Source organism: Bacillus sp. LB7 (genome assembly GCF_030449715.1).
GTDB classification, from domain to species: domain Bacteria; phylum Bacillota; class Bacilli; order Bacillales; family Bacillaceae; genus Bacillus; species Bacillus paralicheniformis.
Map to the genome: position 1 here is coordinate 56,237 of NZ_JASGCA010000006.1, position 115,343 is coordinate 171,579.

Genomic DNA, 115,343 nt, shown 5'->3' on the forward strand with positions numbered 1-115,343 from the left:
ATCTTTGACCCTTTAGGCATGAAAAACTCCGGTTTCTTCACTTCTCCGGAAGATATTTCGCCCACAGTCGGATATTTATGCCTGAATCGCGAAATGATCAAAGCGCCTATCGTATACGGCTACGGGGAAAGCGGGCTGTATTCAACCGTTGAAGACTTGTACTTATGGGACAGGGCGCTTTACACTGAAAAGCTTGTCACAAAAAGCGCTTTGAAAGAAGCGCTTTACAGCTGTGTCAAAAAACCGGCTTTTGCAGCCGAAGGCCCTTCTCCGGCACTCATTCAAAACAATTCGATCGGATACGGATGGTTTATTAATCATCAAAACAAGTATAAAATATGGCATGATGGAGAAATCCACGGTTTTATCAGCTCGATTAACCGATACATGGATGAGAAAAAAGTGCTGATTATGCTCAGCAATTGCAACCTGTCAAAAACAGACGAAATTTCAGAAAACTTGGAACAAGCTTTATTGCAAATGTAGAAGCTAAAAACAAAGAAAGGCAGCGGGAGCGGTATGATCAGAAAACTATTCACTATCATCATCATGGCAAGTATCATCGCGATCGGATTCGTCTTTAAAGATTCCTGGCTCGGCGTAATCAGGGACGGAGGCGTTTATTCGGTGCTATTCAGCATGCTGCTTGTGGCAGCCTGTGTATTTTTCCCAATCGTCCCGTTTGCGCTCATTGCCGGATTAAACGGCGCTTTGTTCGGAATCGCAAACGGCGTGCTGATCACGCTGACAGGGTCGATGCTCGGCACCATGCTCCTGTTCTTCCTCTCACGTTACGGATTCAGAGATTTGGCTCGCAAACGCTTAACGAAATACCCGAAAATGAGCGAATATGAAGCCTATTTTAACCAAAATGCTTTTACAGCCGTACTATTGGGCAGACTGATCCCCGTTATCCCCGCCGTTGTCATGAATATTGTCTGCGGTTTAAGCAAGGTGAAATGGGCTGTCTTTTTCGCGGCTTCGACACTTGGAAAAATCCCTAACGTTCTCGTCGTCTCTATCGCAGGTGCCAATTTCAGTGAAAACAAGCTGATCTCTATCGGTGTCTACGGCTTATACATGGCGATCATCGCGCTTGTCATCTACAGAAAGTATCCCCATCTGACTCAAAAACATAAAGAGACGAAACAGACAGGGAAACCTTCTTGACCCGCTGAGGCGGCAATGATAGCCGCCTTCGTTTTTCAGTTGAACGTCAGCCGATTACAACAGCCGTACCATATCCGATGAGTTCGGAGGTACCCTGGCCTGCAGATAGTTCGAACCTTAGACCGACGATCGCGTTTGCTCCGAGTTCTTCAGCTTGATTCACGAGCCGTTCCCTCACAGCTTTTTTCGAATCCTCAAGCATTTGGGTGTAATTTTTTAATTCTCCGCAAATGACCGACTTCAATCCTGACAGAATATCTTTTCCGATATTCCGCGACTGAACGATGCTGCTGGTGACAAGCCCTTTGACTTCGACGATATTTTGATTCGCGATTGTATCTGTTGTGACGATGATCATTAATATCCTCCCTTTTCCTAAACTTACTAGCTACCATACCATATCCGCCGGAAGCGTGCAGTTATTTATCCATCATATCGGCTGGATTTTTAAAATGTTAAGTTTTTCATGCAAAGTCTCACCATGCTGCATAGCCGGACCGTTTTAATCGCCGGCTTTAAGAAAAGGCTGCCGCTTGCCGTGAGTCAAACTGAACCAAGCCAAAAAAGAGAATCGTATATAGAATTGAGGTAAACGATGTATAAAGAACGGATGGAAGAATGACAAAGAGCACTCTTGGATACTAATATTTGCGATTACACAATTGATGAATTTGATAGAAATACACTTGCTTTAAAATAACTTTTCGGGAAGTTGATTATATCAATTGTCCAGTTTATTTTGATACAGATAGAATTAGACTTGTATCGCCTGAGGGTACAGGGTACAGGGTACAGTGCCCGCTTGAAAAAGAAGATTTAATGATTGTCTTTGACCAAGATGTTTTAAACACTTTTTATTTTGTTATCTGTCAAGATTTCGAATTTGAAATGGGTCTACATGTAGCTCAATAGAAGAAAAACCTGCTTTTTGCTTTTTATCAACATGCTTCGCAAATTGGAAAATGAAAAAATTTATTAAGTTATTCTCTTGAAACATGGCATCAAATGAAATTGAAGTTTCCTAACTCATTTATGTTCCGCTTCAACACTCTTTCATCCCAGTTGATTCTTCTTCCACTTTCTTATTTTAGTCCTGAAGCTTTTAAATGGACCCACAGAGTTGATGTGAATGAACCTTATAGCAGGCCACTTCGGGTTTTCACCTGTCCAATTCAAAGTACCTTGGGTGAATAATTCTTCATCCGTGAGCGTATCAATCCAAGACTGAAGTTGCGCCTCTGCTTTCTTGAATTCTTGGCGAAGCTCAGTTAACGAAAAGTGAGCATACAGATCGTAAAAAGATTGATAAAGAGCCCCCAATTGGTTCCATTTATAATGAGGAGAGGGAGTTATAACGGTTTTCCCCAAGCGCTCATCCTTGTCCCAGCTCATCAACAGGTTTAACCATCCGAGCTGATAAGCAAGGATTTCCCCTGGCGTTCGATCTACATCTCGATCCCGAACATCTCTAAACTGATCGGGGATATCGTCAAACTCCCCATCTAGTAACAAATAGCGCTTATGAATTTCTTCTTTTAAATGTTTCTTGGACTCGTACACCGTAACCCCTTCTTGATATCAACTATAGTGTACACGAATTGTCCGCCTTATTTTAAAAACAAATCATGAACTTTTAATAAAGAACAGTTTGCGAGACTTCCCTTACATTGCATGTATATTGAATTTATTCAACGATTTCCGCATCAATATGAGGTAATGTGAATCGACCTGCTCGCGAATATGCAATAGTCAGTCCGTCAATTTCAAAGGTGCCGATGCTTCTTTTCATCACGTTTCAGAAAATCCATACAACATAAAAAACGGCTGGGCTGTTCCGCCCAACCATTCGAATATGTTAAGATTTTTTGCGTTTGCAGGTCCATAAATAAAGCAATCCGCCAGCCAATATAAAGACTGTGAATATGGCAAACGAGCGGCTGAATACAGCGCTTGCGGCATTGTCCATTGATGGAAGCGCAAAATAGCCGAACCCGCGCACTGCCATCAAGCCTCCTGCAAATGCGACGCCTATTCCTTCAGATAAAAAACAGGCAAAATTCAGCATCCCCATTCCAGCGCCTGCAGCCTCTTCTTCCAAGCTTTCAGCGGTACTGTTGGAAATCGCCGTTTTTACAAATGAAAGACCGCCGAATATAAACACGAGCATTATCGTCATCAACCATGGTGTCCGGTCACCGAACTGTGACGCGGCCGCCATGGCTGCCAAGATCACTAACCATCCAACAGTAAAAACAAACCGGCTGCCGAAGCGATCTGTCAGGGCTCCGCCCGCGACGCCGAAAAAGATAACGCCCACACTACCCGGAAGTATAATGCCACTCCCGGTCATATCGGCATTTAAGTTGAACAAGACTCTCATCATATAAGGAACGACAGAGACGATTCCCGCAACGCTTCCCAATACAGTACACCCTGCCAAAACGACGCCTATATATCGGCGATTCTTCATTAAAGACCGGTCAATAAACGGATGTTCCGCATATCGGGTATGAACCGCAGCCCCAATCAAGCAAAAAATGCCCGCCGCTAAATAAAAGACATGATATAGCGATATATATACAGCGAACATCACAATGCTGATTGTCAGCAGTCCGATCCCCATGATATCCAGATTTGCTTTTGCAGCGGCTTCAGCAGGCATATTTCTGAGGAAGAAAGGTATCGACATCAGCGCCGCCATCGGAAGAAGGAACAGAAACGACCAATGAATATGATGTACAATCATTCCGCCGATAGCCGGACCTATTCCCTCACCCATTGCCACCAATGATCCAACAAGGCCGAACGCTTTGCCCCGGCCCTCCGGACGGACATAGCGCGTAATGATGACCAGGATAAGCGCGGGTACAGCGGAAGCCCCGGCTCCTTGAACATAGCGCGCAAAGATCACGGCCGGGAAATAAGGTTGAGCCAAAAGACCTATTAACGAACCTCCGCCATAGATGATTAGTCCGGCCACAAACAGCTTTCTGACACCGTACATATCAGAAAGCCTGCTGTAAACGACCGAACCGGCAGCAAAGGAAATGATAAAACTCGTATTCACCCAATTTGCCGCGGCAGGCGACACGCCAAATTGATTTCTTATATCCGGCAATGCAACATTAAATACGGTTTCGTTCATCACACTGAAGAAAGCGACAAAGCTAAGCCACCAAAACGCCTTCTTTTGATGCTTGAAGGACTGCGTTTTACTGTTTTTCAATTGAATGATACCCCCAAAATTATAGGGGAATCACGCAGTTTATAGGGTTAATGATGCGCTTTCCCCTCAAATGTTAACCCATTTATTTTTTTGCACTTCATCATTCATGCGCCTCCTCATTTGATTTTTAAATTATACAATTGATCAACAAAGGGATCAATGTAAGGAACATAAGCTGAACTTTCACATTGCAAAAAAAGGCCAATGAAGAATACCGGTGCAGTACCCTTCATTGACCTTTATTCGTGACATACTGAGCAAGCCAGCCTTGTACTGTGCTTTTCCGACAGCTTAATCAAATTCCCTGTTTAAATATTTTTTCAGTTCCTTTTTTTGTTTTTTAGATACGAGGATATATAAAATATCGCCTGATTTAATTTTCGTTTCTCCGTGCGGCGTGACCAAATCTCCGTTTCGGATGATCGCATTGATCAGGGCGTCTTTCGGAAAGCTGATGTCTTTCAGTGCCTGCCCGGTGATGGCTGTTTGGTCATCGACTTCAAATTCGATAATTTCGGCGTTCGCCTTGCCGATAGAAACAAGCTCCAGCGAATGCGGTGCTTCGACTTTCTGCGGTCCGTTCAATTTCAATTTTTCTGCGAAGACCGATATGGTTGACCCCTGGATCAAAGCCGATGTTAAAACGACGAAGAATACGACATTGAAGACCAATTGGCTGTTTTCAAGCCCCATTGTCATGGGAAATGTTGCGAGAACGATCGGAACGGCCCCTTTTAATCCGGCCCACGACAAGAAGATTTTTTCGTTAAAATGAAAGCCCATTTTGATGGTCGACAGAAAAACGGCAACCGGCCTGGCGATAAAAATTAAAATCAGCGAAAGCAGGAAGCCTTTGAAAATGATGTCGAAAGATAAAAATTGGGCAGGAAAAACCAATAATCCCAGAATAATAAACATCAAAATCTGCATCATCCAGGCAAAGCCTTCATTAAACCTGAAAATAGAATGTCGGTAAGTCAAATCTTGATTTCCGATGACAAGCGCGGCAATGTAGACGGCAAGCAATCCGCTCGCCCCGATGACATCTGTAAGACTGTAGGTAAGAAGCGCAAAAGCAAGCGCAAAGATCGGATAAAGTCCGCTTGAATCCAAGTTGATTTTATTGATGGCAAAGCTGGCGAACCGCCCGAGTAAGTATCCGAGCAAAAGCCCCATTCCCATCTGCCAGAAAAATGAAATCACAAGCATGAAATAAGATGAATGATCAGCCGTCAGCAGCTGGATGAGCGATAACGTCAAAAACATCGCCATCGGATCATTCGTCCCCGACTCTGCTTCCAGTGTGGAGCTCAATCTGTCTCTAATATTCTGGCCTTTCAAAACGGCGAAAATCGCGGCCGCATCTGTAGAACCGACAATCGCTCCGAATAAAAAGCCTTCCATCCAGGAAACATTAAAAATCAGCTTGGCCGCAACCGCAACCACACAGGTGGTCAGCAACACGCCAATCGTTGCGAGCGACAATGAAGGAACGGCGACCGCTTTGATTGAAGACCACTTTGTTTGCAGGCCGCCTTCAAAAAGGATGACGACGAGTGCGATAATTCCGATCAGCTGGGCTAGCTCGGGATTATTAAAATAAATAATTCCGAGACCGTCGCTTCCCATGATCATCCCGACAACTAAGAACAATACGAGGGCAGGAACTCCGAGCCTGGTCGAAAATTTTGTTGTCAGTACACCGATAATCAGCAATAAGGCCGCTAATAAAATAAACTGCTCCATATTAATGTGTTCCAACCATTTATCCTCCTCCCAATCTTAACCGATACTGGGGCTGTCCACCGTTCTTTTACCCGAACCGGCACCTTCATAAAACGTATGTAACAGACGATGTTCGTGTATGCTCGTTATGGGACCGTCCTTCAGCCTTCACTCTGTCCGTGAAACTTTGTGCCTGCAATCGCAATAATCCCAATAATGATTGCGATTGGAATCCAAATCACGGCAAACGGATGCGCAGGCTCAGCAAGTGCGGCGATGACGGCCCCCAGGCAATAGAGCACAATCGTCAAAGCGCGAAGCCATGCGTCCTTATGGATGACCTTTTGGTCGTTTTTGCTGAGGAACCGTTTTGTCACATCTTCGAAAAAGTTTGCGAGCGTCCCCGTTAGGACAGTAGTGGAAATCCCTGCAATGCCGAGCTTTCTGGCTGCTGTGGTCTGAAGCCCCATCGCCATGCTTAACAGCAAGATCAAAAAGTGTGGCGAACTTTCATAGAAAGTCAGACAAGCAAATAGAAGCAATACGGCTGCTTCAACAGCAAGTGCAATCGTGACGCCTGACGGCCAGAACGATTTTTCCTGTTTTCCGACAATGGCTGCTGAAATAATCACGCCGATGATAAATCCGAACAATGCGATCAGCGAGTACACGGCGGTCGCATGAAGAGAATTGCCGATTGATAATCCTAACAGTACGATATTCCCGGTCATATTAGCAGTAAATACGTGACCGATACTTAAGTACCCAATCACATCTACAATACCTGCTGTCAAACAGAGAAGCAAAAGCATGATGTTTCGATCATGAGCAGCATTCAATGTGATTCAATCCTTTCGAAGCTATTCTGCCCGGCGGAATGTTAAGCCATTCCATCCGGTATGTCATGAGCCTTTCCTAAGGGAAAACTCGTTTCGGGGGCTTTTTTTATTGTTAGAGAAAGAGGGGGTCTTAACGAAAAAATGCGGGCGATCCGATCATGCACCTCAGCAAAACACTTATCGCTCATCGTGTTACATCTGCCATTCAATTGTATCATAAGCATTAAAATTTTTTATAAATGAAGTTCTTAAAAACTTGTTTTTAATAAATGGGAACACACTTCTTACTGTTAAGGAAGCAGGCGCCCGGCGTTTATTGCATGATCCGTCTGTTTGCCTAAATAAAAACGAACGAGCCGCCTTTTAAAAGCGACTCTTCCCCCATTCCTTCAATACTTGCAAAGTTCATGTTACACGCGGAAGGACTGATTCACTTCATATGCCACCCGTATTCCCGATTCAATCGCTCCCTGCATCCACCCGTGAGTGAGGGAAGCGTGCTCCCCGGCGAAATACACCCTTCCCTCGGGCGTAGGAATATAAGGATACAGCTCCAATTCCTGACCAGGTTCGAAAGCTGTAAATGCTCCCGCTGAAAAAGGATTTTGCGTCCAACTGAAAGAAGCGCCTGATACAAACTCAGAATACACGATATCTCCATATATTTTCGCTAAATTTTTCAGCGTATAGCGGATCCGCTCTTCTTCCGGCTGACTGTGTCCCATATCAGCGCTTCATCAGCCCACGTATAGCTCGCTAAAATAACAGCATGCCCGTGTGCCCCTATGCCGCTGCTTGGGTAATATGAAAAGCGAATCGGCAAATCGGTAATGGATCTGCCGCCTCGCTGCCCGACTCTTTCCCAAAACCTGCTCTTAAATTCGATTCCTATTTTTGTCGCGGCAATATAGTTAAGCTCCCGAATCGCTCTCCGCTTATGGTAGGAAATCGAATCAAACGGCTCAAATGTCACAAATCGCAAAGCTGAAAAAGGAATGGTTACGATTGCGAAATCACTTGTCAGCGCTGAATGTTCTGCCGACTGTTGGTGGATACAATGGGCTGTCACATCGTGTTCAGTTTGAGACATTTTCATCAATTTTTGACGGAACAAAATATCGGCCTTTAATTGCGGAAGAAAAGCTTGTATCAGCAGGTCCATGCCGCCTGTAATCTCATAGAAACGAGACGGCGATGTAAAAAAGATCGATTCCCTCAATACTTCCACAAGTGACAATCCCATGTACGCTTCCATATCCAAAAGTACACCAATCATATCAATGGCGCCGTTTGAAAAATGAGTGTTGAGAAAAGAACCCAACGATTCCTTCTTGTATTGTTTTTCAACAATATTCCAATTTCTCGCCGGATCTTGGCTGATAAAATTGAGGATAGGCTGCAGAGCAGAAAGCATCAGCTGTTCAGCCGTTTTTCCCTGCTCATGGGGAGCAACGGGGAACCTTAAAACGCCCGGATGTCTTTCAAACTCATGAAGACGGGTTTTCACGCCGTTGACGTAAAGAATATCCATGGGGGTTCTGTTGATAAACTCATTGACAGGCAGATTAAATTTCTTAATGTATTCCATCGTTAAAGTATGGATATCGGGGATGCGCATCGGACCGGCATTGAAATACAACCCTTCGCTAAAGGGCGCACGGGAAGTAAAAACACGCCCTCCCGCTCTGTCATTTCCTTCTACAATCGTCACTCTGTGCCCGGCACTCTTTAATAAAGACGCTGCGACAAGCCCGGACAGCCCGGCACCAACGATCATCATATGCTTAGGATACTGTGTTGTTTGAAGGCCGTTCCTAATGAGATGAAGCATGTCTCCCTCAGTTAATTGAAAATTCAATTTACTCAGCGCCCTTTTCGGTGGATTTATTGCACTATATTCTGTTTAAAGGGCGCCAATCACCATTTTCATCCTCTCTGCACGAAGACTCCGCATGAGGGCGCAGTTGCAAATGGGTCAACTATTTTAAAAAATGTAAATCAATATCCTATACCGAATTTATAAAGTGACATAGGATAAACTATGTATCTTTAGGGAGGTGAAACATATGAGCGGAGGTTACGGATACGGAAGCGGTTTTGCTTTAATTGTTGTCCTGTTCATTCTCTTAATCATCATTGGTGCCAGCTGGTTCGGCGGTGGTTATGGAGGCTATTAAGTTCGTTCCGTTTTAAAAGCGATAACCTATGACCTTCTCCTTATTTTACATGTTCTCCCCTCTCGCTTATCGCTATTGACTCCATTATGAAAGGCTCTTTATAAAAAGAGCCTTTTTTTAATCAATACAGGAAAACGCGCCTCTATTGAGCTTCGCTTTGCTCTAAAGAAACACTATTTCCCCCTATGCTTTTGTTTCGCTTTTTGCTTTCTGAGTAAATACTTTTGTTCTTTTTCCTTTTCCCGCTGCTCTTTTGTCAGCCGCTGTTTCTTTCGTTTTCTGGCATCCAGCTCTTGTTTTATCGCTTCTTGCGCCTTGTGAGACACACCGGCATTCTTCAATTCTTTAGACACTTGCCGCTGCAGCCTTTTCGGATTGATTTTGCGCAGGCGGCGTGCGTCCAGCCTAACTCCTTCCTGTTCTGCTTGTGACAGTGCCTGTAAAAGTTGATGATGAACAAAATGCAATACTTCCGAATCCTTCGGCTCTTTGCCAAACAAATGCCGGACGGCTCTCAGCTTACCTCCAATCACAACTTCAATGACTCCTATCCAAAACTGACCATCATAGTAAACCGTTAATTTCATAACGATTCCCTCCTCCATCAACATGTACTTCAGAGAATGACGGACATCCCGAGGAGGGGAAGGTTACTGGCATGATCAATCATGCATCCGGACTACCAACCGAATCGTGTTTTTTCATTCTCCGCTAAAAATTTTATCAATTTTTCCAGTTTAGGAAAAGGGGTAAAGTTCTTTTGTATCAATATATTAAGACAGAGTTAATCGAATCATAGAGAGACCCTGCCCGTTTTTGAAATCTTGTATCTAAAGCAGATCAGTTTCAAAATGACGCGAATTGCAAGGATATAAAACCATTTTCCTTTCAACCAAAAAAGAAAAACAGAATTTGGTTGTCTAGTGTATAATATAACCTGTACATAAAAGCTTTGCTCACTCAAGGGAAGTCTTGCTCCCCCTCATTGAAAGGGGTGATGCATATGACAACATTTGAAACAATCTCATTAATGATTGCTTTCGGCATGTTAATTGCCGTGTTGTCAAAAAAAGGAAAATAGACCTCCCTTGAGCCTGGAAACTTAAAGGGATAGGTCTATCACTTAGATCCTATGAGCAAGCCCTTGGTGGGCTGCTTTTTTGTACACTGACTCGACTGTTGGCGCAGTCGGGTCTCTTTTAGTTTATGCATTTTCAAAAAAAGAAATACTTGTGTTAACCAACAGTCAGTTGGTTAAGTGGCGCTTCTAATGAGATTATAACACATGTTCCTTTAAAGTTTCTCCTATTTGTTATCAAAAAATCAACGTTATGTTTACTTTCAAAATCACGTAAAGGTGCGGCTGGATAAACAAGCTGCTCAGATTTCATTCGTTTAACCTCTTCTATTTGCTTTTCACATGAAAAAGAGATAAAATGATTGACAAATCGTAATAATTACGTTTTATGTGCCGTCTTGAAAGAAAGGCCATATAAATAAACAACCAAAGGCCGCAAAAAAGAAAACGGCAAGAGAAGGCAGAAATATAGAGAGCTTGCGAAAGGAGTGAAAAACTCAAGGTGACGATGAAATACTGCGGGGGTTACCGGGGCCTTCTCCCCGTTGGGTATCACCTTTCGGGACAGTTATCGACCGGGGCTGCCTATATATTCATTCTTAGTTCTTTATCATTTTACCGTTTGCAAATCGTAATAATTCTGTTTTACTCGGAGGGAAGATACATATGGCGACATGGGACTTAAGTCATACGAAACATCATATCTTTATCTGCAACGGCAGCAGTTGCAATCGGGTCGGGGCTGAGGAACTGACTCAAGTGATTCGGCAAGAAATCTCAGACCGAGAGCTTGACGATGTCATTCATACAACGCGCACGCGGTGTAATGGTAGATGCCAAGATAAGTGCGTGGTCATCCACTACCCGAAAGGAACTTGGTATAAAGATCTAAAACCTGAGGATGTCCCCCTCCTGATTGACTCGCTTTGTACCAATGAAGATTATCAAGAAAAAGCGAGCCATTTGTATGATGGTCAACGTTTCGAGCGTTCACCTGGCGTCATCGCCGGAGTTCCAAAAGACAAAGAAAAAGTAATCAAAGTATCGAAAAAATTGTAAATGGAGTCGAATGATCATGCCTTTAACTAAAAAGAAAATTCCTGTCACCATCCTCACTGGATATTTAGGCGCCGGGAAAACCACACTTTTAAATCGAATACTTACAGAAAAACACAATCAAAAGATTGCGGTTATAGTCAATGAGTACGGAGAAGTCGGGATAGACAATCAGCTCGTCGTTGATTCTGAAGAAGAAATTTTGGAAATGAACAACGGCTGTATCTGTTGCACGGTCCGCGGAGATTTGGTTCGTATTCTGAGAACTCTTGTATTCTCAATGGATCAAGGGAAAGTTGCATTCGATCGAGTTTTAATCGAAACAACGGGACTGGCTGACCCAGCTCCTGTTGCCCAGACTTTTTTTATGGATGAGCTGCTGTCCGACATATTTGAAGTTGACAGCATCGTCACGGTAGTAGACAGCAAGCATATCGCCAGACATCTGGATGATCAGGATGAAGCTCAAGAACAAATTGCTTTTGCTGACGTCATCATCCTCAATAAAACAGATTTAGTATCAAATGACGATTTGGAATCCTTGGAGCAAAGACTTGTCAACATTAATCCTGCGGCTAAGAGGCTGCATGCCAGAGATTGCAAGATCAATTTAAAAGATATCCTGGGGATCAATACGTTTGACGTCAATCGAAAACTTGAAATCGACCCTCATTTTCTAGAGGATCATCATCACCATCATCATGATGATAAAGTGTCTTCTATTGCTTTTCGGGAAGAGAAGCCTCTTGATTTGGCAAAAGTGGATCATTGGATGAGTTATCTCGTACGGGAAAAAGGCGAAGATTTATTACGTTATAAAGGGATCCTTTCTATTAAAGGGGAAGAATATCGAATCGTATTCCAAGGGCTTCACATGCTGTTTTCAGGACGCCCGGACCGGAAGTGGAACGAAAACGAGACAAAACAAAGCGAACTTGTTTTCATTGGAAAGGACTTGGACAAAGAAGAACTGGAGCGGCAATTTAAAAATTGCATCGCAAAGTGATATTTTTCGCTTTGTTGGCCCTCGCTTTGCTTAAAATAGAAAGAGCCGAGATTTGATTTTGCAAGTCTTTTTCAAGGGCAAAGTGAGTTTTTAAGCAGGTTATTGCCTGCTTTTCTTTTTGTTCTTAAAACTGAGCCCCTTGTCCACCTGACAAATTTTCAATTCATTTAAAGAGTGTTGGTTCCTCAGTTCGGGGAAATTTTGATCGTCCCGGCTGCTTCCCGCTCCCACCGGTTTTCAAGCTGAACCTCCAAAGCCTTGTATCTTTTAAGCTCCTTTATGGATGACAGAAAAGACAATTGTCAGCTGACACGATGACCCCTCCTTAATATAAAAAGAGACACCAAACGAACGCATCAAGCGTAAGTTCAGTGTCCGAAGTTTTCTCTGTCTTAGATTTTATAAAAACTTAGGATTCAAGGTTTTATTAATCAAATCCTTTTCATTTTCCATAACATCCTGGTCTTTAAAATAAATTTTCAATGTAAGAGCGTCAGTAAACATAAAAACTTTATTATGATCTGAAAAGAATAGGTATTGATTTGATCTTGCCGCCATCTTCCCAATAATGGAATATTCATTAATATTTTCGATCTTATATCCTCTACATGTTTCAAGCAAAGTTGGTTCCATACTGTATAACCCTTTAGAAATCAGAAAATTTTTATACTCTTTATACGCGATGCTAAGCTCTTGATCTTGATCATCTATATCTTCTAAATCTATTTCTCCTTCCCAATACGCACTTAAAAAAGGAGTAATTATTGTATTTTCAAAATTGGTTAAATAAGGGGTGACCCATTTAAAGAATTGATCTTCTAACTCAATCCATTCTTTTGATTCAATGCAAATTTCAGAATAGGGGTTCTCGACTGATTCAAATCCAAAAGAACTGTAAAAGTCTTTTTTCTTCAATTTTTCATCTGGCATACCAATAATTAAATTAAATTCGTTTTGTTCATCATCTTCCCAGTTGAAAAATTGGTATTCTGACAACTCTTTTAATAATTCTGTTGTTGCTAATTTCATTTCTTCACCTACTTAGATAATATTCTACCTTTTCCGTCCAACGAGGCAACGCGTTTACCATTTTTATCTTTCAATTTCCATTTCCGTCCCCCATGTCCAGCGGTATCCTTTTCAACAGTCCAGCCAGTTTTTTTATTTTTGTAAGCTTTTTTGCCTTTAACCTTTTGATCAAAAGCCCCTAGGTTTACTGTTTTATTGTCTTTTAACAATTTGTTTGGTATATCAAACTTTAATACAGTGGTTTTGTGATTTGAGAATAAACTTTGAAAACCAAGATATCCTGCATAAATTAGTCCTCCTGCCAGAGCCGCTCCGATAACTACTTCACCTATTCCCGGAATTGCAATTGCCGTTAAAGCTATAGGATTTTGACCTGTAGGATCATAATATTTTAAAGGATTGTTATTAGCATAATTATAACCGTTATGTGTAACCAATTCATCTTCAGAGCCATACCATGGATCTCTTGATAAAAATGTATGATTTGATGAATCATAATATCTATGCATTAAATAATAAAGTTCGGTCTCTTTATCATATTTATACCCAGCATAGCGTATATCGTTCTCATCAGCATAATATCCATTTTCAGAAACTACATTTCCCCACGAATCATATTCGTAGCTCGCTGCCGTTTGACCTTTGCTATTTGTAATTTCTGTGACATCCCCTCTTATATTATGATGATAATAAAATGTTTCATTTTTCTTAAAGTCACTTACACTGTTTACTTCGCCATTTTTTAGATAAGTGTAGGCCTTGGTAATATTATGGTTGTTATCAGTTTCATAAAGCACTTTATTATTACTATCATCATAAACATAATTCGTGATATCGTTGCCAACCTGCTTTTGTATTCTTCTGTTATATTCATCATATTTATATTTTATAATTTCTCCAGAATTTTTATTCTTAACTTCAGCTAACCTGCCAGCTTCGTCCCAAATATAATTATATTTATTATTTTCTTCAAGTTGACCATTAGCATTAAATTTACTATTTTGTGATTCAAATTGATTCAATTTATTATAATTAAACTTCACAATATTTGTTTTTCCTGAAACATTGTTTGTTATTTCTTTGTTTAAAAGATTCCCCTTAAGATCATACTGATATTTAATAGTTTGGGCATCATTTTTTTCTTCAATCAATTGATTATTTTCGTCGTAATTATATTCTGTTTTTCCTTGTAGTGTTGTCTCACCAATTACATTTCCTTTATCATCATAATTATACTGATTTTTATGTATTAATTGATCAGAGGAATTATAGACAGTTCTCTCTATCATTTTCCCTTCTTTATTGTAGGATAATTTTTCATGTACACCATTCTTATATTGTAATTTAGTGATTTGACCTTCTTCATTATATTCAATTTTGGTTTGTCCATTATCAGTATTAATGTCTGTAACATTATTGTCTTGATCATATATAAAACCTTGATTAATTTTTTGCTCTTTATTTTTAATTTTTATAGAACTTAATGTAAGTTGATTATATACCCATGTAACCTCTCCATCAGTTGTTTTTAACTCCCTTAGACGTGATAGATCATCAAATGTTGTAACTTTATCTAGTTTTTGCTTATCGTTTTTAACAGTATACTCTGTTATTTGATTACCTAAAACTGTTCCATCTGTTTCTTTCTCTCCAGCATTTTTATCTATATAATTCGACTTTTCTATCTGATACTTATCAGTTTTATTTAAAATAAGAGAATTCACTTCTCCATCTTCACCTATATTTACACTGATTTCTTCTTTTTCTGGATTCTTAATTTTGACTACCTGACCTTCTTTATTATAACTAAATTCAGTAACATTATTGTCAAAATCGATTGTTTTTGTGACTTGATTCTGTTCGTTATATTCATATTTAAGTTCATTGATGGTCTTATTGTTTTTGTCTTTTGTAGTTTCTTTAATAATGTTTCCTTTATCATCATACGTATAAAATAATTTAGCACCTGATTCATCATAAGTCTGAACCAATTTTTCGCTTTCGTTCACTGCCTTAGCATAACTAGCCCCTACACTTGTAAATAAAAGTGAGGTTGACAATGAAGTTAGTGCAGCTTTAGAAATTAAATTATTAATTTTCCTTTTATTCATTCCTGATTGCTCTCCCTTGATCATTTTTACCTATATATTTATATTATAAAAATCGTTTTTTTCCATATATTTCGATCGACATTTTTCGACATCGTTAAATTCTTTCCATTCTTCTAAAAAGGTAAAATATTACACTTAAGAAGTATGAGTTTCTCTAAAATTTTTACCCTCTTCGATCGACTCCGAATAGCGGCACACCCTCATGTTTTTGCCAGTCAGGTATTCCACTCCTTTTAGTTTCCCGGCTCCGTACCGGATGACTTTAAGGAATCTGTTTCCTGTTTTCTCTCGGTCTTCCAAATCGTATCCGACAACAATTTCGGCCGATTCATCAAAATTAAGGTATCGGATAAATTCTTCAAGCCGAGTTCAGTCATTTTCCGATGATGAGATTATATGCTGCCGGCAATCCTGCATAGACTCCTTTTTGTCGGATTTTTCTCGGATTTGAAACATAAAAAAACCTTGAAAGGCAGTTGCCAATCAAGGTTCTAAAAGCACATTTTATTCTTCATCATCTTCATAAAGGTTGTCCAAAAATTCATTGATGTTATCAGCTAGAAAATACATATTGCTCATATCATCCGGATTCTCTGACTCTTCTTCATGATCCCAAAAGTAGATCTTTTCATAATAAGGCTCTTTATTTCCTAAGCAAATAACATTTCCTGCGGGGTCTTCTGCAATAGGAATAAATCCTTCAGGCAAACGGTCTTCCATTATGTCCAAGAAATCCTCTAAATTATCATACATATCCCCAATTCCATAAAAAACGTTTAAGACACTGGAACCTTGTTCATCTGAAATTTTAAATATATTTGGCCTTGCTTTACCGCCATTCCACTTTAATAAAAATTCTTTATAAAGCTCTGACAGCTTAACATTATTTTCTGATTCAAATTGTTCGATTTGTTCCAATGAAAGTTGATCGTGTGAATTAATGATCTGCGCCATATCATATTTCCTCCTCTTTATTTACCGTTAACAGTATTAACTCCTCCAACATGGGCAGAAGTTACGAGGAAACCGTTCTTGCTGAATGACTACTGATGAAGAGGCTAAAAGACATGTAGACCAGGTTGTCGCCGCACTACAGGGAATGGTTCGACCTATAGAGCCTTAATTGTTAGAATTTGCTTCATTAAAGTAGAATCAGAATCACATTCAAACCATATATCATTAGGGGAAAAGGGCCGACAAAGTAGAATAGAAAAAGTCCCCCATTTTGTCGGCTTCAATCGAGTGCTGAAACTGTTGAAAAAATGAAGAAAAATACAATGGGCTTTCAGTCTTCAACTATTTTTTTCATTTCACATCAGTAGAATTCTCATTAACCTAATTTGAAACATCAGGTAGCCGCAATTATCACAGCGTCTGCGATGAACATATTGTATCAATTACTAACTCCCATGCTGTTGAGGCAGGATCAATAATTTTAAAATGTTCCACATCTGGAAGCACAATTAATCTAACATTACTTCCTTGTTCGGTTGCCTTGAAATAGTAGTCTTTGCTTAACTTTATTGGAACATGACGATCCAACACTCCATGAATTAAAACATGATCGAGTTTTATCGGCAGCAACTCAATTGGAGAAGCAACTTTATAGCGTTCAGCAACCTCATGTGGTGACCCACCCATTAATGCGGATACATGACTTTTCATTCCTTTTTCTTCGTGAAATTCCCACATTTTTATTAAGTCTGTTACTCCAGCCAAACTTATTACTTTGTTGATAGACACAAACAGCTTATTAAACATTTGATCTGATTTTGCTTCAGTTCGAGAAGCTAGCCAAAGTGCTAAATGCGCTCCTGCCGAATGACCAATGACAATTACACTTGACAGGTCTAAATCATAAGATTCCTTTAACTGTGACAGATGATTTATAGCATCAATTACATCGTTAAATGTCCCTTTCCAACCTCCTCCTTCTTCCCCTACTCTGCGGTACTCAATGTTCCAAGTGGCATATCCCCTACTAGTTAAATCCTCAGCAATAGGATTATTTTCTTCTAAGCCATATCTCGACTGCCAAAACCCCCCGTGAATCATAACAACTACTGGGCAGGGCTCTTTCCTTTCAGGCATCCGTAATACACCATATTGCGAGTGATGTTGCCCATAAGATATTTTAACTTTATTAGACATCATTCCCCTCCCCCTTTACGTGAGGCATCTGCAAAAGATCCGAAAGCACCCCATCCGATCGATGCGAAATCGAGCCGGGCTATAGCTGTTTCAGGTGCTTTGATATTTCTTGGACCGCTTCATAGTCTTAGTCAATAGAAAATTTCCCCCTATTAGAAAAAGAATCGATGAATAAATCCTGTCTCTCTGTGAAAATGAATCATTTTATTCACGCTGATAAGCCTAAATCAAAATTCCCCTTCCGAAAAACTTATAAAAAAGGAAAAAGATTGTCAAAAAATGATCCGTTCTGTAAAATAAACAATATGAAGAAAAAGAAAAGGCTACATAAATTTTTTAGAAAATTTTAAATAGACAAAAGAAAGGATGTAAAGGTCATTGGAAGTTAAACTAGCATCTGAAAAAGTTGCAAAGATGCTTAATCAATGGTACGAGCAGAAGAGCATTACCAAAAAGCGTTGAATGAAGCAAAAAGCGCAAAATACTATAGATTGGTTGGCATATTATATCATAACCTTGGATTAATTTATGACAAGAAAAATATTTCCGGGTTAGCTGAAGAATATTTTAAAAAAACGATCGAGATCACAGAACATATTGAGTCAATAAATGGAGTCCGGACCCTTTATATGATGGCAAGCCTGTTGTATAGAAATGACAGAACAAAAGAAGCAAGAAGCTGGTATGAGAAAGGCCTTGAACATGCAGATTCAACAGGCGAAGATGAATACCAAGCAAAATTAAGATTAATTCACTCTTTATATGACCATCATAATGATGCTGCAGTGAACGAATCATTACAATACCTCGAACAAAAAAATTTATGGCCAGATATTTCAGAACTTGAAGAACAAATTGCAGAATATTATTTAAAACAAGGAAATTTATCCAAGGCTGTTGAATATTTAAAAAGAGCATTAAAAGCAAAAAATCAAATTTTGAAAGTAACGGAGGCGTTAGCATGAAAAAATTAAGTATCATCGGCGTATTAAGCATCCTTACACTCACTTTTGCTTTTGGCACTTTTGAAAAAGCGAGTAATTTTGGGGAAGGACAAGGGTTTCATGTTGCCGAAAAAGCAATCACCGGCTAAAAAATTAAATCAGTGTTTCAAATTAATGACTGAAGCGGACTCCTAAAGAGTCTGCTTTTTTGTTCTTAACAGACCTCAGATAAAACCCGAGAGCTATCGTGAGATTGTAAATTGACCCGCCGTTTTATTTGATAGTATTTTTCCTTTTAAGGAAACTTCGATATCAATCTCAAGGAGCCTTTTAATCATTCACATTGCTTTTCATTAACCATTCTACTTCCGTTAATTCTTGTTTTTGAACGTCTTTTGTGTGTTTTTTTGTGAAATGGGCTTTAACAGCTTCTTCGTTTTCCCAAATCTCCCATAGCATGATTTTGCGTTCTGATGGCTCAAGGGGGTACGCATGGAATTGTATGCACCCTTCTTCTTTGTTCGTTTCTTCCTCAAGTTTTTTGAATTCCTTCATTATTTCATTGAGGTCTTTATCACTGATAATTTTTAAGCATGCCGTTATGTAATGCATCCAAATTCCCCCTTCAAATCATTTGATAGCTTTTCATTATAACATTTTCTCAAAAAATGAAAACAACTACGAAGCTTGTCTAATGGTTGTCCTATAGGTTTCCACTTAAAAGAGGCTTTATCTTCCCTATCTTGAGAATAACCGGACGATATACGTGCCGCTTCCTAATCTTCTTACAAACGGCAAGATTTAAAGCAGCCCGGCTAAAAGTGGTCAAAATGTGGTCAATAAAATGAAAACCGCTCACAGCCATTGATGTATCAAGGGTTGTGAGCGATTAGAAATTACATGACCCGCTTAAACATCTTCTCCATCTCATACGTCGAGTAGTGAATGATGATTGGGCGGCCGTGCGGGCATGTGAATGGGTCGGATGTTCTGCGCAGCTCATCGAGCAGGGCGGTGATTTCGTCGTCCCGCAGATGATGGTTGGCTTTGATGGAGCCTTTGCAGCTCATCATGATTGCGGCTTCTTCGCGCAGTTTTTTGATGTCAATCGTGCGGTCATCAAGGACTTGCTGAATGATGTCTTCAATAATCGTCGTTTCTTCCCCTTTTGGAAACCAAGTCGGGTGGCATCGGACGATATAGCTGCCGGCGCCGAACGATTCGAGAAAGACGCCGACTTTGGCTAAATCGTCCAAGTGCTGGTCGATCGTCAGCGCTTCATTTTTTGAATAATGGAATGTCAGCGGTACAAGCAGGTCCTGGACTTCCGGTTCGACTTCTCCGACTTTTTCACGGAAATACTCGTATTTGATCCGCTCCTGTGCGGCGTGCTGATCGATGATGTACAGCCCGTTTTCATTTTGGGCGAGAATGTAGGTGCCGTGCATTTGGCCGATCGGATACATGATCGGCACCCTTTCTTTTGGCGTCTCTTTGTCATGGACGCTTTCGCCTGCCTGTTCCGGCTCGGCTTGTACGGCCGGTTCGGCTTCCGGCGTATACTCTTCAGCTCCGGGCCATTCAGGCTCGGTCTCTTGCATGATGCTTTCTTCGCGCTCTGCAGGAGCGGAAGGAGGCGGGTCTTTGACAACCGAGCTTAATTTCATCGCCGAAAATGAAGGCTCCGGCTTATATTCTCTTTCAATATCAGGACCAGAAAGAGGTGCCGGCTCTCGCACCTGGTCGAAATCAAGCTTTTGCTGCTCCGGTTTATTGATCAGAGGTGCGGTTTTTTTCGGAACTTGCACGCTTGGAATGAGCTGCTGCTGTTTAAAGACGTCTTTGATGGCGTCGCGAATCAGTTCGTGAAGCTCCGTCTCTTTGCTCAGCCTGACCTCCAGCTTTGACGGATGCACGTTGACATCCACAAGCAGCGGGTCCATGTTGATTTCAATGAACGTGATCGGATGGCGGCCGATCGGAAGAAGCGTATGGTAGCCCTCGTGGATCGCTTTCACGAGCGGAAAGTTTTTAATGTATCTGCCGTTGACGACAGATGACATGTAATTTCGCGATGCGCGCGTAATTTCAGGAAGGGCGATATAGCCTTTCACTTCAAAATCAAGAGATCTCGCTTCAAGCGGGAGCATTTTTTTGGCAACCGCCGTGCCGTAAATCGCCGCAAGCACATGGCGGACATCGCCGTTTCCGTTTGTCTGCAGAAGCGTTTTCCCTTGATGACGCAGCCTGATCGAAACTTCCGGGTGGGCAAGGGCGATTCTGTTGACCACATCTGTAATGTTGCCGAGCTCCGTATGGATCGTTTTCATGTATTTCAGCCTTGCCGGCGTATTGAAAAACAGATTGGTAACTGTAATTTCGGTTCCTCTGCGGCTTGACGCTTTTTGCTCGGAAATGATTCTTCCCCCCTGAAGCGTCAAATGGGTGCCTGCTCCTTCTCCGGTGCTCGTTTTAATGCTTAAGTGTGAGACAGACGCGATACTTGGCAAAGCTTCTCCGCGAAATCCGAGCGTTCTGACGCGAAACAGGTCGTTTTCGTCTTTGATTTTGCTTGTGGCATGACGCAAAAAAGCTGTTCTGCAGTCTTCTGCATCCATCCCTTCGCCGTCGTCAAGCACTTTAATCGAGGCGAGACCCGCTTCTTCAACATCGATTTCTATCACGGAGCTGTTCGCATCGATGGCATTTTCGACAAGCTCTTTGACGACCGACGCAGGCCTTTCCACTACTTCACCCGCCGCGATTTTATTCGATAAATCGTCAGGCAGCTGAACAATTTTTGCCAAGTTGGGTCACCTCTTTATTACTTTAATTTTTTTTGCAGCCTGTACAGTTCATTCATGACTTGTATAGGCGTCATATCGAGCAGATCCATCGTTTTAAATTCGGCTAAAACAGCCTGCTCTTTTTTGGAGAGCTTCGTCTCTTTTTCTTTCGGCTTGTCCGTTTCAAAAAATGACAGCTGGGCCGGTTGATCTGCAACAGTTGCCGCGACTTCTTCCGCCGCCTCTTTTACCGTATTCGGAGCCGTTGATGGAGCCGCTTCTTTGGCGCCGGATTCAAGTTCTTTCAGGATCGTTTTCGCCCTGCGGATCAAACCGTCGGGCAATTCGGCCAGCTGCGCGACATGGATACCGTAGCTTTTATCTGCTGCGCCTTCTTTTATCTGGTGAAGGAAAACGACCTTTCCTTCGTATTCTTCCGCACGAACGTGAACATTCTTCAAGTTGGCAAGCTTTTCTTCAAGGGACGTCAGCTCGTGATAGTGTGTGGAAAATAAAGTCTTTGCGCCGATGTGCTCGTGAACGTACTCGATGATCGCCTGCGCAAGCGCCATTCCGTCGTAAGTGGACGTACCCCGGCCGATTTCGTCAAATAGAATCAAGCTGTTTTTCGTCGCATGAACGATCGCATTTTTGGCTTCAAGCATTTCCACCATAAACGTACTCTGTCCGGATATAAGATCATCCGCAGCGCCGATTCTTGTAAAGATCTGATCAAAGATCGGCAGCACCGCTTTTTTGGCAGGAACAAAACAGCCGATCTGCGCCAAAATGGAGATCAGCGCCATCTGTCTCATATACGTGCTTTTTCCTGACATATTCGGCCCGGTGATTAAAAGCATTTGTCTGCCTTTGCCCATTTCGCAGCTGTTCGGAACGTAAGACTGGCTGTCCATCACCTTTTCTACGACCGGATGCCGTCCGTCGATCACCTGAACGACGTCCTCGGAAAACTCCGGTTTAACATAGTGGCGGTTTTCGCTGATCGTCGCAAAACATTGGAGCACATCAAGCTCGCTCATCATTTTTGCCAGCTGCTGCAGGCGCGGGATATATTCCTTCACCTTGCTGCGAAGCTCGGAAAACAGCTCATACTCCAGCTCGCAAATATTGTTTTCCGCTTCGAGAATCAGCGCTTCTTTTTCTTTCAGCTCCGGCGTGATGTAGCGTTCTGCATTGGTCAGCGTCTGCTTCCGTTCATAGCGGCCTTCTTCAAGCAGATGGATGTTGGCTTTCGTCACTTCAATATAATAGCCGAACACCTTGTTAAAGCCGACTTTTAAAGAGCGGATTCCCGTGTACTCGCGTTCTTGCTGCTCAAGCCTTGCGATCCAGTCCTTTCCGTTCTTGCTTGCGTCCCTGTATTCATCCAGCTTCTCGTGATAGCCGTCTTTGATCAAGTTCCCCTCTTTTAATGAAAGAGGCGGATTCTCGTATAATGCATCTTCCAAAAGGTTCAAAAGATCGCCGCACGGATCGATTTTCCCGGCGCGCGCTTTTGCTTTCGGATGGTCGAGGGAGCCGACAAGCTGTTTGATGGCCGGCACTTGTTTCAACGATTCCTTCAGCTGAATCAAATCTCGGGCATTGACGTTGCCGTAAGCGACCCTTCCGGCGAGCCGCTCGAGATCGTATACTTCCTTCAGCCGTTCGCGCAAATCTTCCCGCTCAAACAAATGGGCGATCAGCGTTTCGACGATTTCCTGGCGCTCTTCAATCTGTCCCTTTCTGATCAGCGGCCTGTCGATCCATTGCTTTAACAGGCGCCCTCCCATTGCCGTTTTCGTTTCATCCAAAAGCCAAAGAAGCGAGCCTTTTTTGTTTTTCGAACGGATCGTTTCCGTCAGCTCGAGATTGCGTTTCGAATACAAATCGATTTTCATCGCTTCTTCGAGCTCGTAAGCCTGAACGTTTTGAAGGTGGTCAAGGCTTCTTTTCTGCGTCCGCTTCAAGTAGACGTAAAGCCTCATGAACGTATCGACAAGCTCTTTGGACGCCAGTCCGTTCACAATGTCAGGCACTTCATCTGCTTGTTCATCTTCGAAAGAGATCGTGGCGCCGCAGCGCTCTTTCAGCAACGTGACATCTTTCTCGTCAAAGTTGCGGCTGACGACGATTTCCCTTGCTCCGACAGAGTAAATCTCGGAAACGACATCATCAAGCCTTTCGATAATCGTCACTAAGTTCTCGCCCGTCGTCAAATCAGAAAAAGCGAGCCCGTATGTATGCTGAAATTCACTGACAGAGGCGATAAAGTTGTTTTCATTTTCATGAATTCCTTTTCCGTCCATCACGGTGCCGGGTGTGATCAGCTGCACGACTTCCCTTTTGACGACTCCTTTGGCCGATTTAGGATCCTCCACCTGCTCACAGATCGCGACTTTATAGCCTTTTTTAATGAGTTGTTCGATATACGAAGAGCATGAATGATAAGGAACCCCGCACATCGGGATTCTATCGCTCGATCCTCCGTCTCTGCTCGTCAGCGTGATTTCGAGTTCCTGAGACGCCTTTTTTGCATCTTCAAAAAACATTTCATAAAAGTCTCCAAGACGAAAAAATAAAAAGGCATCCTGATACTCTGCCTTAATCTTTAAATATTGCTGTATCATAGGCGTGTAGCCTGCCATATTTAATCCCTCACTATGTATAAACGTTTCTATTGATTCCAACACTCATTATACCATAAAGATTGATGCTAAAAAAAAGAAACTAGGGCGGTGTTTCCCTAGCTTCCTTTTATTCTTCTGGATCTCCGACCAAAAACTCCGGATTGATGTCCTCAAGTTCTTCATCAAGTTCTTCTTCCCACGCTTCTTCCTCATCGCTTTCCGTCCAATCAGAATTGACTTCAACGACGACCTTCGTCTCGCCGACAACCTCTGATAAAAATTCCCTTTCCGCCTGTACAACCACTTTGTTTCCGTTCGGAGAAATGGTCACTTCAAGGCAGTTCGGCTGCTGAAGCACCTTCGCAATCACTTCGTGTTCATCATCTAAGTAATTTTTGTCACGATACCGGAGCTTAATGACATCAACATAGGAAACGCGTTCTGTCACAACTTCGGTTTTGGTGTTGTCCGCATATGAATACCAGACGTTGATATCATATGTCCCTTCAATTTCCACGGTTTTTCCGATTTTTTCGGCGTCATACTTATGATTGATAATCCAACCGCCCAAAATACTGGTTGGCTTTTGCGAAGGGGAGATTGTATGAGTGGACTGGGTGAATTTCCGGCCTTTCGCGACCACCGCTTTAGTAATAATTTCCCTGTATTCAGACATTCGGTCATGCCTCCTTGTTTTTCCTCGTATTATCCTATGCTGGGCATTCGTCTAATGTGCGTTCCTTGAGAAATCAAAATAACATTCCCATATAATGAATCTGTTTAAGTGTATGCAGATAAAAGGATAAACTTGACTTAAATCAGAAAAGAAAAAGACAGACCGAAAACCGAATCTTTTCAATAAGCCGTCGCGGCGGGAAATTGTATAAAAAATGGCGCCTAAGGTTGTTGACAACATCCATTTGAAAAAGTTTAGTTTGCTTCATGATGCTGTGTCTACTTTATTCTTAATCTAATAGCATTGCTGCTACCAAGCGTATACTTCAGGCGCTTCCCCTCCGGGTCCAGGGAAGATGTCGCTCAGCTCGCTGAGTATGCCCTCATCCAGACTGATCTCAACAGCTCTGATTGCATTCCGCAGCTGTTCGACGTTTCTCGGCCCTTTGATAGGAGCGGTCAACGCCGGATTTGCCAGCACCCATGCCAAAGCGACGTTGGCTTCTTTCTCCCCAAGCTCCTCGCATAGACGAAAATTTTTCGAGCTGTAAGCGGTGTTTTTCAATGAGGTCTTCCCTTTTGGCTGTCCGGGCTCCGACAGTACCTTTCAGCGCATGGAGCCTCGCCTGTGTTTCCATAAAAAAAGCTTGTCAATCAAAGCGTTTTTCACGGCTTTGTCGACAAGCTAGGCGCCTTTAAAAGGCGCCGCCAAATTATAGAGAACAGCTCGGTGATGAATTTTTTACTCTTGAACCGGTCTCGCCTTTCAGCAGGTCTCCCCCGGTTGATGTGATGATCTCGTTTGTCACTTGGTTTGATATTGTATGCGCGACGAGCTGCAGAAGGTCGTTGACTTCCATTTGGGAGTCTCTGAACTCTTGAATGATCGGAATCTCGTCAAGCTCTTCCTGAAGCGCGTCAATCTTTGCTTCCGTTTGTTTAAGCGCTTCGTGCTTTTCATAATGTTTAAAGTTGACGGCTTGCTTTTGCAGGGCTTTAATTTGGTTGATAATGCCCGTTATTTTGGCATTCTCATTAATCTGTGCCTCCGCTTTTTTGAAAAAGTCGACTTCTTCCGTTTCGGCAATCATTTTTGCGAGTTCCCGCGCTTTTGCAACAATCTCTTTTTTTGTATAAAGCGTCACTTTATTTCACCTCGATTGCTTCTCCTACCATTTCTCCGTCAAGCGACCAAGTTTTCGCCTGGTGGATTTTCACGTTGACAAGCTGACCGATCGCTTCTTTCGGTCCTTTGAAGTTAACAAGCTTGTTTTTCCGTGTATAGCCGGCAAGGATATCAGGGTTGTTTTTACTTTCACCCTCTACTAACACTTCGACAACCTGCCCCTCATATTCCTTCATTTTCTTCGCGGAAATTCCGTTGACCACTTCATTTAATCGCTGAAGCCGTTCTTTTTTCACGCGCATCGGAACATTGTCTTTCATTTTTGCAGCAGGCGTTCCTTCGCGAGGCGAGTAGATGAACGTATAGGCGCTGTCAAATTCAACTTCTCTGTATAAGGAAAGCGTTTCTTCAAATTGCTCATCTGTTTCGTTCGGGAAGCCGACGATAATGTCTGTTGTTAAAGACGCGTTCGGCATCGCTTTTTTAATTTTGGCGACAAGCTCGAGATAGCGTTCCCGGTCGTATTTGCGCGCCATCAGTTTCAAGACATCCGAGCTTCCGGACTGAACAGGCAGGTGGATGTGGTCCAGAAGGTTTCCGCCTTTTGCGAGCACCTCGATCAGATGATCGTCAAAATCACGCGGATGGCTTGTCGTGAAGCGGATTCGCGGAATATTAATTTTGCGGAGCTCATCCATCAAGTGTCCGAGTCCGTATTCCATATCCTCGAAATCTTTGCCGTAAGCGTTGACGTTCTGTCCGAGAAGCGTGATTTCTTTATAGCCTTCAGCCGCAAGTCGTCTCACTTCCTGAATGATTTCTTCAGGACGTCTGCTTCGTTCTTTTCCTCTTGTGTACGGCACGATGCAGTACGTACAGAACTTGTCGCAGCCGTACATGATGTTGACCCAGCCTTTAATTTTGCCGGTGCGGACTTTCGGAAGGTTTTCAATGACATCGCCTTCTTTAGACCACACTTCGATAACCATTTCTTTTGACAGATAAGCTTCTGACAAAAGTTCCGGCAAGCGGTGGATATTGTGTGTGCCGAAAATCAGATCGACGAACGGATGTTTCTTTAAAATCCGGTTGACGACTGATTCTTCCTGGGACATACATCCGCATACGCCAAGGATCAAATCCGGATTGTCTTTTTTCAAAGCTTTTAAATGGCCGATTTCACCGAATACTTTGTTTTCCGCATTTTCGCGAATGGCGCATGTGTTTAACAGAATCACATTGGCGTCTTCAGTCGAATCGGTCGGCTCATAGCCGAGGGTCATGAAAATACCGGCCATGACTTCTGTATCATGTTCATTCATCTGGCAGCCGTATGTGCGGATGTAGAACTTCCGTCCTTCTCCCATCCCTTTGTACTGCTCGGAAATTTTAAAATCGCTATGGTATTTAACCTCTTCTTTGCCGCGTTTTTTCGCATCTTTTAAGGAAGGCGGAACATAAACAGCTTCGAAGTACTTGCTGTAATCCTTCTCGGATTTTTTGTCCGATGGATTGACCTGTCCGCTTTCAATGCGCTGTTTCTCATTCATGTTTTTGATCTCCTTTCAAACAAAGCTCCACTCTTCAGTATAAAGGTTCTCGGTTGTCAGCACAACCCAGAACCCATCATTGTACACTAACTGAAAATGATTATCAATGGTTATTTACTTTGTTTAAAAAGAAATCGATGAGTTTAAAGCAGACCCGCTTTTTTGGCGCCGGTTTCAATGATTTCAAGCGCTTTATCGAGCTCTTCTTTCGAATGCTGGGCAGTCATGATCGTTCTGATCCGCGCTTTGCCTTTCGGGACGGTCGGAAATACAATGGCCTGCGCAAATAAACCGAGCTCGAAAAGCGTGTTTGAAAAGCGGCATGCTTCGGCTTCATCACCGATCAAAATCGGCGTGATCGGCGTTTCGCTCTTAATCAGCGGAAGGCCGATTTTTTCAAGCTCTTTTTTGAAGTACGAAGTATTGTCCCAAAGTTTTTTAATCAATGAAGGTTCCTCCATCAGCACATTGACCGCTTCAATGCATGCCGCAGTGACGGCCGGCGGATGGGAAGTACTGAAGAGAAACGGTCTGCCTTTATGCTTTAAATAGTCGATCAGCACCTTGGAACCGGCCGCATAGCCTCCTAAAACACCGATCGCCTTGCTGAGCGTGCCGACTTGAATGTGAACCTTCCCGTCCAGCCCGAAATGGTGAACCGTTCCGCGCCCGTTCTCGCCGAGAACGCCGGATGCGTGCGCATCGTCGACCATGACAAATGCGTCATACTGTTCAGCGAGCCGGACAATTTCGGGCAGCGGCGCGATGTCTCCGTCCATCGAAAACACGCCGTCTGTAACGATAAGCCGCATTCTGTAATTCATTGATTTTTTCAAAATCTTTTCTAAATCTTCCATATCCGCATGCTGATATACTTTTTTGCCCGCTTTGGTAAGTCTGATGCCGTCAATGATGGAAGCATGGTTTAATTCGTCTGAGATGACGATATCATCTTTTGTGAGGATGCTTGAAAGAATGCCTTGATTTGCGGTGAAACCGGACTGGAATACGAGTGCAGCTTCAGTGTTTTTAAATGAAGCGAGCTTCTGTTCAAGCTCATCATGCATGGTGAATGTGCCGGCTATTGTCCGAACCGATCCCGTTCCAGCACCGTACCGTTTGACCGCCTCTTCGGCCGCTTTCTGGAGACGCGGATGAGACGTCAACCCGAGATAGTTATTGGATGAAAGCTGAATGATGTCTTTTCCTTTCATTTTGACAGTTGATCCTTGCAGCGATTCGATGATCGGCAGTTCCTGAAAAGTTCCGTTTTCTTTCATTGTATCAAGCTCGGAAGCTAAAAAATTAAATTCTTTCATATCCATCTCTCCTTTCACGGTATCAATACGACTTTTCCGCATTGCCCTTTTCTCATCAGTTCAAAGCCTTTTTCAAACTCTTCCATCGGGAAACGGTGGGTGATGACAGGCTTGATTTGAATCGTACCGGACTGAAGAAGACCGCTGACCTGCCTCCACGTTTCAAACATTTTGCGGCCGGTTATTCCCTGAACCGTCAATCCTTTAAAGACGATATCATTTGTCATGTCGATGCATACGGGATGCTCAGGCAGACTTAAGACATGAACCCGCCCTCCGTTCGCAGCCATTTTTAAACTTTGGCGGATGGCCGTCGGATGGCCTGACATTTCGCAAACCAAGTCCGCTCCTTCACCGCCAGTTAAAGCGCTTACATTTTTGAGCGGATCTTCTTTTTCAACGGAGATGATATCGGTTGCCCCCATTTGCAATGCAAGGTCGAGCCTGTATTCGTTTTTATCGATGGCGATCACCTGTGATGCGCCTGACGCTTTTGCAACTGCCACGGCCATCAATCCGATCGGTCCGCAGCCGACGACAGCGACTTTCACTCCGGCCGTCATTCCCGTCAGAACCGTATGCACGGCATTTCCGAGCGGTTCTTGAATAGAAGCGAGATCCTCAGGCATGCCGGCCGGGTTTTTCCAAATGTTTGCGGCAGGCACTTTGACATATTCGGCAAAACAGCCGTCTGTATCGACACCGAGAATCAGCGTTTTTCTGCAGACATGCTCTTTTCCGGTCAAACACGGCAGGCACTTTCCGCAAACGATGTGCGTTTCTGCCGAAACATACTCCCCTTCTTGTACCGCAGTCACATTTTCCCCCACTAGAACAACCTCGCCGGAAAATTCGTGGCCAAACACATAAGGCGGTTTCACCCTGCTTTTCGCCCATTCATCCCAATTATAAATATGGACATCGGTTCCGCAAATCGATGCGGCTTTGACTTTGATCAGCACCTCGTGTTTGTCGATCTTCGGTATCGGGACGAGCTCGAAGCTTGCGCCCGGCTCCCCCGGCTTCTTGATAAGCGCTTTCATATTTCCGTCCAAGATGAACAGACCCCCTTTGCAAAATCGCTTTACAAAAGGATTGTAGCACGATAATTCATATTGGTAAACACCTGTGTCTTTCTGAGAAAAACAGATGAACACCCTCTGAAAAATGCATGATATTTTTTTAAAATGGGATGCGGCTGAAGAAATTTTGAAAGAGAAATCCGTCGACTTGACTTGGTGTATATGAGCGCTGCAGCGCTTCGATCAGATTCCCGTAATCTTTGTGGGCTTCCAGACCCGGAATGACCCGGTCGATGCCGTCAAAATCAGATCCGAATCCGATATGCCGCTCGCCTCCCAAAGAGCAGACATGGTCAATATGCGAGAGGATATCTTTGATCACAGGCGTTTTTCCGTTTCTCACGAATTCAGGGACAAATGTCAAGCCGATGACGCCATTCTTTTCAATAAGCGCTTTGATTTGATCGTCTTTTAAATTTCTCGGATGAGGGCAAAGGCTGTGCGCATTCGAATGAGAGGCGATCGGATACGCCACCGTTTCAACCGCATCCCAAAAGCTTTTCTCGGATAAATGGGAGAGATCGGTCCATGCCCGGTTTTTGTTCGCCTTGCGAATCAGCCTTTCCCCGTATGAAGTCAAACCTGCGTTTCTTTCTTCTAAAGCGCCGTCTGCGAACGTATTGGCCCAGTTCCACGTCAGGCCGAAACTTCTGACTCCGAGCTGAAAAAAGATGTCAAACAGCCTTAAGCTTTTTGAGATCGGCTCACAGCCTTCCATCGTTAGAATGATGCCGGTTTCATCGCTTTTGAGTTTGTCGATATCGGCTTTATGTTTGATCAGTTTGATCCGCTTGTACTTTGCAATTTTTTCGTGAAACAGCCGGATCTGGACGAGCGCCATTTCAAGCCTTATTGTATCAGGTACAGTTTCGGGCAGAAAAATCGCCAGACACTGCACTTTCGCCTTTCCGTTTAACAGCGCCTGAACCGGCGTTTGCAGCGACGGGTCGCTGTATTCATTAAGCTTCGGATTTTTCCAAAGCTTCAGCAGCAAATCAGAATGGGCATCAAAAATTTTCACGTTCATCCTCTCCCGGCTGCATTTTTCAAAAACGGTCAAACCAAAAACAACCCGCTTACGTGAAAGTAAGCAGGTTGAAGCATTTGAAAAAGAGTGATTTTTCTATCAGCGAGGCTCTACGATTAGCTTAATCGCTGTTCGTTCTTCACCGTCAATTTGAATGTCCGTAAACGCCGGAATGCAAATCAGATCGACACCGCTCGGCGCTACAAATCCCCGTGCAATCGCTACCGCTTTAACAGCCTGATTTAATGCTCCGGCTCCGATTGCTTGAATTTCTGCAGCTCCTCGTTCCCTCAAGACTCCTGCGAGCGCACCTGCGACCGAGTTTGGATTTGATTTTGCTGAAACCTTTAATATTTCCATTCCTGCTCCCCCTTAAGTTTACAATGGATAAGTGAGTGTTCATTAGAACAATCATTATTAGATGTTGCTATTTTCAAAGCCATCCCCTTTTAATTGCTTTTCAAAAATAGCAGGGTACCTTCCATTTTTACTATATTCACTATAGGACCGGGATATTCCTGCTTTCCTTTTAATATTTTTCTAAAATGATTTTCAGTTCAGTTATTCAAAAAACATGTGGTCATCATTAATTAATATCCGGTCAATTTTAACGGCTTTCTTGCTCTGTTCGTCGATGTCAATGACAACTCCGCTCAGTGTTGTGCGGCCTTCGGCAATTTCAAAACGGACGGGCAGGCTCGTTTTAAAACGCTTGATAATCGTCTCGCGGTCGACGCCGAGAATCCCGTCGTAAGGCCCTGTCATCCCCACGTCTGTTATATATGCCGTGCCTTTCGGAAGAATGCGGTTGTCGGCTGTCTGAACATGCGTGTGCGTTCCGACAACCGCTGACACGCGGCCGTCCGTATACCAGCCGATCGCCTGCTTTTCGCTTGTCGCTTCGGCATGAAAATCGATAAAGATGAACGGTGTTCTTTTTGACGCTTCTTCTATTAATTCATCAGCTTTTCGAAAAGGGCAATCGATCGCAGGCAGAAATGTGCGGCCTTGCAAATTGATCACAGCCAGTTCCTTCGAACCGTTTGTTTTTATGTATGTGATGCCTTTTCCAGGCGTGCCTTCGGGAAAATTGGCGGGTCTGACGATCTGTGGCGCGTCATCAATAAAATCAAATATTTCCCTTTTATCCCATGTGTGGTTTCCCATTGTGAGAACGTCGGCTCCCGCTTGAATGAGCTGGTGGTATATTTTTTCGGTAATGCCTTTTCCGTGTGCCGCGTTTTCTCCGTTGACGATGACGGCGTTCGGTTTATATTTCAGCTTCAGCTTCGGCAAATAGGTTATGATCATGTCTCTGCCGGGCGAACCGACAACATCTCCAATAAATAAAATTCTCATAATTTGACCCTTTCTTTTTTAAAATAGGTTTTAATCATAGTGTTACACAAGGAAACAAAAAAATAAAGTGGCGCATTCGCACCACTTTATTTTGCGTATTCAACGGCTCTCGTTTCCCTGATTACGGTTACTTTGATGTGTCCAGGGTAGTCAAGCTCGTCCTCGATTCGTTTTCGAATATCACGCGCCAAACGATGGGCTTCAAGATCGTTGATTGAGTCAGGTTTGACCATGATCCGCACCTCTCGTCCCGCTTGTATCGCGAATGATTTTTCAACACCTTCGTACGATTCAGAGATTTCTTCCAGCTTTTCAAGCCTGCGAATATAGTTTTCGAGCGTTTCGCTTCTTGCGCCAGGTCTTGCGGCGGACAGCGCATCGGCTGCGGCCACGAGCACGGCGATGATGGAAGTCGGCTCCTGATCTCCGTGGTGAGATGCGATACTGTTGATGACAACTGGATGCTCTTTATACTTGGTGGCCAGTTCCACACCGATTTCAACGTGGCTTCCTTCCACCTCATGGTCAATCGCTTTCCCGATATCATGAAGAAGTCCTGCTCTTTTTGCGAGCGTCACGTCTTCTCCGAGCTCTGAAGCCATCAAGCCTGTCAGAAACGCCACTTCCATTGAATGTTTCAGTACATTCTGTCCGTAGCTCGTTCTGAACTTCAAGCGGCCGAGGATTTTGATTAAATCGGGATGAAGACCGTGAACTCCAACTTCAAATGTCGTCTGTTCACCCATTTCGCGAATGTAATCATCCACTTCACGGCGGGATTTCTCAACCATTTCTTCGATTCTGGCAGGATGAATGCGGCCATCCTGAACGAGTTTATCAAGAGCGATCCTGGCTGTTTCACGCCTGATCGGATCAAATCCTGAAAGGATAACGGCTTCCGGCGTATCGTCGATGATCAGATCGATACCCGTCAATGTTTCCAATGTACGGATATTACGTCCCTCACGTCCGATAATGCGGCCTTTCATCTCATCATTTGGAAGGTTGACAACCGAAACCGTTGTCTCGGCCACATGATCTGCCGCACAGCGCTGTAAAGCCAATGAAAGAATATTTTTCGCTTTTTTATCAGCCTCTTCTTTCGCTCGATTTTCACTTTCTTTCGTCATGATCGCGATGTCATGGGAAAGCTCGTTTTCAACCCGTTCCAGAATGATTTGCTTCGCTTCATCTCGCGTCAGACTTGAAATACGCTCCAACTCTGACTGCTGCATACGAATCATTTCATCCACTTTGCTTTCCATCTCTTCAATATGTTGTTGTCGTTCATTCAGAGAATGATCTTTCTTCTCCAACATCGCTTCCCGTTTATCTAATGATTCATCTTTTCGGTCAAGGTTCTCTTCCTTTTGAAGTAAACGGTTTTCTTGTTTTTGAAGCTCATTTCGTCTTTCACGAACTTCTTGTTCAGCTTCTATCCGAAGCGTATGAATCTCGTCCTTTGCTTCAAGAAGGGCTTCTTTTTTCAACGCTTCAGCATCCCGCTTTGCGTCTCCAAGAATTTGTTCGGCTGCATTTCGCGCACCTGAAATTTTTGCTTCGGCAATGATTTTACGAACATAGTAGCCAACAACTAAACAGAATAGGCTCAGCAAAATGGAGATGAGAATTGCTAAAGGATTCATAACTTTCACCTCCTCTTGCTATGAACTTGTCTTGCTAAAAGTAAGTGTCGGCATGTACATTGTACTTCTTCTCAACATACAGAACCTTCACAGGGAGTGAAGCGGCTTCACAGCCCTTGTCAAGTTTAAATGTTTATCAATCATGTTAAGAAAAACAAGTGATACAATTTCATTGTAATTGTGTGGGAAATACTTGTCAAGCTTACGGTCTTAACGTTTCTGGATTAAACGCCTTTTCAAACCGCCCGGATGAAGGAGATGGATAAAGGAGCTGCGTCTGAATGCGCAAATGAAAGGAAAAGGCTGCCGATCGGGCCGGCAGCCTTTCACATGTTTCATGATTAAAATTCGAGTTCTTCCTGAGCTTGGGCATCATCTTCCTGCGCAGGAGCAACGCCCCCGGTGTCCAAACCGTAGTGCTCCCGGATCTGCTCTTGAATCATCAAAAGGATGTCCTTGTTTTCTTTCAGGAACTGTTTGGCGTTTTCACGGCCTTGTCCAAGACGTTCCTCCTGATAAGAGTACCATGCACCGCTCTTCTGAACGATGTCAAGCTCTGTTCCGAGGTCGATGATTTCCCCTTCTTTTGAAATCCCTTCCCCGTACATAATGTCCACTTCGGCCGTCCGGAACGGAGGTGCCACTTTGTTTTTCACGACTTTGATTTTCGTCTTGTTCCCCATGACATCGTTGCCTTGTTTCAGCTGCTCTGCGCGGCGCACTTCAAGGCGGACAGAAGAGTAGAATTTCAGCGCTCTTCCGCCTGGTGTCGTCTCAGGATTTCCAAACATGACACCGACTTTTTCACGAATCTGGTTAATAAAGATCGCGATGGTCTTTGATTTATTGATTGCTCCGGAAAGCTTACGAAGCGCCTGAGACATCAGTCTGGCCTGCAAACCAACGTGGGAATCCCCCATGTCTCCTTCGATTTCAGCTTTCGGCACAAGCGCTGCTACTGAGTCGATGACAACGATATCCACCGCTCCGCTTCTGACAAGAGCTTCGGCGATTTCGAGTGCCTGCTCGCCCGTATCAGGCTGTGACAGCAAAAGCTCATCAATGTCGACGCCCAGCTTTTGTGCATAGACGGGGTCGAGCGCGTGTTCGGCGTCGATGAACGCCGCCTGTCCGCCCTGCTGCTGAACTTCGGCAATCGCATGAAGCGCCACCGTCGTTTTACCGGAGCTTTCAGGCCCGTATACTTCAATAATCCGGCCGCGCGGGTATCCGCCCACTCCAAGAGCCGTGTCGAGCGCTAAAGAACCGCTCGGAACTGTTGAAATTCTCGTTTCAGTTTGTTCGCCGAGTTTCATAATCGAACCTTTACCAAACTGCTTTTCTATTTGTTTAAGCGCCATATCTAAGGCTGCCTGACGATCACTCATTCTATTTTCCTCCTTTATCACTTCCGCTATATCTACTATACCTTGTTTGCACGGATTTGCCAAGAAAAAAGCGAACGCATATTCGATTTTTTTAAGAGGAAAAAATCGATCTCCTAAAATGGAATGACCTTTTTCATAATAAAGATATTCCGAAAATCCGGTTTCCGCTTATTTTTCCATCATTTTCAGCAACAGATGGCAGCCGTATTTGGCAGAACGCTTTCGCACCGCAGACCTCGATCCGGCGAACTGAAATTCGAACGCTTCTTCGGCCTGGTCCTTCACGGAGATGCCGATAAACACCTTTCCTGCCGGATGGCCTTCTTGCGTATTCGGCCCGGCTACTCCAGTAAAGCTGATGCCGATATCGCTTCCTGTTTTGACTCTGATGCCTGCGGCGAGCTCTTTTGCGCATTGCGCGCTGACCGCACCGTAGCGCTGCAGCGTGTCTTCGGCAACGCCGGCCGCTGACACTTTCAATTCGTTTGTGTAGCAGACGGCGCCGCCTTTAAAATATTCCGAAGCGCCGCTCATTTCCGTCAGCCAGGTGGAAAAAAGCCCGCCTGTAAAGCTTTCCGCAGCGGCCAGGGTCATTCCCTTGCTCCTGCATGCTTTCGCAAGCTCTTCTGCAAGAGATGTATCATCATATCCGTAAAAGAACTCTCCGACCCGCTCCAGGATGAGGTCTTCCGTTTCTTTTAACAAGCGGTTTGTCTCCGCCGGATCCGCATGCTTTGCCGTGAGCCTGAGCGTGACTTCCCCGTCTGCCGCAAGCGGAGCGATTGTCGGATTAGTCTGCGCATCGATGAGATCTTCCAAATCGGTTTCAAGCTGGGATTCTCCGATGCCGAAGAACCGCAGTACCCTTGACACGATCTTTTCCTTCGAGCCGAGCTTTTCCAAAAGCAGCGGTTTCGCTTCGTTTTCAAACATCGGCTCCAGCTCTTTCGGAGGTCCCGGCAGGAGCATATAAAAGCGCGATTCATGCTCAAGCAGCATTCCCGGCGCCATCCCGAAGCGGTTCGGCAAAACATCGGATCCTTCGAGGATCAGCGCCTGTTTGCGGTTGTTCGGCGACATCTCCCGGTTCGTTTTTTTGAAGTAATCCTGAATCGATTCGAAGGCTTCATCGTCGAGCTGAAGAGGGCGCCCGACAACTTCAGCGATCGTTTCTTTTGTCAAATCATCTTTCGTCGGTCCGAGGCCTCCCGAAAAAATGATGAAGTCAGACCTTTGCTGTGCTGTCTGAATCACTTGTTTAAGGCGTTCCGGGTTGTCTCCCACCGCCGTGTGATAAAAGACGTTAATGCCGATTTCGGCTAAATGCCTGCTGATAAACTGAGCATTTGTATTAGCGATTTGTCCGAGCAGAAGCTCAGAACCGACAGCGATAATTTCCGCTTTTCTTTCCAACTTCATTGTTTCCACTTCCCCACGTTTAGTTCGATGTTTTTAAAGCATCCCAGTTTTTAGCGAAATAATCCCATCCTGATACGACTGTGAAAAAGACAGCCACCCATAAAGCAAGCGAGCCGAACGGGAAGGATACAAGCTCAAATGGAAGATTGTGAAGCAAAAGGGCAGAGATCGCGATGATCTGAGCCCATGTTTTCACTTTTCCAAGCATGTTGGCCGCGACGACTTCCCCTGTTCCCGCAAGGACGAGCCGCAGTCCCGTTACGGCAAATTCCCGGCTGATAATGACAATGGCCATCCAGGCCGGAGCAAGATGGTAATGCACCAGAATAATTAAAGCGGAAGACACGAGCAGCTTGTCTGCAAGCGGGTCAAGAAATTTTCCAAAGTTTGTGACAAGGTTCAGCTTTCTCGCATAATAGCCGTCAACCCAATCGGTGACAGAAGCAAAAATAAACAACAGTGCGCCGATCAAATGGGTGACCGGAATCGACTCGCTGCCAAAGGAGACAGCCCCCCACTGAAACGGCACAAGCATGATGACCATAAAAACAGGAATTAATGCGATTCTAGAAAGCGTGATTTTATTCGGTAGATTAAACATAAAGGTTCCTCCAGATATGTATGTTTTCCTATTGATGATGAACGCAAGAAAAAGTCATCTGTGCAATTAAGATGACTTTTCCTCCTTTTTATTTTGAATCGTTATGTTTTGTGTCATCACAGTCTTAGGATCGAGCTTGTAAGAAAGAACTTCTCCGTTGATTTTAATTTCAACGCCCGGCGCATATCCGATCCGCAAATCAATTTGCGATTGATCGGTAATATTCTTTTGAAAGGTTTCTCCTTTTTTCATCATTCCTTCTTTGAGGGAGCTTCCTTTCTCGTCGCGCACCCTGACCCATGAGTTTGCGCTTGCCTTTACTTCAAGCTCCAGCTTGTCGGATCCTGATACTTCATAAGTTGTGGAAGAGCCTTCGCTTGAGGTCGCTTTCATGGTCAGCTTGTCGTTCTCATCAGACTGCTGATCCTTTTTTTCTTTGTCGCCTTCAGCGCTGTCTTTCTGCGCATCCGTGTTCTGTTGATTTCCCTTTGTCAGCGGGGAATCTTTTGAGACGTCATACTTGCTTTGCGATTCCTCTGTCTTAGGCTCTTCAGCCTGCTGGTTGCCTCCGCCGTTTACAGCCTGAACGATGACGTAAATGATCGCGATCACAACGATAACGCCGGCTGCCACAAGCAGGGTAGGCAAAAGTTCAAGCGCTTTTGAGGCAGACTTGGGCAGCTCTCTCTGCGGCTTGATTGAAGAAAGCTTCTCAGAAACCTCATCATTGTAAGAATTAGGGATATCTTTTTTAAACTCTTCAAACAAGAGCTCCGAGTCGAGGCCGACAGCTTCGGCGTACTGCTTGATAAAAGCCCGCACATAAAATTTTCCCGGAATGATATCATAGTTTCCTTCTTCAAGGGCTGTTAAATACCTTTTTTGGATCTTTGTGGCCGCCTGAAGATCGTCCAATGACATCCCTTTTTCCTCTCTGGCTTCTTTCAGCCGATTTCCTAGTTCAGTCACAACAAACACCTTCCATTTTAAAAATCAAAGCCGGAAAAACCTGAATGGTCAAACATCTGCGGTTCTTCAGCATGTTCATATGTAATCACCTCATCGGGGCTGTTACGCAATTCGATGATGTAATCAAAATCGTCCATCGTATATTCCGTATTTTGCACGAAAATGTCCGGATGCTCGACAACTTTGGTCGCCGGCAGCCGCATGATCTCACTGACGAGCTGCAAATGGCGTTCAGATCCTCTTCTCGTCGACACAATGCCGTCCAAAATGAAAACATTCTCCGGACTGTACTCATCGGCAATCAGCTGGCTTCTGATCGTTTGCTTCAGCAGTGTCGAAGAAACAAAAAGCCATCTTTTGCTTGCACAGACGCTTGAAGCGACAATTGATTCCGTCTTGCCGACGCGGGGCATTCCCCTGATCCCGATCAGCTTGTGCCCGTCTTTTTTAAACAGCTCAGCCATAAAATCGACAAGCAAGCCAAGCTCGTCGCGTTCAAACCGGAACGTTTTTTTATCGTCCGCATCCCGCTGGATGTAGCGGCCGTGCCTTACAGCGAGACGATCGCGAAGCTTCGGCTCGCGGAGCTTCGTCACTTTAATCGTATCCATTGTGTTCAGAATCGATTCCAGTCGCTTAATCTGATCTATATGACGGCATTTTAACAAGAGGCCTCTTCTTTGAGTATCGACGCCGTTAATGGTCACAATATTAATTGAAAGCATCCCCAATAAAGAGGATATATCTCCCAGAAGTCCGGGACGGTTGACTTGTATTTCATATTCTAAGTACCATTCGAGCTTTGCCAAATGATAACCTCCCTACCCATCATCGTGGCAAAAATTTACCTTCCTTTATCATAAAGCATTTTGTCTCAATTAGAAAGCAGAATGTTGTGATTAAATGAGAAAAACGTCCGTTTCCCATAATCGGGAAAAACCTGCTGTAACGGCGCCTGGATGATGTTTACCCTATCGGGGCGGAAAGCAAACAACAAAAGCGGTGGCGCTGACAAAGCCGCGCCTATAAAAAAGAGAGAGTGAACACACTCTCTCCTTAATGCGAGCTGTTGTTTTCAACAAGCTTAACCATCACATTCGCAATGGCGCGCTGCTCTTCTTCTGAAGCCACGCTCCAAAGGTCGGCGAGCACTCGTTCTTGATGGTTCTTTGAATCAACCTCACCGGCCAAATAATCGCCGATCTCATATGCGAGATCTGAGATGGTTTCGTTTGACATTCCTCTTTCTTGGGCATAGTTCAAACGGTCGCCCAAAAAGTTTTTCCACTGATCCCAATTATCCAGTACGGACATATCAGGCCCCTCCATTCTCTTGAAGTTACAGCCTTATTATGATCTGGGGGACCGCAAACTATACATGTTTTTAACAATGCCAGCCGCCATTAACTGACAAAATTTGACCCGTGATATAAGATGCCTTAGCAGAGAGCAGAAACAGCACGGCGTCCGCAACCTCTTCGGCTTCGGCGAGCCTTCCCATCGGAATCTCGTCGGCGATCATCTCTTCTTCCTCTTTTGAAAACGAGCCCATCATCTTTGTTTTCACAGCGCCCGGAGAAACGGCGTTGACTCTGATGCCGCTAGGCGCAAGCTCTTTTGCAAGGGCTTTGACAAACACATTTTGCGCGCCTTTTGTCATGCTGTATAAAACTTCGCACGACGCCCCTGTTTCACCCCAAATGGAGCTGACGGCTACAATTGCGCCGGATTTTTTCCTGATCATCGCCGGCAGCAGATTCCTCGTCAGCAGAAACGGGCTTGAGACATGGAGCTGCACCATGTCCTGCACAGCCTCATCGGTCATGTCTGTCACAAGCCCGCGGAAACTTTGACCGCTGTTTAAGACGATGCCGTCAAGCGCCCGCCCGCCGATGGAAGCGGAAACGGCTTTTGCGCCGCCGGGGTCGGACAGGTCGCCGTGAATGATTTCGGCGTGAATGCCGTATGTATGTGACAACCTTTCTGCAAGTGCTGCGGCTGCCTGCTCATTTGTATGGTAATGGAGGAGAAGATCATACCCGTTTTGCGCCAGCTTTTCGCTGATGCTTTGCCCGATTCCGCCGCTTGCACCGGTGATAAGAGCGAGTTTTGTCATACTATGTTTCCACCTTTCCGTTAAAAAGAAGAAAGGTTCAGCGTGCGTCGGAAAATGTCCTGACACGCTGAACTTTCAAACCTTGCTTTATGATTTTGGAACGACTTTGCAGACGGTGATTCTGTCTTCTTCGATTTCTTCCTGAATGACGCGGTGAACGTCTTCAAGCGTAATCGATTCGAGTACGGTCACGATATCAAACAGACTCGTCTCCAGAAAAGCGTACCGTGTAAACTGGTTGGCGATATACTCAGGCGAATTCATCGATTTTAAGAAATTGCCGATTTTTTTCTTTCTAGCCAGCTCCAGCTTTTCGGCTGTGACCGTTTCTTTCGCCTTGAACAGCACTTGTTTCAGCTCCTCGGCAAGCTTGTCGGGCTCAGGCGTATCGCCGCCGACAGAGACGAAGCCAAATCCGTGTTCTTCAGTATAGTCATAGCTGAATGTCTCATCGATATACCCTTTTTCATAAATTCTTTCATAATCGCTGGAGCTTTTGCCGAACAGGCACTCTAGGATGAGGTTGATAGTCAGCTCATGCTTCAGCAGGGCTTCTCCCGTATTCGTCGGATGAGCGCTTTTTAAACCGACGAGGCATTTTGAGCTTTGAACATTCATTTTAATTTCCTGTTCTTTTTTGAATACGGCTCCAGGCTCTTTAACTTCTTTGCGGACGATTTCAGGCTGGTCTGTATACGGCTTTTTCTGCTGGTTTTCGCGGACCTGGCGGATGATCGCTTCGGGATCGACCGGACCGACGACAAACAGCAGCATATTGCTCGGGTGATAGAACGTCTCATAGCATTCGTACAAAAGGTCTTTTGTAATATGCGAGATGCTTTCGATCGTGCCTGCGATATCAATCCGGACAGGATGCTCCTGGTACATGTTTTCGATCAAGCCGAAAAATAGACGCCAGTCTGGGTTGTCGTCATACATGTTGATTTCCTGTCCGATGATGCCTTTTTCCTTCTCAACCGTTTTTTCCGTAAAGTAAGGGTCCTGCACAAAATCGACGAGCGTTTCCAAGTTTTCTTCCACATTGGACGTGCTCGAAAACAGGTAAGCTGTTCTTGTGAAGGAGGTAAACGCATTTGCCGAAGCTCCCTGCTTGCTGAATTGCTGAAAAACATCGCCGTCTTCTTTTTCGAAGAGCTTATGCTCCAAAAAGTGTGCGATTCCGTCAGGCACACGGACCATTTCTTCTTTTCCAAGCGGGACAAACTGATTGTCAATCGATCCGTATTTTGTCGTAAAGACCGCATATGTCTTGTTAAATCCTTCTTTCGGAAGAACATAGACATCGAGACCGCCAGGCATTTTTTCGTAATATAATGTTTCCTTCAGCTGTTTAAATTCGATCGTTTTCGTCAAGATGCTCCCTCCGTCCCTTTGAGAAAGTACGTTGTATCCAAATCGATTTTCTTCCCGACTTCGATAATCTCGGCTTTTGTGACGTTGTCGATTCGTCCCAGCCAGTCTTCCAGAGAAAATTCGGTTTGGGCGGCAGCCTGCTGATAAATAAATTCGACTAAGCCGTACGGTGTATCAAGCGTTTCAAGAATCTGGTTTTTAATGACGGCTTTCGTCTGGTCGATCGCTTCTTCTGTAAAGCTGCCTTTTTTCATTTCCTGGAACTGCTCCTTGATGATGTCGACGGCTTTTTGATAATTGCCGACTTCAATCCCCGACATCACCATCAACAGCCCTTTAAAGCTTTCGATTCTGGAAGCCGCATAATAGGCAAGGCTGGCCTTTTCCCTGACATTAATAAACAGCTTTGAATGTGAAAATCCGCCAAACAATCCGTTAAACAGCTGAAGCGCCGGATAATCATCATCCGCAAAATGCGTTCCCGTCCGAAATCCCATGTTCAGCTTGCCTTGCTTGACATCCGCATCCTCGACGACTTCCTGAGGCTCCTTTGCGCGGATTTGCTCAAGCTTGGGAACGGGTCTCAGCTCCCGCTCGTTTACTTCGAAGTATTTGGAAATGTACGAATTCACCTGCTTTTCATCCACATCCCCAACGACGTAAATGTCGAGCTGGTCTTCTGTGACCGCTTTTTGATAAGCTTCATACAGGCTTTGAGGCGTGATGCCGTCCACATCATCAAGCTCTCCGTTGACGTGAAGCGCGTATGGCTCTTCTTTGCACATCACCTGAATCAGCCTCAAATTTGAATAGCGCATTTTGTCGTTATAAACCGCCTGTATTCTTTGCTTTAATGTGCGTTTTTCCTGAGACACGTACAGCGGCAGAAAGGCCCCGTCTTCAAGCGCCGGCGAAAAAATGATCTCTGACAAAAGCTCGAGCCCTTTTTCCAGAAGCGGTGTCTGATCCTTTAAAAATTTTTCGTTTGCGATATCGAGCCTGAATGTAATGACATGCATTTCCCCTTTTTTGGAGAGGTCGCATGATACGGAAGTGCCGTAAAGTTCATCAAGATACGTTCTGAGTTCTGAAGTTTTGGGGCGGCTGCCCGTTCCCCGCAAAAGCACATGCGGAAAAAGCGCCCTCTCTGTCACATCCTCCTTTGTTAAAGGAGCAAGCATTTTAAAAATAATCGAGACGGTTTTGAATTTTTCCGTTTTGACGATGTGGCTTGTCAATCCGCGGTGCTTTCCTTTTATTTCGTTAAGGTATGTCATACTAGAACCTCCTTCGTCCTTGTTTATATTATGTATTATGACCACATTTCAGCATATGCGCTTGGACTGTATGGTTGTAATTATATCAACTGGAGGAGATTTAAGGAAACTAAAAACCTTATGAAAAAGACGGTGCAGATTTACACCGTCTTTGCCGCTTCACTTTCGTCTTCTTTCGGGTCGATATTAAACAGCACAAGTGCTAAGGCGGCTAAACCGCACAAAAGCGATACGATGAATATCAGCCAATCCGCATTTGTCATCATATAGGCGAATACCGGCGGTCCGAGCGCAACCCCGATAAACCGCATACTGTTGTAAAACGAAGATATCGTGCCGCGTTCTTCTTTTTCAATTCCCTCGGTAATCAGCGCATCCAAGGAAGGGAGTGCAATCCCGATGCCGATGCCGCCGATGGACATAAATAAAAACAACGGGTAAAAGCTGTGGTTCCACCACAAACCGGCAAACGACAGAGACAGCAGGACCATGCCGGTCAGTACGCAGGCCTTCATCCTGATTTTGTCGTTTCCGATCAGCTTTCCGGCAAGGTAGGAGCTGACGGAAAGGAAAAGCAGCGGAATGCTGAGAAGCGCTCCTTTTGCAATCCCGTCAATGTGATGCTGCTTCTCCAAAGTATCCGACAGGTAGAAGAGAACCCCGAATAAAAGAAACATAATGATCCCGCCGATGACAAAAATGGAAACAAGCCATCGTCCTTCCCGTTTAAATATCTCCTGTACGCTCTTGGCGAAGTTTTTTAATGTTTGCTTTTCATCATCTTTGTCCTTCGGTTTGGGAACAAAGAACAAGACGAGAAAAAAGCTGGCGAGAGACACGATCGGAATAAACCAAAATGGCATGTACCAAACCCAAGATGCTAAAAAAGCCCCTAATATCGGGCTTAATACTTTACCGGCAGTATTGGCCGTCTCTATATCTCCGAGTCCCGCGCTGATTTCTTCATCATTTTGAAAAAGATCGCCGATAAACGGCATGACGATCGGCGCTGCGCCGGCTGATCCGATTCCTTGAAGAACGCGCCCGGCTAAAATCATCGCAAACGGATCTTTGAAAAAAGTTGAAGCCAAACCCGCCAGAGCTCCTCCAGCTCCCGCGATCACAAGACATGGGAGCATGATCTTTTTTCTTCCGAACCGGTCTGACATATAGCCGGTAATCGGGATGCATAAAATCGCCACGATTGAGTAAACCGTGATGATCAGCGACACTTGGAACGAAGAAATGTTTAATTTTTTTTCGATCACCGGCAAAACCGGAATCAGCATCGAATTGCCGAGCGTCATCACAAGCGGGACCGAAGACAGCGCAACAATGCTTTTCATGTCTTTTTTTCTGCTCAACTTTTTCACCCAATTCATCAGTATTTCCATCTGTTATTGTTCCGTGATGCGGGCTTATTTATGTATGGGCGCTAATGGGCAAAAAAAACAGCCGCTCCTAATCGAGCGCCCGTATATCAAAAACGTTTTCTGACGACGTGAAATCTGAATTTATCGGCCCGAAAATAGTTTAAAGAATATAAAACGGGCTTATCGTTTTGGTCATAATGAGTCTGTTTGAGCAGCAGCAAAGATGTTTCAGGATCGCATTCGAGAATTTGAGAAATGGTGTCGTGATACCCGATCGGCACAATATCGGCAACAGCATAGCTGATCACGGCGCCGGATTTGTCCTCAAGCCATTCAAACATCGATTCCTGCTCGTGTGAAAAGCCTTCCGGGAGGATATCCACAGGTATTTTATCAAGACAGTAGACAACAGGCATTCCATTTGCCGTTCTCACCCGCTCAAGCAAAAAGATCTCGGTTTCTTCCGCATATTGAAACCGGAGCATATCTTCTTCGGTAGGAGCGCTAACCTGTGAAGACATAAAAATGGTTCCCGGCGTCATGCTTGCCTGCTCGATCATTTTTGTGACGCTGTTCAGCTGCTCAATACCAGATAGAAATAACGGTCTGGCATTTACAAAATGTCCGACTCCATGCCTTCTGATGATGACGTTTTCTTCTTCCAGCATTCTAAGCGCTTCTCGCAAAGCCGTTCTGCTCACACCAAGCATCTTTGACAGCTCAAACTCAGACGGGAGCCGTTCATTCTCGCAAAAGACCCCATTTTGAATATCATCTTTTATCCGATCAATCACTTTTAAACATAACCGTTGATTGTCAGCTTTTATCGACATGTTTTCCCTCCGTCTGACAGATCAGATTCAAATTACCTTTAATTGAGGATAACTATATCATGTTTTGTCAAATAAATAAATAGACGTTTTCTAGTTTACATAATGAAATTATGTAAAACAAGAACTCTCTTCTCAAGAAGAGAGTTCTTCGTATTGCTCTTTTGACAAGAGGACTTCACGGGGTTTTGAACCTTCATAAGGGCCGACGATTCCCCGCTCTTCCATGGCATCGATAAGCCGCGCCGCTCTTGTGTAGCCGATGCGGAATCTTCTTTGCAGCATGGACACGGACGCCGTCTGCATGCTGACGACAAGCGCAACCGCTTCGTCGTAAAGATCGTCTGTCACTTCGCTGACCGTTTCCTGCGTCTCTTCTGGAATCATTTCTTCTTGATATTGGGCTTTTTGCTGGCTGATGACGTGATCGACAACTTTTTCAACTTCTTCATCTGACAGGAAGGCCCCTTGGACGCGGAGCGGTTTGTTGGCGCCGACAGGCAGGAACAGCATGTCCCCTCTGCCGAGAAGTTTTTCAGCGCCTCCCATATCAAGAATCGTTCTGGAGTCGGTCTGCGACGATACGCTGAAAGCGATCCTTGACGGAATATTGGCTTTAATGACCCCTGTAATGACATCGACCGAAGGCCGCTGCGTCGCGATGATCAGATGGATTCCCGCCGCCCTGGCCATTTGCGAAAGCCTTGTGATCGAGTCTTCTACATCAGAGGAAGCGACCATCATCAAGTCGGCGAGCTCGTCCACGATCACAATGATGTATGGCAGCTCCGGCTGCTTTGCTTCTTCTGCGGCATTCATCCGTTTAATATAGTCGTTATACCCTTCGATGTTCCTCGTTCCCGTGTGAGAAAACAATTCGTAGCGCCGCTCCATTTCGTTGACGACTTTCTTCAAAGCCTGCGATGCTTTTTTCGGGTCTGTCACGACGGGCGCGAGCAAATGCGGAATCCCGTTGTAGACGTTGAGCTCGACCATTTTCGGGTCGATCATCATCATCTTCACTTCGTGGGGCTTTGCCCTCATCAAAATGCTTGTAATAATCCCGTTGACACAGACGCTTTTCCCGCTTCCTGTCGCTCCTGCAACAAGAAGATGGGGCATTTTGTTCAGCTCTGCCAATACAGCTTCTCCGGAAATGTTCCGGCCGAGGCCGATCATCAGCTTTGCATCCGGCCGGTCATTCAGTTTCGATTCGAGCACTTCTTTCAAGGAAACCATCGCGACTTCCGCATTCGGGACTTCGATTCCAATCGCCGATTTTCCGGGAATCGGGGCTTCGATGCGGATATCTTTGGCCGCGAGCGCAAGAGCCAGGTCATCACTTAAATTGACAATTTTGCTGACTTTGACGCCCACATCAGGGTAGACTTCATATTTCGTCACGGCCGGGCCGAGGTGAACCTGGGTGACTTTCGCCTTAACTCCGAAGCTTTGAAACGTCTTTTCCAGTTTCCTGGCATTGTCGTAAATATTCTTTTTATCCGCCTGCTGCCCTGTGTGCTTCGGCTCATCCAGCAATTGAATCGTCGGAAGCTGATAATCCTTGTTTTCAAGCTCTGTGAACGTGATCTCGGGCGCGGCTGCAGCCTGCATGTCCTCACCCGTATCAGGCTCAGGAGAATGCTCTGCAGGGGCAGGCGCCTGAGCTTCGTACGCTTGAACTTCGGGCTTTTCATCACGGTCGGAAAAGCTTGAAATAATCGGTTCTGACTGAATCACCGGATCTGGTTCAGGCTCCGCTTCTTGTACAGGCTCTTCAGACACTTTCGGTTTCCTCTGCGCCTTTTGTTTTTTTCCTGATTTCTTTTTGGGCGAGCTGCTTTTCAATTGTTTCATGTCTGCTAAAAAGGCCTGCCACTGGTTTTTAATGAAGGACGCGACCGGGGTCATCCATTTGATCAGCGTCTCCTGCAGCGAACGGTCCGTAATCAAAAGAAGGCCGATCAAGATCAGGAAGACGGCGATGATTTTAGACCCTGCAGATGCAAACAGAAAGTATGACGCCGCAAATAAAACGGCTCCAATCATTCCGCCTCCAAGATCAGGTGATCCTGTCTCGCCTTTTACATCCATCAGAAACAGCTCCCACGTATTTTGGATCACGCTCGGAGACTGAACGATTCCCCTTTCGGTCAAATGCTGAAACAGCTGGACATGGGAAAGAAGCAGCATGCTTGCGATGATGCAGTAAAGGCCCGCTTTTCTCCTCGTCAAAAAACTGGGTGTTTTCTTCTTCCAAAATAAAGACACGCCCGTTAAAAAGAGGCCGAGAAAGCAAAGGATGAACCATTCACCGGCGAAAAAGCGGAACATGTAAATGAACGTTTGCCCTGCTACGCCAAGCTGCAAAACCGCAATAATCGAGATGGCGATACAGATTAATCCGTACAATTCAAATTTAAGATGAATCCGTTTTTTTCCTTGTTTTTGTTTCTTTGTTGATTTTCGTTTTCTTTTTGCCATGTTCCATCACCTTACTGCGTGTTAAAAAATGTAAAAACAAAGAGAAAGCAGCCTTTTTTCGGCTGCGATTTTCCTCTGGATTCCCCTATTATAGCATATTTATCCTTGCGACACTTCAGCTATTTATAAAATGTCAGTTTAAGCGTCTGTCCAGGTGCCGTTTCTTGTTTTAAAAAATCCATCGGGTTCGTGCTAAGAACTTGGACGACTCTTGCTTCCTCTCCGTTCATTTCAACTAAAAGGGGCACGCCGTTGACATCGATCTGTTTTAAGTTCGAGTTTTCCGCTTGCCCTGCGAACACGATTTCCTGCGGCATTGTCGTATACAGAATCATTGGATCATCCCTTCCTGGGCGCCCTTGTTTTGTTCGATTAATTCATTCAGCTTTTGAATCGCCTGTCCGACTCCGCCGGTTTCATCGATTAATCCGTATTTTACGGCATCGTTTCCTACGACATTCGTTCCGATGTCGCGGGTCAAATTGCCTTTTGAAAACATCAGTTCTTTAAATTTGTCTTCCGATATGTTCGAATGACTTGTCACGAAATTGATGACCCTTTCCTGCATTTTATCGAGATACTCAAATGTCTGCGGGACACCGATGACAAGCCCTGTCAGTCTGACCGGATGGATCGTCATCGTCGCTGTTCCAGCGATATAGCTATGGTCGCAGGACACTGCAATTGGAACTCCGATTGAATGTCCGCCGCCCAGCACGATAGAGACCGTCGGCTTTGACAGAGACGCCAGCATTTCCGCAATCGCAAGGCCCGCTTCAACGTCTCCTCCGACCGTGTTTAAGATGATGAGCAGCCCTTCGATTTTAGGATTCTGCTCTACTGCAACGATTTGGGGAATCACGTGTTCATATTTTGTTGTTTTATTTTGGGGAGGAAGCTGTACGTGACCTTCAATTTGCCCGATAATGGTCAGACAGTGAATGTTCGTATCCTGACCCATTTGCGGGAGTGTCGTTTCGCCGAGCTGCTGGATTTTGTTGACGAGATTGTCTTTTGCGTCCGGCTTAGCCGGCTGCTCCCCCTGGCTGTCCCCGTTTTGTATCCGGTTTGAGTCCATCTGGCTCACCTCTTTCTCGAGTTTCTTTTGTATTATGGACAATGGCGTTTTTTTCATTCAACGCAAAAGGCATGAAAAAAAACCAAGAGAAATCTCTTGGTTTTATACTTCCATGATGATTGGAATGATCATTGGTTTTCGTTTCGTTTTTTCGTATAGGAACTGGTTTAATGCGTCACGCATCGCCTGTTTTAAGGCGGACCATTCGACGACGGCGTTTTCTGTGCTTTCGTTGACGAGTTCTCTGACAAGCTCCGTCGCTTCAACGATCAGCTGTTCAGATTCTCTGACATAGACAAAACCTCTCGTGATAATTTCGGGTCCTGATACAAGATGTTTTTTCTTTCTATCAAGGGTAATCACAACGATTAAGATTCCGTCCTGGGACAGAAGACGGCGGTCTCTGAGCACGATATTGCCGATGTCGCCGACACCGAGTCCATCGATCAAAACATTGCCTGAATGCACTTTATCGCCGATTTTCACGTTTTGTCCGCGGAATTCCACGACGTCTCCTTTTTCAATCAGGAAAATGTCGCTCCGTTTCATACCGATTTCTTCGGCAAGCTTGGAATGCGCTTTTTGCATTCTGAATTCACCGTTTACTGGGATTAAATACTTCGGCTTCAGCAAGTTGAGCATCAGCTTCAGCTCTTCCTGACAGCCATGGCCTGATACATGGACGCGTTTTTGGGCGAATACGACCTGCGCGCCCGCTCTTGTTAAGAGGTCGACCGCTTTGGAGTAGACAAGCTCCTGACCCGGAATAGGGGAGGATGCGATCAGGACGGTATCCCCTTCCTCAATGTCAAGCTGCTTATGCCCTTGTTTTGCGATCCTGGTCAATGCGGCGAGCGGCTCTCCATGGTTGTCCCCTGTCAAAATCGCGACTTCTCTTTTCGGATACTTTTTAACTTCCTGGACAGGGATGAACAGATCTTCATCTGCAGTGACATACCCGAGTTTCATCGCCAGCTGGAGTATCGACGAAATATTTTTTCCTGAAACCGCAAGCTTCCTGCGGTTTTGGAGCGCGGCATCAATGACCTGCTGAATCCGGTTAAAGTTAGACGCGAACACGGCAATAATGACGCGTTTTTCGGCATTGTACATCACATCGGATATCTCTCCGCCGACGACTGCTTCTGAAGGCGTATAGCCCGGTTTCTCGGCGTTGGCACTGTCGGAAAGCAGACACAGCACACCGCTGTTGCCGATTTTGGCAATTTCGCCGATGTCGCTTGTCTGGTTTAAAACAGGTGTCTGGTCAAATTTAAAATCGCCTGTGCATACGATGGACCCGAGGGATGTTTTAAAGCTGACACCGACGGAATCCGGGATGCTGTGATTTGTATTGAAGAATGACACCTTTGTCGATTCAAATGTAATAACGGATTTTGAATGAATTTCTCTTAAATCGGGCTTTTTGTTTACACCGTACTGCTTCAGCGTTTCCTTTAAAAGGGCGAGCGTCAGCTTCGTTCCGTAAACAGGCACAGAAAGTTTGTTCAGGCAGTAAAATACGCCGCCGATGTTTTCCTCATGCCCGTGTGTGAGAAAAATCGCCTTTACGCGGTCAGATCGTTCAATTAAATATGAAATGTCAGGAATGACCACATCGATACCCAGCATTTCATTTTCTGGATGCATGAGACCGGCGTCAACCACGAATATGTCAGAATCGATTTCAATGACATAAAGGTTTTTTCCGATCTCTCCGACGCCTCCTAAGGCGATGATTCTAATATTTTCTGTATTTTTTTTCAAATTGTAATCCTCCTAATCTAAGTACCCGTCCATCATCACTTGTCCCTATTATACCTGAATCTAAATTTAGAAAACAAGAACCATTATGTATATGACAAACGGTCATCCCCTCCAAAAGAGAATGACCGTTTTCGTCCGTATTGTTTTTTACAGGCCGTTCATCAGGCTGCTTAAACGGAGTCGTTCATCTTCATTTAGCGGAATCAAAGGGAGCCGGACGGATCCGACGTCAAGACCCTTCAGCTGAAGAGCCGTCTTTAATGGAGACGGATTCGGTGCGGCAAAAAGCCCTTTCATCAGCGGAAGCAGCTTTTGATGAATCAAAGCAGCCTGAGCCGTGTTCCCCTCTGTATAATGTTTGATCATTTCCTGCATTTCCGGTCCGATGATGTGTGATGCAACGGAAACGATTCCTCTCGCTCCTACGGACAGCGCCGGCAGTGTCAGGCTGTCATCTCCTGAATAAACGGCAAAGTCCTCAGGGGTTTCAGCTACGATTTTTGTCATCGCATCTAAGTCGCCGCTCGCTTCTTTAATCGCAATGATATTCGGGATCTCCGCAAGGCGGATCGTCGTTTCCGGTGCGAGCGAAGCAGCCGTTCTTCCCGGTACATTATAAAGCATGACAGGCAGTGACGTTTCCTCCGCAATCGCTCTGAAATGACGGTACATGCCTTCCTGAGAAGGCTTGTTGTAGTACGGAGTGACGAGCATGACGGCGTCAGCGCCGGCTTCTTCAGCTTTTTTTGTCAGCTTGATCGACGCTTTCGTGTTATTGCTTCCCGTGCCGGCGATGATCGGGACGCGGCCTGCCGCTTCCTTGACGGAATATTGAATGAGCGCTACCTTTTCTTCTTCGGAAAGCGTCGGCGATTCTCCGGTTGTTCCGGCAACCACCAGGGAATCCGTCCCATTGTTTATTAAATAATCGATCAGCTTTGACAGTTTTTGAAAATCGATATTTTCATTTTTGTCAAAGGGCGTAACCATTGCGGTTGCGATATTTCCGAAATTCATTTTTTTCACCTCATCATGATTCAATCATATTTATTTTGACAGTTCAAACACTTCATGCAGCGCATTTACGGCCGTTGCCATATTTTTCTCGTGCACGAGCACCCATATCGTCGTATGGCTGTCAGCAGACTGCAAGATCGGAATGCCTTTTTCTGATAAAGCGGTAACGATTTTTGAGGTAACGCCCGGAACGCCCATAATTCCCGCGCCAACTGCTGACACTTTCGCGCAATTTCTCGTCACGCCCGGTTCATAGCCCAATTCTTTCAGGATGCCAGAGGCGCGGTCGGTCATGTTACCAGCCACCGTGTAGACAATTTCACTTGGTGTAATATTGAAGAAATCGACGCTGATGCCGGCATTCGCCATCGCTTTAAACACTTCAGTCTGTACGTTATATTGTCCTTCTTTTGCCGGGACTTTAAACTGTGTCACGTCTTTCACATGGGCGATGCCTGTGATAAGCCGCTCAAAAACGTCGCTTCCGGCTTTTGAGTTGTGATGGCTTGTGACGAGCGTACCCGTCTCGTTTGAATAGGTTGAACGCACGCGGATCGGCACTTTCGCCTGCATTGCGATTTCAACGGCTCTCGGGTGGATCACCTTAGCCCCCTGATAGGCTAAATTACAGATTTCCGTATAGGTAATCACAGGCAGCGGCTTCGCTTTTTCAACGATGCGCGGATCAGCGGTCATGACGCCTTCGACATCTGTATAAATATCGATAAATTCCGCGTCCAGCGCCGCACCGAGCGCAGCGGCCGATGTATCGCTTCCGCCGCGGCCGATCGTTGTGATGTCCCCTTTTGCAGTCGCGCCTTGGAATCCTGCGACGACAACCGCATCATGGTCGGCCAGCATGCTGACAAGCCGCTCAGGCTTCATTTCGAGAATCTTTGCATTCGTATGGTTGTTGTCCGTTAAAAAGCCCGCTTGCGCACCGGTTAAAGCAGCTGCTTTAATCCCGTTTTCCAAAAGCATGCTCGCAAATACAACAGAAGAGATCGTTTCACCGCATGATAAAAGCATATCCTGCTCGCGCTCGGTAATCGTATCCTGTCCGCCGTAGAGCAGATCAAGCAATGAATCAGTCGCATACGGATCGCCTTTCCGGCCCATGGCCGATACGACGACAACCGCTTTGTATCCTTCATTGACCGCTTTCTGAATATGGCTTAAGGCAAGCTTTCTGCCGCGGTCATCTTTTACAGACGTTCCGCCGAATTTTTGAACGATGATTTTCACTTTATTTCACTCCAAGTTGATTTCGGACGTAACAGAAGAGAGCAGGCTTTCACTTTTGCCTCACTCTCTTCTCACATCCCGTTAGAAATCTTAAACTAAATTTAAAGCTTTTAGGCTTTCTGCGATTTGTACGGAATTCCATGCTGCGCCTTTCAGCAGGTTGTCGGAAACGATCCACAGATGGAAACCGTTCGGGCGGTCAAGGTCTTTTCTCACCCGGCCGACAAACACGTCTCTTTTTCCTACTGCATCTGCAGGCATCGGATAGACCTGTTCAGCCGGATCATCCTGCAGAACGACGCCTGGAGCTTCTTTTAACAGATTTTTAATATCCTCTGCTGTCACATCATCACGGTCTGTTTCGATGTAGACGGATTCTGAATGCCCTGTTGCAACCGGCAGTCTGACACATGTGGCTGAAACTTGAAGCTCAGGCATGTGCATGATTTTTTTCGTTTCATTTATCATTTTCATTTCCTCAAACGTAAAGCCGTTTTCCTGGAATTTATCAATTTGAGGAATAGCGTTAAATGCGATTTGGTAGTGTTTTTCATCACTCTTCACCGGCATGATCTCAGGCTCGAACGGTTTGTCGTTCAAAATGGCTTCGGTTTGCCCGTAGAGCTCTTTTACCGCTTCGTTTCCGGCTCCCGACACCGCCTGATAAGTCGACACGATGATTTTGTTTAAACCGAAAGCCTTGCGGATCGGTTCGAGCGCAACAACCATCTGGATTGTTGAACAGTTCGGATTTGCAATAATGCCGTTGTGCTTGTGCAAATCTGCCTCATTGACCTCAGGTACGACGAGCGGAGTGTTTTGGTCCATCCGGAACGCGCTCGTATTATCAATGACGATCGCCCCGCGTTTGACAGCCTCGTGAGCAAGCGCCTGCGAAACGCTTCCCCCCGCGCTGAAAAGCGCGATGTTGACGCCTTCAAAACTCTCTGGACGAGCTTCTTCTACAGTGTACTCTTCACCTTTGAAAGTCTGCTTCGTACCTGCTGAACGTTTTGAGGATAATAAAGTCAGTTTATCCAGTTCAAAATTCCTGTCTTCTAGTGTTTTTAACATTTGCTGTCCTACAGCGCCTGTCGCACCAACTACTGCTACATGTAATCCTCTGCCCAATTGTAAAACTCCTTCCACCTTAATCGTCGTAAACGATTGGTTGACTATGCATTTTACATTTTATTTTAACATAGATGTGTGCCGTGGTGATTGATATTTTTTGTTACAACTTTATTTTCAAAAGATTTATTGATCATTGTGGACCAGGATGGGCTGCAGTTGTTTATGGGAGAGCGCTTCTTCGACCGCCGGCACTAAAAGATCCATTTTGGCGACGAGCGAATTCGGCTTTTTATAAGGATCATCCTGGCCGAACGGAATAAAGTAAACGTTTTTTGCCGCCATCAGCCTCATCAAGTTGACGCCGTTCAAGCCGAGCGCGTCATTCGTTGAAATGCCGAGGACGACGGGACGGGAGTTTCTCATCGTCGCCTTGGCCGCCATGAGAACTGGACTGTCCGTCTGGGCATTCGCGAGCTTGCTCATCGAATTTCCCGTCAGCGGCGCAACAACCATGCAGTCCAGCGGCGTTTTCGGTCCGAGAGGCTCCGCTTTCGGAATGGAATCAATGACTTTAAATCCAGTCAGTTCCTCTATTCTCCTGACCCATTCTTCCCCTTCTCCAAAGCGCGTGTCCGTCGACTTGACAGTATGCGTGACGACCGGTCTGACTTCAGCTCCTTTGTTGATCAGCGCTTCGATTTGCGGAAATACGGCATCATACGTGCAATGCGAACCCGTCAGACCAAATCCGATTCTTTTTCCTTTGATCGACATTTATGACAGCCCCTTTCGGTCAGTTGTTAATTCAGTCAAAAGGTTGCACAAAACATTGGCAATGATCTGTCCCGCCGTTTTAGGCGCGACGATCCCGGGAAGTCCCGGAGCAAGCAGCGCTTTAATGCCTTGTTTTTCGGCAAAATCAAAATCGGTGCCTCCGGGACGGGTTGCTAAATCGAGAATTAATGTTCTGGGTGTCATTCGTGAGAGGACGTGTTTATCGAGAATCAGGCTTGGAATGGTATTGATGCAAATGTCGATATTTTCAACATGCTCTGCAAGTTCGTTTGTGTGGAAAGGAGTGAGGCCCATCTCCATGATTCTGGCGAGGTGGGCGGAGTCGCGCGCTCCGACTTTTACGCGTGCGCCGAGCGCCGAGAACGTCCGGCTGATGCTCATTCCCGTCCGCCCGAGCCCGAGAACCATCACATTCGAGCCGTGAATCGTAAAGTCTGTATGCTGTATGGCCATCATAATGGCACCTTCAACTGTAGGTATCGAGTTGTAAATCGCAATATCGTCTCTTTCAAAGAGCTTGACAAGACGGCGGTTCGCCCCTTTGGCCATGCCGTCTAAATACTGGTTTGAAATCCCTGAATAAATCGCACAGTGAGGCGGGGTTTTTTCTAAATGTTCCTGTTTTAACACCACTTTTTCATTGGAAAAAACAGTCGCAACCGTTCCTTCCATCGATGTGCCCGATACAGGCAGAATAATGCTGTCTATTGTGCCAAAGTCAAGTTCGTTCAGCTTTAGTTTTGTAGCTCCGGTAAATCCGTGATCAAGCTGGTCAAAACCGATTAAAAAGACCTTTGCATCCTGTTCCGTCAGCTTGCGGATGATCTCGAGCTGCCTTGCATCGCCGCCGATGATTGCAATCGTCAATCCGGTTAACATGGCTCTATCATTCACCTTCTTTTTTGACAAGGATCTAATTCATAAGCTAATTTCATCATATGACAAAAAGGAAATAGCGGTGAATTGAAATCCAGAAAAACAAAAAGCCCGCCCAAGGGACGGGCGGGTCTTCCAGCCTTGCTTATTCTTCTTTTGTCACGCTGCTTTCCGGAACATCCAAAATGATCATATCCGATCCGATTTTTTGAATCTGCGACCAGGGCACCTTGATGTCATTCCCCTGTTTTCTGCCAAGTCCGAACCATTTAACAGAAGGGATGATAAGAGCGGTAATCTGTCCATCCTGCTCGTTGATCTCAAGATCCGTCTGCCCCAGTACGCCGAGCCGTTCGGCCCGCTTGACATCGACGATTTCTTTTCCCGAAAGTTCACTCAGCCTCATGAAAAAACCCCCTTTTGTTATGATGTATGAACCGATAACAAAAAACATGCCTGCCTAAAAAGACAAGCATGTTGTAAGGAAGCATTATTTCGGCAGCTCACCCGACGGACTGATCAATGCAGACGAGTAATCATCGGTGAAAATCCGGTTGGCAAGATTGTTCACTCGCTCGAGGCTGACGGCATTCAACTTTTCGATGATTTCATCAAGCGTCCGGTGTTTGCCGAGCAAAAGCTCATTTTTGCCGTTGCGGCTCATTTTGCTGTTTGTGCTTTCGAGACTGAGCATCAGGCTGCCTTTCATTTGCTCTTTGCTGTTTTCAAGCTCTTTCGGTGTAATTCCGTCGCTTTTCAGCACGCGCAGTGTTTCATGAATTGTTTCTGACAGAAGCTGAAGCTGATTTGCGCCGGTTCCGGCGTAGATCGTCATCATGCCGCTGTCTTCATAGGAAGTGTGGTAGCTGAACACGGAATATGCAAGACCTTTATCTTCCCGGACATCCTGAAAGAGGCGGCTGCTCATGCTCCCTCCCAAAATATTATTGAGAACGATCAAATCGTAGATTTCCGGGTGGCCTGCTTCCAGCCCGTTGAAGCCGAGGCAGAGGTGAGCCTGTTCGGTTTCTTTTTTGCGCGTCATTTTCTCAGTGTGAAAATCCGGTTTTGTCATGCCGGTTCTTTTGCCTTTGGCTTCATATGAGCCGAAATGCTTTTCAGCTTCTTTTATAAAAGCTTCCGGCACATTTCCGGCTATCGAAATGACGACGCGGTCAGGCGTGTAATATTCGTCCATATATTTTCTGAGCGAATCTCCGTCAAATTCAGCTAGCGTCTCCTCTGTGCCAAGGATCGGATAACCGAGGGAATGGCTGCCGAATGACGCTTTGCTCAAGAGATCGTGGACGATGTCGTCAGGCGTGTCCTCATACATTTTAATCTCTTCATAGACGACGTTTTTTTCTTTTTTCAATTCTTCCTCGTCAAATGATGAATGAAAGAACATGTCAGAAAGCACTTCCAGAGCATAGCTTGCATGCTCATCGAGAACTTTGGCGTAATAGCACGTATATTCCTTTGAGGTAAACGCGTTGACCTGTCCGCCGATTCTGTCGAAAGACTCTGCGATGTCCCTTGCAGTGCGCGTTTTAGTCCCTTTGAAAAACATGTGCTCAAGAAAGTGCGAAATACCGTTAATTTCAGGTGTTTCATGTCTTGATCCGGTACCAATCCAAACTCCGATGGCCACAGACCGGACAGTGGGATTGTTTTCGAATACGATTCTTACCCCATTTTGACAAGTATACCGTTTAATCAAATTTGTTCCTCCTATTCAAAGAACGGGCCGCACATCCTATTCTTCAACAAGCCTTTTTTCATTCATCAGCTGTGAGACAGTTCCGATTTGATAGCCTTTTTCATGAAGGTTCTGTATCAAAACGGCAAGACTTTTTGCAGTTGGATCTGTCGGATGCATTAATATCATGGCGCCGTTATGTACTTTGCTTAATACCCGTTGCTGTAAGACGGCCGGCTGCGGTTTCTGCCAATCGATCGTATCAACTGTCCACATGATCGTTCCCATCCCCATCTTGTGAGCCTGATCCACAACCTCTTTGCGGAAGCTGCCGCTCGGCGGGGCGAACCATTTCGGCTTGACGCCGAGCGTTTCCTGTATTTGTTCATTTGTCATCCGCAGCTGTTCTGAAATACGTTCTCTCGTCAGTTTGCTCATATCCGGATGATTGTATGAATGGTTTCCGATTTCATGCCCGCCGTTTTGGATGGCTTTTGCGAGCTCGGGATGATGTTTCACCCATCTGCCCTCCAAAAAAAAGGTCGCTGTGACACGATGCTTTTCTAAAACGGGAAGCATCTCTTGCAAATATTCATTACCCCAAGCGACATTGATAATAAACGAGACCATCGGTTTATCCGGGTGTCCGCGGTAGATCGGCTCAGGCTTTAAGGATTCTAAATGAACGTCAGGTTTCACTTGATCATAAACGAGCAGCTTCTCATCAAATGCTCCGGCCCGTTTCATTTTTTTGTACGATTTTTCAATGTTTACTTTTAAGCCGTTGTAGCCGGGCATCGCTTTCCATATTTGATCAATTTTCGCATTCTGGGCCTTTACTTCATATTCAGGCGCTTTTTGCAAAAGCTCCTGGTACAATTCGTCCTTCTGAGCGGCAACCATGACCGCGTCTTTTTTCATCGCATCTATGTAATGTTGTGAATACGGACGGTTCATCATCTGATAAGACATCAGCAAAAGAAAGAAAAAAACGGAAACACGAACAATCGTTCTTTTCAATTGTATTCCTCCCTTCCCCACAAAATATGTGAGAAAAGGACAAGATAGAACCGGACCGTTTTCAAGGCTTAAAACAAAGAAGCCGGGTTACCCAGGCTTCCTTTTGCTTTGAAGACGAAGACAGAAGCAAGATAAAACACCGTTTTTTACGATTTTTGTTCTTCTTTTTCCTTCTGTTCACGCAGTACAGCTTTTCTTGATAAGTTGACGCGCCCTTGTTTATCGATTTCGGTAACCTTAACAAGGAGCTCGTCGCCGATTTTAACGACATCTTCGACTTTTCCTACCCGTTCGAGCGCAAGCTCTGAAATATGGATCAAACCGTCTTTTCCGCTGAACAGTTCAACGAAAGCTCCGAATTTTTCAATCCGTTTTACTTTACCTAAGTAAAGCTGTCCGACCTCAACTTCTCTGACAAGGTCTTCGATGATTTTCTTCGCTTTTTGGTTCATGCTTTCATCGGTGGAAGAGATGAAGATTGTGCCGTCTTGTTCAATATCGATTTTAACGCCTGTATCTTCAATGATCTTATTGATTTGTTTTCCGCTTGGTCCGATGACGTCGCGGATTTTATCCGGATTGATCGACATCGTCAAGATTTTCGGCGCATAAGGAGAAAGCTCTTTTCTTGATTCAGCCAATGTGCTCAGCATACTTTCAAGAATTTCCATTCTGCCTTTTTTCGCCTGCTGAAGAGCCTCTTCCAAAATCTCTCTTGATAGGCCTTCAATCTTAATATCCATTTGCAGAGCTGTGACGCCTTTGGACGTTCCCGCAACTTTAAAGTCCATATCTCCGAGATGGTCTTCCATACCTTGAATATCGGTTAAGACCGTGTAGTTGTCACCTGATTTGACAAGACCCATTGCGATTCCGGCAACCGGAGCTTTAATCGGCACCCCTGCATCCATCATCGCAAGCGTGCTTGCACAAATGCTCGCCTGGGAAGTTGATCCGTTTGATTCAAGCACTTCAGAGACGAGGCGGATCGTGTACGGGAAGTCTTTTTCAGACGGAACAATCGGCTCAAGCGCACGTTCCCCGAGGGCTCCGTGCCCGATTTCGCGGCGTCCCGGTCCGCGCATCGGCCCTGTTTCCCCGACGCTGAACTGCGGGAAGTTGTAATGGTGCATAAAGCGTTTTGATTCCTCAACACCGAGACCATCCAAAATTTGCACATCGCCAAGCGCACCGAGCGTACAAATGCTGAGCGCCTGCGTCTGACCCCGTGTGAAAAGGCCTGAACCGTGTGTTCTCGGAAGGAGTCCGACTTCTGAAGAAAGCGGGCGGATCTCATCGACAGCCCGCCCGTCAGGACGAACTTTTTCCTCCGTGATCAGACGGCGCACTTCATTTTTAACAAGCTGCGACAAAGTGTCTTTCACTTGTTTCAGCGTGTCTTCATCGTGTTCCTCTTCTTCAAACTTGGCCAAAACCTCGTTCTTCACTTCGCTGATCGCGTCCTCGCGCGCGTGCTTTTCATGAACCTGGATTGCTTTTAAGAGGTTTGATTCGGCCATTCCCCGCACTTTTTCTTTCAGATCGGAATCGATCTCATACAGGGTGATTTCTGATTTTTCTTTCCCGACAGCGGCGACGATTTCCTCTTGGAACGCAATAAGCCGCTTGATCTCCTCGTGACCGAACATGATCGCTTCAAGCATGATCTCTTCCGGAACTTCGTCCGCTCCTGCTTCAACCATGTTGATCGCATCCTTCGTTCCCGCTACGACGAGGTGAATGTCGCTTTTTTCAAGCTGTTCAAGTGTCGGATTGATAATGAATTCGTTGTCAACCCGGCCTACCGTCACTCCGGCGATCGGCCCTTCAAACGGGATGTCCGATACGGACAGCGCAAGAGATGATCCGAACATTGCCGCCATTTCCGACGAACAATCCTGGTCAACACTCATGACGATGCTGACGACTTGAACTTCATTCCGGAAGCCGTCTGCGAACAGCGGACGGATCGGCCGGTCGATTAACCGGCTGGCGAGAATTGCTTTTTCGCTCGGTCTGCCCTCTCTTTTAATAAACCCGCCCGGAATCTTTCCGACGGCGTAAAGTCTTTCTTCATAATTCACGGTTAACGGGAAAAAGTCTACGGTTTTAGGTTCTTTTGAAGCCGTTGCGGTGCTGAGCACAGCGGTGTCTCCATAACGCACCATGACAGCTCCGTTTGCTTGTTTTGCAAGCTGGCCGGTTTCTACCGTCAGCTTGCGGCCTGCCCAATCTATGGAAAAGACATGTTTCTCTTGTCCCATTCTTATATGAACTCCTCTCTTCGGATAGTTTTTAGGTTACTCCTATTATGAACGAAATGAATTGAACATATCAATGGCAAAGTGCTATGTAAAGAATGAATCGGTGTCATTTAAAATCATTTATATGAACAACGCGTTTTGGAGTTGCCGGATATTCGTTCTTATACGATAAAAAAGCGGGAATCCTCCCGCTTTTTACGATTATCGACGTAATCCTAGTTTGTTGATCAACTCACGGTAACGAGTTACGTCTTTGTTACGAAGATACGTAAGAAGATTACGACGTTTACCTACCATTTTAAGAAGACCGCGACGTGAGTGATGGTCTTTCTTGTGAGTGCGTAAATGCTCGTTCAAGTTGTTGATTTGATCTGTTAGGATAGCGATCTGAACTTCCGGTGATCCCGTGTCAGATTCGTGGGTTTTGAACTCATTGATGAGTTGTGTTTTACGCTCTTGAGTAATTGCCATCCTGTTTCACCTCCATATAATATTAGCCCCGATTACCTAGCAAACGCCGGTGATTCGATTTGCCAAGTGAACGGTTTTAAAGCTACAGACAATATGATACTAGAAATGCGGGCCTAATGCAACCACTTATGATGAAGTTTAGCTATTATCACCATTGTTGACGCGTATTGCCGTTTCCATACATCTAGATTCCGGCCAGCTTCCGCTCTCTGAAGAAGCGGATCGCTTCTTCTTTGTCTCTGGAAATCTGTTCGACAAGCTCGTCAACGCTGCCGAATTTTTTTTCGCTCCTCAGCCGCTTATACCATTCAACCTTAATTTCGGACCCGTATATGTCACGGTCAAAATCGAATAAGTTGACTTCGATTGAAGGCTGCCCCGGCCGTTTTTCGTAAAACGTCGGCTTGTATCCGACATTGCAGACGCCGTTGTAGACAGCGCCGCCGATTTCGGCTTTAACGGCATACACACCTGTCGGCGGGACGATGTATGTGTCTTTAAGGCCGATATTGGCGGTCGGAAATCCGATCGTTCGGCCCCTTTTATCGCCGTGGATCACAAAGCCTTTCACATGGTACGGCCTGCCGAGCAGTTCAGCGGCGTACTCGACGTCTCCGGCTCCCAGGACAGTGCGGATTCTCGTGGAGCTCACCTTTTGGTCCTGATTGGAGTATTTTGCGACAGACGTGCTTTTGACACGGCCTTTCGCATACTCCTGGAAGTTTTCCATTGTGCCTTTGCCGAATTTCCCGAAGGTAAAGTCAAATCCGGCGACAACATGAGTAACGTGAAAGCCGAGTATATATTGATCGATAAATTCTTCAGGCGATAAGGAAGCGAATTCAGGGGTAAATGTGACAACGTATAAAAAATCGACCCCTAAATCTTCAATGATGCTGATTTTGTCCTGCAAAGGCGTGATTAAATCTTTTGGCTCCCGGCCTTTTTTGAGCACGGCAGTAGGGTGGGGATGAAAGGTCATCACCGACGTTTTGACCCCTTCCCTTGCCGCGGTGTTTTTTGCTGTAAGAATCACTTGCTGATGTCCCAGGTGAACACCGTCAAAATAGCCTAATGCCATAACTGATGTCGGAAAATCCTCACGCTTCAAGTCGTGTGGGTGGGAAATATGTATCGTCTTCAAGAACGGTCACCTTTTCTATTGTTCGCTTTTTTGCACGAGTACTTTTGCCGGCTTCAACAGGCCGGTTTTGGTCGGATGCGGATAATAGACGGCTGTGCACCGGCCTGCTTCCGTAAAGACCGCAATGCGGTCTTCGCTCGTTAAATGAGAAAAGCTGCCGGGCGTTTCAAGCACCGCTCCATTTTCCACTTTCTTAGCTAATGTATCACTAATTATCCATTTCGGCAAATGATCAAGCGCACGTTCGATGGGGACGAGCTTTTCAGACAATGTTCCGTCAGCGATCAAGCCTTCGACGTCTTCAAAGGTCAAGCATTCGTCAAGGGTGAAAGGGCCTGACGCGGTCCTGACCAGATTGGACATATGCGCGGGATATCCGAGCTTCTCCCCGATGGTTACCGCCAAGGTCCTGACATATGTGCCTTTTGAACATGTCACAACAAACCGGAAGCGGGCTTTATCCCCCTCATGGTGGATCTCGGATGTCAGTTCGATATGATGGATGGTAATGGTCCGCTTCGGCCGTTCAACCTCGATTCCAGCCCGCGCGTATTCATACAGCTTTTTGCCGCCTACCTTGACAGCTGAATACATCGGCGGAACCTGCTCAATCGTTCCTTCAAGAGATCTCAGGACGCTCTGCACGGTCTGTTCATCAGGCGGCGCTAAGACGGGTTTCTTTTCTGTGACTTCCCCCGTCTGATCCTCTGTCTCCGTGGAACAGCCAAGCGTGACCTCTGCATCATATGTTTTGGACTTTTCGGTCAAATACTCGACGATTTTGGTTGCCCTCCCGACGCAGATCGGGAGAACGCCCGACACCTCGGGATCCAGTGTACCGGTATGGCCGACCTTTTTTGTTTTCAACAGTTTGCGGATCTTCATGACGCAGTCGTGCGAAGTCATGCCGACCGGTTTATGTAACAGAAGGACTCCATTATACATTCGTGTTTCTTCGCCCCTTTCTCATTTGGAGCTAAAAAGGACAGGCAGTCGCCCGCCTATCCTTTTTCAGCTTATGATTCTTCTTTGTTTTCGTTCAGCTCGTGAATCAATGTTTCGATACGGTTTCCGTAATCGATCGATTCATCGAACTCAAAATGGATTTCAGGTGTTTTGCGAAGCCTGATTCGGTTTCCAAGTTCGGAACGAATAAAGCCCTTTGCTTTTGCCAGGCCTTTGAGCGTTTCTTCCCGTTTCTTTTCATCGCCTAAAACGGAAATATACACTTTGGCAATTTGCAGATCACCTGAGACCCTGACATCAGTGACTGTTAAAAATCCGATCCGCGGATCTTTCAGCTTTCTGCCGATAATGTCACCAAGTTCTTTTTTCATCTGCTCACCCACACGGGTAGCTCTCATCGTCATGACCATACCACCTCTACGTTAAAACCACTCTGTTCTCGTGATCGTCCGTTCAATTTCCGGAAAAGAGTCGATAAAGCTCAGAACCCGTTGCAGCTCTTTTTCCGTTTGCACGCGAGAGGAAGAAACGGCGGCGATACCAAAGCTTGTGCGCTGCCAAGTGTCCTGGTAGTCAATTTCTGAAACAGAAACGTTGAACTTTGCGCGGATTCTTGTGATCACCCGCTTCAGCACCGCCCGTTTTTCCTTGAGTGATGATGCATCGTAAATGATGCATTCGCATTCAACGAAACCGATCACTTTCTTTCAATTTCTTGCATAACATACGCTTCGATCATATCGCCTTCACGTATGTCGTTGTATTTCTTAATGGTGATACCACATTCATATCCTTGTGAAACTTCTTTTACATCATCTTTAAAGCGTTTCAGCACATCGACTTCCCCTTCATAGATGACGACGCCGTCGCGGATCAAGCGGATTCCGCTGTCACGTGTGATCGTACCTTCCGTTACATAGCCTCCGGCAATCGTTCCGATTTTAGAGACTTTGAATGTTTGACGGACTTCAACCATGCCGATCACTTTTTCTTCATACTCAGGATCAAGCATGCCTTTCATGGCTGCTTCGATCTCATCGATGACTTTATAAATGATGCGGTGAAGGCGGATATCCACATTTTCGGCTTCGGCGGTACTCTTAGCATTTCCGTCAGGTCTGACATTAAACCCGATCACGATTGCATTTGATGCAGAAGCTAAAATAATGTCTGATTCGGTAATCGCACCTACGCCTGTGTGGATGATTTTGACTCTGACGCCTTCGACTTCTATTTTTTGCAGCGCTGCAACGAGAGCTTCAGCAGAGCCTTGCACATCGGCTTTGACAACGAGATTAATGTCTTTGACATCGCCTTGTTTAATCTGTTCAAACAAGTCATCAAGGCTGAGCTTCGCTTTATCGCTGCGCTGTTCTTCAAGCTGTTTGGAAGCGCGCGCTTCGCCGACTGAACGGGCTGTTTTTTCGTCTTTGAACACAAGGAACTGATCCCCTGCGTTCGGAACTTCGTTCAACCCGGTGATTTCAACAGGTGTTGACGGCCCCGCCGATTTAACGCGTCTGCCGACATCATTGACCATCGCGCGAACGCGGCCGAATGTGTTCCCGACGACGATCGGATCTCCGACGTGAAGCGTTCCGTTTTGAACGAGCAGTGTTGCGACAGAACCTTTTCCTTTATCAAGCTCGGCTTCGATGACCGTTCCTTTTGCTCTGCGGTTCGGATTCGCTTTGAGCTCCTCGACCTCGCTGACAAGCAGGATCATTTCGATCAGCTCATCGATTCCCTCTCCTGACAGTGCGGAAAGAGGAACGAAAATCGTCTCGCCTCCCCATGCTTCAGGAACAAGACCGTGCTCTGTCAGCTCCTGCATCACCCGGTCAGGGTTTGCCGTCGGTTTGTCGATTTTGTTGACAGCGACGATGATCGGCACTTCAGCCGCTTTCGCATGGTTGATCGCTTCGACCGTCTGCGGCATGACCCCGTCATCTGCAGCTACGACGAGAATCGTAATATCCGTAACTTCCGCACCGCGTGCGCGCATCGTTGTGAATGCGGCGTGGCCCGGAGTGTCAAGGAAGGTGATCTTTTTGCCGTTTTCCTCGATCTGATAAGCGCCAATGTGCTGTGTGATGCCTCCGGCTTCGCCTTCGACGACCTTCGTTTTTCTGATGCTGTCGAGAAGCGTTGTTTTTCCGTGGTCGACGTGACCCATGATTGTTACGACAGGAGGACGGATTTCGAGGTCTTCTTCTTGATCCGGCTCTTCGTATTTTTCAAACTCGGTTTCTTCAAGGACGATCACTTCTTCGACTTCGACGCCGTATTCTGAAGCGATCAGCTCAACGGTATCTTTGTCAAGATCTTGGTTGATCGTTGCCATAGTGCCGAGAAGCATCAATTTTTTAATGATTTCTGACGGTTCTTTTCCGAGCTCTTCAGCAAGCTGCCCGACCGACATTGAGTTGGTAAATTCGATTTTTTCAGGCAGTTCTTTTTTCGGCTTGAACTGCTTCTCATGCGGAGATTGATGATTTTTACCGCGCTTGTTCTTTTTGTTATTGTTGTTGTTGTTTTTCTTCTTGTTTTTATTGTTAAATTGAGTATTCTGCACGTTATTCTTCTTTCCGTCTCGATTTTTGTTTGGCTTACTTCCGGCATTCTGTTTTGCGGCTTCTTGCTGCGGCTTTTGTCCGCCTGTACCGGCATCCTTTTTATTTCCCGCAGGTTTAGCGCCCTTCTTGAATTTTTGATCGAGCTGTTTGATCGCATTTTCCTCGATCATCGCCATATGGTTATTGACTTCGATATTCATATCTTTCAATGCCGCGATAATATCCTTACTTGAAACATTTATGGCTTTTGCATATTCATAAACTCTCATTTTAGCCATTCGTTCACCCCCAAAAAAATTAATCGAGCTTTCGGAGCAACGTATTCGCAAAACCTTGATCAGTGACAGCAACAACCACACGGGATTCTTTGCCGATTGAACGGCCCAGAAGCACACGATCACCGACTTTTTTCACCGGTACATCGTAGTGCCTGCATTTGTCGGTTACTTTTTTCTCCGTGTTAGCCGATGCGTCGTCTGCAAGCAAAACAAGCTTTGCGCGCGAATGCCTGATTTCTTTCACAACCAGGTCTTCTCCGGACACGACCTTTCGAGCTCGATTCGCCAGACCCAGCAAGGAAAACCATTCTGATTCCGGCATTTATCTGTTCTCCTTTTCCGCCAGTTCCAGCAGTTCATCAAAAATCTGATCATCAATCTGTGCTTGAAGCTGATTTGCTAAGCTGTTTTTCTTTTTTGCAGTTAAAATGACGTCTTTATCAAGTGTAAGGTAGGCTCCCCGGCCGTTCTTCTTACCGGTCGGGTCTACGGAAACTTCCCCTTCCTTCGAACGGACGACGCGGATGAGCTCCTTTTTAGGCTTCATTTCCCCTGTTACGACGCATTTTCTAAGCGGGATCTTCTTTCGGCTTTTCACCAAAGGTCACCTCTTATTCATCCGATTCTGGAGTTTCGCTTTCCAAGAAAAGCTCTTCCGGCTCCTCTTCTTCAAGCTCCCTTGGATAAATTCCAAGCTCTCTTGCATCTGTTTCGCTTTTAATATCGATCTTCCAGCTTGTCAGCTTGGCTGCCAGGCGGGCGTTTTGACCTCTTTTTCCGATGGCGAGCGACAGCTGGTAGTCAGGAACGACAACCGTTGTCGCCTTATCCTCTTCATTGACGATGACGTCGAGCACTTTTGAAGGGCTCAGCGCATTGGCGACGAATTCAACCGGATCGTTTGACCAGTGAACAATGTCAATTTTCTCGCCTTTCAATTCATTGACGATCGCCTGAACACGCTGACCCTTCGGTCCGACGCAGGCGCCGACGGGATCGATGTCGGGATTATCCGTGCGGACGGAAATCTTCGAGCGGTCTCCCGCTTCTCGCGCCACGGATTTGAGCTCGACCGTTCCATCGTAAATTTCCGGGACTTCGATTTCAAAGAGCCGTTTTAATAAACCTGGATGAGTTCTTGAAACGTAAATCTGCGGACCCTTCGTCGTTTTTTCGACTTTTGTAATGAACACTTTGATCCGGTCATGAGGCTTGTAGACTTCATTCGGCATCTGTTCTGCAACCGGCAGAAGCGCCTCGATTTTTCCTAAAGAAACATAGATGAACTTATTGTCGATCCGCTGAACGATGCCTGTCATGATATCTTCTTCGCGATCGATGAATTCGGAATAGATGACGCCGCGCTCCGCTTCGCGGACGCGCTGAGTCACGACCTGCTTTGCCGTCTGGGCAGCGATGCGGCCGAAATCCTTCGGCGTCACTTCGATTTCCACGACATCTCCGACAATGTAGTTCGGATTGATGTTTACGGCATCTTCAATCGAGATTTCAAGGCGAGGATCATACACTTCATCCACGACATCTTTACGGGCGAAAACGCGGATTGAACCGGTGTCGCGATTTAAATCTACCCTGACGTTCTGCGCCTGGTTGAAGTTCCGCTTATAAGCGGAAATGAGCGCAGCTTCAATTGCTTCAATAATAATGTCCTTACTGATTCCCTTTTCTTTTTCAAGAACAGTCAGGGCATCTAACAACTCACTACTCATGTTTATGGTTTCCCCCTTAAACAGTCAAAAATTAATTGAACGAAACAGCCAGCCTTGCTTTGGCTACTTTATCATATGGAATATTGATCGTTTTCCGGCGCGTTTTGATCATCACCGCGACTTCCACGTTTTCACCGTCAAATGCGGAAAGCTCGCCTTCAAACTCTTTATTGCCTTCAATAGGTTCGTACGTTTTAATATATACGTTTTTTCCGAGCGCTTTCATGAAATCGGCTTCTTTCTTTAAAGGCCTCTCAGCTCCAGGTGACGATACTTCAAGAAAATAGTTTTGCTTGATCGGATCAGCCTCGTCGAGCTTTTCACTAAGAGCTTCGCTAACCTTGGCACATTCCTCGATGTCCACGCCGTCATCTGAATCAATAAACACGCGAAGAAACCAGCTCGGACCTTCCTTGACAAATTCGATGTCAACGAGCTCAAGCTGAAGTTTGTCTAGTATAGGCTGGACCATTTCGCTGACGGTATCGATCACTTTGTTACTCATACTTTTCCTCCTTGTGCAGGCTCCCATTCATCGGTTCCCTCGTAAAAACCCTGCTTCAAAAGCAGGGGATTTTAGAAAAAACGATGAACATGTCGAGACAAAATTGCCTGTTCAATACAAAAGAGCGGGTTTCCCCACTCTTCGCCTCGGCTATCGTTAGCATTTCCAATAAAACTATACCATAACCATATTTTTATTGCAAATCATGACAGCGTTAGTTCAAGCTTTTTGCAAACCTGGCTGAGACCCGGTTGATATTTCGTCATCCGGTTTTTTGTATGAGCAGCAGGTATACGATTCGAAAGCCGGCGATGATTCCTGCCAAAATCAGCTGCCTGCTTGAGCAGGCAGCTTTAGAATTAGAATAATGACAGCTGGTTCTGATCTGGAAGCGACTCGAGACAGCCGTGGCGCTCCAAGTATTCCATGATCGTTTTTGACACCTTGCCTCTTTTTTGCAAATCTTCTTTGGAAAGAAATTCGCCTTCTCCCCTCGCTTTGACAATATTCAAGGCGGCGTTTGTTCCAAGCCCCGGTATTGAATTAAACGGCGGAATCAAGCTGTTTCCGTCAATGATGAATTCGGAAGCGCTCGATCTGTATAAGTCGACTTTTTGGAAAGAGAAGCCCCTTTCGCACATTTCAAGCGCCAGCTCAAGCACCGTGAGCAAACTTTTCTCTTTCGGAGAAGCGTCAAGGCCTTTAGAGTTGATGTCATCCATGACGGCTCTGATCGCTGTCGACCCTTTGATCATCGTTTCGATGTCAAAGTCGTCGGCCCGCACCGTAAAGTATGCTGCGTAGTAGAGCAGCGGATGATGGACTTTAAAATAAGCGATTCTGACCGCCATCAAAACATATGCCGCAGCGTGGGCTTTCGGGAACATGTATTTGATTTTTTTACAGGAATCGATATACCAGTCCGGAACATTATTATTCTTCATTTCTTCTTCCCACTCAGGTGTCAATCCCTTACCTTTACGGACAAATTCCATAATCTTAAAGGCGAGGGATGGCTCAAGCCCCTGGTAGATTAAGTACACCATAATGTCATCACGGCAGCCGATTACTTCGCTCAGTTCACAAATATTGTTGTGAATCAGCTCCTGCGCGTTGCCGAGCCATACGTCCGTGCCGTGTGACAGGCCGGAAATCTGAACGAGCTCGGAAAATGTCGTCGGCTTGGTGTCTTCGAGCATCTGTCTGACAAAGCGGGTTCCGAATTCAGGGATGCCGAGTGTACCGGTTTTACAGCCGATCTGTTCCTCGGTTACCCCTAAAGACTCTGTCCCTTGGAAAATTTTCATCACTTCAGGATCATCGGTCGGAATCGTTTTCGGATCAATCCCGCTCAGATCCTGGAGCATACGGATGACCGTCGGATCATCGTGTCCAAGAATATCAAGCTTCAGAAGGTTGTCATGGATGGAATGGAAGTCAAAATGCGTCGTCTTCCATTCGGAATCTGTGGCATCCGCCGGAAACTGGATTGGTGAAAAGTCGTAAATATCCATATAATCCGGCACAACGATAATTCCGCCCGGGTGCTGCCCTGTCGTCCGCTTGACGCCTGTACAGCCTTGGACAAGTCGGTCGATTTCCGCCCCGCGCATATGCAAATTGTTGTCGTTTGCATACCCTTTGACATACCCGTAAGCCGTTTTTTCGGCGACTGTTCCGATCGTTCCCGCACGGTAGACGTTATCCTCTCCGAACAGGACTTTCGTATAGTTGTGGGCATGCGGCTGGTATTCGCCCGAGAAGTTCAAGTCGATATCAGGAACCTTGTCCCCTTTAAACCCCAGAAACGTCTCGAACGGAATGTCGTGGCCGTCTTTTCTGTAGGCCGCTCCGCACTTCGGACAGTCTTTGTCAGGCAAATCAAATCCCGAACCGACCGATCCGTCGTTGAAAAACTCGGAATGGCGGCAATCCGGACAGACGTAATGCGGCGGCAGCGGGTTGACCTCGGTAATTTCCGTCAATGTTGCGACAAGGGAAGAACCGACCGATCCCCTCGAACCGACGAGATAGCCGTCATCAAGGGAGCGTTTTACAAGCTTATGAGAGATCAGATAGATGACGGCGAATCCGTGGCCGATTATGCTTTTCAGCTCTTTTTCGATCCGTTTTTCGACGATTTCGGGCAGGTCCTCGCCGTAAATGCTTCTTGCTTTCTCATAGCTCATGCGGCGGATTTCGTCATCTGCGCCTTCGATCTTCGGTGTGTAAAGATCGTCTTTGATCGGCTTGATTTCTTCGATTCGCTCGCTGATCATGCGGGTGTTCTTGACAACGATTTCTTTCGCTTTTTCCTCACCCAAAAATGAAAAGGCCTCAAGCATTTCATCCGTCGAACGGAAATGAACGTTCGGCAGCTCGTGCCTGTTGAGCGGATTTGCGCCGCCTTGCGAGGAAACTAGAATCTTCCGGTAAATTTTGTCCTCAGGGTTCAGATAATGGACATTTCCAGTTGCTACTACTGGGATATTCAGCTTCTCGCCGACCTTTGTGATGTTGGCGATGATTTCTTTTAACGCTTTTTCATCCCTGACGAGTTCGAGCTGAAGCAGGTGCCGGTAGACTTCAGGCGGCATGACTTCAAGGTAGTCATAAAATGAAGCGATGTCTTCAACTTCTTCCGGCGATTTCTGCATCATGCCTTCAAATACTTCGCCTTTGTCGCACGCCGAACCGATTAAAAGCCCTTCTCTGTACTTTTCAAGCTGTGACCTTGGGATCCTCGGCACCCTGTAAAAATAATGGATATGCGACAGCGAAACAAGTTTGAAAAGGTTTTTCAAGCCTGTCTCATTAACCGCCAAAAGTGTCGCGTGATATGGCCTTGAACGCTGATAGGCATTGGACTGCCCCATATTTTCATTCAGCTGATCGTGGTACAGGATATTTTTTTCGGCCGCATCTTTCAGCATTTTCACAAGGAGATAACCCGTCGCTTCGGTATCATAAATCGCCCTGTGATGCTGGGTGAGCTCGATGTCAAACTTTTTACAAAGCGTATTCAGCCTGTGGTTTTTGAATTCCGGATAAAGAAAACGGCCCAGCTCAAGCGTGTCAATGACCGGGTTCTGCACTTTCTCCGAATTCAGCAGGCGCTTATAGGCGACATTGATGAAGCCGATGTCAAAGCTTGCATTGTGAGCGACAAGCGTGTGATCACCGACCCATTCTTTAAAATCGCGGATGACCTCTTCGACTTCAGGCGCATCTTTCAGCATATCATCGGTAATCCCCGTCAGCTCGATGATCGTAGCCGATAAAGGGCGATGCGGGTTGGCAAACCTTTCAAAGCGTTCGATGATTTCCCCGCCTTTTACTTTTACGGCGGCCAGCTCGATGATTGTATCATAGACGGCAGACAGCCCCGTCGTCTCGACGTCGAACACGACATATGTTTCCTCTTCAAGCAGACGGTGCACCGGATTGTAGGCAATAGGCACGCCGTCGTCGACGAGGTTGGCTTCAAGTCCGTAGATCATTTTCACGCCATGCTTTTTGCTTGCCGCGAATGCATCCGGAAACGATTGGACTACGGCATGGTCAGTGAGCGCGATAGCCGGGTGCCCCCATTTTTTCGCCTGTTCGACAAGCTTGCCGATGCTTGATACGGCATCCATCTGGCTCATTGGTGAATGGAGGTGGAGCTCGACTCGTTTTTCGTCCTCTGGCGCTGTATCCTCACGGGTTTTCGCTTTGATTTCATTGACATCGTTGGCGATCATCACCAAATCGCGGACGAATGTATCGTTTTGTATGCTTCCTCTCGCCTTGACCCACATCCCTTTTTTCAGGGACTTCATCAATACAGCGTCTTCTTTTTCGCGGGCGAACATTTTGACGAGAATGCTGTTTGTATAGTCGGTTATTTTAAAGATGCAAAGCGTTCTGCCGCTTTTCAGCTCTCTTGTTTCAGCGTCGAATACATAGCCTTGCACCGTAATTCTCCGCTCTTCATCCATGATGCTGTCAAGCGTTCTGATTTCTTCAGAGTCTTTAATCTGGTAGCCGATCTGAAGAGGGCCTGCCGGCGCTTCATCGTCTTGTGCTTCCTTATCCTGCTTCTCCATTTCGATTAAAGCCTGAAGGGCTCTCTCTTGATCTTCGGCCATTTTTTGCTCTCTGAATTTCTGAATCTCTTGATCTGATACAAAAATTTCTGTGTCCAGCTGAAGCTCAGGAAAGCCGAATGTGCGGTAGCTTGACTGGATGAGCGAGCTGTATTTCTTTTTTAAAGCGGATGCTTCTGTATCTGTTTTCGTTTTAAGCAGGATTTTGTTCCCCATAAGCTTTGGCTTTTGGTCGTTCAAAAGCGTCAAAATCGGCGGGGAAATACCGTCGAGTTCCTGGATGCAGCGCGTCCAGTAATCCTGAACTAGCTGCTCGTCAATCGAAGGGTTTTCCGCCTCGATGGAACAGGTGACCTGAGCGATATGGGAAAAGGTGCGGGTCAGCTGGGTGTGAAACCGTTCGAAGACTTGATAAGGCAGGACATTTTTCAATTTAAAGTGAAAGTGCCATGTCTTCTTGTTTTTATGAACGGTCAGCTTTATGATTTGTCCGCCTTCAAGGTGGCGGATCATCGTATCTTCCGTTACATTCAGCTGCTGCAGAAGAATTTGAAACTGTCTTCTGTTGACAGAAAGCTGGTCTTCCAAGACAGATTCCTCCCTAAAAGAAAATCATAATTGAAGGTACCTTGGGGCGATTCCCGAGGTACCTTCCTTTACTCTAGTTTACCATGTTTAAGCGTGAGAAGATAAGCTCTTGACTTGTTTTTCGACAAAGTCCAAAAGCTCTTCAGCGGCGACTTCAAAGGATTCTCCGGTTTTGCGGATCTTCACTTCGACAACGCCTTCATCAGCTCTTTTTCCGACCGTGATGCGGATCGGCAGACCGATCAAATCGGAATCTGCAAATTTAACGCCGGCCCGTTCGGCACGGTCATCAAACAGTACGTCATAGCCGTTCGCTTTAAATTCTTCATACAGCTTTTCGGCAAGCTGAACCTGCGCGTCATTTTTCATGTTAAGCGCGAGGATGTGCAGGTCATACGGCGTCACTTCCAGCGGCCAGATCAAGCCTTTATCGTCATGATGCTGCTCAACGATGGCCGAAAGCGTCCGGGAAATCCCGATTCCATAGCAGCCCATCAGCATCGGCTGAGCGCGTCCGTTTTCGTCAAGGTATGTTGCGTCCATCGCTTCAGAATAGCGGGTGCCGAGTTTAAAAACTTGTCCGACTTCGATACCTTTTGCAAAACGGATCGTTCCGTTTCCATCCGGTGAAGGGTCTCCTTCCTGGATAAAGCGGAGATCTGCGAATGTCACATTGTGCGCATCCCGGCTGATATTGACGTTTTGATAATGGTAATCTGTTTTATTCGCTCCTGCCGCTGCGTTTGCCATCGCCTTCACAGCAAAGTCTGCAAAGATTTCGATTTCACGGTCGAGCCCCACCGGTCCGACAAAGCCGGGCTCAGTACCCGTTATCTCAGCAACCTCTTCGGCGCTCGCGAATTCGATCGTTTCTGCTTGGAGCAGGTTCTTCACCTTAATATCGTTGACTTCATGATCCCCTCTCGTCAACACGAGGACAAAACGTCCGTCTGCTTTCATGAGCATTGATTTCATGCAGTCTGACGGGGATATGCCAAGAAATGCGGCAACTTCTTCGATCGTTTTGACCGAAGGTGTGTGGACTTCCTGGAGCTCTTTCATTTCAGCCTGCTCGCCAGCAGCGGCTTCCTTTACTTCAGCCATTTCGATGTTGGCAGCGTATGAAGACTGATCAGAGTACGCAATTGTATCTTCACCGACATCAGACAATGCCATAAATTCATGGGTATCCTTACCGCCCATCGCACCTGAATCTGCAATGACCGGTCTGAAATTCAAGCCGCAGCGCGTAAACACATTCGTATACGCCTGGTACATATCATTGTACGTTTCATCAAGGCTTTCGGCGGAAGAATGGAAGGAATACGCATCCTTCATGATGAATTCGCGGCCTCTCAACAGACCGAAGCGCGGGCGCTTTTCATCGCGGAATTTAGATTGGATCTGGTAAAGGGTCAGCGGAAGGCGCTTGTACGATTTCACTTCATCTCTGACGATGCTTGTGATGACCTCTTCGTGTGTCGCGCCAAGGGCAAATTCGCGGCCGTGGCGGTCTTTCAGCCTCATGAGCTCAGGACCGTACGTGTACCATCTTCCCGATTCCTGCCAAGTTTCCGCCTGCTGGAGCGCCGGCATCAGCATTTCGACGGCATTGATTTTCTCCATTTCTTCGCGGACAATGCTCTGGATTTTGTGAATGACTTTATTGGCAAGAGGCATATAGCTGTATACACCGCTTGTGTTTTGTCTGATAAACCCCGCTCTGAGAAGAAGCTGATGGCTTTTCGCTTCAGCATCAGCCGGCACTTCGCGGAGCGTAGGAATTAAAGTCCTGCTCTGTCTCATTCGTTCGCACCTCATTTGTTTCAGTTGGTTACTTTTTGAGTCGGGAACAGCGTCCCTAAAAAAGAGCCTTTTAAAAGGCTTGGCTGCACTTAAAAAAGGCAATTGGTTTTACAGAAATAAGCGCTGGATATCGTTCCATGTGACGACAAGCATTAAGAGCATCAAAAATGCGACGCCGACAAAGACGACAAACGCTTCTTTCTCTCGGTTGATCGGCTTTCCGCGGATCGCTTCAATAAACAGGAACAACAGTCTGCCGCCGTCCAGCGCAGGGATTGGCAGAAGGTTGACGATCCCGAGGTTGATGCTTAAAAATGCGGCAAGCTTCAGCAGGTTGATAACGCCTGTCTTGGCCACTTGGTCTGTCATGTCATAAATGCCGACAGGACCGGCCAGCATGTCGATTGAGAATTGTCCCGTGACGAGCTTTCCCAGATTGGTCACAATGCTCTGCGCCACTGTCGCCGTTTCGGTCGCACCGTAGGAAATCGATGTCAGGATTCCTGTTTTCACCGGGTTGTAAGCGCCGAATCTGCCGACGGTTTCATCCCCTGCCTTGACCGCTTCAGGTGTTACATATTTCGTCACCTTAACGTTGTCACGCATCACAACGATTTTCAGTTCTTTTTCAGGGTGTTCCCTGACCGTGTTGACAATATCCGTCCACGATCTCATGTTCTCGCCGTTAATCGTTTGAATGCGGTCTCCTTCCTGGAGCCCCGCTTCCGCCGCCCGTCCGTTGTCTATCAACTTGCCGAGCACCGGCTCGTCAGACGGCACTCCCTGCATCAGGCCGAGCATGACGAGAATGACATAAGCCAAAATAAAGTTCATGATCGGGCCGGCCGCAATCGCCTTTATACGCTGCCAAACCGTTTTTGAATGGAATTGGCGGTTGTAAGGAGCGATCTGGACTTCTTCCCCGTCTACGATGAAAAAGGACGTTTCACTGACAGAAAAGGAAGAGAGATGATCTTCATTGCCGTGCTCATAGCCCGTAATCCTCATCTGGTGCTCCAGATCAGCCTGCTCCACTTCGATGACCAATGCGTCAGGATATTTTTCTTTTTGGTTGATAATGATCTTTTCGACTTTGTTTTCGCTGTCGAACAACAGCCCGACCGTATAACCGGGCTTCACTTCAATCATCTCAGGATCTTCACCGGCCATTCTGACAAAGCCGCCGATCGGAAGAAGCCTGATCGTATAAACGGTCTCATTTTTCTTAAACGAAAAGATTTTCGGACCGAAGCCGATAGCAAACTCTCGGCACAGTATTCCGGCTCTTTGAGCAAGGATGAGATGACCAAGCTCATGGAAAAATACGAGCGTTCCAAAAATAAGAATAAACGCGATCACAGTATTCACGAACATACCACCTTATGTGAGTAATGTTTGGACAAACTTTCTGGCGTCTTTGTCCACTTCACGGATCTCTTGAAGGCTCGGCTTTGCGATCACCTGATGGCGTTCCAAAGCTTTTTCAATGATGTCTTCAATCCCGAGAAAGGAAATCCTGCCTGAAAGAAATGCCGCAACGGCTTCCTCGTTGGCCGCGTTTAAAACAGTCGGCATTGTACCGCCTATTTTACCTGATTCATAAGCGAATTGTAAGCAGCGGAACCTTTCAAAATCAGCTTGGGCAAAATTCAGCTGTCCGACTTCCCAGAGTTCGAGTGATTTGGCTTCATCAAACGGCAGGCGTTCCGGATAGCTGAGCGCATATTGAATCGGCACTCTCATATCAGGTGTGCCAAGCTGGGCGATGATGCTTCGGTCGTGGAATTCCACCATTGAATGAATGATGCTTTCTTTGTGAAGGAGGACATCGATCCGGTCATAAGGCACATCAAACAGCCAGTGCGCTTCAATGACCTCGAGCCCTTTATTCATCATTGTAGCCGAATCGATCGTGATTTTTGCACCCATCGACCAATTTGGATGATTGAGGGCTTCTTCCACTGTGACGCCTTCAAGTTCCTGCCTTGTTCTGTCCCTGAAGCTGCCGCCTGAAGCCGTGATGATCAGCCGTTTCATATGCTTCGGATTTTCCCCTTGGAGCGCCTGAAAAATCGCGGAATGCTCGCTGTCGACGGGCAAGAGCGGGACATCGTATGTTTGGGCGTGTTCTTTCACTATATGACCGGCTGTCACGAGAGTTTCCTTATTTGCAAGCGCGACTGTTTTTTTATGCTCCATCGCCTTTAAAGTCGGCAGAAGGCCGACGCTGCCGACGAGAGCGTTGACGACGACATCCGCTTCCGGACTAACGGCCGCTTCGATTAAAGATTCCTCCCCGATCCCTGTTTTAAAGGTGTAAGAAAAAGAATGCTGTTTTAATGCTTCATATGTATGCTCATCCCCTACGGATACATACTTCGGTTTAAATGTTTCAATGATTTCTGCCGCTTTTTCGGCGTTTTTTCCGAAAGACATGGCGGTCAGCTGAAACTTATCGTCATGCGCTTTGATGACATCAAGCGTCTGTTCTCCTATGGAGCCTGTCGCTCCCAATAGACATATGTTCTTCAAAATTGCCGCACCTCTGTTTCTTTCTAGCTATCAGTACCCTTTTCTATCATAGCCCGAACGGCTGAAAAAGAACAAGCAGGAAGTACAGAACCGGCATGACAAATAAAAAGCTGTCAAAGCGGTCCAGCATTCCGCCGTGTCCCGGGAGGATCCTGCCCGAGTCTTTCACCTGGTAATGCCTTTTGAACGCAGACTCGGCCAAATCGCCGATCTGACCGACGATTGACAAAAGCACGGTAATGATCAGCACAAACAGATAAGCGTGCGGAAAACCTGTGGCGGCCTGATAAATCGTGGAAAAAACGACCGCTGTCAAAATTCCGCCCCAAAAGCCTTCAACCGTTTTGTTAGGGCTGATTTCAGGCCAGAGCTTCCGCTTTCCAAACGCCTTTCCGATAAAATAAGCGCCGGAATCCGTTGACCAGACGACGCCGATTGCAAAAAAGACATAGCTGAGTCCGATGTTTCTGATTTCAATAAAGTAATAAAACCCGAATCCGATATAAATGGCTGTCAGCGCCACGAATGCCGCTTCGTCAAAAGTAAACGAGTTTTTGCTGAGCACCGTGTATGCCAAAAGCAAAAGGACGGCCAAAAAGACGACCTCCCCTTTGGTAATGCCCAGCCCCGCGGCTTCCGCATACTGGCTTGGATACAGCAAAACCGCCAAAAGCAGCAGGCTGATGATACCCGGAGCGCTGATGAGCTTCAGGCCTTTCATTCTTAAAAGTTCATATAGAGCGAGTATACCTATTGCATAAACTAGCAGGGTGAACGGCAGCTTACCGAAAATCACGAGCGGCAGAAAAACCGCTGCCGCGATCACACCCGTCAATATTCTCTGTTTCATCTGCACCATCCTCTAAATTCCGCCAAACCTTCTCCCGCGACGCTGATATTCTCCGATAGCCTGAAGCAAGTGAACGTCTTTAAAATCAGGCCACAATACATCGGTAAATAAAAATTCGCTGTAGGCAAGCTGCCAAAGCATGAAGTTGCTCAGCCTGATCTCGCCGCTTGTGCGAATCAGCAAATCAGGGTCCTGCAAAGCTTCTGTCATTAAATAGTCGGAAAATAGCTTTTCATCGATTTCCTCGGTATTCAATGTGCCTTTTTTCGCTTCTTCGGCGATTCTCTTTGCGGCTCTGACGATTTCTGCACGTCCCCCGTAATTCAATGCAAAATTAAGAATAAGTCCGTCATTGTTCTCCGTATCACGGATGGCTTTTTCAACCGCGCGGATCGTGTGGGGCGGCAGTCCTTCCCTATCGCCTGTCAAGCGGACCCGGACATTTTCTTCGACCAGCTCCGGGAGATACGTTCCCAGGAACTCTTCAGGCAGCTTCATCAGAAAGTCAACCTCAAACTTAGGACGCTTCCAATTTTCCGTCGAAAAGGCATACAGCGTCAACGCTTTGACACCGAGCTCATTGGCAAGCTTTGTCGTCTGTCTGACCACCTTCATGCCTTCGTGATGACCCGCGATGCGGGGCATCGCCCGTTTCTTTGCCCAACGGCCGTTTCCGTCCATAATAATGGCGATATGTTCAGGAATTTCTCCTTTTAAAATATTTTCTTTTGTGTAACATTCCATGTTGGAAGCAGCTGAATGCTGGTTCTTCCAATTTTTGAGTATATTGAGCATGAGAGTCCTCCATCACCCAAAAGGTTGCTTTCCTGTTATATCGTTCTAGATAACAACAGTATTAACAAAAAAACCCCCTGTAAACATGAGAGGGTCTTTTCACTATTATCTATTGTACAGAGTTTTTCATTAAACTTCCATGATTTCTTTCTCTTTATCTTTTGTGATCTCATCAATTTTCGACACATATTCATCTGTCAGCTTTTGTACGTCTTCCGTTGAAGAGCGCAATTCATCCTCAGTCATTTCACCATTTTTCTCTAGTTTTTTCAGATCGTCATTCGCATCGCGGCGGATGTTGCGGACCGCGACTTTAGCATCTTCCGAATATTTTTTCACGAGCTTGGCAAGCTCTTTTCTGCGCTCTTCAGTTAGAGCAGGGATCGTGATCCGGATGATGTTGCCGTCATTTGACGGAGTGATGCCGAGGTCGGCTTTTTGAATCGCTTTTTCAATATCGCCGAGCGCTGTTTTGTCATATGGTGTGATGAGGAGCATCCGCGCTTCCGGAACCGTAATGGACGCGATCTGGTTTAAAGGCGTCTGCGCTCCGTAGTATTCAACTGTCACTTTGTCCAGCAAAGACGGATTTGCACGTCCTGCACGTACAGTGGCCAATTCGCGCTGATAAGCGCCTATCGCTTTTTCCATCCGTTCTTTTGTTTCATTCATCACTTGAGTTGACACGTTATTTCCCCCTTACGATTGTACCGATTTGTTCGCCTAAAACGGCTTTTTTAATATTTCCTTCTTCCATAATAGAAAAGACGATCAGCGGGATGTCGTTATCCATGCAAAGTGAAGAAGCGGTTGAATCCATGACGGCCAAACCGTCTTTTAACACATCGAGATAAGACAATTTTTCATATTTTACGGCTGTTTCGTCAGTTCGAGGATCGGCATTGTATACACCGTCGACATTATTTTTAGCCATTAAGATGACGTCGGCTTCGATTTCAGCCGCTCTGAGCGCTGCTGTCGTATCCGTTGAGAAGTATGGATTGCCTGTACCGGCAGCGAAGATGACGACGCGCTTCTTTTCAAGATGGCGAATCGCTTTTCTTCTTATGTAGGGCTCAGCGACCTGCCTCATTTCGATGGATGTCTGAACTCTTGATTGAATCCCGAGCGTTTCAAGGCTGTCTTGCAGCGCAAGGGAATTCATGACCGTTGCAAGCATTCCCATGTAGTCCGCTGTTGCGCGGTCCATTCCGAGATCGCTCCCCGTTTTTCCGCGCCACAGGTTGCCGCCACCGACGACGACCGCCACTTCAACATCAAGCTCGGCGATCTCTTTCACCTGTTTGGCGATGGACTGGATCACGGTCGGATTGATGCCGTTTCCCTGTTCACCCGCAAGGGCTTCTCCGCTAAGCTTTAATACGATACGATTATACTTTGGTTTTTCCATAATAACCTCCAAGTGCATGCTTGCCGTTATTTATTATGCAAGAGAAAAAAAGGTTTGTAAACTGTTTTAAAAATAGGGACACAAATTGTGTCCCCTATTTTCTTTGAAAAGATCCTGCCGTGTGTTTTAAGGCAAGCGGCTTTTCAATCTTATTTTTTCACTTGGTTCATAACTTCTTCAGCAAAGTTTTCTTGGCGTTTTTCGATACCTTCTCCAACTTCGTAGCGGACGAATGTTTCAACTGTTGCATTTTTCGCAGCAACAACCTGTTTCACTTTTTCATCCGGGTTTTTAACGAATGCTTGATCAAGCAGGCAGATTTCTTCGAAATATTTGTTCAGGCGGCCTTCAACCATTTTTGCGACGATGTTTTCAGGCTTTCCTTCTTGAAGCGCCTGCTGAGTCAAGATTTCGCGCTCGCGGTTCGCTTCTTCTTCTGACACTTGGTCGCGGGAAATGAAGCGAGGGTTTACAGCTGCAACGTGCATCGCGATGTCTCTTGCTGTCTCTTCGTCAGTTGTGCCGTTAAGGACAGTTAATACGCCGATTTTCCCGCCCATGTGCAAGTATGCGCCGAATGCAGCGTCATCGCCTTTTGTCAGGAGAGCGAAGCGGCGAAGCGTGATTTTTTCTCCGATTTTAGCAACCGCGCTAGTGATGTATTCTTCTACAGTTGAACCGTTAGCCATTTTTTGAGCCATAGCAGCTTCAACGCTTTCAGGCTTTTCAGCAAGAATGTGGTCAGCCAGGTCGTTCAAAAGCTCTTTGAAGCCTTCGTTTTTCGCAACGAAGTCCGTTTCGGAGTTCACTTCAATAATCACGCCTGTGTTGCCGTCGGTTTTGATCAAAGTCAAACCTTCAGCCGCGATGCGGTCAGCTTTTTTGGCAGCCTTCGCGATTCCTTTTTCTCTTAGAAGATCGATCGCTTTATCCATGTTGCCGTCAGTTTCAGTTAACGCTTTCTTGCAGTCCATCATGCCTGCGCCAGTTTTTTCACGAAGCTCTTTTACCATTTGTGCAGTAATTGCCATTTTTGATTTCCTCCTTATATATCAAACAAAATATGTAAGTGTTGATCTGGTGAAAAAAAAGGTGATAAAAGGCAGACCCCCTTATCACCTTTTGACCAGGTTAAGCAGTTGTTGTTTCAGTTGTTTCTGCTTCTTTCGCTTCTGTTTCAGCTGCTTCTTCACCTTGTTTTGCTTCAAGGATGGCGTCTGCCATTTTAGAAGTCAGCAATTTAACAGCGCGGATGGCGTCATCGTTCGCAGGGATGACAACATCGATTTCATCAGGATCACAGTTTGTGTCAACGATTCCGATGATCGGAATGTTCAGCTTGCGCGCTTCTGCAACCGCGATGCGCTCTTTGCGAGGATCAATGATGAACAGTGCGTCAGGAAGCTCTTTCATATCTTTGATTCCGCCGAGGAATTTTTCAAGACGCTCTAATTCTTTTTTCAATTGAACGACTTCTTTTTTAGGAAGTACGTCAAATGTGCCGTTTTCCTGCATTTTTTCGATATCTTTAAGGCGTTTGATACGCTTTTGGATCGTTTCAAAGTTTGTTAACGTACCGCCAAGCCAACGTTGGTTGACATAGTACATTCCAGAACGTTCCGCTTCTTCTTTAACAGAGTCTTGAGCTTGCTTTTTCGTACCGACGAAAAGGATTTTTCCTCCGTCAGCTGCAAGGTTTTTCGTGAAGTTGTATGCTTCTTCAACTTTTTTGACTGTTTTTTGAAGATCGATGATGTAGATTCCGTTACGCTCCGTGAAGATGTAACGCTTCATTTTTGGGTTCCAGCGGCGCGTTTGGTGGCCGAAGTGAACACCAGCTTCAAGCAATTGCTTCATAGAAATGACTGACATGTGTTATTTCCTCCTAATATAATGGTTTTTTTCCTCCGCTTAGGTCATTTTTATGCAGGACTGCACGAGAAGCGCACAGCACCGCTTGCATAAATCGTTAAGCGTGTGTAATTAACACCAAGAAATAATATAACATAAGCTTTCTCGACAATCAAGAATCGTTTTTCAGCTTTCCGCGAAATTTTAAGAAAAGCTCGATTTCTGTTTTCCCGCTTTTCAGCTGTCTTGCGATTTCCTCCGGAGAGAGCCCCTTTTCATATAATGCGAGAGCTTCTTCTTCATAGGATACGGATGCTTCCTGTTCCTTTTGATTGAGCTCATCTTCTACCTGCTCCACCTCATTGATCATCGCTTCGATGTGAAGCGGCAGATCGCGCGATTCGTCCGCTTCCGGAAGGGCGGGGGTTTGAGCAGGAATGTCAGGCTGTGTTTGCGCTCTTTGCGACTCTTCTTCGGCATTCGCCCGAATCTCGCGAACGAGTTTTTCATTTTCGTCTTTTAGCTCCATCAAAAAAGCGGTCAATGTATTCTCGGTTTCTTCCAAAAGCTGTTTTTGCTCTTTCTCCGCGGCCTTAAAAGCACTGAGCCTCGCATTCAGAATGATGACGAAATAAATCAATATACCGTGGAGCGTAAAGCTCACAAGCCATAATATTGTTGACATATTTTTCACTCGCTAACCATGAAATTTAATCAAAAAAGACTTCCCTGTCGGTCGCTTAAAAAATGCTGCCGGTTTCATGCCGGCAGCTTACATGTTATTGTACCACTTTATCGAGCAGATGCTTCAGTTTCAAAAGCGCCTTGGAGTGAATCTGTGAAATGCGGGAAGTCGACAAATTCAAAACCTGGCCGATTTCCGTCAGGGTCAGCTCTTCTTTATAGAATAAGCTGATCACGAGCTGTTCTTTTTCTGAAAGCTCGTTTATTTTTTCCGCAAGCTGGGAGATCAGTTCGTCTTTGAGCATTTTTTCTTCCGGCGTGCTCGTTTTGTCGTCCCTGATCATCACTTGGACGTTCTCCCCGTCTTCATGGTCGTGAAGCTTCTCATCAATTGAAAGGAGATTCGCAAAGAAACCTTCATTGATTGTGGTCACGACGTCTTGCTCGCTCATTCCCAGCTCAGCGGCGATTTCGCTCGGCGAAACATTTCTTAAGTAACGCTGTTCGAGCTTTTCGATCGCAGCTTCCACTTTCTTCGTTTTTTCACGGGATGTTCTCGGAAGCCAGTCTTCTTTGCGAAGGCCGTCGATAATAGCGCCTCTGATTCTGAAGGAAGCGTATGTATCAAACTTCAAATCCCTTCCCGGATCAAATTTTTCAAGGGCGTCATACAAACCCAGCATGCCAAGGCTGACCAAATCGTCTTTATGAACGGACTTGGGCAAGCCGACTGCTATCCGGCCGACATGATATGTCACAAGCGGCATATAGCGGCGGATTAAATCATCGCCTGCCTGAGGATCTTTCCATTCTTTCCACCGCGACCAAAGCATCTGATCTTCATAGTTCAAGGATTGCATCTTTATCCCCCTATATTGCATATTAAATCGTCGTTACACCTTGTTTAACTGTCCGGATGACAAGTTCAGCTGACTGCGGATCGAACTCGATCGTTCTTCCGCTGTTTCCGCCTGTATCCTCGCTTACAATCGGAATGTTTAAGAGAGATAGATGTTTTTTAATCGCAAGCACATTTCTTGGCCCGACTTTCATCAAATCATTTGTCATCTTAAATTTAAACATTTCGGCTCCTCCGGCCATTTTCGCTTTCAAAGCGTATTTTCGGCATCCGGCTTCAAGCAGCATCTTAACCGTCGCTTCGACAGCTGTGTCCGCGTACTTTGCTACATTGATGTCCGGTGTCTTGGATAAGGAAGAGTCGGGAAGCATGACGTGGACGAGACCGGCCGTCTTCGCTTCCAAATCATAGAGCACGAGTCCGACGCACGAACCGAGACCCGATGTTCTGATCTTGTCGGGAGTGCGGACTATTTTCACATCGGCAATTCCCACTCTGATAATCGATGTTTCTTTTTCTAAGATTTTCATAGCGCTGCACCCAATGCATGAAAGAGCTTTTCAAAAGAATCATAGTCCGGCAGAAGGAACAAATGCGCTTTTACTTTCCGGTTGTGCTCCTCGTCAAAAATGGAGTTGTCGATCACGATAACCTGATCTCCGACTTGGCTGAGCTCGATCAGCCCTTCGCTGATGACGGCTCCGAACATATCAAGCGTCAGTTCAGGGACGCTCGGGTACATTTGCCGGTTTGTCAAATCAGCGAGAGCGGTCAAATAAGATCCCGCCATAATATTCCCGAGTTCGTGCAGGGCGGAAGCTCCGATATCGTTCGGCGTCATGCTGTCAATCTCGAATTCCGGATTGCCGACAAGCTCCCTGATCAGCTGCTCTGCCTCTGAAAAAGGCATGATCACGAACATAGAACCGGGAAAATCCCCTTCCATGCGCAAAAAGATGCTTGCGACAGGAAGGTCTGCACCGCCGAATAGGTTGACAAGCTCATCAAACGACATCAGCTTGACAAACGGCACTTCCATTTCGATTTTCCTGTTCAGCAATAGAGCCAGGGCCGAAGCGGAATGACCCGCTCCGATATTCCCGACTTCCCGCAATATATCAAGATGCTCTTCTCTAATTCCGTTAAATACGCTCATCTTAGGCTCCTTATTTCTTCACATTTTCAGAAGCGGCGGCAAGGCTTGACTTCCGGTTTAAAACAGCTTCAGAGTCAATCAGATTGAGAAGTCTGGACCCTTGCTTGACGATACCTTTAATCCATTGCCTGCCGTCTTTTCCTACCGTTTCGGGAGCCGATTCAATTTCCTCTTCCTCGACGGTGATGACATCGTTCGCTTCATCCACCACCCAGCCGACTTCAATGTCCTGATGGGTGATGATGATGATTCTCGTTTCATCTGTAATCGTATCTCCAGGCGCTTCAATCCGCTTTCTTAAATCGATGACAGGTGTGACAACACCTCTCAAATTAATGACGCCGCAAATATACGGTTCCACTCCCGGCACCCTTGTTGGCTGCTGCCATTTTTCAATGGACATCACTTCGGATACAGAGATGGCATACTCTTTATGATTTACTTTGAACACAATCATTTTTTCACCGGTGGTAGTCTGTGTGGTCAAGAGGATCGCTCTCCTTTCGCTTTCTATTTAATAAGGGCGTTGCAGTCGATGATCAGGGCTACTTGTCCGTCTCCCAAAATCGTCGCGCCGGAAATGGCAAAAACGTTTGTTAAATAATCGCCGAGTGATTTTAGGACGACTTCCTGCTGGCCGATAAAGGAGTCGACAACAAATGCCGTCAGCTTGTCTCCTTTTTTCACGACGATGGCGTGAAGCTGATCAAGATCATCCGACGAATCCTCAACATTAAACTGTTCTTTCAGGTAAACCACCGGTACGATATGGCCCCTGAAGTCGATCACTTCGCGGTCGTGCGTCTGAAGAATATCTTTCTTATCGATGACAGCCGTTTCTATAATAGAAGAAATCGGAATCGCAAACGTTTCGTTTTCAAGTTTGACTAACAGCACGGATATGATCGACAGTGTAAGCGGAAGCTGAATGGAGAAAAGCGAACCTTCGCCTTCGCTCGATTTGATGCTGACAGAACCGCCCAATGATTCCAGCTTGCTTTTGACAACGTCTAAGCCGACCCCGCGTCCTGAAATATCCGAGATTTGATCTGCGGTTGAGAATCCCGGTGCAAAAATGAGTGCGTCGATTTCATGATCTTCGATCGTTTCGGCGTCGCGTTCGGTAATGACGTTGCGTTCAAGCGCTTTTTCAAGCACCTTTTTGCGGTTGATGCCGGCTCCGTCATCCTCGACCTCGATAAAGACGTGGTTCCCGCTGTGATATGCTTTCAGACGGACTTGACCCGTTTCAGGCTTACCGTTTTTCACCCTGACTTCAGGCGCCTCGATCCCGTGATCAAGGCTGTTTCTCAAGAGGTGGACAAGCGGGTCGCCGATCTCGTCTATTACCGTTCTGTCAAGTTCTGTTTCCGCCCCGAAAATCGACAGCTCGATCTTTTTATTTAATTCTTTTGTCAGCTGGCGGACCATGCGCGGGAAGCGGTTGAACACCGTTTCTACCGGAACCATTCTCATGTTGAGGATGATCGATTGCAAGTCGCCTGAAATTCTTGTCATCCGTTCGACGGTTTCTGTTAATTCGCCGTGTTCAAGCTCTTTGGCGATCTGCTCTAAGCGCCCCCTGTCAATGACCAGCTCCTCAAACAGGTTCATTAATGAATCAAGGCGGTCGATGTTGACGCGGATCGTCTTCGTTCCGCCGCCTGCTGCAGGTTTCGCCGCTTCTTTTTTGCCATCCGGCTGCTTCGCCGGGTTTTTCTCCGCGTCTTTCGGTGCGGTTTCTTTTTCAGGCGCGGCAGGCGCGGCTTCTTCCTGTGCCGAAAAATCGTTTTTCAGCTCGGTTACTTCTATTTTTTCGATTTCAGATACGCCGTTGATTTTGTTGAAAATCTCTTCTTCCCCGTGTTTGCTTAAAAAGCAAACGACGAATTCGGAATCAAAATCTTCCGATTCAAGGACTTCCGTTTCCGGAATCGTTTTGACGACTTCGCCGATTTCGTTCAGCTGCTCAAATACCATGTACACCCGGACGCCCTTCAACAGGCAGTCCTCTTTCAACGCAACATTGATTTCGTAACATTTAAAGCCTTGTTCCTCAGCTTCGGCAATGACCGTCCGCTGAAATTCGTCATAGGCCCATTTCGTTTCGGAAGACGCCGCTTCAGGCGCTTCTGCCGATGCAGCTGTCTCCTTGTTTGCACCTGTCACATCAAGCTTGGCACAGACTTCAGAAACATCTCTTTTGCCGTCGCCCCCTTCAATGATCGAAAGGACAATCGCTTCAAGGTCATCGAGCGCTTCAAACATGACGTCCATCCACTCTGACGTAATGGTCATTTCTTCATTCCGGATCGCGTCCAGCACGTTTTCCAAACTGTGCGTTAAATGAGCCATATCTTCATAGCCCATCGTAGCGCTCATCCCTTTCAAAGTATGAGCCGCTCTGAAAATATCATGGACAAGCTGCAGGTCTGTCGGATTTTTTTCGAGTTCGAGCAATTTTTCGTTACAGGTTTGCAAATGTTCTCTGCTTTCTTCAATAAAGACGTCTAAATATTGATTCATATCCATATGAGTCACGCCCTCTCTTTTTTCATATACGTCATAATGGCTGCGGCAATCTCATCAACATGCTTGATGTCGTTTGCAAGCCCGTTGTTAATGACCGATTTCGGCATTCCGAAAACGACGGACGACTCGGCCGCTTCCGCGATCACCGTTCCCCTTCCATGTTTCAAAAGGCCTTTTACGCCTTCTGTACCGTCGCTCCCCATCCCCGTCATAATGACGGCGATTTTTTCAAACTCCTGAAGTGAGGCCAGGGATTGGAACAAGTAGTCAACAGAAGGCTTGTGGCGGCTTTCTGTGTCGCGGTCATCGAGTGTGATCACCAATTCGCCCTTTTCAAGGCCGACCGCCATGTTTTTCCCTCCGGGTGCAATGTAAACCCAGCCGTCTTTCGCTCTCTCACCGTTTTCAGCCTCCTTCACGGTTACTTCTGAGAGGTGGTTCAGCCTGTTCGCTAATGAAGCTGTAAACCCCTTTGGCATGTGCTGAACGACAAAAACAGGCGCCTTCAATGTTTTAGGAAGCTTGGGAAGCACTCTTTGCAGCGCCCTCGGTCCTCCAGTCGATGTACCGATGCAGACGAGCTGTTTTCCAGACTGAAAGCGGACTGAATCGCTGCCGCTAACTGGCGGCCGCTTCGCCGTCTCGATGGCGGGCTTTGCAATCGGAACAGGCCGGCCTTTCAGTTTCACCCGCCCTGCTGTCAACACTTTCTCAATCAGCATGTCTCTTACTTTATATAAATCTATTGAAATCGAACCTGACGGCTTTGCGACGAAATCGATCGCCCCCAGCTCAAGACATTCGATCGTGATATCAGCCCCCTGCTGCGTCAGACTCGATACCATGACAACCGGAAGCGGATCGCTCGCCATGATCCTTTTCAATGTTTCTTTTCCGTTCATCACAGGCATTTCAATATCCAAAGTGATCACATCCGGGCGGAGCTCCTTGATTTTTTGGAGCGCTTCCTCGCCGTTTCTTGCCGTTCCTGCTACAGCAATCTCGTGATTGGATGTTAAAAACTTGGTGATCATATTTCTCATAAAAGCAGAGTCGTCAACGACAAGAACACGAATCATAATGTATTGCCCCTCCTCAGGAATGAAGATAATTTATCGATAAAGGACCGGTTTTCGCCCATTTCCGTTCTGCCGTTATGAAGCAGCGATTCTGCCAGCAGGTAAACCGCCCTGCTCGGCTTTGAACGCGGGTTCTTTATCAGAAACGGCTGCTGCTCCACAACGGCTCTTGATACCAGGGGATCCTCAGGAATCGGCCCTGCATATGCAAGCTTTTGCTGTAAAAAAGCGTTTACCGTGTTCGAAAGGCGGAGAAAGGCAGAAATTCCGTCTTTTTGGGTTGTACAGCGATTGACAGCGACTTTCAGCTGAAGATCGCGTCCGGTTAATGCCAAATGCTTGATCGCGCTGTAAGCGTCCATGATGGATGTCGGCTCCGGCGTGGTGACGACCAGAATTTCATCCGCTGACAGGACGAATGGCAGCTGATCTTTTGACAGCCCCGCTCCCATATCAAAGATGACATAATCGAAGCTTTTCAAAGCCCGCGTTAATTCTTTCACAAAGAACGCCCAGTTTTCCCCGTTCAATTCGAACATCGCATTCAGTCCCGTTCCGCCCGAAATGTATTGAAGGCCACGCGGACCGGCTGACAAGGCACGTTCAAACGGCATTTTTTGCTGGAGGAGATCCATCACGGTGCAGAGCGATTGCCGGCCGATCAAAATATCGATGTTCCCCATACCGACATCAAGATCGATCAAAAGCACGCTCTTTCCTTTTTCTAAGAAGGCGAGAGCCGTATTCAGCGATATATTCGACTTCCCGACGCCGCCTTTTCCGCTCATAACAGCGAGCGTTTTCGCTTTTGGATGAGCGACAGGGGCGGGCGGTTCGGCGAAGCGCTGCTCCATCCGCCTTCGTAAGCTTTCTGCCTGATCCATGTTCAACACCCCGTAAGCAGTCTGACAAATGATGCATTTGACAAGTAGCGGATATCTTCCGGAACATTTTGTCCGTTTGTCATATAGCCGAGGCCGATTCTCGATTCGGCGAGCAGATTCATGACGCTTCCCAATGAATCGGTTTCATCCACTTTCGTGAATATCAACTGATCGATCGGAATGCTTGAGAACTGCTTAATGAGCTCCTTCATATCCTCGTACTTGCTCGTCGCGGACATGACGAGAAACGCCTGTATCTTACGCTCAAACGGAATGATTTCCTTCAGCTCCCTGACATATTGCCCGTCTTTGAAATTCCGGCCCGCCGTATCGATGAAGACGTGGTCAAAATCGGCGAACTTTTGCTGGGCCGCTTTAAATTCTTCTTTCGTGTAGCACACCTCGAGCGGCGCATTCAAAAGCTCGGCATATGTCCTGAGCTGTTCAACCGCTGCAATCCGGTACGTATCCGTCGTAATAAAAGCGATTTTTTTCTGCTTTTCCAGCACGGAAGAAGCGGCAAGCTTTGCCAATGTCGTCGTTTTGCCGACTCCGGTCGATCCGAAGAGCACGACATATTGGGAATGAATCGCCACGTCCTGTTCCCGATTATCGGGAAGAAGATCGGCCAAAGCATCTGTTAAGTGGGCCAGCGCCTTCTCATCCGTCCATTCTTCGCCATTTTTTAAAGAAGTGCTGATCAACCGGCCGAGCGCTTTCGTACGGATGGCCGGCGATACCCCCTGTTTTGCCAGAAGCTGGTCCGCCTTTTTCAGCGGCTCAGGCAGCACATCAACAGGCTGCTCATGATGCCGCATTTCCAGCAGTTCTTTCAACTCTTTCACTTGGCTTGCCAAATCGAGGTGGTCCGGCTGCAGGACAGGCGAAGGGCTTTGTTCACGTAAAACAGGCTTTTGCCGCTCCGGTTTCCTTGCATCGGAAAAATCCTGGTCGACAACTGCAATCACTTCAACCCCGGCTTTTTTCACAAAGCCGAGAAATTTTCTCGTTTGAATTTTTTTAGAATTCAAGATTACGGCGTCATTCCCGAGCTCCTGTATAATTTGCTTTGTGGCTTCCTGCATAGAACCAGCTACAAATTTTTTAATTTTCATTGAATATCCACCACTCCGATGCTTTGAACTTCTACATTGGCTTCCAGTTCGTTATATGAAAGAACCGGCAGATCAGGGAAATAGCGCTCTAACAGCTGTTTGACATACATTCTGACAGGCGGCGAACATAGAAGGATCGGCACTTCCTGCCTTAATGAGAGCTGTTCGATTTCTCTTGCTACAGATTGAATGATATTTTCGGATAATGCAGGTTCAAGGGATAAAAAGTTGCCGTGTTCAGTCTGCTGAATTCCTTCCGCCACGGCCTTTTCGACGCGGCCCGAACACGTCACCACTTTCAGCGTCTCATTTTCCTTCGCATATTGGGAGGTGATCTGCTTGGCAAGCGCCTGCCTTACATATTCGGTCAGCATATCTGAATCAGTCGTAAGCTTTCCGTAGTCGGCCAGTGTTTCAAAGATTGTCACCAAGTTTCTGATCGATACTTTTTCTTTCAGAAGTTTTGCCAGCACTTTCTGAATATCACCGACAGACAGCGGATTCGGCGAGACCTCTTCGACCAGTACAGGATAAGATTCTTTCAAGTGGTCGATCAGCTGTTTCGTTTCCTGTCTTCCGATCAGTTCATGAGCGTGCTTTTTCACTTGCTCTGTAATGTGGGTCGACACGACTGAAGCCGGATCGACAACCGTATATCCGAGCATTTCGGCCTGGTCTTTTTGAGATTCCGGAATCCATTTTGCCGGGAGGCCGAAGGACGGTTCGATCGTGTCGATTCCTTCGATCTGATCGTCTTCGCCTGTTGGAGACATCGCCAAAAAATGATCGAGGAGAAGCTCGCCTTTCGCGACTTCGTTTCCTTTAATTTTGAGCCTGTACTCGTTCGGCTGAAGAGCGATGTTATCCCTGATTCTGACGACCGGAATGACGAGGCCGAGTTCAAGCGCGAGCTGACGCCTGATCATGACGATTCTGTCTAATAGGTCGCCGCCTTGATTTGCATCTGCAAGCGGAATCAATCCGTAGCCGAATTCAAATTCGATCGGATCAATATCGAGCAGATGAACGACGCTTTCGGGACTTTTTAATTCGTCCACTTCAGCTTCTTCCTCAAGGATATCCTCTACTTTTTCCTTCTCTTCACCGGCTTTGGAGAGCGTATAGCCGCCGATAGCGAGAAGAAGTGCCAGAGGGCCTGTCAGGAGAATGCCGATCGGTGTGAAAATCCCGAGCAGGAAAATCGTTCCCGCCGTCACATACAAAAGCTTTGGATAAGCAAACAGCTGGCCTGTAATATCGTGGCCCAGGTTTCCGTCCGATGCTGCTCTTGTGACGACAATACCCGTCGCCGTTGAGATCAAGAGCGCAGGCAGCTGAGATACGATTCCATCGCCTACAGACAAAAGCGTAAAGTGTGAAGACGCTTCCTGAATGCTCATTTGTTTTTGCAGCATGCCGATGACAATTCCGAAAAGGACGTTAATGAGGACGATGATGATCCCTGCGATCGCATCCCCTTTCACGAATTTGCTCGCACCGTCCATCGCGCCGTAGAAGTCGGCTTCACGGGCCACTTTCTCACGGCGCACTTTCGCTTCCTGTTCGGTCACCATTCCGGCATTCAAATCGGCATCAATGCTCATCTGTTTCCCCGGCATGGCGTCGAGCGTGAATCTGGCAGCAACTTCAGATACCCGTTCCGCCCCTTTCGTTATGACGATAAATTGGATAATGATCAAAATGATAAAGACAACGAGACCGACCAAAACATTTCCGCCGACAACGAAAGACCCGAACGTCTCGACTACTTTTCCCGCATCTCCGTTGGACAGAATCGAACGTGTCGTCGATACATTCAGCCCGAGGCGGAACAGCGTCAAGAGGAGCAGCAAAGAAGGAAATATCGAAAATTGCAGCGGTTCTTGCATGTTCATTGTGGTGAGAAGCACGATTAACGCAAGAGAAATATTCACGATAATTAAAACGCTCAACAACCAAGGTGGAAAGGGTATGATAAGCATTGCCACAATGAGGACAACGCCTGATAAAACTGATAAATCTCTTGCTGACATGCTGTTTCTCTCCTTTTAAAACTGAAAAATTCACTAGATTTTTTGCTTTGTTTTGTAAACATAAGCCAGGATTTCGGCTACGGCCTTAAAGAATTCTTCCGGAACGGCCTGGTCAATTTCAACCTGATCATAGAGCGCCCTCGCCAAAGGTCTGTTTTCGACTGTCATGACATCGTGTTCTTTGGCGATCTGCCTGATTTTCAGAGCCATCAGATCGACCCCTTTTGCGATGATAAACGGCGCATCCATTTTGTTTTCGTCATATTTCAGCGCGACGGCGTAATGGGTCGGGTTTGTGATGATGACATCCGCTTTTGGCACTTCCTGCATCATGCGGCGCATCGCCATTTCCTTTTGCTTCTGCTTGATCTTCGACTTAATCAGAGGATCGCCTTCGGTTTTTTTGTATTCGTCTTTAATGTCCTGTTTTGACATGCGAATATTTTTTTCATAATCAAATTTTTGATAGAGGTAATCGAGCACCGCGAGAAAAATCAGGGCGACTGCAGCGGAAACCCCCATTAAAAAGGTGAGCCAGCCGACATATGACAAAGCCTCGCCCGCGGACAGCGCCGGGATTCTGAGAATTTTGTCAAAATTCAGCCAGAGAACGGTGAATGTCACACCGCCGACAATCACGATTTTTAAAATCGATTTAAGCAGTTCAACGATCGCTCTGATGCTGTAAATCCGCTTGAATCCTTTAAGCGGGTCAAGCTTTTTCAAATCAGGCTTGATCGCTTCTGGGGCAAATAAAAACCCGACTTGCAGATAGTTGCTCAAAACCCCGGAGACGACGGCTGTCAGTAAAAGCGGTGCCATGATGAAGCCCGATTCAAGCACAAGACTTTGAAACAGGCCGGGAATATTGGCGACTGACACCTTCATCGTGATCAACTCTTTGTAATACTTTTCGATCAGGGCGAGCAGGCGGTCTCTCATAAAAGGTCCGATGAATAAAAATGATAAAAACACGATAAGAAGCGTGATCGCTGTATTGATATCTGCGCTTTTGGCAACCTGTCCTTTTTTTCTGCTTTCCCGTCGTTTTTTCGGCGTCGCTTTTTCCGTTTTCTCACCTGCGAAAAATTGCAAATCCAACGTCAGCTTCATCATGCCACCCCAAGCAAAGTTAATAGATCTCTCATTGTCCGAATGGCAAATTCGAAGACGTGCTGCATTATGCTGAACATAACGGCCATGCAGATGATGAGCATGATAAAGGTGATCGCGATTTTCAAAGGAAGCCCGACGACAAACACGTTGAGCTGCGGCACCGTTCTCGCCACAATCCCCAATGCCAGATCGACTAAAAACAAACAAGCCACAACAGGCGCAGACAATTGAAATGCTGTTATAAACATCGTGTTGAAGCTTTTTGCAATAAACTCGGCAAATCCTTCGCTTCCAAACGACAGCGCCATCTTGTCGACCGGGATGTATTGATAGCTGTAATAAATCCCGTCAAGCAGGAGATGGTGCGCATTCAGGCTCAGCATGAGAAGCAGCGCCATCGTGTATAAAAACTGGCCGACAAGCGGGCTTTGCGCCCCTGTCTGGGGATCGATCACATTCGCGACCGCAAATCCCATTTGAAAATCAATGAATGAACCGGCGATTTGAACGGCCGAGATCATCATATAGGCGATCAGCCCGAGCAGAAGCCCGATCAGCGCTTCCTTCATGGCCAACATCATGTAAACTCCGTCAACATCAAGCTGAGGAGGCTTTTCAATCGCCTGAAAACTGACGAGCGCAAGAAAAAATGCAAAACCTATTTTATGAACGGCCGGAATTGTCCGATAAGAAAATAGAGGCACCGTTACATAGAATGCTGTGATTCTGACAAATACAAGTAAAAAGGCTGGAAATGATTCGATTATTGACATGTTAAAACTACCCTGCAAAACGGTTTAAGTTAGAGAACAGCTCAGTCGCGAATGACAAAATCGTCGACAGCATCCACGGGCCGAAAATGACGAGTCCGACCAAAACGGCGACGATTTTCGGAATGAATGCAAGAGTCTGTTCCTGTATTTGGGTGGTTGCCTGAAAAACGCTGACGATCAGCCCGACGAGAAGTGCGAGCGCCAAAAGCGGCCCGCTGATAAGCAATGTAACGTATACAGCCCTTTCAGCCATCGATATAACAAATTCTGAATTCATGTATTAGCACCTACTCTAAAAGCTTTGCAGCAAAGATTTAACGATTAAATACCAGCCATCTACAAGCACAAACAGCAAAATTTTAAACGGCAGTGAAATCATGACCGGCGGAAGCATCATCATCCCCATCGACATCAAAACACTTGCCACAACCATATCGATAATCAGAAACGGTATAAATATCATAAATCCCATTTGAAACGCGGTTTTCAATTCCGAGATGACAAACGCGGGAACCATCGTTGAAAGCGGAATATCATCGATGGATTCAGGCGTTTCCATCTTTGCGTAATTCATAAATAAAGCCAGATCTTTCTGTCTTGTATGCTTGCTCATAAAGGTTTTGATCGGGGCTTCCGCTTTTGTGTAAGCTTCATCCAAGGTGATTTTATTGTTCATTAATGGCGTCAGCGCTTCTTTATTAATCTCTGAAAAAGTCGGTCCCATAATGAAAAATGTCAGGAACAGTGCAAGTCCGATCAGCACCTGGTTTGGGGGCATTGACTGTGTTGCCAGCGATGTCCTGACAAAGGACAATACGATGACAACCCTTGTGAAACACGTCATCAGGATCAAGATCCCCGGAGCGATCGAAAATACTGTCAAAAGCAGCAAGAGCCGGACGCTGGCGCTGACATTTGCCGCATCGCTTGAATTAAATAAATCCATAAACTCATTCATGTTGATTTTGGCCTTTCTTTCTGCCTTCTGCGCGATTTTGTTTCAGTTCCGCGAGCTGTGCTTTTAACGACTCGGAAAAAGATGCCGTGCCGCTTTGCTTTTGCACACCTGGAACTTTGACTTGATCCATCCATTTCTGCCATTCAATCTTGCTGTTCATCGCAGCTTCATGCTGCGTGAGAATTTCTTTATATTCCTTTTCATCATCGATCTCTTTCAGCAGCTGGATATTCTCGCCGACACCGACGACCAGCACCCTGTTCCCTACTTTAATCAGCTGTACGGACTTGTTTTGTCCGAGCGAAGTTCCGCCGATGTTTTCGACATACTGGAAGGGTTTTAACAGGCGGTTGCGTTTATTCATGAATTTGACCAAAGCGTAGATCAGAAAAATGACGAACAGTAACGCGCCGATCATTTTCACAAAATCAAATATGGAAACAGAAGGAGACGGGGGTTCGGCCTCCGCCTCTTCCTTTAGAGAACTTTTTTCCTCGGTTTTGTCTTTGTCTTTTGCATTTGCTTTTTCTTTTTCTTTCTCTTTGCCCGCACCTTTTTGCTCAAACAGATGGTCAACGGTCTGATCCCCCGATTCCTCTGCGAGAGCCGGAGCGTACGGCAGTACGAGAAAGGCAAATAGACAAAGGCCGGCTATGAAAATAAGAGGTTTCTTAAACAAGTTGTACACCCTTTAGCTTAGCGTTTTATTGATCGCTTCCATGACGCGGTCAGCCTGGAACGGTTTGACGATAAAGTCTTTCGCTCCCGCCTGGATGGCGTCGATAACCATCGATTGCTGGCCCATTGCCGAACACATGATGATTTTTGCCTGCGGATCGATTTCCTTGATTTCTTTAAGAGCCGTGATTCCGTCTTTTTCCGGCATCGTGATATCCATTGTGACGAGATCAGGTGAATGCTCTTTATATTTTTCAACAGCCTGTGCTCCGTCTTGTGCTTCTGCGACGACTTCAAAGCCGTTTTTCACTAAAATGTCTTTAATCATCATTCTCATAAATGCTGCATCATCAACTACTAAAATCTTGTAAGCCATTATTAATCTCTCCAATCAATCTGTTATTATCGTAATTTGCTGATTCGTTCCGCCTGACTTAAAATGTCTGTCACCCTGACGCCAAAGTTTTCGTCGATGACGACGACTTCGCCTTTGGCAACGACGCGCTGGTTGACCAGGATGTCGACAGGCTCGCCGGCGAGTTTGTCAAGCTCAATGATACTGCCGGTTGACAGTTCAAGCACCTCTTTGACGCTGCGGTTTGTCCTTCCCAGCTCGACTGTGACGGACAAAGGAATATCCATGAGCATGTCAAGGTTTTGAAGGTGCGGCTGCGCATCAGTCTGAGGGGCAAAGGATTGAAACTCTGCCGGTGCCACCTGCACAGGTTCTGAAACTTTTGCCGTCCCTTGCCGTTTAGGCGCAGGCTCCTGTCTCTGTGTCTGAGCAGGTGCCGGACTCGGACTAGGCGCCGGTTTTTCCTGTACGGGCGGCTGCTTTGCCTCTTCAGTCTGCACTGGCTCTTCTCCGCCGTCCTGATTCGTTAATTCATCGATCAGGTCTTTTGCAAAGGTCAGCGGATAAAGCTGCATAATATGCGAATCGATCAGTTCTCCGACTTTCAGTCTGAAAGATACTTTGACGAGCGGGTCCTCTTTCGGAATTTGCTCTGTTCCTTCCCCTTCATTCACATCAAGGAGGTCAACTTCCGGCGGAGAAATATCAATCTTCTTGCTGAAGACGGTGGACATCGACGTCGCTGCGGAGCCCATCATTTGGTTCATCGCTTCCTGAACGGCGCTTAGATGAATTTCGCCAAGCGACGGATCTGCGTTCGTCCCGTCTCCCCCCATCATCAAATCAGCGATGATCGCGGCATCTTCCTGCTTGATGACGAGGAGATTGTTTCCTGAAAAACCTTCCGTATAGCTCACACCGATTGAAACATACGGGTGCGGGAATTCATCATTTAAATGGCTTTTTTCAATCACCGAAACAGTCGGCGTTGTAATTTCGACTTTTTGATTCAATAAAGTGGACAAAGCTGTTGCAGAGCTCCCAAAGGAAATGTTTCCGATTTCCCCGATCGTATCCTGTTCCATCAGGGACAACCCTGATTCCGGCTGCTCTTGAGCCGTATCATCGCCGCCTTTAAGCAGCGCATCAATTTCATCCTGTGATAACCTATTGTTATTCTCCATATTCTTCACCTCTTATGTCGTGATCTAGAATTTGAATCGCAGTCTTTCGATTCATTCGGCCGGCTTGTGCTAGAAATTTCGGTTTATCTCCGACCAAAACAGTAAGAGGTTCTGCTACTGATTTGTCCAAAGTGATACAATCTCCAATTTCTAAATTTAAAAACTCTTCAATGGTTAATTCCGATGATCCGAGTTCTGCGACAATTGGAATTTGCGCCGTCATAATCCGCTTTTCTATCGACTTTGTTTCCTCCGGTTTTGGTTCAATTCTGTCTGATTGCATCCAGTAGTGAACGGAAAGCTTAGGAATGATCGGTTCCAGGACGACGTGCGGGATGCACAGGTTGATAACCCCGCTGATGTCTCCTATTTGCGTGTTCAGCGAAATGACAACGACCGTCTCATTCGGCGATACCATTTGCACAAACTGCGGATTCACTTCAAAATCGGACATTTCCGGCTCGATTTCCGTGATGGATTCCCACGCATCTTTATAATTCGAGAGGCAGCTTTCAAATAAATTGGACATGATTTTCGTCTCAATTTCCGTCATGCTGTCAATTTTGTTGTGGCTCGAACCAATCCCGCCCATCACTCGGTCCATCATCGTATAGGCGATGTTCGGGTTGATCTCCATCATGATTCTTCCTTCAAGAGGGCGAACCTCAAACAGATTGAGGATCGTCATATTCGGAATGGATCTGATGAATTCCTCATAAGGAACCTGATCAACCGAACTGACCGAGATCTGGATATAGGTTCTCAGCTGAGCCGAGAAATAAGTCGTTAGCAGCCTTGCAAAGTTATCGTGAATCCTTGTCAAGCTGCGGATCTGATCCTTTGAAAAGCGGAGCGCCCGTTTAAAGTCATAGACTTTTACTTTTTTAACGGACTCTTCTTTTTTCAGCTCGTCGGCGTCCATTTCACCGGTCGATATCGCTGAAAGCAATGCATCGATTTCATTTTGGGAGAGTACTTCTCCTGCCATCTGTTTTCACCTCCATGGTTCTGTCATCTATGTTCCTACTGCAGATTAAAGGAGGTAATGTATACAGTTTTCACTTTTCCCTCTTTCATGTAGTTCGTGTTCAGCTTTTCTTTCAGCTGTTCTTTAAATTTTTCTTTTCCTTTTTGTCCTTCAAGCTCATTTGCGTTCGTATTTGCCAAAAGGGAGATGACTGAATCTTTAATTTGGAAATCCCGCTTTTCAAGCTCTTCTTTCGCCTCTTTCGAATCTGTTTCAAGCTTGATTGACAAACGGACCACATTGTCTGATTTTAAGTTTGTCGTGATTTCGGCGACTTCAACTGATGATTCGACCACTTCATCGATCGAAGGTTCTTTCGTTTGATCTTTTTCACTTGCGCTTCCCTTGATGACAAAGAACGCAGCGGTTCCTAACACAGCAATTGCCAGAATAATCGTCAGCATAATTCCTAGAAGTTTTTTATTCATTCAGATTCCTCAATTCTTTGGTCACAAGAAAGTATTTGGATTTTTTGATAGAATGACACGATTGTATCCACAACTGTATCTTCATCTTCTTTGACAACAAACTTTTTTCCGTTGGACAACGTAATTGTCGTATCCGGAAAACATTCAATTTGCTCAATGAATAGCGCGTTCAGAATAAAGGGCTGTCCGTTTAATCGCGTAACTTTGATCATATGTTATCAAGAGGCGCCTTCACGAGGGCGCCTCCTTCCCTCCTATCGCTTCAGATTAACGAGTTCCTGAAGAATTTCATCAGAGGTTGTAATGATTTTCGCATTGGACTGAAAGCCGCGCTGCGCGATAATCATTTCAGAGAATTCTTCTGAAAGGTCGACGTTCGACATTTCAAGCGCACTCGTTTGCAGCTTTCCTGAGCCGTCTTCTCCAGGCACAACGACTTGCGGATCTCCAGAACTCAATGTTTCGCGGTAAAGGTTGTCCCCCGTTTTTGTTAAACCGGATGTATTGTTGAATGTCGCGAGCGAGATCTGGCCGGCGGTCTGGTTCTCGTTGTTTTGATCGACATAAGACACCGTTCCGTCAGGCGCGATGCTGAAGCTTTGCGCGTCTTGCGGGATATTAATTCTTCCGTTGTTGGCCGTTAAGACGAACAGCCCGTCAACAGTGACGAGGTCACCTTCATCAGATCTGTAGAAGTTCCCGGATCTTGTGTAGTACACTTCATCTCCTGATCCGACGCGGAAGTAGCCGTCTCCTGTAATGGTCATGTCAAGCTGGCGGCCTGTTGTTGAAGGCGCTGCGTTTGTGTGAATGATATCGATCGATCCGATCGTTGCACCGAGCCCGACCTGCTGGCCGTTGACAGAGCCGCGGTTTGCAGTAGACGACGACGCACCGGAAAGCTGCTGGCTGACAATATCTTTAAATGTAACCCGGCTTTTCTTATAGCCTGCCGTATTGACATTCGAAATGTTGTTTGCAACAACATCAAGCTTTGTCTGGAAGTTTTTCATTCCGCTGATTCCTGAGTATAGTGAACGTAACATAATTATTCCTCCCTGAATTGTCTGTTTTTATTTGTCAGAATGGCTGACCGCCGTCACATTCCACGGATTGACTTCGGTTCCATCGTCAAGGACAAGCAGATACTGTCCGTCTGAGCTTTTAATTGATTTGACGAGCGCCGTTTTTTCTTCGCTGTCTTCGCCTTCATAGGTGACTTCTTTTCCGATCCAGCTGACATACATCGTCATCGGGTCCTGAAGTCCGACGAACGCCGACATCGTTGTGTTCAGATTCGTTAGTTGCTCAAGGCTTGAAAAGGTCGCCATTTGTGCAATGAATTCACGGTCTTCCATCGGATTTAAGGGGTCTTGGTACTGCAGTTGTTTCATGAGCAGTTTTAAAAATTCATCCTTGCCAAGATTGGAGCCGCTCCCTGATTTTTCGGCTTTTTTTGCCTCGGATAAAAAATCGGATGTCGTCGATTTCGTGTTTGTTGTCCCTATGGCAGTTCTTGTATCAATTGAAGTGTCAGGCATTAGATCTCCTCCTCGCTGTCCAGTGATCGAGTCTCGATAAGCTCATCCAGAAACTCCTGAAAATCCTCATTTTCCTGCTCTTTTTGCTGATCTTGCTTCGGCTGCTGCTGGTTTTTCTGTTCGTCCGCCAGCTGTCCGAAGGTCTGATCGCCGTTTTGAAGCGGCACACCGAAGCGGTCAATTTGTACAGACATGTTGGGCAGCGCCTGTTTAAGGTGCGCGAGATTGTGTTCGAGCAGATCTTTAGCCGACTGGGTCGATGCGATGATTTTGCTCGAAAACATCCCGTGCTGTTTGACGAGCTTGATCGTGATAAAGCCAAGATTTTCAGGATTCAGGCGGATCGTGAAACTGCCTGTCGATCTGCCGAACGGTGTATACTTCATCTGTTTCCATGAGCTGAGAATTTGTTCTGAAAAGCTTTTCGGCTGAGCGGAAGATTCCTCTGCTGCCGAGGTCTGGAGACCTTGGATCAGCACTTCGCCTGTCCGATGATTGGCCAGTACAGAGGATTGAATCGGCTGTTCCTTTTGGCCTTGCTTTCCTTCAATTTGAATTTCCCTTCCGTTCAAAACAAAGGACAACGGCTTCTCAGAAAGAGAGACATCGGATTTTTTGCTCATGAGCATTGCCTTCAGTTCGCTTTCCGCCATTTTCCACTCTTTTTGATCCGGTTCAGCATTTGCGTTCATCATCTGTTCCATTACACTTTTCAAGCTTTTCAGCTCGGCGTTTGACATGGACAAAAGCTGCGACTCGCCCGGATTTTTCGTGAAAAATTGACGTTTAAGTTCATCAATCAGCCCCTCTGTTCCCGCCTTTGTCTGAAGAGCTGCGAGAAATTCCGGCGCCTGTTTCAATATTTCTGCGATTTGCGAAGTTTTGAGTGCCGGTTGATTTTCATTTAAGATCACAGCGAGCAGCTGCTGAATCTGACCAAGAATTTGCAGGTCAGGCAGTTTCGGCTCTTCTGTCCCGCTTTCGTCGGCAGGCAAAGCTTCAATAGCATCAGCCGTTTTGCCTGATTGTCCAGGCAGAGCGGCATTTTCAAGCAGCTCTTTTATTTGCTGCAACAGCTGATCTGCCAATGCCAGTTCATCCGGAGATGGACTCAGCTCTTCAACATGCTGGAGGGAATTCAGCCAGTCTTCATTGAAGGAGCCGCCCTCATTATTTGAAAGCCATTGCTTCAGTTCATGCAAAAGCCCTTCCAATGACGTGTCCTGAGAAGGCTCTTCTCCCTTTTGAAAAGAGGAAAGTGAGCTGTTTTCCTTTTGGAGCACATTCTGAAAGAGTGCGCCCAGAGGCGTCCTGCTCGTTTTTGCAGTTGCGGTATCCGCCGCAGGCTTGGCATCAAAAGAGATTGCGTCAAAAAGCCTCAAGCTATTCCCCCCCTTCTTTTTTCTTTTCGTTTTTCGCTTCGTTTTTTACAAGCTTTTCGGTGAATACAGCCGCTTTATCAGGAGACATTTTGGAGAGGATCTCAGTCACTTTCTTTTTGCTTAAAGAATCTAAAATGTTGATTGCCTCTTCTTCTTTTAATTCGCTTAAAATTTTTGCAGCTTTATTGCTTTGCATGCTTTCATAAATTTTGACGACTTTTTTTCCGTCTCCTTGACCTTCAGCGTTCTTTTCTTGCTGCTCTTTTTCATCTTTTTCCGTTTTTTCGAGGGAGCTGATTTTTTGTTTCAGCCTTTTAATCTCTTGATCACTCGTTTTCAAGTCACTCGTCAGCGTTTCGATTTCGCTTTTTTGTTCATCGATCGTCTTTTGGAGCTTTTCTGCTTTGTTCTCCTGCTGCTTTGCTGCGTGATCTATGTCCTGATCCTCGCCGTTTTTCACAAGCTCTTTAACGACGGGGATTTTGGAGGCTGCATCCTGGAAATTGACGCCTAAAAGCCACATGCCGACAAACGCTACAACGATTAAAAAGATCAGCGGAATGACGATGACAAATAAAAATGTCTGAAATTTACCGGCTTTTTTTTCTTCGGCCATCGTTTTTCTACCCCTAGCTTCCTTGAGTTATGTACTGGGCAATGGAGATATCGTCCATTTCCTTTAACTCATTTGCTTTGTTTTGCAGCGAATACATTTCAAACTGCTTTTCTTTCATTTTTTCAAATTTTTTCAGCTCGATATTTTTTTCCGTCAGATCGTGCTGTTTTTCATTCATTTCATTTCTCTTCATCATGACGAGCTTTTGATAATGGAAGATCGTCGTTTCAAGATTTGTGACAAATTGCTGATAATGCCGCATTTCCTGAACGCTCATTCCCGTCTGCATCTTAATTTCCTTGTTTTTTTCTAGCGTTTCTTTTTGGTTCATGCTTTCATACAGCTTTTCCGCGACCTTTTCGAATTCGGAAACTGAGTGCTGATATTCAGCGAATGATTGGTCTTTTTCATTTTCTTTAAGCTCGAGGAGCTTTTGAAATTTAAATGAATAAGCCATTCTTAATCCTCTCTTCCTGTAAGACTCTTTAATAAAGAAATGCTCTCTTCCAGCGACGCCGCTTCATCCACTTCCTGCTTGAGGAAGCTGATCAGCTTTGGATGGAATTGTATGGCCTCATCAATTTCTCTGGAAGACCCTTTTTTATAAGCTCCTATGTTGATCAGGTCCTCTGAGTTTTGATAGGTTGACAGCATTTCCCTGAACCGGTTCGCTGCTCTTATATGGTCTTTCCCGGCGATATTTGACATCACCCTGCTGATGCTTTTTAAAATGTTGACTGCCGGAAACTGGCCTTTATTCGCAAGGCTCCGGTCAAGAACGATATGACCGTCCAAGATTCCCCTGACAGTATCGGCGATCGGTTCATTCATATCATCACCGTCGACAAGAACCGTATAGAAAGCAGTGATTGACCCGTTTTCCGTCGTTCCTGTTCGTTCTAAGAGCTTAGGTAAAATAGCGAACACCGAGGGTGTATAACCTTTCGTCGTCGGCGGTTCGCCTGTCGCCAGGCCGATTTCCCTCTGAGCCATGGCGACCCTTGTCACCGAGTCCATCATGAACATCACGTTTTGTCCTTTGTCGCGGAAGTACTCGGCAATCGCTGTTGCTGTATAGGCCGCTTTCAGCCGCATCAATGCCGGCTGGTCAGATGTAGCCACTACAACGATCGTGCGCTTCAGCCCTTCTTCGCCGAGATCTTTCTCAATGAACTCTCTGACTTCCCGGCCCCGCTCTCCGACAAGAGCGATGACATTCAAGTCTGCGGCCGTCTCTCTTGCAATCATGCCCATGAGCGTGCTTTTTCCGACACCGCTTCCGGCGAATATCCCGACACGCTGTCCTTTTCCGACGGTCAGCAGACTGTCGATTGATCTGACGCCGACCGCCATTTTTTCTCTGATCGGCGGCCTTTTCATCGGATTAGGCGGCGCCTGGTCTGTCGAAACTTGAGCCAGACCTTTTGGAAGCGCGCTGCCGTCGAGCGGATTGCCGAATGCATCGACAACTTGCCCGATCAAGCCGGAGCCGACTTTGACTCTGAGCGATTCGCCCGTCGCTTCGACAATGCTGCCGGGTGCAATATTGGCCGCTTCCAAATATGGCATCAGAAGAATATTTTGGTCTTTGAAGCCGACGACCTCAGCTTTGATGGCCTTTGGCCCGTCACCTTTTGTATAGATTTTGCAGACATCGCCGATTGAGCATTCAGGTCCTTTGGATTCAATCATCAGGCCGACCGCTTGTTTGACTTTTCCGTATCGTTTGTAGGAGTCTGCGGTTTCTATACATTCAAGCAGCTGCTCGAGCATCACTGGACAACACCTGCCGTTTCAAGCAGGCTGAGCAGTTTTTGTTTCAGCTGCTGTAATTGAGTGTCGATTCCTGCATCGATTCTTCCGAAAGCCGTTTCAACATAGCACGTTCCTTTCGGCGCTTTTTCATCGGCGTATATCGCAAGATGTGCGCCATATTGGAGGAGCTGCTCAAGTTCGTTTTTGTGGCTTTGAACCTCCGTGTAATACTCCGGATCCACATAGACGGCAATATCATCGAACTCCTTCATTTCGGACAGCACCTGTTTGACGAGGGCTGAAAAAACTTCTTTGTCGTCAGCCTTTTGATTCCAAACTTTTTTAGCCAGCGTCACGGCAAGTTCGACAATTTCTTCGGAAGATTGTTCGATTTTTTCTTCATAGTCACGCCTCGCCGCTCCGACGATGGCGTTGGCTTCATCCAAATAGGATTGATAAGCGCTTTGAGCCTCGGCCTTTCCCTGTTCAAACCCCGTTTGAAAGCCTTCTTGTTTCGCCTGGTCTATCAGTGCTTCGCGTTCTGTTTCCCAGCTTATCCTTTCCTCTTCGATTTGCCGTCTGACCTGTTCGAGTTCAGCGCTCGCTTTTTCGTATATTTTCCCGGCTTCCTGTCTGGCATGATCGAGGAGGAATTCCGGATCCTGTCCGGTATCAAGTTCGGTTTCTGTTTCAGGAAGTTTGACTTCTTTTAATGAAATCGTCCGCCTTTCTTTTGGCGGTATTGATGATAATCGCTGTTTAATAATGTTAGACAATGATATCATCTCCTCCGCCTCTGGCGATTACGATCTCACCTGCTTCTTCAAGTCTTCGGATGACGCTTACGATTCTGGATTGAGCTTCTTCTACGTCACGCAGACGTACAGGACCCATGAATTCCATTTCTTCTTTAAATGTTTCAGCCATACGCTGCGACATATTGCTGAAGACGATGTCTTTGACCTCTTCGCTGGCCACTTTGAGAGAGAGAAGCAGATCGTCGTTTTCCACATCGCGGATAACCCTTTGAATGGCACGGTTATCAAGCGTAACGATATCTTCAAAGACGAACATCCGCTTTTTAATCTCGTCGGCAAGCTCAGGATCCTGGATTTCAAGGGCGTCAAGGATCGTTTTCTCCGTACCTCTGTCAACTCCGTTCAACACTTCGACAACGGCTTCGATGCCGCCGGTCTGCGTGTAATCCTGAGTGAATGTGGAGGATAGCTTTTGCTCCAGAATCTGTTCGACTTCATTGATGATCTCCGGCGACGTCCTGTCCATGACAGCGATCCGTCTTGCAACCTCTGCCTGCACATCCTGATTCAGCTCTGACAATATCTGACCGGATTGCACGGGATCGAGATAAGACAGAATCAATGCGATCGTCTGCGGATGCTCATGCTGGATAAAGTTCAGAATCTGCTCAGGGTCCGCTTTTCTGGCAAAATCGAACGGTCTGACTTGAAGAGACGATGTCAGCCTGTTGATGATGCTGGCGGCTTTGTCTTCGCCGAGCGCTTTGTCAAGCACCTGCTTGGCGTAGTGAATGCCGCCTTGTGATATATATTCTTGAGCAACAGCCGTTTCATGAAATTCCTGAATAATTTCGTCTTTTTTCTCTGGTGATACAGCTCTGACATTTGATATTTCAAGCGTCAGCCTTTCGATTTCTTCATCTGTTAAATGCTTGTAAACGGAAGCTGACACATCAAGCCCTAAGGATATCATGAGAATGGCCGCTTTTTGTTTGCCTGTAAGCCTGTCTTGTTTCATTTTTGCCATTTCAATACTCCTCCTAATCCTCGGTTAGCCAGCTGCGCAGCAATTTGGCGAATTCTTCAGGCTTATCTTTCGCCATTTTTTCAAGCTGTTTTCGTCTGACAGTTTCTTCTGTCTCTTTTTCATTGTTCACATCAGCAACACGAATCGGTTCCTGAGGCGTTTCATACCAGTCTTCCTCGTATTCGTCATCTCTATTTTTACGTCTTCTGACAAGCCAGATGATGAGGCCGATTACAGCAACAAGCGCTGCTCCGCCTGCGATGTAAATCCACATCGGTATGCCGCCTGTTTCCGTTCCTTCATCGATTGTCTGCTTGCCGTCGAACGATTGGACAGAAACAACGATTTTATTTTCAATATCCTCATCTGTCAGCGGCTCTTCTTCATACTTCTTGTCGATCGATGTTTTCACAATGGTTGAGAGGATTTTTTTAATATCATCTTCTCTTTCAGCGGGCAGTGACTGCGGGTTCTTCGCATCAGGCGGTTCAACCATGACCTGGACGCCCAGATCTCTGATTTTGTACGGACTTTCGGCGATTTCTTTATGGATTTTGTTGACTTCATTGTTGATCCGTTCTTCGCTTTTCTCGTAGTCTCCGTTGCCTGTTCCGCCTTCTGTCTCCGCATAGTTTGTCACATCGTTTTCACCTGTTCCGTTGACGCCTCCCGCTTGCGCTCCCTGTCCGGAATACGTTTCACTGACGCGCTCTGCGCTGACCGTGATCCCTTCCATATTTTCTTTATCGACAGGTTCAACCAGGTCTTCCGTCCTGTTTTCTTTTGTGAAGTCGATGTCGGATGTGACGGATACGACCACTTTATCCTGTCCCATCATCGTGCCGAGCATGGTTTGAATTTGTCTTTGCAGGTCCTTTTCGATCTGAGCTTTGACTTGTCTTTGTGAAGAGTAGCTGTCAGCGTATGAACCTGAATCCTTGCCGGTTTGATCGTAATACGTGGAGTTTTGATCCATGATCACGATGTTTTCCGGGTCAAGGTTCGGCACGCTTTTCGATACGAGATGATAAAGGCCGTTGATTTCATTTTGATCAAGCGTGTGGCCGGGTTTCACCTGGAGAACAATCGAAGCGGATGCTTCCGGCTTTTCCTCTCCGACAAAGACGGATTCCTTCGGCAGATTAATCATAACCTTCGAATCTTTAATCCCGTCTATTCCTTTGATGAGGTTGGTAAGCTCGGTTTGCGTCGCTTTCACTTTCAATACGTCAAATTCGTTGTCCGTCATACCGAAACCGGCATTTTGACCAAAGAACGAATAATCGATGCTTCCGCTTTTCGGAAGACCCTCTGCCGCAAGATCGACTTTCAGCCCGTCGACTTTTTCTTCCGGAACCTTGATGACTGAACCGTCAGCTGCAACCTCAGATGGAACACCTTTTTCATCGAGCACTTTTTTGATTTGGCCGGTTTCTTCAGCTGACAAATCCTTATAGAGCGGCACCATTTTATTTGACGAAGCAACAATTCCAATGATGATTGACAGGATCACTGCCAGAGCGACAATGCCGATCATTAAAAACTTCTGCAGCTTTGATCTGTTTTTCCAAAAATCAGTTGTTTTCGTTTTAATTTGCAATAAAGTACGATTCATCTTACTCCCCCGGTAGTTACACTAATTCTCTTCGCTTTCAGACTCCTTTCTTACATTTGCATTCTCATGATTTCCTGATAAGCTTCAACCGCTTTGTTGCGGAATTCCGTCGCAGCCGTCAATGTAATATTTGCCTTCTGGGCTGCAACCATCACTTCATCAAGGTTGACATCCTGACCGAGAGCAAGCGCGTTTGTCAGTTTATCAGATTCATTTTGAGATTGGTTCAAAGCATTGATAGAATCTTTCAGCACGTTGGAAAAGCTGACTTGGTTCTCTGAACCATCCTGCTTGTTCGTGATCTGATGTGTTGCATTCGTTCCCGCCTGCACGGATTGAACTCCAAATGGAGAGATTCCATTAACCATTCGTGTCATCACCCTACTTTCCGATTTCTAGTGCTTTCATCAACATTCCTTTTGTCGCGTTCATCGCTGTGACATTCGCTTCATATGATCTTGTGCTGCCCATTAAATCAACCATCTCTTTTAGCGGATCGACATTCGGCATCTGCACGTATCCGTCTTCGTTTGCGTCGGGATGCGTCGGATCATAAACGAGTTTAAACGGTGTTTTGTCTTCGCTGATCTTGGTCACCTTTACCCCTTCACCGACTCTCGCCGATGCATTCATCGATGATTGGAGCACGGATGAAAAAGATTCGCCTTTCGGAGCCGTCGATACAAGCTTTCTTCTATACGGCTGCCACTGTCCGTCGACCAGCTTCGCTCTCGTTGTATCCATGTTTGCCAGGTTGGAAGAAACGGTATCCATCCTGACTCTCTGTGCAGTCAACGCCGAAGCTGAAATGTTGATGCTATTGAATACTCCCATTATTTACCTCCTGTAATTGCGGTCCGCAGTGAGTTGAATTTGCCGCTTATTCTTTCAACGAGCGCTTGATACTGGATTTGATTTTTCGCCATTTCACTCATTTCCTGATCAACGTCCACGTTGTTCCCGTTTTCTTGATAACTTGTATTCTTTCTCGACACAACTGAATAATTTGACTCATTCCCTTTGAAGTCAATGTGTCTATAGTCTGTTTTTATAGCGTTAATTCGGGAGGACTCCTCATTCAGCACATTTTTGAAGGATACGTTTTTCGCCTTGTAGTTCGGTGTATCTACATTGGCCAGATTGTTCGTTATGACTTTTTGCTTAATGTTCGCTTGATTCAAGGCTCCCTCTAGTCTATGTATTGTTCCTGAAAATATATCCATCGCCAAATACCTCCAATCTTTTTCCATCTGTCTTAAAATCTTGTCGAGAATTGTAAAAACCATAAGCCTATTGTAAGGAATAATAGGCTTAAAGTCTATGATCTGGGCGCAAAAAAAAATCGTAAGAAATATCTATTTTATGATTAGGTATTTTGACCTAGATTATAAGAACTATGTAATGTTACGTTTGTTAAAGTTTCAAAACATTATGTTAATATATTTTTTATTCGAGTAACGTATTGATTCAGTACCGCGTTTTAGTTGTTTTCTGATATGGAAAAATTACGATAATATAGTTTAAAACGTGAAATAAAAAAAGCCGCAGAACGGCATGTTCTGCGGCTTTCACCTTTTAATGAGACTTTAGTTTTTCTAATTCCATTAAAAATTTGTTGTTCAGCACTTTAATGTATGTGCCTTTCATCCCTAATGACCTTGATTCAATGACACCGGCGCTTTCAAGTTTGCGCAGCGCATTGACAATGACCGAGCGGGTGATGCCGACGCGGTCTGCAATTTTACTTGCGACAAGCAGGCCTTCATTTCCGTCAAGCTCTTCAAAAATATGTTCAATTGCTTCAAGCTCGCTGTAAGATAATGAACTGATCGCCATTTGAACGACCGCTTTGCTGCGGGCTTCCTCTTCGATCTCTTCAGCTTTCTCTCGGAGAATTTCCATTCCTACAACCGTTGCGCCATATTCGGCAAGGATCAGATCGTCATCCTCGAATTTCTCCTGAAGGCGGGACAGAATCAAGGTGCCGAGTCTTTCGCCTCCTCCGATGATCGGAACGACTGTGGTCAGACCCGCTTGGAACAAATCGCGGTTTTCCACAGGGAAAGCCGTATATTCGCTGTTAATGTCAAGGTTAGATGAAGTTTCCGGAATGTTGAACAGACTTTTTGTGTAGTCTTCAGGAAACTGGCGCTCTTCAAGCATTTTTTTCATCCGGTCATTTTCGATCTGCTGGTTGATCGAGAAACCGAGAAGCTTTCCTCTGCGGCTGACGACGAAAATGTTCGAATCAATCACATCGCGAAGCGTTTCGGCCATTTCTTTAAAATTAACCGGCTTCCCTGCCGCATTTTGCAGCATTGCATTAATCTTTCTTGTTTTTTGTAATAAAGCCATAATAAATTGATCCTCCTAAATTACTCTTATTTAATTGTTTATAAAATAAACTGGCTTAAATCCTTATTCTTAGCGATCGAACCGAGCTTTTCTTCAACATATTGAGGCGTGATGACAACTTCCTCCATCGTCACATCCGGAGCCTCGAATGACAGTTCTTCCAAAAGCCGTTCCAAAATGGTGTGAAGCCTTCTCGCCCCGATATTGTCTGTGTCCTGGTTCACATGATAAGCCACTTCTGCAATCTTACGAATAGCATCGTCAGAAAATTCAAGAGATATACCTTCCGTCTTCAATAAAGCCTTATACTGCTTTAGAAGAGCGTTGTCAGGCTCAGTTAAGATTTTCACAAAATCATCGATGCTCAGCTTTTGAAGTTCAACGCGGATCGGAAAGCGTCCCTGCAGCTCCGGAATTAGATCTGAAGGCTTCGCCATATGGAATGCACCTGCAGCGATGAACAGCACGTGATCCGTTTTGACCGCACCGTACTTTGTCATGACGGTAGAGCCTTCTACAATCGGAAGAATATCGCGCTGCACGCCCTCTCTTGAGACGTCGGCCGATGAAGAAGCACCGCTCTTTTTGGCGATTTTATCGATCTCATCGATAAAGATGATTCCCGACTGTTCGGCTCTTAGAACAGCTTCCTGGGCAGCTTCGTCCATATCGATGAGCTTTGCCGCTTCTTCATTCGTCAGCACTTTTCGCGCTTCCCTGACCGTAAGCTTGCGGCGCTTTTTCTTTTTCGGCATCAGGCTGCTGAGCGCATCCTGCATGTTCATGCCCATCTGTTCCATACCCGAGCCTTGGAGCATATCAAACATGGACGGCTGCTGCTCCTCGACCTCAACGGTGACATAATGGTCTTCAAGCTCGCCGAGAGCAAGCTGATGTGCAATCCGCTTCCGGTTGTTTTCGATATCCGTGTCTTCATGCTTTTCCGCTTCATTCGTCTCTTGATCCTGATTTCCGCCAAACAGCATTTCAAAAGGATTTTTCGCACCCGTCTGTTTTTTTCTTCCCGGTACAAGCAGGCGGACGAGGCGTTTATTTGCGTTTTCTTCGGCGATGCCTTTCACTTCGTTCATTTTTTCCTCTTTGACGAGGCGGATTGACGTTTCCACAAGATCCCTGACCATCGATTCAACATCTCTGCCCACATAACCGACTTCCGTGAACTTCGTCGCTTCGATTTTGACGAACGGAGCGCCGACGAGCTTCGCGATTCGTCTTGCAATCTCGGTTTTTCCCACACCTGTCGGACCCATCATCAATATGTTTTTCGGAACGATTTCTTCGCGCAGTTTTTCATCAAGAAGACTTCTTCTGTAGCGGTTCCTCAATGCTACGGCGACCGCTTTTTTCGCATCGAGCTGGCCGACAATGTATTGATCAAGCCTTTCGACGATCTTCCTAGGAGTCAGCGGCTTTTTTTCCATATGCCTCATATCCTTTCTATTCAAGTTCTTCTACAATGATCTGATCGTTCGTATACACACAGATTTCGCCCGCGGTTTCAAGTGAGGCCCTCGCAATCGCTCTTGCGTCAAGCTGGCCGCCTGCATGACGTTTCAGCGCCCTTCCGGCTGCCAAGGCGTAGTTTCCGCCTGAGCCGATCGCCAAAATGCCGTCGTCAGGTTCAATCACCTCGCCTGTTCCGGAAACGAGCAGCATGCTGTCAGCATTCATGACGATCAGCATCGCCTCAAGCTTTCTGAGGACTTTATCGCTTCGCCACTCTTTTGCAAGCTCGACTGCCGCCCGCTGCAAATTCCCGTTGTACTCTTCAAGCTTCGCTTCAAACATTTCAAAGAGCGTGAAAGCGTCCGCAACTGAACCGGCAAAGCCGGCAATGACTTTCCCGTTGAAGAGCTTTCTTACCTTTCTAGCGGTATGCTTCATGACGACAGCCTGACCGAACGTAACCTGGCCGTCTCCCGCCATCGCGCTTTTTCCGTTGTGCTGGACGGCAAATATCGTCGTTGCGTGAAAAGATGACATAAAAGAACCTCCTTTATTTCCCTTTATGTGCTCGAGGGTGATGAGACATATATGTCTTTCTGAGCATATCTTTAGATACATGCGTATACACCTGGGTTGAAGAAAGGTTTGAATGCCCAAGCAGTTCCTGAACGCTCCTGAGATCCGCACCCTCATTTAACAAATGGGTGGCAAAAGTATGGCGGAGCATATGCGGATGTATATGTAATGTACCCGAAGTCTTCTTGACCAGTTCTCCCAAAATGTAACGAACCCCCCTCGGGGTTAAGGGCCCGCCCCTTTGATTCAAAAAAATAAACGGGCAGGGCTCTTTCGCTTTTAACAGAAGGATGCGTCTTCCATTTTGCAAATACAGATCCAAAGCCTCCCGGGCGAATGAACCAAATGGAATATACCTTTGCTTCCTGCCTTTCCCGTGAACCAAAACCGTATCTAAAAACAGATCCAAATCAGATTCCTTCAGGCTGCAAAGTTCGCTTACCCGCATGCCTGTTGCGTAAAGAAGTTCCAAGAGCGCCTGATTTCTTTGGCCGAGCGGTGTACTCAAGTCCGAAACCTCAAACAGTTCTTCAAGTTCTTTTTCATATAAAAACTTTGGAATCCGTTTATCCTGTTTCGGAAGACTGACAAGCAGAAACGGGTTTTCTTTTACCACCTTTTCCCTTAATAAAAATTTATAGAAGCTTCGCAGAGCCGAAATTTTCTTGCTGATCGTCCTGCGAGTAAGCCCTTTTTCATGCGCTTCCGTCAAGAAAATCCTCACATCCGGATAAGTCACGTCTTCAAAACCTTTTATGCCCTGAACTTGTAAAAAGCGTTCAAAGTCTTCAATGGAAGAAATGTAACCCACAATTGTATATTTTGAATAATTCTTTTCTATTTGTAAATATTCAATGAATAAAGTTAAAAAATTCTTAACATTTGCCATCATTACACCTCTTCGAAAAGGGCTTTTAAATGTTATCACATAACAAGTTCATCTGGCAATGAATAACTATAGCGTTTTCGAAATATTTTGAATTGTCTCCAATGCGCGCGAAGCATACTGTTCATTTCGTTCCTGCTTGTTTTTAATTTTAACCCCCAAGTCCTTGAACAGACCGAAGTTCGCATTCATCGGCTGGAAGTTTTTCTTGTTTGTTTCCGTGATGTAATGGGCCATGCTGCCGATCGCTGTTTCATTTGAAAAAGTGACCGGTTCTTTTCCCTGGATGAGCCGAGCCGCATTTATTCCGGCAACAAGACCTGAAGCCGCTGATTCAACATACCCTTCAACACCTGTCATTTGGCCGGCGAAAAACAGATCGTCCCGTTTTTTAAACTGGTAGGTCGCTTTTAAAAGACTCGGCGAGTTGATGAACGTATTTCTGTGCATTACGCCGTAGCGGACGATTTCAGCTTGTTCCAGTCCCGGAATGAGGCGGAGCACTTCCTTTTGGTCGCCCCATTTGAGGTGGGTCTGAAAACCGACGATATTGTAAAGCGTGCCGGCTGCATCATCTTGGCGCAGCTGCACAACGGCGTATGGACGCTTCCCTGTTTTGGGATCTTCAAGTCCGACAGGCTTCATCGGGCCGAACAGCATCGTTTTTTTGCCGCGTTTTGCCATAACTTCAATCGGCATACAGCCTTCAAAGAAGATTTCCTTTTCAAATTCTTTCAATGGAACGGTTTCCGCAGACACGAGGGCGTCATAGAACCTGTCAAACTCCTCTTCTGTCATCGGACAGTTCAAATACGCTGCCTCCCCTTTGTCATAGCGGGATTTCAAATAGACTTTATCCATGTCAAGGCTGTCTTTTTCAACAATCGGCGCAGCGGCGTCATAAAAGTACAGATAGTCTTCGCCTGTCAGCTCCCGGAGCTTTGCGGAAAGCGCTTCTGACGTCAGCGGTCCTGTCGCAATAATTGTCGGTCCTTCCGGTATTTCCGTAACTTCTTCATTAAGCACGGTCACATTCGAATGATTCTTTACTTTTTCGGTAACGTTTGCGGCAAATTCATGCCTGTCTACGGCAAGCGCACCGCCGGCAGGAACAGAACATTCGTCAGCAGCAGCGATGATGGCCGAGTCAAGAACCCGCATTTCTTCCTTTAATACACCGACAGCGTTCGTTAATGAATTCGCCCGTAGCGAGTTGCTGCAGACAAGTTCTGCAAATTTATCTGTATGGTGTGCCGGCGTTTGCTTAACAGGCCTCATTTCGTATAAACGGACATTGATACCGCGCTTGGCAAGCTGCCATGCCGCTTCGCTTCCGGCAAGTCCTGCACCGATGACATTTACTGTTTGATTCATATTCACATCTCCTAATTTATGAGTTGACTTCATCTTTTAACACAACAAAGAAGGTGAGCAAAGCCCTGCTCACCGCTACTTTTGTTGTTCTTCCTTATAATCGCAATTCACGCACTGCACTTGAACGCCTTTTTTGAGCTTTTTCTCCACAAGCATGTCCTCACATTTCGGACATTTCCGTTCAAGCGGTTTATCCCATGATACGAATTCGCATTCAGGATAGCGGTCACAGCCGTAAAAAATGCGGCGTTTTTTCGATTTGCGCTCGACGATGTTGCCGGTTTTGCATGAAGGGCATTTGACGCCGATCTCTTTTACAATCGGCTTGGTGTTGCGGCAGTCGGGAAAATTGGAGCAGGCCATAAATTTGCCGTAGCGGCCCATTTTATAGACCATCGGATGGCCGCACTCTTCACAGTCCACACCCGCATACTCCGGTTCGATTTCCACTTCCTGCATCTCGGCTTCCGCTTTTTCAACGCGTTTTTCAAAGTCCTTGTAAAAGGAATCGATGATCTGCACCCATTGAATGTTTCCGTCTTCAACGCCATCGAGCTCTTTCTCCATTTTGGCGGTGAACTCAACGTTAATGATCTCAGGGAAAAACTCCATGATCAAGTCAAGCACGATCTGACCGAGCTCAGTCGGGATAAAGCGTTTGTTATCAAGGGCGACATACCCGCGCTTTTGAATTGTGTCAAGCGTCGGCGCGTATGTGGACGGTCGGCCGATTCCCAGCTCTTCAAGCGTTTTGACCAGCCTTGCTTCCGTATAGCGCGGAGGCGGCTGTGTGAAGTGCTGTTCCGGTTCGATATCTTTTGAAAGAACGGTGTCGCCTTCAGCGAGATCCGGAAGCATCTTATTCATCTCTTCCATCTGATCGTCTTTTCCTTCAACGTACACCTTCATGAAACCTGAAAACTTGACTTTACTGCCGTTCGCCCGAAATGTCAACCCGTTGTTTTCAAGATCGACGCTCATCGTATCGAGTGTCGCCGGAGCCATCTGGCTTGCAACAAAGCGCTCCCAGATCAGCTTGTATAGCCGAAGCTGGTCTCTTCCCAATACCGCCTTCAGATTGGAAGGCTTTCTGAGCACTGAGGTCGGCCTGATCGCTTCGTGGGCATCCTGGGCGTTTTCATTCTTTTTGGCAGGCTTTCG

General features: G+C 46.0%; 111 protein-coding genes and 4 pseudogenes (2 of these 115 running past the window's edge). 8 read left to right on the forward strand and 107 right to left on the reverse strand.

Going from position 1 to position 115,343, the window contains the following annotated elements; translation table 11 throughout:
- Positions 1-486, forward strand: partial view of a serine hydrolase domain-containing protein gene (locus QMZ64_RS10055; protein WP_265627022.1) — the 3' portion only. The gene continues 531 nt to the left of window position 1, outside the view; only the last 486 of its 1,017 coding nucleotides appear in the window; the start codon falls outside the window, past its left edge; it ends in the stop codon at positions 484-486.
- A 33-nt stretch (positions 487-519) separates the two neighbouring features.
- Positions 520-1,170: a TVP38/TMEM64 family protein gene (locus QMZ64_RS10060; protein ID WP_243940399.1), complete on the forward strand. Its 651-nt coding sequence runs from the start codon at positions 520-522 to the stop codon at positions 1,168-1,170.
- A gap of 46 nt (positions 1,171-1,216) precedes the next feature.
- Here QMZ64_RS10060 and QMZ64_RS10065 read toward each other — a convergent pair whose 3' ends face one another.
- From QMZ64_RS10065 to QMZ64_RS10090, 6 genes and pseudogenes are all read right to left on the reverse strand, one after another.
- Positions 1,217-1,528, reverse strand: coding sequence for a YbjQ family protein (locus tag QMZ64_RS10065; RefSeq protein WP_301441291.1), 312 nt, complete (start codon positions 1,526-1,528; stop codon positions 1,217-1,219).
- A 695-nt stretch (positions 1,529-2,223) separates the two neighbouring features.
- On the reverse strand, positions 2,224-2,730 hold the full coding sequence (locus tag QMZ64_RS10070) for a ClbS/DfsB family four-helix bundle protein (protein ID WP_265627023.1): 507 nt from the start codon (positions 2,728-2,730) through the stop codon (positions 2,224-2,226).
- Positions 2,731-3,025: 295 nt separating this feature from the next.
- Complete coding sequence (locus QMZ64_RS10075; RefSeq protein ID WP_301441292.1) at positions 3,026-4,396, reverse strand: MFS transporter; 1,371 nt, start codon at positions 4,394-4,396, stop codon at positions 3,026-3,028.
- A gap of 291 nt (positions 4,397-4,687) precedes the next feature.
- Positions 4,688-6,157: a potassium/proton antiporter gene (locus tag QMZ64_RS10080; RefSeq protein ID WP_165427015.1), complete on the reverse strand. Its 1,470-nt coding sequence runs from the start codon at positions 6,155-6,157 to the stop codon at positions 4,688-4,690.
- Positions 6,158-6,282: 125 nt separating this feature from the next.
- Positions 6,283-6,960 carry a YoaK family protein gene (locus QMZ64_RS10085; RefSeq protein WP_075754416.1) on the reverse strand — a complete coding sequence of 226 codons (678 nt, stop codon included), beginning with the start codon at positions 6,958-6,960 and terminating at the stop codon, positions 6,283-6,285.
- Between the two features lie 410 nt (positions 6,961-7,370).
- Positions 7,371-8,791, reverse strand: a pseudogene (locus QMZ64_RS10090) (flavin monoamine oxidase family protein).
- A gap of 235 nt (positions 8,792-9,026) precedes the next feature.
- Between QMZ64_RS10090 and QMZ64_RS10095 the strand changes: the two are divergent.
- A complete protein-coding gene (locus QMZ64_RS10095; protein ID WP_020451477.1) occupies positions 9,027-9,137 on the forward strand; it encodes a YjcZ family sporulation protein in 111 nt (36 codons plus the stop codon).
- A 173-nt stretch (positions 9,138-9,310) separates the two neighbouring features.
- Here the strand turns inward: QMZ64_RS10095 and QMZ64_RS10100 are convergent.
- Positions 9,311-9,797, reverse strand: a pseudogene (locus tag QMZ64_RS10100) (YjdF family protein).
- Positions 9,798-10,140: 343 nt separating this feature from the next.
- Between QMZ64_RS10100 and QMZ64_RS10105 the strand changes: the two are divergent.
- Complete coding sequence (locus QMZ64_RS10105; protein WP_301441309.1) at positions 10,141-10,218, forward strand: putative holin-like toxin; 78 nt, start codon at positions 10,141-10,143, stop codon at positions 10,216-10,218.
- Between the two features lie 154 nt (positions 10,219-10,372).
- Here QMZ64_RS10105 and QMZ64_RS10110 read toward each other — a convergent pair whose 3' ends face one another.
- On the reverse strand, positions 10,373-10,528 hold the full coding sequence (locus tag QMZ64_RS10110; RefSeq protein ID WP_265627026.1) for a hypothetical protein: 156 nt from the start codon (positions 10,526-10,528) through the stop codon (positions 10,373-10,375).
- A 353-nt stretch (positions 10,529-10,881) separates the two neighbouring features.
- Here QMZ64_RS10110 and QMZ64_RS10115 point away from each other — a divergent pair, with 353 nt between their 5' ends.
- Both QMZ64_RS10115 and QMZ64_RS10120 read left to right on the forward strand, forming a co-directional pair.
- Positions 10,882-11,274 carry a (2Fe-2S) ferredoxin domain-containing protein gene (locus tag QMZ64_RS10115; RefSeq protein WP_265627027.1) on the forward strand — a complete coding sequence of 131 codons (393 nt, stop codon included), beginning with the start codon at positions 10,882-10,884 and terminating at the stop codon, positions 11,272-11,274.
- A 10-nt stretch (positions 11,275-11,284) separates the two neighbouring features.
- Positions 11,285-12,277, forward strand: coding sequence for a CobW family GTP-binding protein (locus QMZ64_RS10120; protein WP_265627028.1), 993 nt, complete (start codon positions 11,285-11,287; stop codon positions 12,275-12,277).
- A gap of 399 nt (positions 12,278-12,676) precedes the next feature.
- Here QMZ64_RS10120 and QMZ64_RS10125 read toward each other — a convergent pair whose 3' ends face one another.
- The 4 genes from QMZ64_RS10125 to QMZ64_RS10140 form a co-directional block, all read right to left on the reverse strand.
- Positions 12,677-13,306 carry a hypothetical protein gene (locus QMZ64_RS10125; RefSeq protein WP_265627029.1) on the reverse strand — a complete coding sequence of 210 codons (630 nt, stop codon included), beginning with the start codon at positions 13,304-13,306 and terminating at the stop codon, positions 12,677-12,679.
- Between the two features lie 8 nt (positions 13,307-13,314).
- Positions 13,315-15,417, reverse strand: coding sequence for an RHS repeat domain-containing protein (locus tag QMZ64_RS10130; protein ID WP_265627030.1), 2,103 nt, complete (start codon positions 15,415-15,417; stop codon positions 13,315-13,317).
- A gap of 504 nt (positions 15,418-15,921) precedes the next feature.
- On the reverse strand, positions 15,922-16,371 hold the full coding sequence (locus QMZ64_RS10135) for an SMI1/KNR4 family protein (RefSeq protein ID WP_152847309.1): 450 nt from the start codon (positions 16,369-16,371) through the stop codon (positions 15,922-15,924).
- 411 nt (positions 16,372-16,782) lie between these two features.
- Complete coding sequence (locus QMZ64_RS10140; protein ID WP_301441293.1) at positions 16,783-17,571, reverse strand: alpha/beta hydrolase family protein; 789 nt, start codon at positions 17,569-17,571, stop codon at positions 16,783-16,785.
- A 422-nt stretch (positions 17,572-17,993) separates the two neighbouring features.
- Between QMZ64_RS10140 and QMZ64_RS10145 the strand changes: the two genes are divergently transcribed.
- Together QMZ64_RS10145 and QMZ64_RS10150 are read left to right on the forward strand one after the other, a co-directional pair.
- Positions 17,994-18,533 (forward strand): tetratricopeptide repeat protein, encoded by a 540-nt coding sequence (locus QMZ64_RS10145; protein WP_265627032.1) that lies wholly within the window; start codon positions 17,994-17,996, stop codon positions 18,531-18,533.
- Positions 18,530-18,661, forward strand: a complete 132-nt coding sequence (locus tag QMZ64_RS10150; RefSeq protein ID WP_265627033.1) for a hypothetical protein — start codon at positions 18,530-18,532, stop codon at positions 18,659-18,661. The genes QMZ64_RS10145 and QMZ64_RS10150 overlap by 4 nt, the downstream gene beginning before the upstream one ends.
- Before the next feature lie 181 nt (positions 18,662-18,842).
- On the opposite strand, the pseudogene QMZ64_RS10155 reads toward QMZ64_RS10150, so the two are convergent.
- From QMZ64_RS10155 to topA, 95 genes and pseudogenes are all read right to left on the reverse strand, one after another.
- Positions 18,843-19,161: pseudogene (locus QMZ64_RS10155) on the reverse strand (putative quinol monooxygenase).
- 247 nt (positions 19,162-19,408) lie between these two features.
- Positions 19,409-21,319 (reverse strand): DNA mismatch repair endonuclease MutL, encoded by a 1,911-nt coding sequence (mutL, locus tag QMZ64_RS10160; protein ID WP_265627034.1) that lies wholly within the window; start codon positions 21,317-21,319, stop codon positions 19,409-19,411.
- Positions 21,320-21,336: 17 nt separating this feature from the next.
- Positions 21,337-23,946 carry a DNA mismatch repair protein MutS gene (gene mutS, locus QMZ64_RS10165; protein ID WP_265627035.1) on the reverse strand — a complete coding sequence of 870 codons (2,610 nt, stop codon included), beginning with the start codon at positions 23,944-23,946 and terminating at the stop codon, positions 21,337-21,339.
- A 109-nt stretch (positions 23,947-24,055) separates the two neighbouring features.
- Positions 24,056-24,604 (reverse strand): outer spore coat protein CotE, encoded by a 549-nt coding sequence (gene cotE / locus QMZ64_RS10170; protein ID WP_020451464.1) that lies wholly within the window; start codon positions 24,602-24,604, stop codon positions 24,056-24,058.
- A gap of 309 nt (positions 24,605-24,913) precedes the next feature.
- A pseudogene (locus tag QMZ64_RS10175) lies at positions 24,914-25,217 on the reverse strand (aldo/keto reductase); the annotation flags it as partial.
- Between the two features lie 99 nt (positions 25,218-25,316).
- Positions 25,317-25,748: a regulatory iron-sulfur-containing complex subunit RicA gene (gene ricA / locus QMZ64_RS10180; RefSeq protein ID WP_020451463.1), complete on the reverse strand. Its 432-nt coding sequence runs from the start codon at positions 25,746-25,748 to the stop codon at positions 25,317-25,319.
- A 1-nt stretch (position 25,749) separates the two neighbouring features.
- Complete coding sequence (miaB, locus tag QMZ64_RS10185) at positions 25,750-27,279, reverse strand: tRNA (N6-isopentenyl adenosine(37)-C2)-methylthiotransferase MiaB (RefSeq protein ID WP_301441294.1); 1,530 nt, start codon at positions 27,277-27,279, stop codon at positions 25,750-25,752.
- A 143-nt stretch (positions 27,280-27,422) separates the two neighbouring features.
- Entirely contained in the window at positions 27,423-28,598 is a 1,176-nt protein-coding gene (locus QMZ64_RS10190) for a glycine C-acetyltransferase (RefSeq protein ID WP_243940363.1), read from the reverse strand.
- A 14-nt stretch (positions 28,599-28,612) separates the two neighbouring features.
- Positions 28,613-29,656, reverse strand: a complete 1,044-nt coding sequence (gene tdh, locus QMZ64_RS10195; RefSeq protein ID WP_243941156.1) for an L-threonine 3-dehydrogenase — start codon at positions 29,654-29,656, stop codon at positions 28,613-28,615.
- Between the two features lie 124 nt (positions 29,657-29,780).
- Positions 29,781-30,701 carry a dipeptidase gene (locus QMZ64_RS10200; RefSeq protein WP_301441295.1) on the reverse strand — a complete coding sequence of 307 codons (921 nt, stop codon included), beginning with the start codon at positions 30,699-30,701 and terminating at the stop codon, positions 29,781-29,783.
- A gap of 105 nt (positions 30,702-30,806) precedes the next feature.
- Positions 30,807-31,067 carry a stage V sporulation protein SpoVS gene (gene spoVS, locus QMZ64_RS10205; RefSeq protein ID WP_003181955.1) on the reverse strand — a complete coding sequence of 87 codons (261 nt, stop codon included), beginning with the start codon at positions 31,065-31,067 and terminating at the stop codon, positions 30,807-30,809.
- Between the two features lie 201 nt (positions 31,068-31,268).
- Positions 31,269-32,066 (reverse strand): TIGR00282 family metallophosphoesterase, encoded by a 798-nt coding sequence (locus QMZ64_RS10210; protein WP_243940361.1) that lies wholly within the window; start codon positions 32,064-32,066, stop codon positions 31,269-31,271.
- Between the two features lie 86 nt (positions 32,067-32,152).
- Complete coding sequence (rny, locus tag QMZ64_RS10215; RefSeq protein ID WP_020451457.1) at positions 32,153-33,712, reverse strand: ribonuclease Y; 1,560 nt, start codon at positions 33,710-33,712, stop codon at positions 32,153-32,155.
- A 341-nt stretch (positions 33,713-34,053) separates the two neighbouring features.
- Positions 34,054-35,100 (reverse strand): recombinase RecA, encoded by a 1,047-nt coding sequence (gene recA / locus QMZ64_RS10220; RefSeq protein WP_043926427.1) that lies wholly within the window; start codon positions 35,098-35,100, stop codon positions 34,054-34,056.
- 168 nt (positions 35,101-35,268) lie between these two features.
- Positions 35,269-36,519, reverse strand: a complete 1,251-nt coding sequence (locus QMZ64_RS10225; protein WP_265627039.1) for a competence/damage-inducible protein A — start codon at positions 36,517-36,519, stop codon at positions 35,269-35,271.
- Between the two features lie 19 nt (positions 36,520-36,538).
- Positions 36,539-37,120 (reverse strand): CDP-diacylglycerol--glycerol-3-phosphate 3-phosphatidyltransferase, encoded by a 582-nt coding sequence (pgsA, locus tag QMZ64_RS10230; protein ID WP_003181921.1) that lies wholly within the window; start codon positions 37,118-37,120, stop codon positions 36,539-36,541.
- A 66-nt stretch (positions 37,121-37,186) separates the two neighbouring features.
- Positions 37,187-38,089, reverse strand: coding sequence for a helix-turn-helix domain-containing protein (locus QMZ64_RS10235; RefSeq protein WP_301441296.1), 903 nt, complete (start codon positions 38,087-38,089; stop codon positions 37,187-37,189).
- Positions 38,090-38,106: 17 nt separating this feature from the next.
- Complete coding sequence (locus QMZ64_RS10240) at positions 38,107-38,898, reverse strand: YmfK family protein (protein ID WP_003181917.1); 792 nt, start codon at positions 38,896-38,898, stop codon at positions 38,107-38,109.
- Positions 38,899-39,145: 247 nt separating this feature from the next.
- Entirely contained in the window at positions 39,146-39,403 is a 258-nt protein-coding gene (locus QMZ64_RS10245; RefSeq protein ID WP_075752761.1) for a DUF3243 domain-containing protein, read from the reverse strand.
- Between the two features lie 70 nt (positions 39,404-39,473).
- Positions 39,474-40,205, reverse strand: coding sequence for an elongation factor P 5-aminopentanone reductase (gene ymfI / locus QMZ64_RS10250; RefSeq protein ID WP_075752763.1), 732 nt, complete (start codon positions 40,203-40,205; stop codon positions 39,474-39,476).
- An 87-nt stretch (positions 40,206-40,292) separates the two neighbouring features.
- The gene (gene yfmH, locus QMZ64_RS10255; RefSeq protein WP_243940356.1) at positions 40,293-41,579 is read right to left on the reverse strand and encodes an EF-P 5-aminopentanol modification-associated protein YfmH; all 1,287 of its coding nucleotides are present in this window, start codon (positions 41,577-41,579) and stop codon (positions 40,293-40,295) included.
- A complete protein-coding gene (gene yfmF / locus QMZ64_RS10260; RefSeq protein ID WP_301441297.1) occupies positions 41,576-42,856 on the reverse strand; it encodes an EF-P 5-aminopentanol modification-associated protein YfmF in 1,281 nt (426 codons plus the stop codon). Before yfmF ends, yfmH begins: the two co-directional genes overlap by 4 nt.
- 140 nt (positions 42,857-42,996) lie before the next feature.
- Positions 42,997-44,202, reverse strand: coding sequence for a bacillibactin exporter BcbE (gene bcbE, locus QMZ64_RS10265; RefSeq protein WP_243940352.1), 1,206 nt, complete (start codon positions 44,200-44,202; stop codon positions 42,997-42,999).
- A gap of 134 nt (positions 44,203-44,336) precedes the next feature.
- Positions 44,337-45,062 (reverse strand): GntR family transcriptional regulator, encoded by a 726-nt coding sequence (locus tag QMZ64_RS10270; protein ID WP_243940350.1) that lies wholly within the window; start codon positions 45,060-45,062, stop codon positions 44,337-44,339.
- Positions 45,063-45,194: 132 nt separating this feature from the next.
- On the reverse strand, positions 45,195-47,543 hold the full coding sequence (locus QMZ64_RS10275; RefSeq protein WP_265627042.1) for a DNA translocase FtsK: 2,349 nt from the start codon (positions 47,541-47,543) through the stop codon (positions 45,195-45,197).
- Between the two features lie 119 nt (positions 47,544-47,662).
- A complete protein-coding gene (locus QMZ64_RS10280; RefSeq protein ID WP_003181904.1) occupies positions 47,663-47,878 on the reverse strand; it encodes a YlzJ-like family protein in 216 nt (71 codons plus the stop codon).
- Positions 47,875-48,621, reverse strand: coding sequence for a ClpP family protease (locus tag QMZ64_RS10285; RefSeq protein ID WP_165426997.1), 747 nt, complete (start codon positions 48,619-48,621; stop codon positions 47,875-47,877). Before QMZ64_RS10285 ends, QMZ64_RS10280 begins: the two co-directional genes overlap by 4 nt.
- Positions 48,622-48,723: 102 nt before the next feature.
- Positions 48,724-50,388 (reverse strand): ribonuclease J2, encoded by a 1,665-nt coding sequence (gene rnjB, locus QMZ64_RS10290; RefSeq protein ID WP_265627043.1) that lies wholly within the window; start codon positions 50,386-50,388, stop codon positions 48,724-48,726.
- 147 nt (positions 50,389-50,535) lie between these two features.
- On the reverse strand, positions 50,536-51,405 hold the full coding sequence (gene dapA, locus QMZ64_RS10295) for a 4-hydroxy-tetrahydrodipicolinate synthase (protein ID WP_075752777.1): 870 nt from the start codon (positions 51,403-51,405) through the stop codon (positions 50,536-50,538).
- Between the two features lie 30 nt (positions 51,406-51,435).
- Positions 51,436-52,650 (reverse strand): aspartate kinase, encoded by a 1,215-nt coding sequence (gene dapG / locus QMZ64_RS10300; protein ID WP_265627044.1) that lies wholly within the window; start codon positions 52,648-52,650, stop codon positions 51,436-51,438.
- Positions 52,651-52,740: 90 nt separating this feature from the next.
- Positions 52,741-53,781 (reverse strand): aspartate-semialdehyde dehydrogenase, encoded by a 1,041-nt coding sequence (gene asd / locus QMZ64_RS10305; protein WP_025811420.1) that lies wholly within the window; start codon positions 53,779-53,781, stop codon positions 52,741-52,743.
- Positions 53,782-53,907: 126 nt separating this feature from the next.
- Positions 53,908-54,498: a dipicolinate synthase subunit B gene (gene dpaB, locus QMZ64_RS10310; RefSeq protein WP_265627045.1), complete on the reverse strand. Its 591-nt coding sequence runs from the start codon at positions 54,496-54,498 to the stop codon at positions 53,908-53,910.
- A complete protein-coding gene (dpaA, locus tag QMZ64_RS10315) occupies positions 54,499-55,398 on the reverse strand; it encodes a dipicolinic acid synthetase subunit A (protein ID WP_265627046.1) in 900 nt (299 codons plus the stop codon).
- Positions 55,399-55,540: 142 nt separating this feature from the next.
- Positions 55,541-55,801, reverse strand: a complete 261-nt coding sequence (locus QMZ64_RS10320; protein ID WP_003181887.1) for a YlmC/YmxH family sporulation protein — start codon at positions 55,799-55,801, stop codon at positions 55,541-55,543.
- 84 nt (positions 55,802-55,885) lie between these two features.
- Positions 55,886-57,115, reverse strand: a complete 1,230-nt coding sequence (locus QMZ64_RS10325) for a M16 family metallopeptidase (RefSeq protein WP_265627047.1) — start codon at positions 57,113-57,115, stop codon at positions 55,886-55,888.
- A gap of 36 nt (positions 57,116-57,151) precedes the next feature.
- Positions 57,152-58,114 (reverse strand): polysaccharide deacetylase family protein, encoded by a 963-nt coding sequence (locus QMZ64_RS10330; RefSeq protein WP_409365389.1) that lies wholly within the window; start codon positions 58,112-58,114, stop codon positions 57,152-57,154.
- A 146-nt stretch (positions 58,115-58,260) separates the two neighbouring features.
- On the reverse strand, positions 58,261-60,378 hold the full coding sequence (gene pnp / locus QMZ64_RS10335; RefSeq protein WP_265627048.1) for a polyribonucleotide nucleotidyltransferase: 2,118 nt from the start codon (positions 60,376-60,378) through the stop codon (positions 58,261-58,263).
- A gap of 201 nt (positions 60,379-60,579) precedes the next feature.
- On the reverse strand, positions 60,580-60,849 hold the full coding sequence (gene rpsO / locus QMZ64_RS10340) for a 30S ribosomal protein S15 (RefSeq protein ID WP_003181879.1): 270 nt from the start codon (positions 60,847-60,849) through the stop codon (positions 60,580-60,582).
- Between the two features lie 184 nt (positions 60,850-61,033).
- On the reverse strand, positions 61,034-61,993 hold the full coding sequence (gene ribF / locus QMZ64_RS10345; RefSeq protein ID WP_265627049.1) for a bifunctional riboflavin kinase/FAD synthetase: 960 nt from the start codon (positions 61,991-61,993) through the stop codon (positions 61,034-61,036).
- 15 nt (positions 61,994-62,008) lie between these two features.
- A complete protein-coding gene (truB, locus tag QMZ64_RS10350; RefSeq protein ID WP_301441298.1) occupies positions 62,009-62,938 on the reverse strand; it encodes a tRNA pseudouridine(55) synthase TruB in 930 nt (309 codons plus the stop codon).
- A 71-nt stretch (positions 62,939-63,009) separates the two neighbouring features.
- Positions 63,010-63,363, reverse strand: a complete 354-nt coding sequence (gene rbfA, locus QMZ64_RS10355; protein ID WP_154997438.1) for a 30S ribosome-binding factor RbfA — start codon at positions 63,361-63,363, stop codon at positions 63,010-63,012.
- Between the two features lie 18 nt (positions 63,364-63,381).
- The gene (locus QMZ64_RS10360) at positions 63,382-63,660 is read right to left on the reverse strand and encodes a DUF503 domain-containing protein (protein ID WP_020451433.1); all 279 of its coding nucleotides are present in this window, start codon (positions 63,658-63,660) and stop codon (positions 63,382-63,384) included.
- Positions 63,657-65,813, reverse strand: coding sequence for a translation initiation factor IF-2 (gene infB, locus QMZ64_RS10365; RefSeq protein ID WP_243940330.1), 2,157 nt, complete (start codon positions 65,811-65,813; stop codon positions 63,657-63,659). The genes QMZ64_RS10360 and infB overlap by 4 nt, the downstream gene beginning before the upstream one ends.
- Positions 65,814-65,832: 19 nt before the next feature.
- Positions 65,833-66,135 carry a YlxQ family RNA-binding protein gene (locus QMZ64_RS10370; protein ID WP_301441299.1) on the reverse strand — a complete coding sequence of 101 codons (303 nt, stop codon included), beginning with the start codon at positions 66,133-66,135 and terminating at the stop codon, positions 65,833-65,835.
- The gene (rnpM, locus tag QMZ64_RS10375; protein ID WP_029327011.1) at positions 66,136-66,411 is read right to left on the reverse strand and encodes an RNase P modulator RnpM; all 276 of its coding nucleotides are present in this window, start codon (positions 66,409-66,411) and stop codon (positions 66,136-66,138) included.
- A 13-nt stretch (positions 66,412-66,424) separates the two neighbouring features.
- Positions 66,425-67,543 (reverse strand): transcription termination factor NusA, encoded by a 1,119-nt coding sequence (gene nusA, locus QMZ64_RS10380; protein WP_003181864.1) that lies wholly within the window; start codon positions 67,541-67,543, stop codon positions 66,425-66,427.
- Between the two features lie 31 nt (positions 67,544-67,574).
- Positions 67,575-68,048: a ribosome maturation factor RimP gene (gene rimP, locus QMZ64_RS10385; protein ID WP_265627050.1), complete on the reverse strand. Its 474-nt coding sequence runs from the start codon at positions 68,046-68,048 to the stop codon at positions 67,575-67,577.
- Between the two features lie 359 nt (positions 68,049-68,407).
- A complete protein-coding gene (locus tag QMZ64_RS10390) occupies positions 68,408-72,724 on the reverse strand; it encodes a PolC-type DNA polymerase III (RefSeq protein WP_301441300.1) in 4,317 nt (1,438 codons plus the stop codon).
- Between the two features lie 87 nt (positions 72,725-72,811).
- Positions 72,812-74,530: a proline--tRNA ligase gene (locus tag QMZ64_RS10395; RefSeq protein ID WP_301441301.1), complete on the reverse strand. Its 1,719-nt coding sequence runs from the start codon at positions 74,528-74,530 to the stop codon at positions 72,812-72,814.
- Between the two features lie 108 nt (positions 74,531-74,638).
- The gene (rseP, locus tag QMZ64_RS10400) at positions 74,639-75,904 is read right to left on the reverse strand and encodes an RIP metalloprotease RseP (protein ID WP_095323561.1); all 1,266 of its coding nucleotides are present in this window, start codon (positions 75,902-75,904) and stop codon (positions 74,639-74,641) included.
- 6 nt (positions 75,905-75,910) lie between these two features.
- Positions 75,911-77,062, reverse strand: coding sequence for a 1-deoxy-D-xylulose-5-phosphate reductoisomerase (gene dxr, locus QMZ64_RS10405; RefSeq protein WP_301441302.1), 1,152 nt, complete (start codon positions 77,060-77,062; stop codon positions 75,911-75,913).
- Positions 77,063-77,108: 46 nt separating this feature from the next.
- On the reverse strand, positions 77,109-77,912 hold the full coding sequence (locus QMZ64_RS10410; RefSeq protein ID WP_301441303.1) for a phosphatidate cytidylyltransferase: 804 nt from the start codon (positions 77,910-77,912) through the stop codon (positions 77,109-77,111).
- Between the two features lie 12 nt (positions 77,913-77,924).
- Positions 77,925-78,707 carry an undecaprenyl pyrophosphate synthase gene (locus QMZ64_RS10415; RefSeq protein ID WP_020451418.1) on the reverse strand — a complete coding sequence of 261 codons (783 nt, stop codon included), beginning with the start codon at positions 78,705-78,707 and terminating at the stop codon, positions 77,925-77,927.
- 129 nt (positions 78,708-78,836) lie between these two features.
- Positions 78,837-79,379, reverse strand: coding sequence for a ribosome recycling factor (frr, locus tag QMZ64_RS10420; protein WP_279599950.1), 543 nt, complete (start codon positions 79,377-79,379; stop codon positions 78,837-78,839).
- 16 nt (positions 79,380-79,395) lie between these two features.
- The gene (gene pyrH / locus QMZ64_RS10425; RefSeq protein WP_020451416.1) at positions 79,396-80,118 is read right to left on the reverse strand and encodes a UMP kinase; all 723 of its coding nucleotides are present in this window, start codon (positions 80,116-80,118) and stop codon (positions 79,396-79,398) included.
- A 149-nt stretch (positions 80,119-80,267) separates the two neighbouring features.
- Positions 80,268-81,149, reverse strand: coding sequence for a translation elongation factor Ts (gene tsf, locus QMZ64_RS10430; RefSeq protein WP_243940320.1), 882 nt, complete (start codon positions 81,147-81,149; stop codon positions 80,268-80,270).
- Positions 81,150-81,249: 100 nt separating this feature from the next.
- Positions 81,250-81,990, reverse strand: a complete 741-nt coding sequence (gene rpsB, locus QMZ64_RS10435; protein WP_243940318.1) for a 30S ribosomal protein S2 — start codon at positions 81,988-81,990, stop codon at positions 81,250-81,252.
- A gap of 151 nt (positions 81,991-82,141) precedes the next feature.
- Positions 82,142-82,654 (reverse strand): DUF6115 domain-containing protein, encoded by a 513-nt coding sequence (locus tag QMZ64_RS10440; RefSeq protein ID WP_265627056.1) that lies wholly within the window; start codon positions 82,652-82,654, stop codon positions 82,142-82,144.
- Between the two features lie 94 nt (positions 82,655-82,748).
- Positions 82,749-83,513, reverse strand: coding sequence for a FliA/WhiG family RNA polymerase sigma factor (locus QMZ64_RS10445; protein ID WP_003181822.1), 765 nt, complete (start codon positions 83,511-83,513; stop codon positions 82,749-82,751).
- A gap of 22 nt (positions 83,514-83,535) precedes the next feature.
- Complete coding sequence (locus tag QMZ64_RS10450) at positions 83,536-84,042, reverse strand: chemotaxis protein CheD (protein ID WP_003181820.1); 507 nt, start codon at positions 84,040-84,042, stop codon at positions 83,536-83,538.
- Entirely contained in the window at positions 84,039-84,668 is a 630-nt protein-coding gene (locus QMZ64_RS10455) for a chemotaxis protein CheC (protein ID WP_003181818.1), read from the reverse strand. Before QMZ64_RS10455 ends, QMZ64_RS10450 begins: the two co-directional genes overlap by 4 nt.
- A 10-nt stretch (positions 84,669-84,678) precedes the next feature.
- Positions 84,679-85,155 (reverse strand): chemotaxis protein CheW, encoded by a 477-nt coding sequence (locus tag QMZ64_RS10460; protein WP_003181816.1) that lies wholly within the window; start codon positions 85,153-85,155, stop codon positions 84,679-84,681.
- 23 nt (positions 85,156-85,178) lie between these two features.
- The gene (locus tag QMZ64_RS10465) at positions 85,179-87,200 is read right to left on the reverse strand and encodes a chemotaxis protein CheA (RefSeq protein WP_265627058.1); all 2,022 of its coding nucleotides are present in this window, start codon (positions 87,198-87,200) and stop codon (positions 85,179-85,181) included.
- 5 nt (positions 87,201-87,205) lie between these two features.
- Positions 87,206-88,279: a protein-glutamate methylesterase/protein-glutamine glutaminase gene (locus tag QMZ64_RS10470; protein ID WP_265627059.1), complete on the reverse strand. Its 1,074-nt coding sequence runs from the start codon at positions 88,277-88,279 to the stop codon at positions 87,206-87,208.
- Positions 88,276-89,163 (reverse strand): MinD/ParA family protein, encoded by an 888-nt coding sequence (locus QMZ64_RS10475; RefSeq protein ID WP_265627060.1) that lies wholly within the window; start codon positions 89,161-89,163, stop codon positions 88,276-88,278. Before QMZ64_RS10475 ends, QMZ64_RS10470 begins: the two co-directional genes overlap by 4 nt.
- 2 nt (positions 89,164-89,165) lie before the next feature.
- The gene (flhF, locus tag QMZ64_RS10480) at positions 89,166-90,278 is read right to left on the reverse strand and encodes a flagellar biosynthesis GTPase FlhF (RefSeq protein ID WP_265627061.1); all 1,113 of its coding nucleotides are present in this window, start codon (positions 90,276-90,278) and stop codon (positions 89,166-89,168) included.
- Positions 90,275-92,311, reverse strand: a complete 2,037-nt coding sequence (flhA, locus tag QMZ64_RS10485; RefSeq protein ID WP_265627062.1) for a flagellar biosynthesis protein FlhA — start codon at positions 92,309-92,311, stop codon at positions 90,275-90,277. Before flhA ends, flhF begins: the two co-directional genes overlap by 4 nt.
- Positions 92,312-92,344: 33 nt before the next feature.
- Positions 92,345-93,424, reverse strand: coding sequence for a flagellar biosynthesis protein FlhB (gene flhB / locus QMZ64_RS10490; protein ID WP_065644140.1), 1,080 nt, complete (start codon positions 93,422-93,424; stop codon positions 92,345-92,347).
- Positions 93,424-94,200 carry a flagellar biosynthetic protein FliR gene (gene fliR, locus QMZ64_RS10495; protein WP_265627063.1) on the reverse strand — a complete coding sequence of 259 codons (777 nt, stop codon included), beginning with the start codon at positions 94,198-94,200 and terminating at the stop codon, positions 93,424-93,426. The genes flhB and fliR overlap by 1 nt, the downstream gene beginning before the upstream one ends.
- Before the next feature lie 7 nt (positions 94,201-94,207).
- On the reverse strand, positions 94,208-94,477 hold the full coding sequence (gene fliQ, locus QMZ64_RS10500) for a flagellar biosynthesis protein FliQ (protein WP_020451404.1): 270 nt from the start codon (positions 94,475-94,477) through the stop codon (positions 94,208-94,210).
- A gap of 15 nt (positions 94,478-94,492) precedes the next feature.
- Positions 94,493-95,158, reverse strand: coding sequence for a flagellar type III secretion system pore protein FliP (fliP, locus tag QMZ64_RS10505; RefSeq protein WP_043926382.1), 666 nt, complete (start codon positions 95,156-95,158; stop codon positions 94,493-94,495).
- Complete coding sequence (gene fliZ / locus QMZ64_RS10510; protein WP_301441304.1) at positions 95,151-95,837, reverse strand: flagella biosynthesis regulatory protein FliZ; 687 nt, start codon at positions 95,835-95,837, stop codon at positions 95,151-95,153. Before fliZ ends, fliP begins: the two co-directional genes overlap by 8 nt.
- A gap of 12 nt (positions 95,838-95,849) precedes the next feature.
- The gene (locus QMZ64_RS10515; RefSeq protein WP_003181796.1) at positions 95,850-96,212 is read right to left on the reverse strand and encodes a chemotaxis protein CheY; all 363 of its coding nucleotides are present in this window, start codon (positions 96,210-96,212) and stop codon (positions 95,850-95,852) included.
- 26 nt (positions 96,213-96,238) lie between these two features.
- The gene (gene fliY / locus QMZ64_RS10520) at positions 96,239-97,375 is read right to left on the reverse strand and encodes a flagellar motor switch phosphatase FliY (protein WP_065644138.1); all 1,137 of its coding nucleotides are present in this window, start codon (positions 97,373-97,375) and stop codon (positions 96,239-96,241) included.
- The gene (gene fliM / locus QMZ64_RS10525; protein WP_065644137.1) at positions 97,365-98,363 is read right to left on the reverse strand and encodes a flagellar motor switch protein FliM; all 999 of its coding nucleotides are present in this window, start codon (positions 98,361-98,363) and stop codon (positions 97,365-97,367) included. Before fliM ends, fliY begins: the two co-directional genes overlap by 11 nt.
- Positions 98,364-98,398: 35 nt before the next feature.
- The gene (gene fliL, locus QMZ64_RS10530) at positions 98,399-98,830 is read right to left on the reverse strand and encodes a flagellar basal body-associated protein FliL (protein ID WP_265627065.1); all 432 of its coding nucleotides are present in this window, start codon (positions 98,828-98,830) and stop codon (positions 98,399-98,401) included.
- Entirely contained in the window at positions 98,827-99,042 is a 216-nt protein-coding gene (swrD, locus tag QMZ64_RS10535) for a swarming motility protein SwrD (protein WP_003181786.1), read from the reverse strand. The genes fliL and swrD overlap by 4 nt, the downstream gene beginning before the upstream one ends.
- Positions 99,043-99,084: 42 nt before the next feature.
- Positions 99,085-99,876, reverse strand: a complete 792-nt coding sequence (gene flgG, locus QMZ64_RS10540; protein ID WP_265627066.1) for a flagellar basal body rod protein FlgG — start codon at positions 99,874-99,876, stop codon at positions 99,085-99,087.
- 27 nt (positions 99,877-99,903) lie between these two features.
- Positions 99,904-100,371 carry a flagellar hook assembly protein FlgD gene (flgD, locus tag QMZ64_RS10545; protein ID WP_265627067.1) on the reverse strand — a complete coding sequence of 156 codons (468 nt, stop codon included), beginning with the start codon at positions 100,369-100,371 and terminating at the stop codon, positions 99,904-99,906.
- On the reverse strand, positions 100,371-101,753 hold the full coding sequence (locus QMZ64_RS10550) for a flagellar hook-length control protein FliK (protein ID WP_301441305.1): 1,383 nt from the start codon (positions 101,751-101,753) through the stop codon (positions 100,371-100,373). Before QMZ64_RS10550 ends, flgD begins: the two co-directional genes overlap by 1 nt.
- Position 101,754: 1 nt before the next feature.
- Positions 101,755-102,369 carry a MotE family protein gene (locus tag QMZ64_RS10555; RefSeq protein WP_301441306.1) on the reverse strand — a complete coding sequence of 205 codons (615 nt, stop codon included), beginning with the start codon at positions 102,367-102,369 and terminating at the stop codon, positions 101,755-101,757.
- Positions 102,370-102,382: 13 nt separating this feature from the next.
- Positions 102,383-102,826, reverse strand: coding sequence for a flagellar export protein FliJ (gene fliJ, locus QMZ64_RS10560; RefSeq protein ID WP_243940298.1), 444 nt, complete (start codon positions 102,824-102,826; stop codon positions 102,383-102,385).
- Positions 102,827-102,828: 2 nt separating this feature from the next.
- Positions 102,829-104,142 (reverse strand): flagellar protein export ATPase FliI, encoded by a 1,314-nt coding sequence (gene fliI, locus QMZ64_RS10565; RefSeq protein ID WP_065644130.1) that lies wholly within the window; start codon positions 104,140-104,142, stop codon positions 102,829-102,831.
- Positions 104,142-104,909, reverse strand: coding sequence for a flagellar assembly protein FliH (gene fliH, locus QMZ64_RS10570; protein WP_265627069.1), 768 nt, complete (start codon positions 104,907-104,909; stop codon positions 104,142-104,144). The genes fliI and fliH overlap by 1 nt, the downstream gene beginning before the upstream one ends.
- On the reverse strand, positions 104,893-105,909 hold the full coding sequence (fliG, locus tag QMZ64_RS10575) for a flagellar motor switch protein FliG (protein ID WP_043926372.1): 1,017 nt from the start codon (positions 105,907-105,909) through the stop codon (positions 104,893-104,895). Before fliG ends, fliH begins: the two co-directional genes overlap by 17 nt.
- 13 nt (positions 105,910-105,922) lie before the next feature.
- The gene (fliF, locus tag QMZ64_RS10580) at positions 105,923-107,524 is read right to left on the reverse strand and encodes a flagellar basal-body MS-ring/collar protein FliF (RefSeq protein ID WP_265627070.1); all 1,602 of its coding nucleotides are present in this window, start codon (positions 107,522-107,524) and stop codon (positions 105,923-105,925) included.
- Positions 107,525-107,574: 50 nt separating this feature from the next.
- Positions 107,575-107,892 carry a flagellar hook-basal body complex protein FliE gene (fliE, locus tag QMZ64_RS10585; RefSeq protein ID WP_243940292.1) on the reverse strand — a complete coding sequence of 106 codons (318 nt, stop codon included), beginning with the start codon at positions 107,890-107,892 and terminating at the stop codon, positions 107,575-107,577.
- Positions 107,893-107,905: 13 nt separating this feature from the next.
- On the reverse strand, positions 107,906-108,358 hold the full coding sequence (flgC, locus tag QMZ64_RS10590) for a flagellar basal body rod protein FlgC (protein ID WP_020451388.1): 453 nt from the start codon (positions 108,356-108,358) through the stop codon (positions 107,906-107,908).
- Complete coding sequence (flgB, locus tag QMZ64_RS10595; protein WP_243940290.1) at positions 108,358-108,747, reverse strand: flagellar basal body rod protein FlgB; 390 nt, start codon at positions 108,745-108,747, stop codon at positions 108,358-108,360. Before flgB ends, flgC begins: the two co-directional genes overlap by 1 nt.
- A 352-nt stretch (positions 108,748-109,099) precedes the next feature.
- A complete protein-coding gene (gene codY, locus QMZ64_RS10600) occupies positions 109,100-109,879 on the reverse strand; it encodes a GTP-sensing pleiotropic transcriptional regulator CodY (RefSeq protein WP_003181756.1) in 780 nt (259 codons plus the stop codon).
- A gap of 38 nt (positions 109,880-109,917) precedes the next feature.
- Positions 109,918-111,321 carry an ATP-dependent protease ATPase subunit HslU gene (gene hslU / locus QMZ64_RS10605; protein ID WP_243940288.1) on the reverse strand — a complete coding sequence of 468 codons (1,404 nt, stop codon included), beginning with the start codon at positions 111,319-111,321 and terminating at the stop codon, positions 109,918-109,920.
- Between the two features lie 16 nt (positions 111,322-111,337).
- A complete protein-coding gene (gene hslV, locus QMZ64_RS10610) occupies positions 111,338-111,883 on the reverse strand; it encodes an ATP-dependent protease subunit HslV (protein WP_020451384.1) in 546 nt (181 codons plus the stop codon).
- Between the two features lie 13 nt (positions 111,884-111,896).
- Complete coding sequence (gene xerC, locus QMZ64_RS10615) at positions 111,897-112,811, reverse strand: tyrosine recombinase XerC (protein ID WP_265627071.1); 915 nt, start codon at positions 112,809-112,811, stop codon at positions 111,897-111,899.
- Between the two features lie 66 nt (positions 112,812-112,877).
- Entirely contained in the window at positions 112,878-114,182 is a 1,305-nt protein-coding gene (gene trmFO, locus QMZ64_RS10620; protein ID WP_265627072.1) for an FADH(2)-oxidizing methylenetetrahydrofolate--tRNA-(uracil(54)-C(5))-methyltransferase TrmFO, read from the reverse strand.
- Positions 114,183-114,257: 75 nt separating this feature from the next.
- Positions 114,258-115,343, reverse strand: the 3' portion of a protein-coding gene (topA, locus tag QMZ64_RS10625; RefSeq protein WP_265627073.1) for a type I DNA topoisomerase. 990 nt of this gene lie beyond the right edge of the window; the window shows 1,086 of its 2,076 coding nt (coding positions 991-2,076); its start codon lies beyond the right edge, outside the window; it ends in the stop codon at positions 114,258-114,260.

Coding starts and splice junctions, on each gene's coding strand:
- fliF (WP_265627070.1), bottom strand. CDS start 107,524: ATGAATCGTACTTTATTGCAAATTAAAACGAAAACAACTGATTTTTGG.
- frr (WP_279599950.1), bottom strand. CDS start 79,379: ATGAATGAAACAAAAGAACGGATGGAAAAAGCGATAGGCGCTTATCAG.
- fliE (WP_243940292.1), bottom strand. CDS start 107,892: ATGGTTAATGGAATCTCTCCATTTGGAGTTCAATCCGTGCAGGCGGGA.
- QMZ64_RS10245 (WP_075752761.1), bottom strand. CDS start 39,403: ATGTCCGTACTGGATAATTGGGATCAGTGGAAAAACTTTTTGGGCGAC.
- hslU (WP_243940288.1), bottom strand. CDS start 111,321: ATGGAAAAAAAGCCGCTGACTCCTAGGAAGATCGTCGAAAGGCTTGAT.
- fliH (WP_265627069.1), bottom strand. CDS start 104,909: ATGATATCATTGTCTAACATTATTAAACAGCGATTATCATCAATACCG.
- QMZ64_RS10285 (WP_165426997.1), bottom strand. CDS start 48,621: ATGGACTCAAACCGGATACAAAACGGGGACAGCCAGGGGGAGCAGCCG.
- QMZ64_RS10275 (WP_265627042.1), bottom strand. CDS start 47,543: ATGGCAAAAAGAAAACGAAAATCAACAAAGAAACAAAAACAAGGAAAA.
- QMZ64_RS10190 (WP_243940363.1), bottom strand. CDS start 28,598: ATGAAAGAATTTAATTTTTTAGCTTCCGAGCTTGATACAATGAAAGAA.
- fliQ (WP_020451404.1), bottom strand. CDS start 94,477: ATGAATTCAGAATTTGTTATATCGATGGCTGAAAGGGCTGTATACGTT.
- pyrH (WP_020451416.1), bottom strand. CDS start 80,118: ATGGAAAAACCAAAGTATAATCGTATCGTATTAAAGCTTAGCGGAGAA.
- QMZ64_RS10110 (WP_265627026.1), bottom strand. CDS start 10,528: ATGAAATCTGAGCAGCTTGTTTATCCAGCCGCACCTTTACGTGATTTT.
- flgD (WP_265627067.1), bottom strand. CDS start 100,371: ATGCCTGACACTTCAATTGATACAAGAACTGCCATAGGGACAACAAAC.
- rimP (WP_265627050.1), bottom strand. CDS start 68,048: ATGAGTAACAAAGTGATCGATACCGTCAGCGAAATGGTCCAGCCTATA.
- pgsA (WP_003181921.1), bottom strand. CDS start 37,120: ATGTTTAATCTACCGAATAAAATCACGCTTTCTAGAATCGCATTAATT.
- recA (WP_043926427.1), bottom strand. CDS start 35,100: ATGAGTGATCGTCAGGCAGCCTTAGATATGGCGCTTAAACAAATAGAA.
- ymfI (WP_075752763.1), bottom strand. CDS start 40,205: ATGACAAAACTCGCTCTTATCACCGGTGCAAGCGGCGGAATCGGGCAA.
- QMZ64_RS10455 (WP_003181818.1), bottom strand. CDS start 84,668: ATGAGCGTATTTAACGGAATTAGAGAAGAGCATCTTGATATATTGCGG.
- spoVS (WP_003181955.1), bottom strand. CDS start 31,067: ATGGAAATATTAAAGGTTTCAGCAAAATCAAATCCAAACTCGGTCGCA.
- QMZ64_RS10115 (WP_265627027.1), top strand. CDS start 10,882: ATGGCGACATGGGACTTAAGTCATACGAAACATCATATCTTTATCTGC.
- miaB (WP_301441294.1), bottom strand. CDS start 27,279: ATGAATGAGAAACAGCGCATTGAAAGCGGACAGGTCAATCCATCGGAC.
- QMZ64_RS10135 (WP_152847309.1), bottom strand. CDS start 16,371: ATGGCGCAGATCATTAATTCACACGATCAACTTTCATTGGAACAAATC.
- tsf (WP_243940320.1), bottom strand. CDS start 81,149: ATGGCAATTACTGCACAAATGGTAAAAGAGCTTCGTGAAAAAACTGGC.
- QMZ64_RS10065 (WP_301441291.1), bottom strand. CDS start 1,528: ATGATCATCGTCACAACAGATACAATCGCGAATCAAAATATCGTCGAA.
- QMZ64_RS10150 (WP_265627033.1), top strand. CDS start 18,530: ATGAAAAAATTAAGTATCATCGGCGTATTAAGCATCCTTACACTCACT.
- QMZ64_RS10210 (WP_243940361.1), bottom strand. CDS start 32,066: ATGAGAATTTTATTTATTGGAGATGTTGTCGGTTCGCCCGGCAGAGAC.
- QMZ64_RS10060 (WP_243940399.1), top strand. CDS start 520: ATGATCAGAAAACTATTCACTATCATCATCATGGCAAGTATCATCGCG.
- QMZ64_RS10515 (WP_003181796.1), bottom strand. CDS start 96,212: ATGGCTTACAAGATTTTAGTAGTTGATGATGCAGCATTTATGAGAATG.
- fliY (WP_065644138.1), bottom strand. CDS start 97,375: ATGGAGAATAACAATAGGTTATCACAGGATGAAATTGATGCGCTGCTT.
- QMZ64_RS10470 (WP_265627059.1), bottom strand. CDS start 88,279: ATGATTCGTGTTCTTGTCGTTGACGACTCTGCTTTTATGAGAAATATG.
- dpaB (WP_265627045.1), bottom strand. CDS start 54,498: ATGTCGATCAAAGGAAAAAGAATCGGATTTGGTCTGACGGGTTCGCAT.
- xerC (WP_265627071.1), bottom strand. CDS start 112,811: ATGGCAAATGTTAAGAATTTTTTAACTTTATTCATTGAATATTTACAA.
- pnp (WP_265627048.1), bottom strand. CDS start 60,378: ATGGGACAAGAGAAACATGTCTTTTCCATAGATTGGGCAGGCCGCAAG.
- cotE (WP_020451464.1), bottom strand. CDS start 24,604: ATGTCTGAATACAGGGAAATTATTACTAAAGCGGTGGTCGCGAAAGGC.
- fliL (WP_265627065.1), bottom strand. CDS start 98,830: ATGAATAAAAAACTTCTAGGAATTATGCTGACGATTATTCTGGCAATT.
- trmFO (WP_265627072.1), bottom strand. CDS start 114,182: ATGAATCAAACAGTAAATGTCATCGGTGCAGGACTTGCCGGAAGCGAA.
- QMZ64_RS10225 (WP_265627039.1), bottom strand. CDS start 36,519: ATGAAGTTGGAAAGAAAAGCGGAAATTATCGCTGTCGGTTCTGAGCTT.
- hslV (WP_020451384.1), bottom strand. CDS start 111,883: ATGTCATCTTTTCACGCAACGACGATATTTGCCGTCCAGCACAACGGA.
- infB (WP_243940330.1), bottom strand. CDS start 65,813: ATGGCTAAAATGAGAGTTTATGAATATGCAAAAGCCATAAATGTTTCA.
- mutS (WP_265627035.1), bottom strand. CDS start 23,946: ATGGCAGGCTACACGCCTATGATACAGCAATATTTAAAGATTAAGGCA.
- fliM (WP_065644137.1), bottom strand. CDS start 98,363: ATGGCAGGAGAAGTACTCTCCCAAAATGAAATCGATGCATTGCTTTCA.
- swrD (WP_003181786.1), bottom strand. CDS start 99,042: ATGATCAAAGTTACGCGATTAAACGGACAGCCCTTTATTCTGAACGCG.
- QMZ64_RS10440 (WP_265627056.1), bottom strand. CDS start 82,654: ATGTCAACAATATTATGGCTTGTGAGCTTTACGCTCCACGGTATATTG.
- QMZ64_RS10095 (WP_020451477.1), top strand. CDS start 9,027: ATGAGCGGAGGTTACGGATACGGAAGCGGTTTTGCTTTAATTGTTGTC.
- fliR (WP_265627063.1), bottom strand. CDS start 94,200: ATGTCAATAATCGAATCATTTCCAGCCTTTTTACTTGTATTTGTCAGA.
- flgB (WP_243940290.1), bottom strand. CDS start 108,747: ATGGATATATTTTCAGGAACAATACATAGACTAGAGGGAGCCTTGAAT.
- codY (WP_003181756.1), bottom strand. CDS start 109,879: ATGGCTTTATTACAAAAAACAAGAAAGATTAATGCAATGCTGCAAAAT.
- QMZ64_RS10270 (WP_243940350.1), bottom strand. CDS start 45,062: ATGTCGATAAAAGCTGACAATCAACGGTTATGTTTAAAAGTGATTGAT.
- fliI (WP_065644130.1), bottom strand. CDS start 104,142: ATGCTCGAGCAGCTGCTTGAATGTATAGAAACCGCAGACTCCTACAAA.
- QMZ64_RS10320 (WP_003181887.1), bottom strand. CDS start 55,801: ATGAGGCTGAGTGAACTTTCGGGAAAAGAAATCGTCGATGTCAAGCGG.
- QMZ64_RS10125 (WP_265627029.1), bottom strand. CDS start 13,306: ATGAAATTAGCAACAACAGAATTATTAAAAGAGTTGTCAGAATACCAA.
- dapA (WP_075752777.1), bottom strand. CDS start 51,405: ATGAATTTCGGAAATATCGCAACCGCAATGGTTACGCCCTTTGACAAA.
- QMZ64_RS10140 (WP_301441293.1), bottom strand. CDS start 17,571: ATGATGTCTAATAAAGTTAAAATATCTTATGGGCAACATCACTCGCAA.
- QMZ64_RS10395 (WP_301441301.1), bottom strand. CDS start 74,530: ATGAGACAGAGCAGGACTTTAATTCCTACGCTCCGCGAAGTGCCGGCT.
- yfmF (WP_301441297.1), bottom strand. CDS start 42,856: ATGACATACCTTAACGAAATAAAAGGAAAGCACCGCGGATTGACAAGC.
- QMZ64_RS10145 (WP_265627032.1), top strand. CDS start 17,994: ATGGTACGAGCAGAAGAGCATTACCAAAAAGCGTTGAATGAAGCAAAA.
- QMZ64_RS10370 (WP_301441299.1), bottom strand. CDS start 66,135: ATGCCGGAATCAGAATGGTTTTCCTTGCTGGGTCTGGCGAATCGAGCT.
- QMZ64_RS10105 (WP_301441309.1), top strand. CDS start 10,141: ATGACAACATTTGAAACAATCTCATTAATGATTGCTTTCGGCATGTTA.
- flhB (WP_065644140.1), bottom strand. CDS start 93,424: ATGAAGCTGACGTTGGATTTGCAATTTTTCGCAGGTGAGAAAACGGAA.
- flgG (WP_265627066.1), bottom strand. CDS start 99,876: ATGTTACGTTCACTATACTCAGGAATCAGCGGAATGAAAAACTTCCAG.
- fliG (WP_043926372.1), bottom strand. CDS start 105,909: ATGGCAAAAATGAAACAAGACAGGCTTACAGGCAAACAAAAAGCGGCC.
- QMZ64_RS10120 (WP_265627028.1), top strand. CDS start 11,285: ATGATCATGCCTTTAACTAAAAAGAAAATTCCTGTCACCATCCTCACT.
- rny (WP_020451457.1), bottom strand. CDS start 33,712: ATGAATCCTTTAGCAATTCTCATCTCCATTTTGCTGAGCCTATTCTGT.
- fliP (WP_043926382.1), bottom strand. CDS start 95,158: ATGAATGAGTTTATGGATTTATTTAATTCAAGCGATGCGGCAAATGTC.
- QMZ64_RS10130 (WP_265627030.1), bottom strand. CDS start 15,417: ATGAATAAAAGGAAAATTAATAATTTAATTTCTAAAGCTGCACTAACT.
- QMZ64_RS10410 (WP_301441303.1), bottom strand. CDS start 77,912: ATGAAACAGAGAATATTGACGGGTGTGATCGCGGCAGCGGTTTTTCTG.
- QMZ64_RS10450 (WP_003181820.1), bottom strand. CDS start 84,042: ATGAAAATCTTAGAAAAAGAAACATCGATTATCAGAGTGGGAATTGCC.
- flhF (WP_265627061.1), bottom strand. CDS start 90,278: ATGAAAATTAAAAAATTTGTAGCTGGTTCTATGCAGGAAGCCACAAAG.
- QMZ64_RS10415 (WP_020451418.1), bottom strand. CDS start 78,707: ATGCTCAATATACTCAAAAATTGGAAGAACCAGCATTCAGCTGCTTCC.
- rpsB (WP_243940318.1), bottom strand. CDS start 81,990: ATGTCAGTCATTTCTATGAAGCAATTGCTTGAAGCTGGTGTTCACTTC.
- truB (WP_301441298.1), bottom strand. CDS start 62,938: ATGTATAATGGAGTCCTTCTGTTACATAAACCGGTCGGCATGACTTCG.
- flgC (WP_020451388.1), bottom strand. CDS start 108,358: ATGGGAGTATTCAATAGCATCAACATTTCAGCTTCGGCGTTGACTGCA.
- QMZ64_RS10555 (WP_301441306.1), bottom strand. CDS start 102,369: ATGGCCGAAGAAAAAAAAGCCGGTAAATTTCAGACATTTTTATTTGTC.
- QMZ64_RS10475 (WP_265627060.1), bottom strand. CDS start 89,163: ATGGATCAGGCAGAAAGCTTACGAAGGCGGATGGAGCAGCGCTTCGCC.
- QMZ64_RS10445 (WP_003181822.1), bottom strand. CDS start 83,513: ATGCAATCCTTGAACTATGAAGATCAGATGCTTTGGTCGCGGTGGAAA.
- fliJ (WP_243940298.1), bottom strand. CDS start 102,826: ATGGCTTATTCATTTAAATTTCAAAAGCTCCTCGAGCTTAAAGAAAAT.
- nusA (WP_003181864.1), bottom strand. CDS start 67,543: ATGAGTAGTGAGTTGTTAGATGCCCTGACTGTTCTTGAAAAAGAAAAG.
- rpsO (WP_003181879.1), bottom strand. CDS start 60,849: ATGGCAATTACTCAAGAGCGTAAAACACAACTCATCAATGAGTTCAAA.
- dpaA (WP_265627046.1), bottom strand. CDS start 55,398: ATGTTAACCGGATTGACGATTGCAATCATCGGCGGCGATGCAAGGCAG.
- rbfA (WP_154997438.1), bottom strand. CDS start 63,363: ATGACGATGAGAGCTACCCGTGTGGGTGAGCAGATGAAAAAAGAACTT.
- rseP (WP_095323561.1), bottom strand. CDS start 75,904: ATGTTCGTGAATACTGTGATCGCGTTTATTCTTATTTTTGGAACGCTC.
- bcbE (WP_243940352.1), bottom strand. CDS start 44,202: ATGAAAAGCATTGTTGCGCTGTCTTCGGTCCCGCTTGTGATGACGCTC.
- QMZ64_RS10280 (WP_003181904.1), bottom strand. CDS start 47,878: ATGATTCTGTATACGACAATGCCGCAGGAAATCGTGTTCGCAGGGCAA.
- QMZ64_RS10465 (WP_265627058.1), bottom strand. CDS start 87,200: ATGGATATGAATCAATATTTAGACGTCTTTATTGAAGAAAGCAGAGAA.
- flhA (WP_265627062.1), bottom strand. CDS start 92,311: ATGTCAGCAAGAGATTTATCAGTTTTATCAGGCGTTGTCCTCATTGTG.